Source organism: Paenibacillus sp. PK3_47 (genome assembly GCF_023520895.1).
Classification (GTDB): Bacteria; Bacillota; Bacilli; order Paenibacillales; family Paenibacillaceae; genus Paenibacillus_AQ.
Genome location: NZ_CP026029.1, coordinates 2,824,268 through 2,939,610 on the forward strand (window position 1 = coordinate 2,824,268; position 115,343 = coordinate 2,939,610).

Genomic DNA, 115,343 nt, shown 5'->3' on the forward strand with positions numbered 1-115,343 from the left:
TGTATACGTTGAAGGTGTACCGTAAGGAGCGCTGGAGAGTACACAAGTGAGAATGCCGGTATGAGTAACGAAAAGATCAGTGAGAATCTGATCCGCCGAAAGCCCAAGGTTTCCTGAGGAAGGCTCGTCCGCTCAGGGTAAGTCGGGACCTAAGGCGAGGCCGACAGGCGTAGTCGAAGGACAACAGTTTGAAATTACTGTACCACCGTAATCCGCTATGAGCGATGGGGTGACGCAGGAGGGTAGTGACGCGGACTGATGGATGTCCGTCTAAGCAGTGAGGCTGGTGTGCAGGCAAATCCGCACACCGTAAGGCTGGGCTGTGATGGGGAGCGAAAATTACAGTAGCGAAGGTCATGATCTCACACTGCCAAGAAAAGCCTCTAGTCAGGAGAAGGTGCCCGTACCGCAAACCGACACAGGTAGGCGAGAAGAGAATTCTAAGGCGCGCGGAAGAACTCTCGTTAAGGAACTCGGCAAAATGACCCCGTAACTTCGGGAGAAGGGGTGCCTCGGTAGGGTGAATAGCCCGAGGGGGCCGCAGTGAAAAGGCCCAAGCGACTGTTTAGCAAAAACACAGGTCTGTGCGAAGCCGCAAGGCGAAGTATACGGGCTGACGCCTGCCCGGTGCTGGAAGGTTAAGGGGAGTGGTTAGGGGTAACCCGAAGCTATGAACCGAAGCCCCAGTAAACGGCGGCCGTAACTATAACGGTCCTAAGGTAGCGAAATTCCTTGTCAGGTAAATTCTGACCCGCACGAATGGCGTAACGACTTGGGCGCTGTCTCAACGAGAGATCCGGTGAAATTTTAATACCTGTGAAGATGCAGGTTACCCGCGACAAGACGGAAAGACCCCATGGAGCTTTACTGCAGCTTGATATTGAATTTGGGTACGATCTGTACAGGATAGGTGGGAGCCGTAGAAGCAGGAGCGCAAGCTTCTGTGGAGGCGCCGTTGGGATACCACCCTGATCGTATCTAGGTTCTAACCTGGTACCCTAAGCGGGTACAGGGACCGTGTCAGGCGGGCAGTTTGACTGGGGCGGTCGCCTCCTAAAGAGTAACGGAGGCGTTCAAAGGTTCCCTCAGAATGGTTGGAAATCATTCGAAGAGTGCAAAGGCATAAGGGAGCTTGACTGCGAGACCTACAAGTCGAGCAGGGACGAAAGTCGGACTTAGTGATCCGGTGGTACCGCATGGAAGGGCCATCGCTCAACGGATAAAAGCTACCCTGGGGATAACAGGCTTATCTCCCCCAAGAGTCCACATCGACGGGGAGGTTTGGCACCTCGATGTCGGCTCATCGCATCCTGGGGCTGAAGTAGGTCCCAAGGGTTGGGCTGTTCGCCCATTAAAGCGGTACGCGAGCTGGGTTCAGAACGTCGTGAGACAGTTCGGTCCCTATCTGTCGTGGGCGCAGGAAATTTGAGAGGAGCTGTCCTTAGTACGAGAGGACCGGGATGGACGTACCGCTGGTGCACCAGTTGTTCCGCCAGGAGCATGGCTGGGTAGCTACGTACGGACGGGATAAGCGCTGAAAGCATCTAAGCGTGAAGCCCCCCTCAAGATGAGATTTCCCAACTAGTAAGACCCCTTGAAGACGACGAGGTAGATAGGTTGGAGGTGGAAGTGCAGCAATGCATGGAGCTGACCAATACTAATCGGTCGAGGGCTTATCCAAAATTAAAACGCAGATTTGTTTCGGATTCAGTTTTCAGGCGATTAAGTCTGATATGGATATACATGGTTGCTATCTGTTTGGAGAGATACCCAAGTGGCTATAAGGGGACCCTCTGCTAAGGGGTTAGACTGCGTAAGCGGTGCGAGGGTTCGAATCCCTCTCTCTCCGCCATTATCATCCATGAAATTTGTTAGTGTGGCGGCGTAGCTCAGCTGGCTAGAGCGTACGGTTCATACCCGTGAGGTCGGGGGTTCGATCCCCTCTGCCGCTACCATACACCCGGAGGCTTAGCTCAGCTGGGAGAGCATCTGCCTTACAAGCAGAGGGTCGGGGGTTCGATCCCCTCAGCCTCCACCATTTTCACTTCAATACGGCAATACTTTTACACCGTGCCGGTGTAGCTCAATTGGTAGAGCAACTGACTTGTAATCAGTAGGTTGGGGGTTCAAGTCCTCTCGCCGGCACCATTATTTTCACAAATGCGGAACCGTGGTGTAGTTGGCCTAACATGCCTGCCTGTCACGCAGGAGATCGCGGGTTCGAATCCCGTCGGTTCCGCCATTTATTTTTTACGGCTTGTAACATGGCTCGGTAGCTCAGTCGGTAGAGCAAAGGACTGAAAATCCTTGTGTCGGGGGTTCGATTCCCTCCCGCGCCACCATATTACGGAGGCTTAGCGAAGTGGCCAAACGCATCAGACTGTAAATCTGCTCACGTACGTGTTCGGTGGTTCGAATCCATCAGCCTCCACCAGTTTTACGAGCCATTAGCTCAGTTGGTAGAGCACCTGACTTTTAATCAGGGTGTCGAAGGTTCGAGTCCTTCATGGCTCATCCCAACAGAAAGTCATCACCTCAGGGTGGTGGCTTTTTTTGTGTTTTCATTTTTAAATATTTTTCAAGTTTAAAATTTCTGCCCTCGTTTAATTATATGTTTATAATACTGAGCAGAAATGAGGGAATTAAATGACATATGATGCAATCATTGTTGGCGGGGGCTTTGCCGGCCTGCAGGCAGCGATTCAGTTAGGCCGTTATTCTGTACACCGTGTACTGGTTATAGATGCGGGAGGAGGCAGATCGAGCATATGCCACAAGTATCATAATATACTCGGTTATCCGGAGGGCGTATCCGGTGAGGAACTGCGGCAGAAGGGACGGAGACAGGCTGAAACTGCCGGTGTTGAGTTCAAGACGGATAAGATCGTCAAGGCGGCTAAACAGAATGACGGGCTGTTTCTTCTGACAGGAGAACAGGGCGAGCAATACATTTGCAGAACGCTGCTGCTGGCTACAGGTGTTATGGACCGGTTCCCTGAACTGCCGGGTCTCCTCCCTACTCTTGGCAATACAGTGTATGTGTGCCCGGATTGTGACGGCTTCGAAATTAAAGATAAGCAAACGGTGCTTATGGGCTCGGGTGATGCGGGTGCGAATATGGCCTTTATTTTACGGGAACGCACGGGGGACTTAACTTACATTAATCATGAAAAGAAGCCTCTATCTGAAGAAAACCGCCGCCGCCTTGAAGCAGAAGACATCCTTTATATAGAAGAGCCGATTAGTCACCTGGAAACGGAAAACGAAGAAAAGATTAAAAATGTAGTCCTGCAAAATGGTGTTAAGTTACCGGCAGAACGCGGATTTATTGCATTCGGCAACAATCCCGTACATTCTGAGCTGGCGGAGCAGCTGGGAGTAAGTTTGCACAAAAACAGGCATATAGAGGCTAATAGACGCTCTCTCATGACTGATGTAGAGCATGTATGGGTGGCAGGGGATGTTGCTGTTCACGCGGAGCAGGCTACGGTTGCCATGGGTGACGGTGCGATTGCCGGGATCTGGATGAACAAGGTGCTGAAGAAACTCAATCCGGTGCAGCTTCCTCCAGCCCGAAAAAGACCTTCAACAGTAAAATAAGCTGAAAGCTTTGCACCACTATGGACGATTCTCCCTACTTGCGGTGAGCCAGGCCGCATCTTGTCGGAAAATATGATAAAATAGGCAAAAAGAGCAAAAGTGGTGGAGAATGGTGACGATGGATAGTGAGGTTTTGCGTCAAAAGCTGGAGCAACTCACCGGAAAGAGAACCGGAATCAAGCAGTTAGGGAGGCAGCATTCGGCTTCCCTTTTCGCCATGGGCACTGAAGGCGGAGAGGAGTTGGTCACTCATGACGGTTATCTCTGGGTGCCCTTGTATGATAATGACGGAAGAGTAACTGCTGTATGGGTGGAGCTTGAAGGCCTCTCTACCCTTGAGGTACAGCTGGTCAACTATGCAGCGCGCAATTTCTCGGTTGCCCTCAAGGCTACCGGACTCAAGGAAGAGGGGGAAGTCGAAGCACGGCAGCTTAGTGCATGGCTTAACTCTCAACTGGAGCAGGAGAAAACTGATGCGGAAATCCCTGATGATATGTCTTTGAAGGGACGTTTGTTCGGCGAAATGATCCCCTTCCTGCTGGTTAGCGAAAATGTACATAATCCGCAGATATCCTACCGTTCGCTGATGAAGCTGCTGCGCAATTATTTTGAGAATGAAGTGATACTCATCCCTCTGCAGGAGAAAGAATGGCTAATTTTAGCCCGTAAAGAACTGCTCACCGGTGGAGATGATAAGGAAGATGAGGAAGAAAGTGCTGATGAGCTGCTTGCACAGACCTGCATGGGGCTGCATGAGTTGATTGCCAGTGAATGGGTCGGTGTGTTTCATTTGGCCGTAGCCCCGGCAATCGTTCCGGTAAAAGGACTGACGGGTTCTGTAGCACTGCTGAGAGAGACGATTGTGCTGGGACGTATTTTTCAGGTCGGAGATTATATTCATCTTCCCTGGGAACTGCACATGGAGCGTCTGGTTAACAGTATTCCTGATGGCCGGCGCAGACAGCTGCTGGGACAGATCGGAGATTATTCCTCTGTGCTCGCGGATAAGGAAATGCTGCTGACGCTGGAGACATTTTTTGAAATGGACTGCAATGTCAGTGAGACTGCAAAGAAGCTGTATATCCACCGCAACACCCTGCTCTACCGCCTGGATAAAATCAAACAGGAGACAGGCGCAGATGTACGCAGTTTTGGGGATGCGGCGATTGTGAAGTTAGCCATGTTATTGTATAAAGTGACGAAAAGAAAATAGGTTTTTTGTGAACGTTACAAATAGCCAGAAGGACCCGTCTGGGTTAAGATAAGTGTACAAGAAAGCGATTTATTTTTTATCCTAACAATAAACTCGAGGGGGAAATACAATGGCAGGCGTACGTTTAGAGCATATTTTCAAAAAATACCCGGGTTCCGATAAAGCAACAGTAATGGATATCAATCTTGATATTAAAGATAAAGAATTTCTCGTACTGGTAGGTCCTTCCGGTTGCGGTAAATCCACAACTCTCCGTATGATCGCCGGTCTGGAAGAAATCTCTGAAGGTAAAATGTACATTGGCGACCGTGTAGTTAATGACGTTGCACCTAAAGACCGCGATATCGCGATGGTATTCCAATCCTACGCCCTGTACCCGCACATGAGCGTGTACCAGAACATGGCGTTCGGTCTGAAACTGCGTAAAGTTAAGAAAGAAGAGATTGACAAGAAAGTACGCGAAGCTGCCAAGATCCTCGATATCGAGCACTTGCTTGAGCGTAAGCCTAAGGCCCTGTCCGGTGGTCAACGCCAACGTGTCGCTTTGGGACGTGCGATTGTCCGTGATCCGCAAGTCTTCCTGATGGATGAGCCTCTTTCCAACTTGGATGCTAAACTTCGTGGTCAAATGCGTGCGGAAATCACTAAGCTGGTTAAACGCCTTGAAACTACTTGTATCTACGTAACGCATGACCAAACAGAAGCTATGACGATGGGTGACCGTATCGTAGTTATGTATGATGGTATCATTCAACAAGCCGCTTCCCCTGAAGAGCTGTACAATGAGCCAACTAACCTGTTCGTAGCCGGATTTATCGGTTCCCCTACAATGAACTTTATCAATGGTACACTGTCCGAAGTTAACGGTTCCGTTCGCTTCCGCGCTGACAACCTTGATGTTGAAGTTCCAGGCGGCAAAGCTACAATCCTGCGCAACAAAGGTTACATCGGCAAAGAAGTAATCATGGGTCTGCGCCCTGAAGATATTCACGAAGAGCCAGTATTCCTGGAAGCTTCCCCGAACACCATCTTCACTTCGCTGGTTGATGTTACTGAGAACCTGGGTCACGAAATGCTCCTCTACCTGAGCGGCGTTGGTGCAGGTACTGTAATCGCCCGTGTGGACGGACGTTCCACTACACGCGAAGGCAGCAAGCCAAAATTGGCAATCGATATGAACAAAATTCATATCTTCGATAAAGAGTCCGAACTGAACGTATTGCTGGGCTAAGATAGCAGTATCTTCCCTGCTTGAGAAAGCCGCCTGAAAGGGCGGCTTTTTTTATTTTTAGAGGACGATAGTCCTTGAGGGATGCCAGGCAGGGAAACGGCAAAAGAATTGCATTCATAAGCGTTATCCATTAAGATAGCAGGAGAATTACCTGCAGATGTAAAAGGGATAATTTGCTGAATTGATGCGGGCATAGCGGACAAACCGCAGGTGACGAAAGGAAGAATAGATATGGCTAAGAAGGTAAAAGTATCGGAATTGGTACAGAATTTTCAACTTGAAGTCGTATCCGGACATGAAGGTCTGAAAAGACCGATTACAGTGGATGACCTGAACCGTCCGGGGCTGGAGATGGCCGGTTATTTTGAATATTATCCGGAGGAGCGCGTTCAGCTGCTGGGTAAGACGGAGCTTGCTTTTTTCTCCATGCTGCCTGAAGGGGAGCGTGAGAGCCGGCTTCGCGGAATCTGTAACGACAATACTCCGTGTATCGTAATTACAAGAGGATTGGATGTACCGCAGGAGCTGATCGATATTAGCAATGAAAAGGGGCTTCCGGTGCTGCGGAGCGCCATGGCGACTACGATTTTCTCCAGCAGACTGACAAGCTTCCTGGAGGGCCGCCTCGCTCCAACGGCAACGATCCATGGCGTTCTTTGTGACGTATACGGTGTAGGTATGCTGATTACAGGCAGCAGCGGGATCGGTAAGAGTGAAACTGCACTTGAACTGGTCAAACGCGGCCACCGGCTGATTGCCGATGATGCGGTAGAGATCCGCCAGACTTCAGATAATCAGCTGCATGGTACGGCGCCCGAGCTGATCCGTCACCTGCTGGAAATCCGCGGCGTCGGGATTATTAATGTAATGACCCTCTTTGGCGCAGGTGCGATCCGCAATCACAAACGGATTACGCTGGTGGTGCGTCTGGAAGCCTGGCAGCAGGATAAACAATATGACCGGCTTGGTCTGGATGAGGAAACAACACGGATCATTGATACCGATATTCCTCTCGTAACGATTCCGGTGCGTCCGGGACGAAATCTTGCCGTTATTATTGAAGTGGCAGCCATGAACTACCGCTTGAAGCAGATGGGCTTCAATGCAGCCCTGCAGTTTACCAATAAACTTACAGCCACCATTTCTGAAGATATGGATGATCTGGACTAGGAGTGTGAGACGATGTTTTATTCTTTGGCGATTGATCCGATCGTGTTCTCGATCGGTTCACTGCCGGTTCACTGGTACGGCCTGATTCTGGGATTCGGCGCACTTGCCGGACTGTTCCTCGCGATCCGCGAAGGGAAGCGGTTTAATATCCCGCAGGAATTCTTCATGGACCTGCTGCTGCTTGGTGTGCCTTCAGCCATCATCGGCGCGCGGATTTATTTTGTAGCTTTTATGTGGGATGACTATAAGGATAATTGGATCGATATCTTCAAAATCTGGAACGGCGGGATCGCCATTTACGGTGCCCTGATCGGGGCGATTATCTGCGGTATTATTTATTTCCGGCGCAAGGGATATCCGTTCTGGAGAATCGTTGATATCTGTGCACCGGGACTGCTTGCCGGACAAATGATCGGCCGCTGGGGTAACTTTATCAATCAAGAGGCTTACGGTGGTGTTGTAGCGGAATCCTTCCTGCGCGACAAGCTGCATTTGCCGGACTTTATCGTGAATCAAATGTACATAGGGGATGCGTTCCATCATCCCACTTTCCTGTATGAATCGCTTTGGAGCCTGCTGGGAATCCTGCTGCTGATGGTGCTGCGCCGTCAGAAGTTTGTACGTGCAGGTGAAATTTTCTTATCCTATTTCATTTGGTATTCGATCGGCCGCTTCTTTATCGAAGCACTGCGTACAGACAGTCTGGCCTTCAACGGAAGCAGCGGTGTAGCATCGCTGATCAACGGCATGTGGAAACCGATGGAATGGCTGGGCTTTGAACAAGGCTATCTCGACCCGGCTTACGGCAATATCCGGATCTCACAGCTGCTGGCGATTCTGATCATTGTTGTCGCAGTCGTGCTGATTATCGTCCGCCGGGTGACCGGGCAGGCGAGTGCACACTATTCGGATCCCATTGTCAGCACCAAAGGGACCACAGCAGATGCTGTAGTTCCTGATCATGCAGCTCATACAACCCAGAATGCTTCCCAGGCCAGACCGGCGGAACAAGACAAGCCTGAGGGCGGCACACCAAAGGAGTAATCTCTGCAATGATAGAATGCGTACTTTTTGATCTGGACGGTACAATTGTAAATACCAATGAGCTGATCATCAATTCATTCATGCATGCGCTGAAGGAAAACAATCTGTCTCCCCTGACAAGGGAGCAGATTATTCCCTATATGGGTACAACACTGCAGCAGCAAATGAGCGCTTTCTCCGGGATTGAGGATACAAGCGCCCTTGAGCTCTCCTACCGTGCCTACAATAATGCACATCATGATGAACTGATTGCTTCCTTTCCGAATGTGACGGAGACGATGGAGGAGCTGAGACGCCGCGGAATCCGCATGGGCATTGTGACGACGAAGATCCGTCCGACGACGCTCAGGGCGCTGGAGATGTTCGACCTGCTGAAATATATGGATACCATTGTCACCGTCAATGATGTCACGCATCCCAAGCCCCATCCGGAGCCGGTGCTGACCGCTGTCCGCAGCCTGAACGCTGATCCGGGCAGAACCCTGATGGTAGGCGACAGTGCCGTTGATATTCAATCCGCCAAGGCGGCGGGGGTGCTTGCAGCAGGAGTGGCCTGGTCACTCAAAGGTGAGGAGACGCTGCGCCAATACGATCCGGATTATATCATCCATGACATGACCGATTTATACGATATCGTAGGCAAGGGATGAAGCCATGGTGAGAAAAGTAACCCGCTATCCGGTGGAAGAGCATAACGCACTTTGGCATATCTACCGAACAGTCAGCCCGTGGAAGGGCGTGCGTAATTTTATTTTTATCCAGATTGCCCGGTACTGCCCGATCCTGCCGCTCAAGAACTGGATTTACCGCCGGCTGCTTGGGATGAAAGTGGGCAAACATACGGCGTTCGGGCTGATGGCGATGGTGGATGTGTTTTTTCCGGAGCTGATAACGGTCGGTGAAAATTCTGTGATCGGCTATAACACGACAATTCTGGCCCATGAATACCTCATCAAGGAGTATCGTCTGGGCGAGGTTATTATCGGGGAGAACGTACTGGTCGGTGCCAACAGCACCATTCTTCCGGGTGTAACCATCGGGGATGGATCGGTGATTGCAGCAGGCTCGGTCGTGCATAAGGATGTGGCGGCTGGAGCTTTTGTCGGCGGGAATCCGCTGAGGGAGCTGCGTCCGGCTTCTGAAGGTCCAATAGAAGAATAATGAACGGGTTAAGACCCTGCTGTTTCATATTGCGTGTACCGGCGCAGGAACGGCAGGGTATTTTATTTTCGGGAGTTGCAGGAAATTGAGCCAAACATTAAGAAACCTTTAAGTATCTGCAAAACCAAAGAAGCGTTATACTTGTACATAGCCGGAACATCAGATTGTGCAAGGGCGCCCGGCATAACCAAATATCAGAGTGAAAATACAGCAGGGACAGGCTTCCTGATATCTCACATCCAGACCTTCGTGCTTGGCATCCAATTGAACAGCCATCATAAGCAGAGAAGAGGAACTCTATTGTGAATGCGGCCCCTCAGGAAAGACTGCCCCAGCTGGATATTTACCGCGCTCTGGCGATTATTGGCGTACTTCATGTGCATGCTTCATCTTTTGCAGCCGGTGAGCAGGCGCTTCAGTCTCCTTACTACTACTGGCTCAACTGGATCAATATTTTTTTCAAATTCGGTACGCCGTCATTTATTTTTCTCAGCAGCTTTGTGCTGTTCTACAATTACTACGGACGTCCGGTAACGCGCAGCCTGATCGGGAATTTTTACCGCCGCAGACTGAAATATATTCTACTGCCCTATTTACTGGCATCGGTCGGGTATTATGGCCTCACCTTGTATGTGAACGGGGAGTTTATGCAGCATCCGGCAGAGAATCTGACAGGTTTTCTTAAGGCGCTGTTTACAGGTTCGGCATATGCGCATTTGTATTTTGTATTCATCAGCATCCAGTTCTATCTGCTGTTTCCGCTGCTCCTGAAGCTGCTGCAAACCTCACGGGTTTGGGTTCGCTGGACAGTTCCGCTCGGGCTTGCGCTGCAGTGGGGGTTTATCCTCTGGAACAAATATCAGCTGCATATCGTGGAAAAGGGCAGCCTGTCCATTTCATACCTGGCTTATTATATGTTGGGTGCTTATATTGCAATCCGGTTTGAGGAAGTCAAGCCGTGGCTGATGAAGCCGTGGAGGGAGCTGACGCCTTGGCTCAAACGGTTCACGCTAATGCTGGTCGTCTGCTGGCTGGGAGCGGCTTTTGCACATGTGCAGCTGTGGTATCAGGCCCGCCATTTTGGAAACTGGAAGGATTCATTGTGGTATGAGCTGCTGTGGAACCTGCATACGATGCTGTCTGCGCTGATGCTGCTGTACTTGGCATTCATGATTTACAGGAAGGTGCCGCGGGCCATAGTGGCTGCGCTGACACGGCTCGGAGAGCTGTCTTTTGCGGTCTATCTTATCCATCCGCTGCTGCTTGCTGTGTACAGAAGATTCCGCTTCAGTATACCGGTCGATTCACTGACTTATGTCCTGTTTATATATGGGGGACTGTTGGTGGCGCTGGGCGGAAGCTGGATCATTGTGCATTTTGCGTTCCGCCGGCTGCGCTGGTCGTGGATGGCTATCGGCAGTGTGCCGCGTTCGCTGGCTCCGCAGGTGCTTAACGTAAAGGGGCAGGGGATGAGCTTGCCGCAGGCCGGGGAAGAGAAGCAGGGGCAGAGCGTGTAGGGCTGCAGAACTCTTTTGACAGAGGAGATTAATTATTACGGGCATCCCAGAAGAACGGGGCTTTACAGGAGGAAAGTTATGAGTCAGAAAGAAAGAATTCCGCAGCTGGATATCTTCCGGGCGGTTGCGATTTTTGCAGTGCTGGCGATTCATGCCACTTCACGCACACTGGCGGAGACTACGGGAACATCGCTGTTTCATCCGTTTTTGTTCATCAACAAGTTCAGCCAGTTTGCGGTGCCATCGTTTGTGTTCCTGAGCGGATTCGTCCTGTTCTACAACTATATCGACCGTCCGCTGACCGGCAAAATGCTGGGCAAGTTCTATAGCCGCAGGCTGATCTATATTATTGTGCCTTATGTGGTGTTCTCCCTGCTGTATTTTGTGCTCAAAATGAATGCAGGCAATACGTGGGGCATGCCTCTTGATGAGATGGTGCGGAAAATGGGCAAATATTTGCTGACCGGAACCGCGTACACGCATTTGTACTACATCATTATTATCATCCAGTTCTATGTGCTGTTCCCGCTCTTTTTGTGGTGTCTGCAAAAGGTCCGCCGGCTTGCCGCCTGGGCGCCTGTAATCGGGCTTGCGCTGCAGTGGGGATTCGTCCTGCTGAACAAATATATGACGAACCACGGATACTGGCAGTTGTCCAAGGGCAGCCTGGCGATTACTTATTTCTCCTACTTCCTGTTAGGTGCGGCTGTGGCAGTCTATTACGGACCGCTCAAAAAATGGCTGATTCCCTCCCGGGAAGGCTGGCGCTCTGCTAAGGGAGCAAGCTGGATCGTGCTGTGGCTGCTGTGGGCAGCTGCAGGGATTGTGCACGTGGAGCTGTGGTTCAACAACTATACCAAAAAAACAGTCATCAACAGCCTCTGGTATGAAGGCTTCTCCAATCTGCACGCGCTGCTGTCCTGTCTAGTGCTGATGCAGCTGTCATTCCTGCTCTACGGAGCCGGACGCAGCCTGCTGACGAAACTGCTGGTCTCTGCCGGTGCCTGCTCATTCGGTATTTATCTGCTTCATCCGGCAATATTGTTCTACTACAGAAAGCTGCCGTTCCATGGCGGTTCCCTTGCGTACACAGCAGCAATATTCGGCGGCTGGCTGGCTGCTCTGGGGATTTCCTGGATCGTCGTTGCTTTTGTATTCCGCTATTTCAAGCTGGGCTGGGTGCTGTTTGGTTCTGCGCCGCAAAAGCCGAAGTCCAAGCTATCGGCCTAATCATAAAACGCCGGCTTCTCCACAGATGTGGGAGAAGCCGGCGTTTTTTGTTGCAGGCATGATTATAGATTTACTACATGCAGGATTATTCTATCGTTTCTGAAGCAGCCTCGATATCATTGTAAGCCCAGTGAGCTGTACTGACGTCCTTCCAGGTAGGCGTTCCGGAAATATTGGATGACGTCCAGTTAAACAGTTTGTTAAGAACGGTAACCGCTTCTGCCCGGGTGATGATCTGACCCGGACGGAAGGTGCCGTTACTGTATCCCTGCATCAGGCCTTTGGATTGTGCGGCTGCGATATCACCGGCCGCCCAGTGCCCCGCAATATCGGAGAACGATTGTGCGGTTGCAGCAGCAGGCTGATCCGCTGCGTATCTGGCGGCAATCGTGGCCATTTGCGCCCGGGTAATGCCATCATTCGGATTAAAGTTTCCGTTCTTGTCCCCGATCATCAGTCCCTGTGCAGTGATGAACCCGATCTGATTCCGGGCCCAGTGTGCAGCAGTGACATCCGGATAGGTAACAGCTTGTGACTGTGTACCACTGTCGTTCAGCAGTCTTGCCAGCATGGTTGCCATCTGCGCCCGTGTTACAGCACCTTCCGGTCTGAAGGTTCCGTCCGGGAAGCCTTGAATATATGGCGTGCGGCTGTTGACTGCCGGAGCCTCAGGAGTATTGGAGCTGCTATCGCCAAGCTGGCTGCTCAGATCCATTCCCTGCCAGCTTAACAGGGCGAAGGCTCCCCGCGGGTTAGCAGCAAACCGGATTCCTGGTGCACTGGTCCCTGTGGAGATGATCTCTCCTGAGAGCAGTTCTGAGCTGTTGTTACCCTGCTCAGCATATACAGCGAGTGACTTCAGGAAGCTGTCTCTCTGCTGAGTCTCGGCAGGCAAAGTCACTCCATTCAGCGGCAGCACAATGGAAACTTCGCTTCCGCCGGTCATATTGGTCTCTACCTCGACAGGTGTAGCTACAACCGTAGGCTGAAGCTGGGCAGAGATGTTCTGTACTGGTTCCGCCTGCAGCGCTCTTTGGCTGACGATATCGCGCTGCTGCTGATTTTTAACTGGTGTAAAGCGGAAATACAGATCATTATTCTGGGCTGCCAATGCTTCGTGAGGCACTACAGTCTCAATATAGCTTGTTGTAATGCCCAGATTAAGATCAGCCTGCTTGATGGCCTGCAGCGCTGCTGCAGGGAGTTGAACATTGAGTACATCTGCCGGGGTACCGGCATCCGGGACTGTAATCCGGAGGCTGTCTCCGCCGCTGTTCCGGATTTGGTTGACAGCTTCACTTGTTCTGTCATTTGGCAGAGTAAGCGTATCGCTGATTACACCATTCGTTACCGTTCTTGTTACATTGACAGGCAAGGTTCCGCCATTTCCAATGGACACAGTGGCTGGTATCGGTGTTGCGGTTGGTGACGCTGTAGCAACTGGAGTGCTGCCGCCGGAAGACGATCCACCAGTGCCCGGTGTCGGGTCAGTAGTTGGCACCGGTGTTGGCGATGCCGATGGTTCAGATGTTGAAGTTGGTGCAGGTGTTGAAGTTGGCGCCGGTGTTGATGTTGGAACTGGTATTTCTGTTGGAACTGGTGTCGAAGTCGAACCTGGCGTTTCAGTTGGAACTGGTGACTCCGTTGGTGTTGGTGCCTCTGTCGGTGTCGGCTGGGTAGCTTCAGGTACAACTACATTGCCTACAGAGAACAGATATCCAGCTGCTGTGACCGTAACGGTGTAGGTCTGTCCTTCGTCAAGGGCAGCCTCTACCTGATACGTTGTGCCGCCATCGGTTGTAGTCACATTAGCTGCTATGGCTCCGCCGCTAAGCGTAAAGTTGCTGGCAGTGAGACCTGGTACAGCTTGGTCTAAAGTAACTGTGAAGCCGGTTGTAGCTGGAGTGCTGATGGCTCCAGTTATGGCGACGGCTTCAGGTACGATTACATCACTTACGTTGAACCGGTACCCGGTTTTAGTAATTTCAACGGTATAAGTTTCGCCTTCAGAGAGAGCGGCTTCTACCTGGTAGGTCAGACCGCCATCTGCCGAAATGACTGAAGAAACTGCAGTTCCGCCGCTAAGCGCAAAGTCACTGGCAGTAAGGCCCGGTACAGCTTGGTCGAGCGTGACTGTGAAGCCGGTTGTACTCGGAGTGCTGATGGTTCCAGTAATGGCGACAGGCATCGGCACGGTAATATTGCCAACAGTAAAGTGGTATCCTGCTTCTGTAATCGTAACAGTGTACGTCTCACCTTCAGAGAGCACTGCTTCCACCTGGTAAGTTAAGCCTTCGTCAGCAGTGGTTACACTATCCACCGTCACTCCGCCGCTAAGGGCAAAATCGCTGGAAGTAAGCCCCGGCACGGCTTGATCCAGAGTGACTGTAAAGCCAGTTGTGCCCGGATTGCTGATGGTTCCGGCCACCTCGGTCGCCGGCGGAACTACTACATTTTCAACTACAAAACGCAGACCCGGTTCCATGATTGTAACGGTATAGGTTTCTCCGTCAGTAAGATCCGCCGATACCTGATAGCTTAAATTGCTGTCATCAAGCGGCGTGATGCTGTTCACCCTCATAGTATCGTTAAGAACAAAATACATATTAGTATATAGTAGCGCCATCCGGTCTAACGTGATCGTAAAACCGGTAGTTGATTCATTGCTGATGGTTCCGTTAATTAAAGTCTCAAAAGGGGTATTCACATTCCCAACTGTGATCCGGTAGCCTGTTTCCGTAATCGTTACTGTGTACACTGTACCGGGGGAAAGCGAAGCATTCACCATATACGTCAATCCGCCATCGGCTGTATTCACGGAAGTCACTGTAGCACCATTATTTAGCGCAAAATTGCTGGCAGTAAGCCCCGGCACGGCCTGATCCAAAGTAACTGTAAAGCCATTTGTACTTTGATTGCTGATCGTTCCAGCTACAGCTACAGGGACTGGAACCGTAACGCTCTCTACAGAGAAAAGGTAGCCTGGGTGCCTAATCATAACCGTGTACGTTTCACCCTCGGTAAGGTTAGCTTCTACCTGATAGGTAAGACCGCCATCTACAGTAGTCACGTTGCTCACCGTAGCTCCATTGCTTAGCGTAAAGTCACTTGCCGTAAGCCCAGGAAACGCCTTGTCCAAAGTGACGGTAAACCCAGTTACGCTCTCTGCACTAACAGCGCCGGTTACGATTTCTAAAGCTCGGGATGTGAGCATCAGGTTTCCTGCACCCAGAACCATGAAGTTTCCATTAATTGTTTTAATATTTTTAGCAGCAGAGTTATTCCCAATTGAGTAGGGAGCCCACTTCATTCCATCTGAAGAAATGTACCACTCTACCCCAGTCCCGCTGGCAAGGAATAAGTTATTGGCGTAAGCAGTCATGGTTGGAATAAAGTCGACTGGATCCATATTCAGTCGTGTCCAGGTTCTTCCGTCAGGCGAAGTAAGACCGTAACTTAGATTGTCATTGACTGTAATACCATAAACGTAGAATTCACCATTAGCGTATAGCATTTCATATGACTGAAACCATTCCGAACTCGGAAGTGCTGGCACCGTGGCCTTTGTCCATGTAAGGCCATCGATCGAATAGATGACTGTACTATAGGTAGTGGCTACAAATAGCCCATCTGCAAATACAACATCCTTAACAGAGTAATCAAAATTAACAGTTCTGGTGGTCCAAGTAAGGCCTAAATTCGTCGAAGAGAATACGTTATTTGTATTTTCACTTACAACTATAAGGTTTCCGTTACCGTAGGCCATACCAGTCGGGCTTATGCCAGCCAATCCTGAAGGAGTCCGTTTTTCCCAGATCCGTCCGTCTGTTGATATCATTACCGAAGATTCATCAAAGGCAATGAAATGATCTTCAGCAAAAATGACTCTTGGAACAGTTCCAGAGTTTGAGGGAAATGTGGAGGTTTGCCAGTTTTCAAAATCGTTAGAATAGGAGATGTAAGTTCTGTAATTCAATGTACCTACCCGTACATAAGTACCATTGCCATAAGCAATATCTGCTATATCAGGCAAGCTTCCTGTCCAGGACTCTCCATCCAATGTTGCTGAGATTCCGAACTCACTTACAACAACCATCCTGTCTGAGCCAATAGCGTAACCCGTGATCTCGGGGGTCGTATTAGTAGTGTTGGTCGTCCATTCAGATATACTGGTTCCCCCTGTAGACGAAGTGTACACCGTTTGACCTAAGATACGGTACTTTCCATTGTAATAAGCAAATTCAACAGGAAGAGTTGTAGTGAGGATTTTTGGCCATGTTGGCGTACTTGGATTCACGGAGCTAAGCACATGGCCTCTATGTGTTGAATTAACGCTATCTGTTATAGCAAAAAAACGGTCGTTAACAAAGGTTAAGCTACTAATCATTGCAGGACCGAGGTAATACAGACTGACTCTGGACCATGGCCCGGATGGGCTGGTGCTGACCAAAATGGTACCATCGGTAGCTGTATGGGAAATTGCATATTTCCCATTTCCATAAGTGATTCCGGTCATGCTTACCATAATTGTTTTACCCGTGCTGTCTAATAAGGGTGTTCTCGTCCAAGATTCTCCGTCTGAAGAGGTCACCATATCTCCTGAACTACCGACCGCTATAAACTGACCTTCAATAAACCGGACATCCATTAGCGGTGAAGATACTCCTGATACTCTGGGAGTCCAGCTCTTTCCGTCAGGTGAGGTCAGAATCGTCCCGTCTGCTCCTACCACTACAAATTTATTGGCTCCATAAGCGGCTCCATAAAATGTAGTTGTGTTACTGTTCTCCATTACGTCACTCCAAAGCTTACCGTCTTCGGAACGCACGATGTTACCAGTAGTTCCGGTTGCGATATAAATACCCTGTCCATAGGCTGCCGCCCTGTATGCATTACTCTGTAGTCCTGCGTTCCCCTCAAATATTAGGCCAGGATCTTCCTGAGGGGGAACCTCAACTGCACTAACAGGCTGCAAAGGCCATTGCACAGCCAGCAGCACCATGGCCAGACACAGCACTAATCCTCGTTTCAGCGATTGGTACATTCGTTCAACTCCTTCTCGGTTATATCGGGTCACCAGTAAACCCGGTTTAATATCCTAACTACCCGTAAGCAGATGAGGTTCTTACAGATTAACCGCTTTAAAACTTTAAAAGCGGATGCAAAGTTTTAAACTAAAAATTTCAAAACGGCAGATCTCTGAATTATCTTGACTTATTCGGCAGGAATCCAGTTATAATACCGAACGATTAGTATAAAACGCCGGCTTCAACCACTGAAGTGGACGAAGCCGGCGCTTTTTTTGCTGCCTAGTTACATTATTCTATTGTTCCCGAAGCAGCCTCAATATCAGTGTACGCCCAGTGACTTCTGCTGACGTCTTTCCAGGTCGGAGTTCCCGGAGTACTGGCCAAAGTCCGGCCGAACAGCTTGTTAAGCACGGTAACGGCTTCTGCCCGGGTAATAACCTGCTTCGGACGGAAGGTGCCGTCACTATAGCCTTGCATCAAACCTCTTGATTGGGCAGCTGCAATGTCATCTGCCGCCCAGTGTCCTGTGATATCCCTGAACGATTGTACAGTACTTTCAGCAGGCTGGTCAGCTGTAAATCTGGATACGATTGTGGCCATCTGTGCCCGGGTAATTCCGTCATTCGGGTTAAAGTTTCCGTTCTTGTCCCCGATCATCAGACCCCGTGCAGTGATGAATCCAATCTGATCCTGTGCCCAATGGGCTTCAGAGACATCCGGATAAATTCCTGCTTGCGACTGGTTCTCCTTATATTCCAGCAGCCTTGCCAGCATGGTTGCCATCTGGGACCGGGATACAGCGGCTTCCGGTCTGAAGGTTCCGTCCGGGAAGCCATTGATATAAGGCGCACGGTTTTGAACAGCTGGAGATTCAGGCGTAACGCTATCCCCAAGCTGGCTGCTGAGATCGATTCCCTGCCAGCTCAGCAGGGCAAAGGCTCCGAGCGGATTGGCTGTAAATCGGATAGCTGGTGTATTTGTTCCCGCGGAGATAATTTCTCCGGACATCAGCTGCGGCTTGCCGGTTCCATGTTCGGCGTAAACAGCCAGCGACTTCAAGAAGCTGTCTCTCTGCTGCGTGTCGGCTGGCAGAGTCACTCCTGTCAGCGGCATTACCATCGAGACATCGCCCTGACCTGTTATATTGGTCTCAACTTCCACAGGTGTTGCTACAACTACTGGCTGAAGCTGGGCCGAGATGGACTGTACTTGTTCATTCTGCAGCGCTCTTTGCCGTACGGTATCCCGCTTCTGCTGATCTTTCAGCGGTATGAAGCGGAAGTACAGATCATTGCTCTGTGCTGCCAGCGTATCCGGCGGCACTACAGTTTCAATGTAGCTTGTGGCAATTTCCAGATTAAGATCAGCCTGTTCAATCGTCTGCAGCGATTCAGCAGGGAGCTGGACGTTCAGTTCATCCGCCGCCTGATCCGGAGTCTCCGCAATCATAATCCGGAGGCTGTCTCCGCCGCTGTTTTTAATCCGGTTGACCGCTTCATTTGTTTGGTCCGCCGGCAGCGTAACTGTATCAATAACCACCCCGTTAGTTACAGTCCGTCTTTTAGTGACCGGCAGTGTTTCGCCATTTCCATAAGTCAGGGTGGCAGGAGCAGGAGTTGCTGCCGGTGAAGCTGTTGGTGCAGCTGTAACTGCAGGTGAACCACCGCCCGAGCCCGTTCCGCCGGAATCTGAAGGAGGAGCAGTCGTCGCCGTTGCTGTCGGTACTGGTGATTCGGATGGTACCGGTGTTGAAGTTGGTGCAGGTGTTGAAGTTGGTGCAGGTGTTGAAGTTGGTGCCGGTGTTGAAGTTGGTGCAGGTGTTGAAGTTGGTGCCGGTGTTGAAGTTGGTGCAGGTGTTGAAGTTGGTGCAGGTGTTGAAGTTGGTGCCGGTGTTGACGTAGGCACCGGTGTTGAGGTCGGTACTGGTGTTGCTGTCGGTACCGGCGACTCCGTTGGTGTTGGTGACTCTGTTGGTGCCGGTGTCGGCTGGGCAGCTTCAGGTACAACTACATTACCTATCGAAAGCAGGTAGCCAGCTCTCGTAATCGTAACCGTGTACGTCTCACCTTCAGAGAGTACCGCTTCCACCTGATAAGTTAAACCCCCATCAGTTGTGGTCACATTATCTACCGTCACTCCGCCGCTAAGCGCAAAATCGCTGGCAGTAAGCCCCGGCACCGCTTGATCCAAAGTGACTGTGAATCCTTCAGTACCCGGATTGCTGATCGTTCCGGCGACAGCGACAGGTGCTGGAACGGCAACGTTACCAACAGTAAACCGGTAACCCGCTTCAGTAATTGTAACGGTATACGTCTCACCTTCAGAGAGCACCGCTTCCACCTGGTAAGTTAAGCCTCCATCGGTTGTGGTCACATTGTCCACCGTCACTCCGCCGCTAAGCGCAAAATCACTGGCGTTAAGCCCTGGTACCGCCTGGTCCAGAGTGATGGTGAAGCCGGTTGTCCCCGGATTGCTGATCGTTCCGGCTACAGCAACTGGTGCTGGGACCGCAACATTCCCTACAGTAAACCGGTAACCCGCTTCTGTAATGGTTACAGTATACGTCTCACCTTCAGAGAGCACTGCTTCCACCTGGTAAGTTAAGCCTTCGTCAGCAGTGGTTACACTATCCACCGTCACTCCGCCGCTAAGGGCAAAATCGCTGGCAGTAAGCCCCGGCACGGCTTGATCCAGAGTGACTGTAAAGCCGGTTGTGCCCGGATTGCTGATGGTTCCGGCTACCTCGGTCGCCGGCGGAACCACTACATTTTCAACTACAAAACGCAGACCCGGTTCCATGATTGTAACGGTATAGGTTTCTCCGTCAGTAAGATCCGCCGATACCTGATAGCTTAAATTGCTGTCATCAAGCGGCGTAATACTATTCACCCTCATAGTATCGTTAAGAACAAAATACATATTATTATATAGTAGCGCCATCCGGTCCAACGTGATCGTAAAACCGGTAACCGATTCATTGCTGATGGTTCCGTTAATTAAAATCTCCCAAGGCGTAGTTACATTTCCGACTGTAAACCGGTAGCCTGGCTCTGTAATGGTTACAGTATAGGTTGTGCTAGGAGAAAGAGATGCATTAACAACGTACGTCAGGCCGTTATCAGCTGTATTTACTGAAGTCACTGAGGCCCCGCGATTAAGTGCAAAATGGCTGGCAGTAAGCCCCGGTACGGCCTTATCCAATGTAACAGTAAAGCCATTTGTACTTTGATTGCTGATTGTTCCGGCTACTGCGACAGATTCAGGTACTGTAACATCGCCTATGGAGAAGCGGTAGCCTGATTCTGTAATTGTAACTGTGTAGACCTCCCCTTCGGTGAGGGCTGCTTCAACCTGATAAGTCAGACCGCCGTCGGATGTAGTTACATTATTCACTGTTACTCCGCCGCTCAATGTAAAGTCGCTTGCAGTAAGCCCTGGAATGGCCTTGTCCAAGGTTACTGTAAAGCCCGTCGTGCTTTCAGCGCTGACCAGGCCGGTTACGTCTTCGGTCTGGCCGGACAGGAGCGCAAGTCCCCCCGCGCCCACCACTGCAATATTTCCGTTAATGTTTCTAATGTTCAGGGCAGTGGAGTTGTTCGGGATATCGTAAGACACCCAATTGATTCCGTCTGCGGAGCTAAACCAGTTTCTTCCATTAACACTGCCGAGGAAGACATTATCGGCATAAGCAATCATTCGCGGCGAGAAATCGGCCGGATTCGGAGTGAATGGGGTCCAGTTTTTTCCGTCCAAAGAAGTGAGACCATAGCCCTGAGGGCTGTCGGTTCCCACGTAAATGATGAACTTGCCGCTGCCGTATACAATTTTGCTTGGAGCATCATTTTCAGTGATTGGCATTGACGGTATGGAAACTGTCGTCCAGTTGATGCCATCCGGCGAATAAAGGACTGAAGTGGAGGTGGTTATTATAAACAGCCCTTCAACAAATTCAACATTATTATAGCGGCCGGCGCCGGATACTGCTGTGTATGACCAGGTTTTACCCAGATCGGTAGAGTAGAATACCCTGCCCGAGTAGCGGCCTACTACTACAAGCGTTCCATTGCCATAGGCCATTCCGCTCAGACCGACCTCCTCCATACTGCCGGAAGTCCGGTTCTCCCAATCCCGTCCGTCCGCCGACCCCCAGATTGAGGATTCATCGTAGGCCACAAAATCATTCCCGGCGGACATGACCCGTCGAATGGATCCATAGTTTTGCGGATAAGTGGCTGTCTCCCAATCGGCAAAGTTGCTCGACGTAGAGAAATAGATTCTATTATTTAATGTACCTGCCCGCACATAAGTGCCGTTTTTATAAGCAACATCTGTAATGTCCGGGAAGGCGGGCGTCCATGTCTCTCCATTCAGGGTCATGGAGAGCCCGTAATCGCCTGCCACGACGATCCGGTCAGGACCGACTGCGGAGGCTCTGATGAGACTGGGGAGATCATCAAGATACATCGTCCAGTTATTCAGGTTCGTATCCGGGGTTGCCGAGGTGTACATCGGGTAACCTAAAATCCGATATTTTCCGTCAAAATAGGCAAAGTCCAGCGGAATATTTCCGACGCGAAGTTTGGGCCATGCCGAAGCGCCGGGGTTTGCCGAAAGCAGCACGTACCCTCTGTGCATTCCATTGCTGCTGTTCTCTGTTACGGCGAAAAAACGGTCCCGAACAAAAGCCAAGCTCGTGATCATTGCCGGTCCGTCGGCATAAATGATATTTTTGGTCCATGGTCCGGACAAATTGGAGCTGACCAAAATGCTGCTGTCGAGTCCACTATGGGTAAGGGCATAACTTCCGTTTCCATAAGCGATTCCGGTCAAATCCAAATTATAAACGCCTGCAAAGCCATCAGACACAAACAGCCGGAACCAGGCCGTTCCGTCTCCGGAAACCAGCATAACCCCGCCATTACCGACAATGACAAACTGTTCCCCGATAAATTCCACATCATTTAAATTGCTGCTGATTGCCGAAACGTATGGAGTCCAGTTCTCCCCGTCCGGTGAACTCAGGATCGTCCCGCCGCTTCCAACCACGACAAAACGGTTGTTGCCGTAAGCGGCGCTGTTAAAAGTTTCCGTGCTGTTGATCCCGGCTACGTCGGTCCAATTCACCCCATCTTGGGACCGCACAATATTTCCGTTAGTGCCTGCCGCGATATATACGCCTTGTCCGTAAGCCGCCGCTTTGTATCCGTCGCTCTGTATTCCGGGATTCCCTTCAAAAACAATACCGGACTCCGCGGCTGGATCCGGAGCTGCACCAGCAGGCTGTATAGGCCATTGAACCAACAACAGTACAGCGGCCAGCATCACTATCATGCCTCGTTTCAGCAATCGAACCATCTGTTCATCTCCTTGTCTCGTAGAAAATGTCTGGTCGAACACCCCGACTCATACGTAAACTACCCGAAAGTAGAAGAAAGAGCTTCATATTAAGGGCTTTAAAGGTTTGAATATGGCTTTAAAAGTTTAAAATAAAAGGTTAAAAAGGCTGAAACAGGCGTAAATTCAGTCTGCAGGTAGAGGAAAACCGGGCAGTAGAGCTTAAAGGGCCGCGCTTTCCCGGCAGCCTGGAGGAGCAGAGTTAAACCCATACGCTGATGCAAAAGAAGACGATTCCGGCAGGCACTGGGAACGTCTTCTTTTTTACTGAAGCTGCCTAAGGACAAAGTGCCGTCGAACAGAATGTAGCCGCAGGACTGATTCAAGGCAATAACGGCTCGATCAATCCGAAGGATGGAATTACAAGAACGGAGGCCGACACAATAGTGATCCGGTTCTTGGAGAAAGCTGGTCGGATGTAAAGCAACGAATGATAGGCACTATGTAAACAGCGGGGCTGTCCTGCAAGTCACAAGATGACTTGAGGACAGCCCCGTTACATTTTATAGGAGGGCATTCGAGATGGCGTTAGGCATCTATTGAGATGTGTAATTCAACCTCTAACCAAGTATTTTAAACAAATTTCGTAGGATGAAACGCCTTTTTGACCTGAACTTATATGGATTAGCCTTGAAATGTTTAAAGCAAACCTTTGCTCTTCCCAAAACCGGCAGCATCATGAAATAGTAGAGCATGGAAAATCCTCCAATATACGTAGTCGTCTTTACCGCGCGGGAGGAGTCAGATCAAACAGAACGGGAGGGATAACGCAAAAATGATGGAAGCCTTGGGGGGCTGCAGCGGATGTATACAAAAACTTATCCCTGCGGAAAGCAGTATCGGATGTGTGCTGACCTGGAAATTTTGCTGCTGTAATAGCTGAAGTTTGAGAAGAATGAAATATCTATTTAAAAACCCAAATCTCTAATATCGGAGGTATACATGAGAGGAAAATCCATCTTTAAAAAGCGGGTAATGCCGCTCCTGCTCTCGGCGGGGTTGTTGCTCCAGACGGCGATTTTGCCTCCCGCGCCTGCGGCGGCGGCTACGACGAATACCAAGCTTTATACGTTTGGCAGTACAATTGGGCCGCAAAGAGGTATGCTGGATCCAAGTTTCCGAGTTCCTGTCAAGAATCCGTTTTTTACATCCAATGTAAAGGATATAAAGAGTGCGAACCGGCATGCGGCGGTGATTACCGTTACAGGTGAAGTCTATACATGGGGCGACACCCTTTATGGTGTCGGCAGCCAAAGCACCACAAACTATACACCAAAAAAACTGACTCTTCCAGCCAAAGCGGTACAGATTGAAGTAAGTTACGGCTATATACTCATCCTACTGGAGACGGGCGAGGTCTATGCTATGGGCAGAGGAAATTATGGGATCCTTGGCCAAGGCAATACAAACGGTTCTACTACTCCGATTAAGGTGCCCGGGTTAAGCGGCGTCAAGATGATAGCTTCATCGGCACTCGGACAGATTGATCCAGAGACAGCGTTCGCTGTGTTAGAGAATGGAGATGTGTATTCTTGGGGAACAGGCGGAACTTATGGAACATTAGGACAGGGAGCAACCGACACATCTCTCAGTCCTGCCAAGGTTAATGGCTTGTCCGGAGTTATCGATATATCTGCTGGAAGTGCCTCAGTCATGGCTGTCACCGCTACTGGTGCAGTTTATGCATGGGGGGCGAACTCAGCAAACACAGTAGGATTGTATTCTAGTTCAGTTAATGTAAGAAATGTAAATACTCCTACTCAAATATCTGTTCCCGATGGCGTTGTGGATGTGGAAGTGGGATATCAGTCCTCTTTGTTGAGATTAGAGAATGGAGATGTCTATGGAGTTGGCTCCAATTCTAACGGAATGCTGGGATTGGGTGCTGAAGTATCATCCGTCCTCACTCCTACCAAGATCGAAGGTTTAAGCAATATTGTTCATATGAGTCTTTCTGGTATTGGTGTCGCTGTTACACAGGGTGGAGAAGCTTATGTGTTTGGCACGGGACAGTATGGAACGTTGGGACTAGGAGACCTGGTTACCCGCTATACGCCAACCCGGCTAGAGGGATTTACCGTTACTACTGCTGATGTTACTGCAAATACCTCAGGTGATAACCTGCTGCTGGTTACTACAGATGGGGATGTTTATGCAACCGGACCTGATTACTATGGAGTAGTTACTATTTCAGGAAGCGGACAGGTTACCCCCAATCCGGATACGGTGACTACTGTTACTTACAATAACATAGATGTTCAGACAGGAGCCTACTCTACGCTACTTCTTACCGATCAGGGCAAAGTATATGGTTTCGGTCGCAATAGTGGTGCCGGCGAGTTGGGTATCGGAAGCAGTAACATTCAACCTTACCCGGTTGAGATAACGGGGGTGCCTACTATAAAAGCTATATCGCTGCGCCAAAGTTCTTCAATGGCGCTGGCGGACAACGGAGATGTATACGTCTGGGGAGGCAACGGCTATGGAATGTTGGGAATTGGAAACCAGACTAACCAGACACGACCGGTGAAGCTTTCCCTGCCAGGACCAGCTGTCTCAGTGTCTGCGGGGCGTAACCATAACGCTGTTGTACTAGAGGATGGAAGAGTTTATACAATGGGGAGGAATATGTATGGAGAGTTGGGTAACGGTACGGTTGGAGTAGACAGTAGCGTGCCTGTCCAAGTACTGGGATTACCTGTTGGTATTAAAGCGGTTCAGGCTTCAGTCGGTCTTTCCTATACACTTATTCTTATGGAGAATGGCGATGTGTACGGCATAGGAGCTAACGGGGGAGGGCAGCTTGGACAAGGCAATTATACATCAGTATCTACACCTGCCAGAATATCCGCACTTCCCGGGCCGGCACGTAAGGTTGCTACAGGCCAAGACACTAGTTATGTGGTGCTCCGGGATGGAACGGTCTATGGGTTTGGTAGTAATGCTTATGGATTGCTTGGAGCTCCAATACAGACAAGCTGGGTAAATACACCCAGACAGATACAAGGCTTAACCGGAGTAATAGATGCCGCTTCCTCATTGACGGGCCAGTCTCATGCTCTGTTCCTGACCGGCAGTGGTGAGGTCTACAGTATTGGAGGGAACTGGTTTGGACAGCTTGGGGTGGGAACAACGACAAATAGCGCTGCTCCTCTTAAAGTGACTGCCATCCAAGATGCAGTAAAGATTGCTGCTGGAGGAAGCGGGATTTATAACAACAGCTACGTTCTGACGAATTCAACTGAATCCCCGGACCTTACAGTTGTACGGGCCGATCGAGAGCGGACTGAACTTCCTTTTGTAACGGGAGGGTTTACAAACAGAATAACAACAGTATTGCCCACTGCAGGTATTAATGGTTCTAATATAACCTGGATGAGCAACTCACCGGACATGGTGGCCTCGGATGGAACTGTTCTTCGCCGTCCGGTGAACAATGATGAAATTGTGCAGATGACGGCAACCTTTACAAGCGGTTCGGAAAGCGCGACCAAGAATTTCAGCTTTCTGATCCGTAAGTACGATGTGTCCCAGCTGCCTCCGCTGCAGCTTCGGGCAGCGCCGTTGGAACAGATTAACTACACAGCCTCCTCCTGGTCAAGACTGCAAAATCAGTTGAATCAAGCCAATTACATGATCACGGTTACGGTAAATACGTATACGCAGGCTCAAGTAAATACAACAGTAACCAATTTGACTTATGCTTTAGACAATCTGGTGGTAGCTGTGCCGAATTTGACGCTGGCTCAAGGAACGCTGGATATCGCAAATAACCTTGTGCCAAGCGATTACAGCAGTGCCAGCTTTGCCGATGTCGAAGCTGCGGTAACTAGTCTGCAAAATGTCATGAGCAATCCGGCATCTTTGCAATCCCAAATCAATGCAGCAAGGGCGGAACTGCTGAGCGCAATTGAAGCCCTGGAAATTATCCCTGTGAATGATGATGAAGCTCAGGAAGGGCTGGACATTGTAGCGGATCTTTCACCTGAGGATTACAATCCGATCAGGTGGAATGCAGTAGTAGCGGCGCAAACTGCGCTCGAGTCGCTGCTGAACAATCTGGAGGCAACCCAATCGCAAATTGACGCAGCGACAGAAGCACTGAATCAGGCTGTTGCGGCCCTGACACTGAGCAATCCGCCGCAGGAGCTGCTGGATCAGATTGCGAATCTGACGCAGGGAGATTACCTGCCGGAAAGCTGGACGGCTATTGCAGCAGCACGGGATGTACTAACCGGCTTGCTGAATAGTCCGGACGCGACACAAGCACAAATTAACGCTGCTGCCGCAGCGCTGCAACAGGCACTGACCGGATTGATTCCAACCAATCCGTCACTGCCGGTCGTACCAGAGACGCTGCTGAATCAGGTATCCACTCTGACCGCAAGTGATTATAGTCCGGAAACTTGGAGCGCAGTGGAAACCGCGCAGCAGGATCTGGAAACGGCTCTTGCAGGCGGAGATTCCGCATCTGTACAGACAGCTACGGCTGCCCTGCAAACTGCACTTTCGGCACTGACTACTGCTCAAGTAGAAGAAGCTGATGCACAGGCGCAGCTGGATATCGTGGCTGGTCTGACGGCGGGCGACTATTCGCCAGCAGCTTGGGCGAATGTTGAAGCCGCGAGGGTTGTTTTGCAATCCCTGCTGGATAGTCCTAATGCGACACAATCGCAGATCAACGCAGCAACAGCGGTGCTAAATACAGCGGTTGCCGCTCTGGCGCCAAGCAATCCGCCGCAGGAACTGCTGGATGAGGTTGCTTCGCTGACACCAAGCAATTATCTCCCGGAAACATGGGCTGCTATTGCAGCCGCGCAGGAGGTGTTGACGGGACTGCTGGGCAATGAGAATGCAACACCAACACAAGTTAATACAGCTACAGCAGCCCTGCAAGCAGCATTGACGGGCCTGATTCCCGTAAATCCATCTCTTTCGGTGGAACCAGCAACCCTGCTGAATCAAGTTGGTAACCTGAATGGGAACGACTACAGCCAAGTAACATGGGATGCCGTATCAGAAGCAGGCGCGGCACTGGAGACAGCGCTGCAAGGCGGGAATACCGCAGCCATTCAAACGGCAAAAAGAGCACTTCAGACAGCTTTGTCGAACCTGACGCTTGCTCCGGTGAACGAAGAAAGTGCGCAAGCCGGATTAGATACAGTAACGAATTTGCTGGAGAGCGATTATTCGCCGTCAACGTGGGCGAACGTGGTCACAGCCAGAACGATCCTGCAGACCCTGCTGGATAACCCAGGCGCTACCCAATCCCAAATTGATGCTGCAACAATTACACTGAACACGGCAGTTGCAGCCTTGACGCTGAGCAATCCGCAGCAGGAGCTGCTGGATGAGATGAACGAACTGGTGCCGGGTAACTATCTTCCAGGCAGTTGGGCGGTAATCGAAGCGGCACGGGAGATATTGACTGGCTTGCTGGGCAACCCGGAAGCGACCCAGCCGCAAATTAATGCGGCTACAACAGCGCTGGAGGCTGCGCTGAATGGACTCATTCCAACGAACTCCTCACTGCCAGTAGACCCGGCAGCGTTGGTGAATAGAGTGAACACACTCACACCTGAAGACTATACTCCGGAAACATGGAGTCCTGTAGAAGCAGCACAGCTGGACCTGATCGCTGCGCTGCAAGGCGGAGATTCATCAATAATTCAGACAGCTAGAGAAGCGCTGCAGACTGCTTTGGCTGGCCTGACACCGGTTCCTGTAAATCCAGGGGAGGCACAGGATCAGCTGGATGCAGCAGCCGATCTAGTATCGGATAACTACTCACCAGCAGCATGGGCAACCGTTGAAGCGGCAAGAGCCACGCTGCAAGCTTTGATTAACAACGCCAACGCCACGCAGTCGCAAATTGATGCAGCGGCAGAGGTATTGAGCAACGCGATCGCAGCTCTGGCGCCAAGCAACCCGCCGCAGGATCTGCTGGATCAGATCGACGATCTGGTAGAAGGGGACTACCTGCCGGCAACTTGGGCCATTATCGAAGCGTCCCGGACCCTGCTTCAGAACCTGCTGAATGCACAGGCATCGCAGGAATTGATTGATGCTGCGGTGGATACCCTGCAGGGTGCACTGAATGGACTGGTTCCAATCAACCCATCCGTGCCGGTGGAACCGGCGGTGCTTCTGAACCAGGTGGATCGCCTCGAACCAAGCGACTATACGACGGAAACTTGGGATGCCGTACAAGAGGCAATCCAGAACCTGTCCGCAGCGCTGCAAGGCGGCAGTCCGGCAACTGTACAGACAGCCAAGAGAGCGCTGCAGACGGCACTGACCGGTCTGACGATTGCACCAGTGAATGATGAGAATGCGCAGGGGCAACTGGATGCTGTATCCGGAATGACAGCTGGCGATTATACACCAGAGAGCTGGGCACTCGTTGAAGCCGTCAGATCTCTGCTGGAAACGCTGCTGGCTAACCCGGACGCGACTCAATCTCAGATTAACGAGGTGACCTTGGCGCTGGGAATGGCCATTTCTCAGCTTACACCAGAGGAGCCGGAACAACCGGGCACACCGGCGGAGGAATTGTTGACTGAGATTGATCAGCTGACACCTGAGAACTATCTGCCGTCAGCATGGGCGGCGATTGAAGCGGCACGTGAAGTGCTTGAGAACTTACTGGCCGACACAAATGCAACCCAGGCTCAAATTGACGCTGCAGTAGCTGCTCTGCAAGAAGCGCTCACTGGATTGATTCCAACAAATCCATCGCTTCCGGTAAACCCTGAAAATCTATTGGACCAAGTGGCTGATCTGGTAGCAGGCGATTACAGTCCAGAAACATGGAGTGCTGTGCAGGAAGCAAGGGAAGCACTGGGGACTGCGCTGCAGAGCGGAGATGCATCTGCTGTAGAGACTGCTCTAGAAGCACTGCAGAATGCTCTGTCCGATCTGGCCATCGTGCCAGTGAACGGCACTAATGCACAGGAACAACTGGCAACTGTAACGGATCTGACTTACGGCGACTACACGCCGGCAACTTGGGCCAAGGTCGAAGTAGCCAGAGGTGTGCTGGAACAGCTGCTGAACAATCAGAATGCGACCCAGTCGCAGATCGATGCAGCTGTAGCAGCACTGAGCAATGCGATTGCGGCCCTGGTGGCAACGCAGCCGGAACAACCGGCGACGCCAACACCGGCACCCACTCAAAATCCGACACCAGCACCAACTCAAGATCCAGCGCCAGGCACGGGTGGCGGAGGTAATCCGGGCGGAGGCACCGGCGGTGGCGGAGGAGGCGGTGGTGGCGCAGTAATCATCACGCCATCTGCAACACCGTCACCAACACCAACGGCCACAGCGACACCAGCTCCAACACCTGCAGCAAGTGCAGGTGCATCGGCCACCCCGATGCCATCGACAGCACCTAAAGTATTCAGCGATGTGAGAACCGGCCAATGGTTCAAGCAATATGTGGACCGGGCAAGCTCCCTGGGCATCTTGGAAGGGGTAGATGGTACACGATTTGAACCAACCCGTGAGATTACGCGGGCGGAATTCTCAGCCGTTCTGGTCAGAGCACTGGGACTGGAAGCTGCATCAGGCCAAAGCGCCGGATTCCGTGATGTCGCCGGCAGCAGATGGTATGCAGATGTGATTGCAACGGCGAACCAGTTTGGACTGATTGCGGGCTACGAGGATAATACCTTCCGTCCGAACCAGCCGATTACGCGGGAAGAAGCAATGGTGATCATCTCACGGGCAATGAACTTGATCAGCCTGCAGGCCACAAGTGCCACAGGTGCTGATATTCTGAACGGCTTCAAGGATTCAGGGCTTGTAAGTAACTGGGCTCAAAGTGCCGTTGAACAGAATGTAGCCGCAGGCCTGATTCAAGGCAATAACGGTTCGATCAATCCGAAAGATCAGATTACAAGAGCGGAAGTCGCAGCGATTGTGATCCGGTTCCTGGAGAAGGCCGACCGGATATAAAGCAACGAATGATAGGCACTACTAAGTAAATAACGGGGCTGTCCTGTAAGTCACAAGATGACTGAGGACAGCCCCGTTGCATTTTATATAAGGAATTTCAAACTGTCACATCAAGAAGCTTGAGCTTTCCACTCATTGGAATCTGGTGCCTATTAGATATGTAATTCAATCTCTAACCTAGTATTTTAAACATATTTCGGACGATGAAACGCTCTGTTGATCTGATTTTATATGAATTAGCCTTGAAATGTTTAAAGCAAACCTTTGCTCTTCCAAAACCGGCAGCTTCATGGAATAGTAGAGCATGAAAAATCCTCCGGTGTACATATTCGTCTTTGCCGCAGCGGGAGGATTAGATTAAACGGAATGGGAGGGATAACGCAAAAATGATGGAAGCCTTGGGGGGCTGCAGCGGATGTATACAAAAACTTTGTCCCTGCGGAACGGTGTAACGGATGTGTGCTGACCTGGCGGTCTTGCTGCTGCAATAGCTAAAGTTTGAGAAGAATGAATCATCAGTTTCTTAAAACCCAAATCTCTAATATCGGAGGTATACATGAGAGGAAAATCCATCTTCAAAAAGCGGGTATTGCCGCTCCTGCTCTCGGCGGGATTATTGCTCCAGACGGTGATTCTGCCACCCGCTCCTGCGGCGGCGGCTACGACGAATAATCAGCTGTATGCTTTTGGTAGCGTGCCAGGTCCGCGACAAGGGCAACCGGCGCCTCTTTATACGACGCCGACTAAAATATCGTCGCTTTCGGATCTGAAAGATGCCCGTGTTGTTAGCGGCGATCGTGTTATGGTCCTAACTAATAGTGGAGAAGTATATACATGGGGCATTACCCCGTCTTACTTGGGTACGAATGCTACTGAAACAAACAAATTAATACCAAATAGGGTGCAGGGGCTTCCTTCCAAGGCGGTTGCTATTACCGCAACTCTCTATGGGGGATTCATCCTGCTTGATAATGGCGATGTATATTCTTTCGGATTGGGAGTTAACGGTGCTCTTGGCCAAGGGAATACGAATAATTATCCACTACCGACCAAAATTACAAGTTTGAGTGGAATTAAAGCAATAAAAGCCGGAACTCAATATGTACTGGCGCTTACAACCGCAGGAGAGGTGTATGCTTGGGGGACAGCCTCTAATGGCAATTTAGGCCTAGGAGAGCTTACAACTACAAACAGTCCGACAAAGATCACAGGACTGTCTAACATTGTAGATATTTCTCCTGGACTCAATCATGCACTTGCCGTCGATTCAAGCGGAAGAGTATACGGGTGGGGACTGAACAACACTTATCAATTGGGTATGGAGGATACTTCGAGAAAGACAACACCGATACTAATTCCTGAGCTGTCTGGCGTAGTGGAAGCGGATGCTGGCTCCACTCACTCCTTGGTGAGGTTGCAGAACGGGGATGTATATGCATTCGGTAGTGGACAGAACGGGCAGCTTGGTCTGGGATCGGATATTTTGTTTGCAAGAACACCAACAAAAATAGAAGGTCTCAGCAATATTAGCAGCATAAATGCTGGCGTTGTTAACTCCGTTGCTATTCGCAATGATGGAACTGCTTTTGTATTTGGAGATAATGCATATGGTGTATTGGGACAAGGCGATCAGATCAACCGGTTTCTCCCGACTCCGGTTCCGGGTCTATCTCTTGCTTCGGCAGACCCTGGTGTTTTTTCTTTAAGAACGGCGCCGTTTATAACAACTGCCGGTGAATTATATCTGGCAGGAGATAATACTTTTGGACTTATTTCTGCTGAAGCTCTCTATACCACGGTTCCCAAAACAGTAACATCGCTGACCTATAATATAATTGATATAGAGGCGGGAAGTTGGGGTGTAGTTGCACTTAATGATAGGGGTGAGGTATATGGTTTTGGCCTGAACAACTCTAATGAGTTGGGGCCATCTGTCGCTGGACAATGGGGATATCCCGCTCCAACTAAACTGCCAGTTCCAGAGGCCAAGGCTATATCGTTGTCATCTTCTACTACGCTCATTCTTACAAAAAACGGGGAAGTATATGGTCTAGGTAATAATGTTCAAGGACCTATTGGCAATGGTACGACTACAGGTACTAGTACTCCGGTCCGTGTAGCGCTTCCGGGCCCTGCTATTTATATTGCAGGAGGAGACTCAACTTCTTTTGCCATACTGGAGGATGGAAGTGTTTATGCCTGGGGCTATAATAGTAATGGACAATTAGGTAACGGCACTACGACTACTCCTCAATTACTGCCCGTTCAAGTTAACGGTCTGCCGAGCGGGGTAAAAGCTGTACAGGTTTCAGGAGGTTACCGCCACACTCTAATTGTAATGGAAAATGGCGACGTCTACGCAATGGGTTATAATTCGAACGGACAATTAGGCACAGGCAACACCACTAACAGCACTACTGCTGTTAAGGTGACAGGGCTGCCTGCGCCAGCCCGAAAAGCGGTTGCTGGACTTTATTCAAGTCTAGTTCTACTAAATAATGGAACAGTATACGGATTCGGAAGTAACTCTAACGGTGTACTTGGGCTTGGGAACGTAACACAAACTTCCACCCCGACACTTGTTCCAGGTCTTACTAACGTAATCGATGTGGAGTTGAGCTTCTATGTTTCCTCTTCAGCCGCAATTACATCTAATGGAGATGTGTATACTTTTGGGTTGAATAATTATGGACAATTGGGACTAGGAGATCTAGTTAACCGTTCTACTCCCCAAAAAGTAAATGGTTTGCAAAACGCAGTTACAGTTGACTTTGGAGGCTCATCTATCGCTTCAGGACTCTATCCTAGCGCTTATGTACTGACGAACTCTACAGCGACGCTCGATAGTCGAATCGTTCAGGCGGACAGAGACAGTACTAACTTTACTACTACTTTAATGTCCCGGGTTACCGGTAGCTTGCCGCTTCCATCAGTAGGTCCTAATGGCTCTGCTGTTACATGGTCGAGCCAGCCGAATCTGATTGCTCCAAACGGAACGGTTACGCGGCCGACCGAGCAGGATCAATTCGTAGAACTGACAGCTGTCTTTAGCAGTGGAAGCGAGACGGCGACACGGTCGTACCGCGTCCTGGTCCGCAAACAGGTTGATCCTTCTGCGCTTGTCCCGCTGCTGCAGCAGGCCAGCACGTTAAGTTCGATTGATTATACGCCTGCAACCTGGACTCCAGTGCAAAACAGCATGACGAATGCGACCTATGTGACTACAGTTTCAACCGCGACATATGTGCAGTCGGATATTATAAGCATGACGGACTCTTTCCGTACACGTCTTGCTAGCTTGTCAGTTGTCCCAGCCGACACTGCCGCAGCACAAGCACTGCTGGAGGGAACAGCCGGATATACAGCAGGCAACTATCCGCAGGCAAGTTGGGATGCTTTTGTAACCAGCCGCACTGCATTGGAAGACTACTTGAACAGCGCCAATAGCGGCATTACCCTGCTGCAATCCCAAGTCAACCAGCGGGTAACCAATTTGCGTAACGCAGCGAATACGATGCTTAGAGAGCGCGGGCAGTCGCTGCTGACGACAGTGAGCACACTGGTAGAAAGTGACTATACGGATGGATGGGCTGCATTTGCGGCAGCCAGAGACCAGTTGAGTACGGTCTTAGCTGATGCGACCAGTACACTCTCTGCCATTGATACGGCAACCAATGACCTGCAAGCAGCCATTGGCGGATTGGTCATTGCCACCGTGGATAAGACGGCAGCCAATGCACTAATTCAACGCACAAGCGCACTGACGCCAAGCGATTATACGCCGGACAGCTGGGCAGCGATGATCGGTGCCGGTAATGTTGTCGTTACGATGATGAACGATCAAGCAACCACCCAGTCCAAGCTGGACGCGGCAGTTGCTCTGTTGCAAGCTGCGGCTGATGCGCTTGTCGCAGTACCAACGAATGCAACACCTGCTGAAGAGGTGGCGGATTACGCGGGTGATCTGGTAGCCAGCGATTACAGCGGTGATAGCTTTGCCGCTGTGCAGAATGCTCTTGCTGCGCTACAGGATCTTTTGAATGATCCGGCTGCCCTGCAATCCCAAATCGATGCAGCCAGATCGGAACTGGTAAGTGCCATTAATGCCCTGGATATTGTGCCGGTTGAAGAGGCCGATGCTCAGGAAGGGCTGGATGCGGTAGCTGATCTGTCCCCTGAGGATTACAATCCGGTCTTGTGGTCGGCTGTTGCAGCGGCACAAACTGCACTTCAGGAGCTGCTGAATAACCCGAATGCGACTCAATCGCAAGTCAATGCGGCTACGGAGGCGCTGAATAATGCAATTGCGGCTCTGACACCAAGCAATCCGCCGCAGGAGCTGCTGGATCAGATTGCCGATCTGACCGCAGGAGATTACCTGCCGGCAACCTGGGCGGCGATTGAAGCGGCACGGGAAATTTTGACCGGTTTGCTGGGCAACCCGGAAGCAACCCAAGCGCAAATTAACGCTGCTACTACAGTGCTGCAGCAAGCGCTGACCGGACTGATTCCGACGAATCCGTCGCTGCCTGCAGATCCGGTGGAGCTGGTGAACCAAGTGGATGCTCTTACAGCAGACGATTACACTCCTGAAACCTGGAGTATTGTTGAAGCAGCACAGCTGGATCTGATCGCTGCGCTGCAAGGCGGAGAAGCCGCCGTGATTCAGACGGCCAGAGAAGCCTTGCAAAATGCATTGGCCAGCCTGACGCCGGTTCCTGTAAGCGCAGGAGATGCCCAGGAGCAACTGGCTGCAGCAGCCGATCTGGCACAGGAGGACTACTCACCGGCCGCATGGGCAACCGTAGAAGCCGCGAGAGCCACATTGCAAGCTTTGATTACCAATGCCAACGCCACGCAGTCGCAAATTGATGCTGCGGCAGAGGTGTTGAGCAACGCGATCGCCGCTCTGACTCCAAGCAACCCGCCGCAGGATCTGCTGGATCAGATCGACGATCTGGTAGAAGGGGACTACCTGCCTGCAACTTGGGCCATTATCGAAGCGTCCCGGACCCTGCTTCAGAACCTGCTGAATGCACAGGCATCGCAGGAATTGATCGCTGCTGCGGTGGATACGCTTCAGGGTGCACTGAACGGACTGGTTCCAATTAACCCATCCGTGCCGGTGGAGCCGGCGGTGCTTCTGAACCAGGTGGATCGCCTGGAACCAAGCGACTATACGTCGGAAACTTGGGATGCCGTTCAAGAAGCAAGCCAGAACCTGTCGGCTGCGCTGCAAGGCGGCAGTCCGGCAACTGTACAGACAGCCAAGAGAGCGCTGCAGACGGCACTAGCCGGCCTGACGATTGCACCAGTAAATGATGAGAATGCGCAGGGGCAACTGGATGCTGTATCCGGAATGACAGCTGGCGATTATACACCGGAGAGCTGGGCACTCGTTGAAGCCGTCAGATCTCTGCTGGAAACGCTGCTGGCTAACCCGGATGCGACTCAGTCTCAGATTAACGAGGTGACCTTGGCGCTGGGAATGGCCATTTCTCAGCTTACGCCAGAGGAGCCGGAACAACCATCATCACCGGCGGAAGAATTGTTGACTGAGATTGATCAGTTGACACCTGAGAACTATCTGCCATCTGCATGGGCGGCGATTGACGCAGCACGTGAAGTGCTGGAGAACTTACTGGCTGACACAAATGCAACCCAGGCTCAAATTGACGCAGCGGTAGCTGTGCTGCAAGAAGCACTAGCCGGACTGATTCCAACGAATCCATCACTTCCGGTAAACCCTGAAAATCTATTGGACCAAGTGGGTGACCTGGTAGCAGGCGATTACAGTCCGGAAACATGGAGTGCCGTTGAAGAAGCACGTACAGCACTGGAAACGGCGCTGCAAAGTGGAGACACGTCTGCGATTCAGACGGCCAAAGCTGCAATGCAGAATGCACTGACAGACTTGACGATCGTGCCAGTGAACGGCACTAACGCACAGGAACAACTGGCAACCGTAACGGATCTGACGTATGGTGACTACACGCCGGCAACTTGGGCCAAGGTCGAAGTAGCCAGAGGTGTGCTGGAACAGCTGCTGAACAATCAGAATGCGACCCAGTCGCAGATCGATGCAGCTGTAGCAGCACTGAGCAATGCGATTGCGGCCCTGGTGACAACGCAGCCGGAACAACCGGCGACGCCAACACCGGCGCCAACTCCAAATCCGACGCCAACACCGGGCACCGGTGGCGGAGGTAATCCGGGCGGTGGCACCGGCGGTGGCGGAGGAGGCGGTGGAGGCGCAGTAATCATCACGCCATCTGCAACACCGTCACCAACACCAACGGCCACAGCAACTCCAACACCTGCTCCGACACCGGCAGCAAGTGCAGGAGCATCGGCCACCCCGATGCCATCGACCGCACCGAAGGTGTTCAGTGATGTGAGAGGCGGCCAATGGTTCAAGCAATATGTGGACCGGGCAAGCTCCCTGGGCATCCTGGAAGGGGTAGATGGTACACGCTTTGAACCTACCCGTGAAATTACCCGGGCGGAATTCTCAGCGGTTCTGGTCAGAGCACTGGGACTGGAAGCTGCCTCAGGCCAAAGCGCCGGATTCAGCGATGTAGCCGGCAGCAGATGGTATGCGGATGTCATTGCAACCGCGAACCAGTTTGGACTGATTGCGGGCTACGAGGATAATACCTTCCGTCCGAACCAGCCGATTACGCGGGAAGAAGCAATGGTGATCATCTCACGGGCAATGAACCTGATCAGCCTGCAGGCCACAAGTGCCACAGGTGCTGATATTCTGAACGGCTTTAAGGATTCTGGGCTTGTAAGTAACTGGGCCCAAAGTGCAGTCGAACAGAATGTAGCCGCAGGACTGATTCAAGGCAATAACGGCTCCATTAATCCAAAGAATGAGATTACAAGAGCGGAAGTGGCAGCGATTGTGATCCGGTTCCTGGAGAAAGCCGGCCGGATTTAACCGAAAGGCGCAATAGTTAGCAATTATTAGCAGTTAATACAAGGGCGATTCTCCCGTTAAGGGGGGATCGCTCTTTTTTTCAATACAAAAAAGCGCCACTCCACCCGCAAAAGGATAGAGCAGACGCTATTTTTTAACAAACAATGAGTTATTCCCCCGCCTGCTCCCGCTGGAACGCGGCAATCGCTTCATATTCGCTCTCCAGGCTGCGGAAGACGTTGATGTAGATCGGCAGCAGCTGCTTGTACACTTTGGCATGGTCCTCGACCGGCTGATGCTGATAGGTAGAGCCGATCATGCCGTACACAGCGTTCAGGGAATCGATCCGGCCCAGCGCATGCAGACCAAGGACAACGGCTCCCAAACAGGAGCTCTCGAAGCTCTCGGGGATCACAACCTCCTGGTCAAAAATATCCGCCATCATCTGCCGCCACAGCCCGGAGCGGGCGAAGCCGCCGGTAGCGAGGATTTTGCTTGGACGGCCGATAATTTCCTCCATGGCAAGCAGAACAGTGTACATATTATAGATTACGCCTTCCAGCACCGAGCGGATCATATGCTCCTTGCGGTGATTCATTGTTAGGCCGAAAAAAGATCCCCGTGCATCCGGATTCCACAGCGGCGCCCGCTCTCCGGTCAGGTAAGGATGAAACAGCAGCCCGCCGCTGCCCGGCGGCACCTGCTCGGCAATGCGGGTCAGCACCTCGTAAGGATCAATCCCCAGACGCTTCGCGGTCTCCACCTCTGAAGCGGCGAATTCATCGCGTACCCAGCGGAACAGCATGCCGCCATTGTTCACCGGCCCGCCGATCACCCACAGCTTCTCGGTCAGCGCGTAACAGAAGATCCGGCCCTTCGGGTCAACAATCGGGCGGTCGACCACTGTACGGATCGCTCCGCTGGTCCCGATCGTGGCAGCGACCACGCCGGGCTCGATAGCGCCTACACCAAGATTGGAGAGCACGCCATCGCTTGCCCCGACAAAAAAAGGTGTAGTGGAGAGCAGCCCCAGCTTCTCTGACAATCCCGGCAGCAGTCCCTCCATGGCATGGGTGGTCGGTACAGGTGTAGAAAGGCGCTCACGTGAGACTCCAGCCACATTCAGCGCTTCCGGATCCCAGTCCAGCTTCTCCAGATTGAACATGCCTGTACAAGAGGCGATGGAATAGTCAATGACATACTCGCCGAACAGCTTGGCGAAGACATACTCTTTAATGGAGATAAATTTAAAAGCCTGCTTGAACAGCTCCGGCTGTTCCTCTCCAAGCCACATCAGCTTGGTGATCGGCGACATCGGGTGTACAGGCGTCCCAGTGCGCAGATAGATTTCGTGACCGCCTAATTCATTCTTCAGCCGTGCCGCACAGGCGGCGCTGCGGTTATCTGCCCAGGTGATGCAGGCCGTGAGCGGCTTGCCCTCTCTGTCCACCGCAATAACACTGTGCATGGCCGAGCTGAACGAGACGAACAGCACATTGTCCGGCTGGACCCCGCTCTCCTCCATCACAGCCGCTATAGTGTTAATGACGGCGTTCCAGATTTGGTCCGGGTCCTGCTCCGCTACGGAAGGCAAAGGCTGATGCAGCGGATAGCCTTCATTTGCCTGGGCAATGATCCTGCCGTTCTCCTCAAAGAGGACGGACTTGGTACTTGTGGTGCCGATATCAACGCCTACCATATAGTGTTTACTCAAGCTATAGCCCTTCTTTCTGCTTCCGATGCCTGAAGCGGTCCGCCCTGATCAGCAGGGCCCGCTGGCGTTAACCGGATGAATGATGATTGTTGTTGTTAGACAAATACCATATTAAATTGCAGTCGAAACAAGCCTTGCATCATACACATTGCTTCCATTATATCGGGAATTTTGAAAAAGATATAATGATATGATTTTTCTCATCAGAATAAACCTTAACCTCTGTCCGGATTTCGCGATTCCCGGGATAGCGGCTGCTGTGTTTTTTATTGAAGGAAATAAATGCTATGCTGTATCCATAGGTATGATTGACGTAAACGGACAGTTCATGATACGATACTGCCAATGCTTTACTTTGCTACCACTTTACCATAGTAAAGCGAATTACATATCATACATTTATGAGAATCTGACGAGGTGACCATGAAGATGTCCAAACCTAAAGGTTTTGAAAAGCCGGCCGGCGTGCGCGACTATCTCCCGCGTGCAGTAGCGAAGCTGCGCAAGATTGAGAACGATGTGCTGCACTGCATGAGCCGCTGGGGATACCGGCAGATGATTACTCCAACACTGGAATATTACGATACGGTGGGGGTGGCCAGCTCCACTTCCGACCAGAAGCTATATAAATTGCTTAATAACCGCGGACAGGCGCTGGTGCTGCGTTCAGAGATGACGGCTCCGGTAGCCAGAGTGGTATCTTCCCTTTTAAAAGATGAACCGCTGCCGCTGCGGCTATCCTATCACGCCAACGTGTTCCGGGCGATTGAGGAGGAAGCCGGGCGGGAAGCAGAGTTCTTCCAGACCGGTGTAGAGCTTGTCGGTGATGACTCGCCAGAGGCTGATGCTGAAGTAGTAGCCTTGGCCATTTCGTCGCTGCAGGCAGCGGGCGTCAAGTCCTTCAAAATTGCCATGGGCCATGTCGGCTTCCTCGACGGCTTGTTCCAGGAGGCTGTTCCGGGCTTGCCGGAGGCACAGGAGGAACTAAAGAGCCATCTGCTCGGCCGCGATTACGTGGCTTTCCGCGAGACGCTCCGCCGTCTGGAGCTGCCGGAAGCGCAGAAGAATGAGCTGGACGGATTGCTCCGCCTGCGCGGCGGCAAGGAAATCTGCGGACAGGCACTGGAGCTCAGCAGCCATCCGCTGGCCCGTACCTCTATTGAGCATTTGTGCAAAGTATGGGAGGTCCTCGTCGCTTACGGCGTATCCCAGCATGTGCTGATCGATTTGACGATGATCGGGGATTTCTCGTATTACACCGGGATGACTTTTGAGGGTTATGCTTCCGAGCTGGGCTTCCCGGTCTGCAGCGGCGGACGGTATGATAATCTGCTGCAGCAGTTCGGCCGTGCGGTGCCGTCCACAGGCTTTTCCCTGAAGACAAACCGTATTCTTGATGGCGTTACCGGCATGCCGGAAGAGGAAGAGCTGGCTGTTCTCGTACAGTATGATGCGCCGCGCCGTACCGAAGGGCTGACGGAAGCCGCGCGGCTGCGTTCTGAAGGCCATGTTGTTGTCACGAGGCTGGCGGCAGGACCGGAGGACCTCAAAACTGTGCAGCGTCTCGATAACGGAACCGTTGCAGCGGATGGAGAGCGGTATGGGGATATTTATACCTTTGTATCTTTTGTCAGTGAGCATGGCTAAAAAGCCGTGATCTATATAGGAAGCAAGAGGCAGTAAATAAGCTGTATATGCTGTATATATAAAAGAAAGCAGAGACGGAGGAGGTTCATTACGATGGCGCAGATTTTGAAGGTAGCGATGCCGAAGGGCCGGATTTATAATAAAGCCGCAGAGCTGTTCCGCCAGGCGGGACTGCCGATCCCGGCGGATGGCGAAGAGTCGCGCAAGCTGGTCGTTTCCCTGCCGGAGGCCGGCATGGAGTTTATACTGGCCAAACCGGTGGATGTGCCGACTTATGTGGAATACGGCGTGGCTGACATCGGAATTGTCGGCAAGGATGTTCTGCTGGAAGAGGACCGTGATGTGTACGAGCTGCTTGACCTTGGCATCGCGCGCTGCCGGATGTCGATCATCGGCCTGCCGAACTGGCAGCCGGGTATCCAGCAGCGGGTGGCGACCAAGTACCCGAACGTGGCCTCACGATACTTCCGCGAGCAGGGACAGCAGGTGGAAGTGGTCAAGCTGAACGGGTCGATTGAGCTGGCCCCGCTGATCGGGCTGGCCGACCGGATCGTTGATATGGTGGAGACCGGCCAGACGCTGAAGGACAACGGACTGGTGGAGATGAAGAGTATCTTCGAGATCACCAGCCGGCTGGTGGCGAACCGGGTAAGCTACCGGATGAAGAATGAAGAGATCCAGCAGCTGTGTGACCGCCTGCAGAATGTGATTGCAGAGCCGAAGCTGCAGACCAAGTAAACCTAAACTAACTAACAAACTGACAAACTAACTAACTAACTAACACATAAGGCGCGGGTGCTATACGTAGCGGGAATTTCTCCACCTATTTCTCTTTAAAACACGGAAACTATGAAGCTAGCGGGAAAAACTCCACTTATATCGATGAGTTTCATCAATAGTGGGGGATATGGCCCGAAATAAAGGGACAATTTCCACCTAATTCCTAAAAACGGCGATAAATATTAGATTTAGATGGAGAAAATCCAACTACTAATTCAGCATTCCTCCAGAGCGTGGTACAACATTTTGACCGGCGCCAGAAATACGTATAGACATTTACAATAGATAGCATGTAGGGAGGAACCAGCGGTGAAGATCCAGTCAAGCAGGGAATTCAAGCTGCAGCGGGAAGTGGACTATGGAACGCCGGAGCAGAACGCGGCTGTGAAGCAGATTGTAGCTGATATCAAAAAAGAAGGCGACGCCGCGCTGCTCCGCTATACGGAGCGGTTCGACGGCACGGCGCTGACACCGGCGGGTCTGCGGGTCACCGCGGAAGAGCTGCAGGCTGCATACGGCCATGTGGAGGAGTCGTTCGTTACCGCTATCCGCGCGGCGGCGGCTAATATCCGGGCGTTCCATGCCCGGCAGAAGCGCAGCTCCTGGATGGATCTGCAGCCGGACGGGACCATACTCGGACAGATTATCCGTCCGCTGAAACGCGTGGGCGTGTACGTGCCCGGCGGCAAAGCGGCTTACCCGTCCAGCGTGCTGATGAACGTCATCCCGGCCCAGATAGCCGGGGTGCCGGAGATTGTCATGGTGACGCCTCCGGCAACTGGCGGAACAGCCGGCATTGATCCTTATATTCTCGTAGCGGCCGCCGAAGCGGGTGTGAACGAGATTTACCGCGTGGGCGGTGCGCAGGCAATCGCCGCGCTGGCTTTCGGAACGGAGAGCATCGCTCCGGTAGACAAGATTTGCGGCCCGGGCAACATCTACGTGGCCCTGGCCAAACGCGAGGTATACGGTGCGGTCGATATCGACAGCATCGCCGGACCGAGCGAGATCGTGGTGCTCGCGGACGAGACTGCGGAGCCGGCCTACATTGCAGCCGATCTGCTGTCCCAGGCCGAGCATGACGAGATGGCATCGGCGATTCTGGTGACGCCGTCGCAGAGCCTGGCCGAGACGGTTGCGGCAGAAGTGGAGCGCCAGCTGCAGGAGCTGCCGCGGGAGGCGATCGCCCGCGCTTCAGTCGAAAATTACGGCGCGATCATCGTGGTCGATTCCTTGCAGGAAGGCATCGACGTCGTTAACAGCCTGGCCCCCGAGCATCTGGAGGTTGTAGCTGAGGACCCGATGGGACTGCTGGGCAGCATTGAAAATGCCGGTGCGATTTTTCTCGGGCCGTACAGCTCCGAGCCGGTCGGGGATTATTTTGCCGGACCGAACCATATTATACCGACCAACGGCACGGCGCGGTTCTCGTCGCCGGTTGACGTGGATGATTTTATCAAGAAATCAAGCCTGATTTACTACAGCAAGGAAGCGCTCCTGCGCGACGGAGCAACGATTATCGAGCTGGCGAGACGCGAAGGGCTGGAAGGCCATGCACGGGCAATAGAGATCAGACTGGAGAACGAAGCGAAGGGTGGAGACGGGAATGGAGAATAACAACAATATACCGGCAGAACGCAAGGCCGGACTCAGCCGCACAACAAACGAAACGGATATTACACTGTCCCTCGGTGTAGACGGCAGCGGGATTTCCGAGCTGGAGACAGATGTGCCTTTTCTGAATCATATGCTGGATCTGTTCACAAAACACGGCCAATTTGACCTCTCCGTACAGGCGCGGGGGGATATTGATATCGATGATCACCACACGGTGGAAGACATCGGGATCTGTCTCGGACAGGCACTGCGCGAAGCACTCGGCGACAAAAAAGGCATCAAACGTTACGCCAGCGTCTTCATTCCAATGGATGAGGCCCTGGCCCAAGTTGTGATTGATATCAGCAACCGGCCGCATTTTGAATACCGCGCACAGTATCCTTCACAGCAGGTGGGCAGCTTTTCAACTGAGCTGGTGCACGAATTCCTCTGGAAGTTTGCGCTGGAAGCCCGGATTACGCTGCATGTCATTGTACATTACGGCTCCAATACCCACCACATGATTGAGGCGGTATTCAAAGCGCTGGGCCGGGCACTGGATGAAGCGACCCAGGTGGATCCGCGCGTGAAGGGTGTGCCTTCCACGAAGGGAGTGCTGTAGGATGACCGTTGCGATCGTCGACTACGGCATGGGCAATCTGCACAGTGTCAGCAAAGCTGTGGAGCGTCTGGGCTACAAGAGTCTGGTGACCGGGGATGCCCGGGAAATTCTTGCGGCGAACAGCGTCATCCTGCCGGGTGTCGGTGCGTTCAGCGATGCGATGGAGCATTTGCGGGAGACCGGCCTGGATCTGGTAGTCAAAGAGGCCGCTGCCGGGAGCCAGCCGGTGCTCGGGATCTGCCTCGGCATGCAGCTGCTGTTCAGCAGCGGCGAGGAGCATGGTGTCCATGAAGGACTGGATATTCTGCCCGGTTCGGTAGTGCGTTTTGCCCCGAGAGACGGCTATAAAGTGCCGCATATGGGCTGGAACAAGCTGAGCTTCCGCCAGCCGGAGAGTCCGCTGCTCAAGGATCTGGAAGAAGGGCATGTCTACTTCGTTCACTCCTATCATGCGCTGGCTCGGCAGGAGAGTGATTTGCTCGCAGTCACCGACTACGGCCATCCTGTCACGGCGGTCGTCGGGCGGGAGAATGTATTCGGCATGCAGTTTCATCCGGAAAAAAGCGGAGAGCTCGGGATGAAGCTGCTGGGGAATTTTTTGAAGCTGACAGGAGAGCGGGCGTAAGCCCGCTATCACTATATTCGTAATGAAAGCGGGGAGCAGCACATGTCTTCATTCATAGTATATCCGGCGATTGATATCCGGGACGGCAAATGTGTCAGACTGCAGCAGGGGGATTACGCCCAGGAAACAATCTATAACGACAGCCCGGTGGAGGTTGCGAAGTCATGGGAAGCGCAGGGCGGCAAGTTTATTCATCTTGTGGACCTTGACGGTGCCAAGGCGGGTCACCCGGTCAATGATGCTATTATCGGCGCAATTGCAGCAAATGCGAATGTTCCGGTCCAGGTAGGCGGCGGACTGCGCAGCCTGGCGGATGTGGAGAAGCTTCTGAACCTTGGGGTCAGCCGGGTCATTATCGGTACTGCGGCGATCAATGATCATGCTTTTACAGAAGCTGTGCTGGCCAAATACGGCGATAAGGTCGCTATCGGGATTGATGCCCGTAACGGCTATGTAGCGACACACGGCTGGCTGAATACCTCCGAGGTGCGTGCAGAGGATTTGGCCAAGGAGCTGGCCGCCAAAGGCGCGGAAACCTTTATTTATACCGATATTTCCCGTGACGGCATGATGCAGGGACCGAACGTGGAAGGCATTCTGTCAATGGCGGCAGCCAGCGGCAAAAGCGTCATCGCCTCCGGCGGGGTGACAAGCCTGGATGATCTTCTGCGGCTGAATGTACATAGTGCGGATGGTATCGGCGGAGCTATTGTCGGCAAAGCGCTGTATACCGGCAATATCAATCTGTCTGAAGCTTTGCGTGCGTTGGGACAGCAGTAAGCAGCCTTTAATTCAAAGACAGCCGCCGGTTAATCTTAAGTAACGGCGGCTGTTCCGGCTAGGCGAGAGAAAGGGGTTCTATCATGTTAGCCAAACGTATCATTCCCTGTCTGGATGTGAAGGACGGGCGGGTAGTCAAGGGCGTTAATTTTGTCAATCTGCGCGATGCCGGGGACCCGGTGGAGCTGGCGGCACTGTATGACCGCGAAGGTGCGGATGAGCTGGTGTTCCTGGATATTTCCGCTTCGGTAGAAGGCCGGGCGACGATGGTTGAAGTGGTGCGCCAGACGGCAGGCGAAATTGCCATTCCGTTCACGGTAGGCGGCGGCATCTCGACTCCTGAGGATATGAAAATCATCCTGCGCGCAGGCGCGGACAAAATCGGCATCAACACGGCAGCCGTCAACAATCCGCAGCTCATTCTGGAAGGGGCGCGGCGCTTCGGCTCGCAGTGTATTGTGGTAGCGATGGATGCTAAATATAATGAAGCTTGGGGCGAATGGGAAGTGTACACGCACGGCGGGCGCAAGCCTACCGGGATCCGTGCACTGGCCTGGGCCAAGGAAGCGGAGAAGCTGGGCGCGGGCGAAATTCTGCTGACCAGCATGGATGCGGACGGCACCAAGGACGGCTTCGATCTGCAGCTCACGTCTGCGGTATGCGATATCCTTAGCATTCCGGTTATTGCCTCCGGCGGTGCCGGGAAGATTGATCATTTTTACGATGTATTTACAGCAGGCAAAGCCGATGCGGGACTGGCTGCGACTATTTTTCACTATAAAGAGATTGCCATTCAAGACTTGAAAGCCGATCTGAAGCAAAAAGGGGTAGAGATCCGATGAGCCAAGAACTAGAGAATACAGCCCTGATTCAACAAGAAATTATCGATACCATCCGCTGGAATGAATCCGGGCTGCTGCCTGCCGTTGTGCAGGATGCCAATACCCTGGAGGTGTTGATGTTCGCCTACATGAATCCGGAGTCCCTGCGCCTCTCGCTGGATAGCGGACAGACGTGGTTCTGGAGCCGTTCACGCAAAGAGCTATGGCATAAGGGCGGGACTTCAGGCAATACCCAGGCCATCACTTCGATTCATTATGACTGTGACAGCGATACGCTGCTGGTGAAGGTGGTTCCGGAAGGACCTGCCTGCCATACCGGCGAAAATACATGCTTCTTCCGCGAGCTTCCGCTGAGCAGCCCTGCCGCTGTGGAGCCGGATCACGCAGCAGCAACTTCCAACACTGCAAGGTTTGCCGTCCTGGGAGAATTGGAACGGGTCATTGCCGAGCGTGAAATCGAGCGTCCGGAAGGCGCTTATACTACTTATCTGTTTGACAAGGGTGTCGACAAAATCCTCAAAAAGGTCGGTGAAGAAGCTTCCGAGACGATCATCGCCGCCAAAAACAAGGATAATGCCGAGCTGCGTCTTGAAGTCAGCGATCTGATCTATCACCTGCTCGTCCTGCTGCAGGAGCGCAAGCTGCCGCTCGATGAAATCCTGGAAGAGCTTAGCGCACGCCACGAACGTCCGCGCCGGGACTAGAAGGGAGCCTTTCGCATGCATATCGATTATCATACCCACCATGAACGCTGCGGCCATGCGGTAGGGAAGCTGGAGGAATACGTGCAGCGCGGCATAGAGCTGGGGCTGCAGCAGCTCGGGCTGTCGGACCACCTCCCGTTGATCCATGTGGACCCGGATAGCTATTATCCCGAGATGGCCATGCCGCTGGCTGAGCTTCCGCGGTATGTCGAAGAGTGTCTTACGCTGAAGGAGCGCTACCGCGGCCAGATTGAACTGCGTGTGGGACTGGAGGCCGATTATATCGAAGGCTATGAGGAGCAAATCCGTGAGCTATTGGCGCCGTACCCCTGGGATTATCTGATCGGCTCCGTGCACTTTTTGGGAGAATGGGATATTACCGATTTCCGTCAGGTTCACGGGTGGGAAGACCGGGATGTCATGGCGGTATATCGCCAATATTATGAAGCTGTCCAGAGGTCGGCGAGATCGGGATTATATGATATTATAGGACATATGGATGTTATCAAACGGTTCGGCTATGGTCCTAAGACGCCGGAAGAGAAAGCAGAGGTCCGCGGGCTTGAGCTTGATACGCTGAAGGTGATTGCAGGGAGCGGCATCGCCATGGAGCTTAATGCCTCCGGCCTTACCAAGCCCTGCGCCGAGATGTTCCCGGCAGAGCATGTGCTTCAGCAGGCTTTTGAGCTTGGGATTCCGCTGACTTTGGGCTCCGATGCCCATGACTCGGCCAAGCTGGGAGACGGGCTCGGCGAGGCCCGCAGTCTGCTGTGGCGGACCGGTTTCCGCGAGCTTGCGGTGTTCGAGGGCCGGCGCCGTTCATCCGTTTCATTTGAACTATAAATTTTGATCCCCAGGAGGGTACTATGCATCATCATCAATTGCGTATTTTTTCCGGTTCGTCGAATCCGAAGCTGGCCGCAGATATTGCGGAGCGTCTTGGTGCACCACTCGGCCAAATTAAGCTGACCCGTTTCAAGAGCGGCGAGATTTATGTGCATTATGAAGAGAGCATCCGGAACTGCGACGTATTTTTGGTGCAATCCCTCGCTCATCCGATTAACGAGCTGTTCGTGGAGACACTTGTCATGATTGATGCAGCCAAACGCGCTTCGGCAAGAACGGTGAACATCATCGTGCCTTATTACGGATATGCCCGGCAGGAGCGCAAATCCGCGCCGCGTGAGCCGATTTCGGCCAAAATGGTAGCTGATGTGCTTACGACCGCCGGAGCTACGCGGGTTATTACCATTGATCTGCATGCCGCGGCCATTCAAGGCTTCTTCAATATTCCGGTAGATCATCTGACCGCACTGGATCTGATCAGCGGATATTTGAAGGTCAAGGGCATCTCCAATCCTGTGGTGGTCTCCCCGGATGCGGGCCGTGCCTCCATGGCCGAGAAGCTGGCCAGCCGGCTGGACTCCCCGTTTGCGATTATGATCAAGAAACGCCCGGCTCATAATGAATCGGTGATCACTCACGTGATTGGCGATGTGGAGGGGCGGACACCGATTATTATCGAGGATCTGATCGATACAGGCACGACGATTGTGAATGTGGTGGAAGGCTTGAAGGAGCGGGGGGCCCAGAACAGTATCGTTTGTGCGACTCATGGTCTTTTCTCCGACAACGCGGTTGTCCGTATGGATCATCCTAACATTGACGAGATCGTGGTTACCGATTCTATCGCCCTGCCTGACAACCATTCCAGCCGGTTCACGGTACTGTCTGTGGCGCCAATGCTGGCTGAAGCGACGCGGATTATCCTCGAAGGCGGATCTATAGATAAGCTGTTTAGAGACGCAGGAATCTGATTCCTGCGTTTTTTGCTGTAATTTGCAGCAGGGGATGACCGGATTCTGCAATCTTCAAGCTTTTTCCTCCCAAAAGGCCTGCTGCGGCTTGAGAATCTTCCGTCTACATGTGTTATACTGTGTGAAGACAGCTAGGGCCAGAAATGGAAACGGAAGAACGGTAAGGCAGGAACTTGGACTGCTGTTCATCCCGCCCTCCTGTTTTTTTCGCGTATATAAGGAAGCTTGTAAAGAGGGAGGTGTCTTGCTTCCATGATGAAAAGAATTTCAGAGAATGCGGCGGAGAACGATAATGTAATTCCCGTCACTCTGAATGCCAACTTTTTCTTTGAAAGAGCCGTTCGGTCCCTGGACCGCTTTCAATATGATAAGGCATTAAAGAATTTCCGCAAGGCCGTAGAATATGAACCGGAGAATCCGGTGAATCACTGCAACATGGCTGGTATATTGTCAGAGATGGGCAATTATGAGGCGTCTAATGAGATTCTGACCCATGTGCTGGAGGAGATTGATCCGGCGATGACGGAATGTCATTTCTATATGGCTAATAACTTCGCGAATATGGAAAGCTTTGAAGAGGCGGAGCGCGCACTGATGACGTACCTGGAAGAGGACGCAAGCGGGGAGTATCTGACAGAGTCCGAGGAGTTAATGGAGCTGCTGCAGTATGAGCTGAACCGCCCTGCTCCGCTCGTACGCATCCGCAGCCGTGAAGGGGTAGTCGAACATGACCGGGCACGCGCGATGCTGGAAGAAGGGAAGTTTCCCCAGGCGGTGAAGCTGCTGGAGGAGATTGTAGAGAGTACGCCTGATTTTCTCGCAGCACATAACAATCTGGCTCTTGCCTACTTCTATATGGGCCGGTTCGCCAAAGCGAAGGAATGCCTGTCGGAGGTGCTGGAGCAGGATCCCGGCAATCTGCATGCGCTCTGCAATATGGCAATATTTATGCAGTATGCCGGGGATAAGGAGGAGCTTGCCGCTCTGGTCCGCATGCTTGAAGCCACAGTGCCGTTCCATCAGGAGCATGTATTCAAAATGGCCACAACGATGGGCATTCTCGGCAGCCACAGAACGGCCTACGGCCATTTCCGCCGGCTGCTGAAGGATGAAGAGGTTGGCGGAGATGCCAGTCTCTATCATTACTGCGCGGCGGCTGCCAGCAACAGCGGCGAGTACAGCGAAGCGCTGCGCTGCTGGAAGCAGGCGGCCAAGCTTGACCCTGAATCGCCTGTTCCCGGCTTCTTCTTGTCCCAGCTGCAGGCCTCCCAGGCGGCAGGCAGACCGATGTCTCCTGTCAGCTATAACTATCAGCTGCCTTTTCAGGAGCAGCTCAAGCAGTGGAAGGACAATACGGAGAAATTCACGGAAGAGGTGCGGAATAACCCGCTGCTGCGTGCCTCATTCTTCTGGGCCTTGCGCTACGGGGATTCCGGTACGAAGCTGCAGGTGACAGAAGCGCTCCGCTGGATCGAAGACAAGGAAATGTCTGACGTTCTGCAGGAGCTGATTACCAAAGAGCCTGTGCAGGAGAATAAGCTGCAGGAGGCCGCATTAATCAGCCTGCAGCGGCTGATCGGAGGCTGCTATGAAGAGAAGGCCGGCGAAGACGAACAGCAGACATCCGCGGCGGGACCCAAAGGGCTGCCGGAATGGAAAGATGACTGGCAGCGGGTGATAGACCAGACTACGGCGATGATGGACCGCAGATTTGACACTGCCCAGAAAAGGGACGCAGAGCTTCTGTGGAAGCAGTTCATCAGCAGCCTCTATCCGGATGTGCCGTATTTCCGCCACACCGGCGGCTGGTGCGCCGCTCTAGAATATATAACCGCCAAAAGGCACGGCCGGCCGGTTACTTACCGCGAGGTTGCCCAGCAATACGGAGTCACGGCCTCGATGGTCAGCAGATATGCACGCCGGATCGGGGACAGCTGCGGAGTTCCGGGAACCTTCCCGGAACCGGAAAGCCTGACCTCGTCTACAGAAAATATCTGATCCGGTCTGCATTTGGTTCTAACATGAGCAAATACGTATAATTAAGGGTATAGTATAGGAATTACCTACTTGTAAGGAGGCCGCAGTAATGTACAAAACAATTGTAATCGGAACGGGTCCTGCCGGACTGACAGCCGCAATATACCTGGCACGGGCGAACCTGAACCCGCTCGTCATTGAAGGCTTGCAGCCGGGCGGGCAGCTGACAACGACGACAGAAGTGGAGAACTTTCCAGGCTTTCCTGAGGGTATCCTCGGCCCTGACCTGATGGAGAATATGCGTAAGCAGGCGCAGCGCTTTGGCGCGGAGTTCAAGAACGGCTGGGTGGAATCCGTGGATTTCTCACAGCGGCCCTTCAAAGTAACCGTGGATGGACAGGGTGTACTGGAGGCGGAGTCGGTTATTATCTCGACAGGCGCATCGGCCAGATATCTGGGCATCCCGGGCGAGCAGGAGAATGTAGGGCGGGGGGTCAGCACTTGTGCGACCTGTGACGGCTTCTTTTTCCGCGGCAAAAAGATTATCGTAGTCGGCGGAGGCGACTCCGCCATGGAGGAAGCGAGCTTCCTGACCCGCTTTGCATCCAGTGTTACGGTGGTTCACCGCCGCTCCGAGCTGCGCGCTTCGAAGATTATGCAGGACCGTGCACGCGATAACAGCAAGGTAGCGTGGGCGCTTAACCGCACACCGCTTGAAGTGACCGTAACGGATAACAAGGTACAAGGCCTGACGGTCCGCGATAACGAGACGGGTCTTGAAGAGCTGATTGAAGCGGACGGCGTGTTCGTGGCGATCGGACACACCCCGAACACGGCCTTCCTGGGCGGCCAGATTACAACGGATGCGAACGGGTACATTGTTGTTAAGCCGGGAACTACGGAAACGAACATCCCCGGAGTCTTCGCTTGCGGAGATGTGCAGGATACTCGTTACCGCCAGGCGATTTCGGCAGCCGGAACGGGCTGTATGGCGGCAATGGACGCCGAGAAGTATCTGGAAGGCACCATGGTGCATGACTGGAGCGAATCGCTGGATAAATAACATCCGGATGACCAGATGATATGAAGTTAATGAAGCTGTCTCCTCTGCTGCTGAAGCGGAAGGAGGCGGCTTTTTTGTGTTAAATCAGCGTCTTTTATCACTTAGTGACTGGAATCACAATCCCCCCTTAGGGGCTATGCTAAGCTGTTGTTGAGAAGAGTTCTCAATTAATAGAGTACCTTTTAGGAGGTAGGCACATGAGCAAAGTGCTGAAGATGGATGAGCCCATATTCGACCTGGTGGACCGGCATCCTGAAGTCATGGATATTATGGTAGAGCTCGGTTTCCGCGATATTGCAAAACCCGGAATGCTGCAGACAGCAGGCCGGTTCATGACCTTAACCAAAGGAATCAAGTTGAAACGAATGGATCTTGATACTGTCCGGCAGGCCTTTGAGGCCCATGGTTTTGAGATTTTACAATAGAAGATTAAGGAGAGGGTAAAAATGAGCGAGCTGATTAACAACCGTGAAGTGGATGTACCCGAGCAGACCCGCCGCCAGGCGATGCTTAAGGAGATTATTAAGGAACTCCATGCAGGTAAAAGTGTAGACGAGGTCAAAGCCCGTTTTGCTGAAGCGGTAGGTGATGTTACTGTAGCTGAAATTTCGGCGATGGAGCATTCCTTAATGACGGAAGAGGGGATTCCGGTCGAGGAAGTGCAGCGTCTGTGTTCTGTGCATACGGCGATTTTCAAAGGCTCGATTGAGCAGATTCACCGTTCCTCGAAGCCGGAAGAGCAGCCGGGACATCCGGTGCATACCTTCAAGCTGGAAAACCGGGAGATTGAACGTCTCGTGAACTTCCGCCTGGAGCTTCATGCAGGCAAGTTCGCGAAGAATGACAGTGAAGAGATTGTTTATAAGCTGCTGGAGGATCTCAGTCTGCTGCTGGACCTGGATAAGCACTACAGCCGCAAGGAGAATCTGCTGTTTCCGTACCTTGAGAAGTATGGGATTTATGGTCCGACCAAGGTGATGTGGGGAGTAGACGACGGCATCCGTGCCATGATAAAAGAAGCCAAAGCCGCATTAAGTCCCTACCAGGGCAATAAGGAAGAAATCGGCGGTATGCTGGCGGACATCATCCAGGAAGTCAATGAAATGATCTTTAAGGAAGAAAATATTCTGCTGCCGATGGCGCTCGATAAGCTGACTGAAGATGAGTGGGTCAAAATTGCCCGTGAGAGTGAGGAAATCGGCTTCTGCCTTGCCGCCCCTGATCAGGTGTGGATTCCGGAGCGTGCTGCCGAGCCTCAGGGCGCTGCAGAAGAAGCTTCCCCGGAGTCGCCGCAGGGCTACATCCGCTTCGAGACGGGTCTTCTGTCCGTGCATCAGCTGGAGACGATAATGAATCATCTGCCGGTCGACCTGACATTTATTGACGAGAACGACGTAGTACGTTATTTTTCGCACGGCAAGGAGCGGATCTTTGCCCGGACCAAGGCGGTCATCGGCCGTACCGTGCAGAACTGCCATCCGCCGCAAAGCGTGCATGTGGTCGAGAAGCTGCTGGAGGATTTCAAGGCAGGCCGCAAGGATGCGGAGGACTTTTGGATTAATATAAAAGATAAATTTATCTACATCCGTTATTTTGCCGTGCGGGATGCAGAGGGCCGCTATATGGGTACGCTGGAGTTCACCCAGAACATTGCGCCGATCCGGGCACTGGAAGGCCAAAAACGGATATTGTCGGAATAATGACAAGGTTTTGCTTATAGGATGTTCCTACGGATGGGTATTTTGATTGGAGTGATTGTATTTTGTGCAGCAGAATCTTTGCCAATCGGCCCTAAATCCCATGCTGCTGCACTTTGTACATTTGATTAGAGGATAATGGTGTAAAAACGCCAAAACGTGCCGATTCTGCTGTACAAACTACACTAGTTTCGATTTTTGGGCAGATTTAAGGCTCATCGGATGTATAAAGTGCAACAGAATGTCTCAAGCTCCTTATACATTGGCCGTGAACTCAATGATTCGCCTGATCATTACTTTTGACAATTCCTGCATAATTCATATAGCTGTATTTCCTGCAACTAAAGTGGCCCATTCAGGCTTTAGAATGAGTTTACCTGCACTTTCTGCAGTTAAAATCCCCTTTATTCCGCAAAAGTGTACGTTTTACCGTTTTTACCTGCACAGAATACAGCTAAACTCCCGAGCCCGTTTTTTTGCAGGCTTTTAGCTGCACCAAATACATTTAACAGCTATCCATTCCGGCAGTCAGGCAGAACGCAGTCCAGTGTTCCAGCAGCAGCTTATCATAAATTACAAACCATATAACCGGTTCTTCCGGACCCTGATTAAGACTTCTTTGCGTGATGTGCAAGGAGTCTTTTTTTAATTCAATCTTACTCTGCCATAGGAACTGGCCTGCCAGTCAGCCATTATTACCCGGGTGTGCCGCCATTCCTTGACCGCAGGGGAGGCTTCTATTATAGTGGGTACGTAGGATTAACTATTTTAGCATAGAAAAAGGTGGCTTGTTACATGTCTGAAAATATCTACGTTGGCGTGGATTTAGGCGGAACCACGATTAAGGTTGGAATCTGCAGTGCCGAAGGAAATCTGCTTCACACTTACGAAGGGCCTACGGGAACTGCGGACGGCGTTGATACCGTCATCGACAACATTGAGAAGTATGTACGCCAGATTGTGGAAGAATCCCCGTACTCCTGGGAGCAGCTGGCCGGTGTCGGCGCGGGTCTGGCCGGGTTTACGAACATTCGTGAAGGAATCATTATCCATGCGCCTAACATAGGATTTAGAGATGTGCCGATCCGCTCCATTCTGGAGGGTCGCTTGAACAAGCCTGTCAAAATAGACAATGATGCTAACGTGGCAGCGCTGGGCGAAGCATGGAGCGGCGCAGGACGCGGTATTGACAATTGCGTATGCTATACGCTGGGAACCGGCGTTGGCGGCGGCATTATCATTAACGGTAAGGTATATCAAGGGTTTGCGGGTCTGGCCGGCGAGCTGGGCCATATCTCTGTAGTGCCTGATCTTGAAGCCATCCAGTGCGGATGCGGCAAGATGGGCTGCTTGGAAACGGTTTCCTCTGCTACTGGGATTATCCGGATGGCGAACGATGCCGTTGCCCGCGGAGACCGTACTTCCCTGTCACAGGTAGAGAAGATTGCAGCCAAGGAAGTGTTCGATGCTGCCAAGGCCGGCGACGAAGTTGCCCTGCGCATTGTTAACCGTGCAGCCTTCTATCTCGGCAAATCGATGGCCTCTGTTGCTGCAGTACTGAATCCGGAAGTGTTCATCGTTGGCGGAGGCGTATCCAAAGCCGGCGACATTCTGTTTGATGAAGTCCGCCGTGTATTCGCCCAGCTGACTCCGGCACCGCTGCTGACAGGCGTAACTATCGTTCCGGCAGAGCTTGGCAATGATGCGGGTATTATTGGTGCGGCAGGTCTGCTTCTGCGTTCTTAAAAACCGGAAATTATTCATATACTAATTTATAGGGAGGGGACGCTTTTATGACCGAACCGGAGCACACTCCTTCGGCTGGTGCCACCCTGATCATTATTACGGGAATGTCGGGTGCAGGCAAGACGATTGCCGTACAGAGTCTGGAAGACCTCGGGTTCTTCTGCGTCGATAATCTGCCTCCGGTACTGATTCCGAAATTCGCGGAGCTGATTGAGCAGTCCAAAGGGAAAATCGCCAAGGTTGCTCTTGTTATTGACCTGCGCGGGCGCGAGTTTTTCACGGCATTGTCAGAATCACTGGCCTATATCAAGAACGAGTCAAGCATCGGCTGCGAAATTCTGTTCCTGGATGCAACCGACTCTGTGCTGGTGCAGCGCTATAAGGAGAGCCGGCGGCATCATCCGCTGGCCCCCAAAGGCATGCCGCTCGACGGGATCCGCCTGGAGCGCCAGATGCTGGATGAGCTGAAGAATTCCGCTACCCTGTGTCTGGACACCAGCAGCATGAAGCCGGTGCAGCTCAAGGAGAAAATCGTATCGCGGTTCTCTCATCTGGGCAAAAGCACACTCTCCGTCAATATTACTTCGTTCGGCTTTAAGTATGGCATTCCAATTGATGCAGACCTCGTGTTTGATGTCCGTTTTTTGCCCAACCCGCATTATGTGGACCAGCTGCGGCCCAAGACAGGCCAGGACAGCGATGTGTATGATTATGTAATGAAATGGCCTGAAACACAGGCGTTTCTGACCAAACTGCTGGATATGCTGCATTTCCTGATTCCGCAATACCGTAATGAGGGGAAATCCCAGGTTATTATCGGTATCGGCTGTACGGGAGGCAAACACCGTTCAGTCGCGATTTCAGAGTATTTGGGTAAAATGCTGGGGGTTAGCGAGACGGAGCTGGTGGCGGTCAGCCACCGGGATTCCGAGCGTGACCGGCATTAACGAGAGAAGGGGTCAATAGTGGCTGAAGAACAAGGACAGCGTCCGCGTATTGTCGTCATGGGCGGGGGTACCGGACTGTCTGTCATGCTTCGCGGTTTGAAGGAAAAGCCGCTTGATATTACAGCGATAGTCACTGTAGCAGATGACGGAGGGAGCTCCGGGATTCTGCGCAATGAGCTGCAGATGCCGCCTCCCGGCGACATCCGCAATGTGTTAACGGCAATGGCTGATGTAGAGCCGCTGATGGCGCAGATTATGAAATACCGTTTCAGCAGCGGAGAGGGCCTCGCCGGGCATAGCCTCGGCAATCTGATTCTGGCTGCACTTACCGATATTTCCGGCGATTTTGTCACCGGAGTACGGGAGCTCAGCCGGTTGTTCGCTGTCCGCGGCCGGGTGCTTCCGGCTGCCGGAGAAGCAGTAGTGCTGCATGCCGAGATGGCTGACGGGACTATTGTTACCGGCGAGTCCAAGATTCCGGAGGCCGGAGGCGTCATCAAGCGCGTATTTTTGGAGCCGGCGGAGGTTGAGCCGCTGCCTGAAGCGCTGGAGGCGATCCGGAATGCAGATGCCATTCTGTGCGGGCCGGGCAGCCTGTACACGAGTATTCTGCCCAATCTGCTCGTGCCGAAGCTGGCGGAGGCGGTTGTTGCTTCCAGTGCCATCAAAATATTTGTCTGCAATGTTATGACCCAGCCGGGTGAAACCGATAATTATACGGTAAGCGATCATCTTCAGGCGGTGTATGACCATGTCGGCCTGCATTTGTTCGATTATGTCATTGTTAATGACGGTGAGATACCGGAACAGGTGCAGATCAAATATGCCGAGAAGGGCGCGCGTCCGGTGCAGCTTGACCGGGAGGCCGTCGACGGTAACGGATACAAGGTGATTGCCGACAAGCTGGTATTATTTAAGACTTATTTGCGGCATGATACGGATAAGCTCAGTCATCACATTTACCAGCTGGTGAAGGACTGGATATCCAGATAACAGACGAAATCTGCTGCTCCAAGTTGTATGAACATGAAAGAGGTGAGCCCCTTGTCTTTTGCGGCCCTTACCAAAAAAGAGCTGACGATGGTGGAGAGCCAGCCCTGCTGCGAGAAGGCGGAAATGTCGGCGCTGATCCGGATGAACGGTTCCGTGCAGCTTTCAAGCAAAAAGGTTGTTCTCGACATTTCGACGGAGAACGCCGCGATTGCAAGGCGGGTATATTCTTTGCTTAAGAAATATTACCAGGTCCATATCGAGCTGCTCGTGCGTAAAAAAATGCGTTTGAAGAAGAATAACGTTTATATCGTAAGAATTCCAAACCAGGTGCAGGAGATCCTGAAGGATCTGCGGATTGTCTCCGAAGGCTTTATTTTTACCGATGGGATCGATGAGGAAATCGTCGGCAAGAACTGCTGCAAACGGGCTTATCTCCGCGGTGCCTTTATGGCGGGAGGATCCGTTAACAATCCGGAAGGCTCGTCCTATCATTTGGAAATCGCTTCCATGTATGAGGAGCACTGCAAAGCGCTTGTGGAGCTGGCTGGTGAATTTCACCTGAACGCCCGCTGTATTGAGCGCAAGAAGGGCTTCATACTGTACATCAAGGAAGGCGAGAAGATCATTGAGTTCCTCAGTCTCATCGGCGCCCATCAGGCGCTGTTCAAGTTCGAGGACGTGCGGATTATGCGCGATATGCGCAACTCGGTGAACCGGATCGTAAACTGTGAGACAGCCAACCTGAACAAGACGATCAGTGCGGCAGTGCGCCAGATTGAGAACATCAAGCTGCTGCAGCGTGAGGTGGGGCTGGAAAGTCTGCCGGATAAGCTGCGGGAGGTTGCCGAGATCAGGCTGGCACACCCCGATATCAACCTTAAGGAAGTCGGCGAGATGCTGAAAGGGAACGTCAGTAAATCCGGTGTGAACCACCGTCTGCGCAAAATTGACGAGCTGGCGGAGAAGGTTAGGGGCGGCTGATATTTTTTTTCTAGTGTGGATCAGGTTATAATGATATAATATTATAAAATTAATGTGAAATTTTTGGGCAGATCTCAAATAGGGGGTAAGCGTTTCATGACAAAGCACCCGGTAGTTGTTCGGTTGAAGACGGGGCTCCATGCTCGGCCGGCAGCATTGTTCGTGCAAGAAGCCAACAAGTTTTCGTCGGAGATTTTCGTGGAAAAAGATGATAAAAAAGTTAACGCCAAGAGCATCATGGGCATTATGAGCCTTGCGATCAGTTCCGGCACGGAGATTTATATTAGCGCGGATGGCGCCGATGCGGATCAGGCTGTAACCGCTTTGACAAGTCTTGTCAGCAAGGAAGAGCTGGAGAACCAGTAATCCGGGTTCCAGGCCTTAATTTTTGTACCATGAGCGAACGATGCTGTCATCCTGTACCAGGCTGGTCAGCATTTTAAAGAAGCCCCTTCGGGGGCTTTTTTTATTTTCTGCGATATGCAACTTTTGCCAGAGGGGCACGTCTAGAGGGTACCAACACTTTAACAAAAAATTGAAAGGGGATGGCAGGTATGAACAAATGGGGTAAAGCGGCCGGAACAGTATTGCTGGCAGGAAGTCTGATGGTAGGAGGGCTGGGGATCAGTGCGGCGATTCAAGGTCCTGAAAAGGCTTACGCTGCCGATGAGGTACAGAGGAATGTTGTGAGTGTAGTAGGTAAAGGTGAGCTCTCCATCAAGCCGGATATCGTGTATCTGTCGATCGGGGTGAGCACCTCTGCAGCAACGGCTGAAGAAGCCCAGAAGCTGAACGGGGCAAAGATTGCCAAGCTGACCACTCTGCTTAAGAATACCTGGGGCATTGCCGACAAGGATATTCAAAGCACACAGTTCTATGTACAGCCTAACTACGTTTATAACGAAAAAGAAGGCCAGCAGGTAAAGGGGTATAACGCCCAGCACACACTGCAGGTATCTTACCGGGATCTGACCAAAGTCGGACAGCTGCTGGATGCCGCTTCGGCTGCAGGAGCCAACAATATCGGCGGTGCGCGTTTTGCCATCGAGGATCCTTCCGCATTTGAAGCTCAAGTGATCGAGAAAGCCATGGCTAATGCAGATGTAAAGGCAGCAGCCATTGCCAAAGTAGCCAAACGCAGCCTGGGGCAGGTCGTTACAGTGATCCAGAGCGATGACGGCAACAACCCTGTGTACTACATGGAGAATGCCATGGCGTCGAAAGCATCAGCAGATATGGCAGCAGGCACTTCTGTTGAAGCTGGTGAAGTCAAGGTATCCACACAGCTTAGCGTAACCTATGAATTGAAATAGGCCCATCCTGATAGAGGTGCTGCTTCTGCCGTAATGGCAGGGGCGGGCCTCTATTGCTTTTTCAGCCGGGGAATGTGTGAAATCTCTCAAAATGTTTAAAGAACTGTAATAAGCCATGCTATTTTTGCAGTAAAACCTTAAGAAACTGTAAGCGCCGTTGTAACAATAGCGGATTATCTTTTTACTATAATGGGAAGAGTGAACCGGGGACAATCAGGCCTCCGGACTTGTGTGGAATTACATCAAGGCAATCAACGTGCCACGGAAGGAGAATGCATGATGAATATTATACTTAAGGATAAAGCCCTTAAATGGGGAGCGGGAATGTTGGCGGCGGGGATGCTGCTGGGCGGGGGATTGCTGCCTGCGGGAACGTCACAAGCGGCACCGGCTGCAGCTGCAGCCAAAGCAGGCCAGTCGCAGGTTATTCTGAAATGGAACGGCAGCATCACGAAGCAGACGGGTATTTTTAACGGGGGTAAAGTTTGGGTACCGGTTGCTTTCCTGCGGGACAGCCTGGGCATGCCGGTATCTTATAATAAGGCAGATATGACTTACACGATCGGCAAAGGCAACACACTGACCAAGCTGATGGTCTCGGATTACGGCATCTCTATTTCGGTGAACAATTATTTTCTCGGAGATTATGAAGCCAAAAATATAAATAACCGCATGTATGTACCGCTGGACCTGTTAACCGGTTATCTCGGCTACCACGGTGACTGGAGTCCGCCTACGGGCCGTCTGAATGTGATGAAGCAGAAGCAGAACAATATTACGATTACTACGGAGAGCTACGTCAAAGAAAGCAAGGATGCGCCGATCAGGCTGGATTATCCGGTAATCAGCGGTCTTGCGAATGCCGAAGCACAAAAAGCAATCAACGATACGCTGAAGCAGACGGTGCTTAATTACGCGGCAGATGCCGAAAAACAAATCGCTGACAGAGCGGCAGATGACCGGCCTTACGAGTTTGAGGGTGGATATGTCGTGACCTATAACCAGAATGGTGTGCTTAGTCTTATTACGCAGCAGTATGGCTACACCGGCGGAGCACACGGGATGACTTACCGCAATGCCTTCACCTTCTCGCTTAAAGACGGCAAACGCCTGCTGCTGGGAGATCTGTTCGGGGCTAACCCTAATTATAAAAAAGAGCTGAATGCCAAGCTGTCCAAGCAGCTTAAGGCGGATGGCGGCTATCTCGGCGGATTTACTGGTCTGAACACAGAGAAATATTTCTATCTGCAGGACGGCAAGGTGACGCTGTTCTTCCAGCTGTACGAATATACGGCCTACGCTGCGGGATTCCCTGAGTTTACCTTCACCTTTAAAGAATTACTGCCGGACGGGAGCAGTCCGTTTGCGGGATTGAAGTGAGACGCGGATGACATTGTGTGAAGTGACTGTGGAATGAGTTATGTGAATGGCGACGGATTACCTTGTTCATGATTTATGAATATTATATGTAAAATCCAAGGCTGTCGAGAGAGTTTTGACAGCCTTATCTAGTTGATTTTGATTTCATGCGACACTGCGTTAACAAGTGCCGGCTCCACCCCATCTCGTCGCGCGTACCAGAACCTATTAATTACTTGGCAATCCTAATGTAACGGACTACAGTTCCGTTATTTTGCGCTGGAGGTGTGCTTTGGAATCCTAACGGACCCTAGATCCCTTGTTTCATCCGGATGGGCGTTATTTATCCCTCATTTGGCGGAATAAAGGAACTACGGTCTGTTAGCGGTGGAAATGGGGCGATTATCGGCAAATAACGGAAGCAGTGTCCGTTAGCGCGGCAAAGGGGACGGGGCAAGTAACGGATGCAGCTTCCGTTCCGCATGGAGGGAAGCGCCCGGCAGCCTTATGCGCCCGCCCCGTTATCCGCCGATAATCTCCTTAATAATATGTCTATCCGTTAAATGCACACCTATCCTGCCGTTACCTGATGCTCTTGCCGTTCATAAGCTGAAGAAAGGGAGCCAGCTTAGTGAAGGGAGGGAGAGCATGATGGGATATCTGTATACAGCGGTTGGCGATTCCCTGACGACCGGTTTTGGCACGCTTCCGGGCAGCGGCTTTGTTCCGGTCTACCGCAGAATGGCGGAGACCCGGCTGCGCACTTCAATCCGGCCCGTCAACCTTGGGGTTAACGGCTTGACTACGGATGGGCTGGAGCGGCGGCTGAAAGAGGACTACAATTACCGGCTGGCGGTCCGTGATGCCGATATCATTACGCTGTCGATCGGCGGCAACGATCTCATTAGGGCAGCCAAGGCAGCCGGCGGCCGTCCGGGTGACCTGTCTCCCCGGCTGCAAAAGGCACTCCGTAACTGCAAGCAGAATTTCAGCGATATTATGGGCACCTTTATGCAGCTCAAGGCTGGAATGCCCAAACCTTATATTATCCGGATTGTAGGGCTGTATAATCCTTATCCGCAGATAGATGAGGCATCGGACTGGGTACGGCAGTTCAACCGGTATGCCGCAGGATACAGCAGCCGGATATGCGGATTTGCCTCCGTGTACAATGAATTTGCCGGCAATGAACGGGGACTGCTGTTCATCGACGGTATCCACCCGAATGGGAGAGGATACCGGGTAATAGCCGATAAGCTGGATAGCCTGGGGTATGGCGGCTTGAGATAATCGATTTGCGGGTGAAATTGTTTGTTAATAACAGCAAAAAAGGCTGCCGGACCGTTGAAGGTCCTGCAGCCTTTTGACTGTCGGATGAAATTATACGCCGGAAGGCAGTGTCTTCTCGATAACTTTATCAACAATGCCGTATTCAGCAGCGTCCGCTGCACTCATGAAGTAATCGCGGTCAGTATCCTTCTCGATCTTCTCGAGCGGCTGGCCGGTACGTTCAGACAGAATGCGGTTCAGCTTCTCACGCAGCTTGATGATGCGGCGGGCGCGGATTTCAATATCCGAAGCCTGGCCTTGAGCTCCGCCCAGAGGCTGGTGGATCATGATTTCGCTGTTAGGCAGTGCAAAACGCTTGCCTTTGGCGCCGGCGTTCAGCAGAAACGCTCCCATGGAAGCGGCCATACCCACACAGATGGTGGAGACATCCGGCTTGATGTACTGCATTGTATCAAATATAGCCATACCCGCTGTAATGGAACCGCCAGGGCTATTCACATACAGGTGAATGTCCTTCTCCGGATCCTCGGCAGCCAGGAACAGCATTTGGGCGATGATGGAATTGGCAACCACGTCATTAACCTCTGTTCCAAGGAAAATGATGCGGTCCTTCAGCAGGCGGGAATAGATGTCATAAGCGCGCTCGCCGCGGTTGCTCTGTTCTACTACCATAGGAATATAACTCACGTGGAAAACCTCCTTGAGATTGGGTTCTTCGAATGTGTTCATTTTTACTGTTACCGTATTAACCACATGATAAACAAATTCAAACAAAAAGTCAAAGAAAGTCAAACTTACTTTCAAAAAAAAGAGCCATCCATTGGCTCTTTGGTTAAATAACAGTATAGCAACTGCTAAAATATGTACAAAAATGTAATTAATGGCGCGCCCGCCAAGAATCGAACTTGGATCTCAGGCTTCGGAGGCCTACGTCATATCCATTGGACCACGGGCGCAACAGAAATTATTATAATACATTAATTGTACAATTGCAATATTCAATCCGGTTGTTAAAAAAATAACTTCGTCGCCCTGAAGGGCTCCCGGATGTATAAGATGAAATGAGGTTGAGAATTATACTCTCGGAAGACTTGCACTCCGCGTAATATTTGGGTAGAATATGGGTGGGACTTAAAAAGTTAACCCGGGACATTTTGAGACCACGAACAAGGGAATAAGAGAAAGACGAAGTTGCAGGAGTGAAAGCATGCGTAACTTATTAGAAATCCAAAAGCAGCTTCTGCCTGATCTCATGGAAACCCTTAAGAGACGGTACACGATTCTACATCAGATCATGCTGTCCGATATTATCGGGCGCAGGACGCTGGCCGCTTCGCTGGATATGACCGAGCGGGTGCTGCGTGCCGAGACGGATCTTCTGAAATCGCAAGGGCTCATTGAGATCGAGAGTATTGGCATGCGCATTAGCGATGCCGGGCGCAGCGTGCTTGACCTGCTTGAGCCGGTTGCCAAGAGCCTGTTCGGCCTGGATGATCTGGAAGAAAAGATTCGCTCCACTTATGGCCTCAGCAAAGTCATTGTCGTACCCGGCGATTGTGAATCATCGCTGTTTACGAAGCGTGAACTGGGGCGGGCGGGTGCCAGGGCTCTTCTTGGAGTGCTGCGCGGAGACGACACCGTTGCTGTTACAGGCGGCTCAACACTGGCCGAAATGGCTGACCAGCTTACACCGCCGTTATCCCTGTCCTATAAGAACGCCTGGGTAGTTCCGGCGCGCGGAGGACTGGGAGAGAGTATGGAGATTCAAGCCAACACTATAGCCTCCACTATGGCTAAGAGAATAGGCGCGAATTACCGGCTGCTGCATGTACCTGATCTGCTTAGTGAGGATGCGTACCAGTCCCTGGGACTTGACTCCAACATTGGAGAGATCGTACAGATCATCCGCAGATCACGCATTATAGTGCATGGAATCGGCGATGCCATGGAAATGACCCGCCGGCGCAAGCTGGATGAAGCCACAGTGGCGGAAATCCGGGGAGAAGGCGCGGTTGCCGAATCATTCGGCTATTATTTCAATGAAGAAGGCCAGGTTGTCCATACGATGCTGACGATGGGGCTGCGTCTGGAGGATATTATCCGTACAGAAGTCGTAATCGGAATAGCAGGGGGCAAACGCAAAGCCAAAGCCATTCATGCGATGCTGCGTTTCGGGCAGGAGAACGTTCTCGTTACCGATGAAGCTGCTGCTGTCGAAATCGGCAGGGAAATCGATGCACAAGTACAGCAAGTCCTATAGCTTTCCAGTATATGGGGAGCATTCGCAGTTATTTTGCATTATACTTAACATTGTTGTCTTGACGGGCCTCACGGCTTGTCTTGAATAAATAAAACGAAATCTAGGAGGAACTATTCAATGAGTGTAAAAGTTGGTATTAACGGATTTGGACGTATTGGACGCCTTGCATTCCGCCGTATTCAAAATGTAGAAGGTATCGAAGTGGTAGCAATCAATGACTTGACTGACGCTAAGATGCTTGCTCATTTGCTTAAATATGATACAACTCAAGGTAAATTTGACGGAGAAGTTGAAGTTCATGACGGATTCTTCAAAGTAAACGGTAAGGATGTTAAGGTTCTGGCGAACCGTAACCCTGAAGAACTGCCATGGGGCGACCTCGGCGTTGACATCGTTCTGGAGTGCACAGGTTTCTTCACAACTAAAGAAGCAGCTGAGAAGCACCTTAAAGGCGGAGCTAAAAAAGTAGTTATCTCTGCTCCAGCTACAGGTGACATGAAAACTGTCGTTTACAACGTTAACGATGACATCCTTGATGGCAGCGAAACTGTAATCTCCGGCGCATCTTGCACAACGAACTGCCTGGCTCCTATGGCAAAAGTTCTGAACGACAAGTTCGGTGTGGTTGAAGGCCTGATGACTACAATCCACGCTTACACTGGCGACCAAAACACTCTTGATGCTCCACACGCTAAAGGCGACTTCAGACGTGCCCGCGCTGCTGCTGAGAACATCATCCCTAACACTACCGGTGCTGCAAAAGCAATCGGCCTGGTTATTCCAGAACTGAAAGGCAAACTTGACGGAGCAGCACAACGCGTGCCTGTAGCTACAGGTTCCCTGACTGAGCTGGTAACTGTTCTTGAAAAAACCGTTACTGTTGAAGAAATCAACGCAGCAATGAAAGCCGCTTCCGATCCGGAAACTTACGGCTACACTGAAGATGAAATCGTATCTTCCGACATCAAAGGTATGACTTTCGGTTCCCTGTTCGATGCTACTCAAACTAAAGTCCTGACTGTTGGCGACAAACAACTGGTTAAAACAGTTGCTTGGTATGACAATGAAATGTCCTACACTGCACAACTCGTTCGTACTTTGGAGAAATTCGCTAAGCTGGCTCAATAAGACCGGTTTTATATAAGCAGCATTTATAGAGCGGAAACAGAAGTTCCTTGTTTCCGCTCTTTCTAAATGGATTCGTGATGACTGAACCAATTATGGGTGTGGAGGAAAACTAATCATGAACAAAAAAAGCGTCCGCGATGTAGAAGTAGCAGGTAAACGCGTATTCGTACGCGTCGATTTCAATGTGCCGGTGGAAGATGGTAAAATCACTGATGATACCCGTATCCGCGAAACACTGCCAACGATTAAATATTTGATCGAGAACGGTGCAAAGGTTATTCTGGCCAGCCACATGGGCCGTCCTAAAGGTCAATTCGTAGATTCCATGCGTCTAACTGTAGCTGCAGAGCGCCTGTCCGAGCTGCTCGGCAAACCGGTAGCCAAAGCTGATGAAGCCATCGGTGAAGCTGTTAAAGCGCAAATCGCTGAACTGAACGACGGTGATGTGCTTGTGCTTGAGAATGTCCGTTTCTATCCGGGCGAAGAAAAGAACGATCCTGAACTGGCTAAGCAGTTCGCTGAACTGGCTGACCTGTTCGTTAACGACGCATTCGGTGCGGCTCACCGTGCGCATGCATCGACTGAAGGGATCGCTCACTTCCTGCCGGCTGTATCCGGTCTTCTGATGGAGAAAGAACTGTCCGTACTGGGCAAAGCTCTGTCAAACCCTGAGCGTCCTTTCACTGCCATCATCGGCGGTTCCAAGGTTAAAGACAAAATCGATGTAATCGACAACCTGCTGACTCTGGCTGACAATGTTCTGATTGGCGGCGGTCTATCCTATACATTCACCAAAGCTTTGGGTCACGAAATCGGCCAATCCCTGGTGGACAATGACAAGCTCGATGTAGCTCTCGGATTTATCGAAAAAGCAAAAGCGCTCGGCAAAAACTTCCTGCTTCCGGTGGATATTGTTGTTGCTGACAAATTCGGCGCAGACGCTAACACCAAGATTGTTGATGTTAACGAAATTCCAGCTGACTGGGAAGGTCTGGACATCGGTCCTAAGACCCGTGAACTGTATGCCGATGTGATCAAGAACTCCAAGCTGGTTGTATGGAACGGACCTATGGGCGTATTTGAAATCGACATCTTCGCTGAAGGTACGAAGGCTGTAGCTCAGGCTTGCGCAACAACTGAAGGCTACACTGTAATCGGCGGCGGCGATTCCGCAGCTGCAGCAGAAAAATTCCACCTGGCTGACCAAATGGATCATATCTCCACTGGCGGCGGTGCATCCCTCGAGTTCATGGAAGGCAAAGCACTTCCTGGCGTAGAGGCACTGAACGACAAGTAAGAAGTAAAGAGGAGGCAATCCAAGATTATGAGCAGAACACCTATTATCGCCGGTAACTGGAAGATGTTCAAAACCGTACCGGAAGCAGAAAGCTTTATCGCAGAAGTCAAAGGCAAAGCGGAAGTTGAAGGTGTAGAGACTGTTGTCTGCGCACCATTCACCAACCTGCCTGCTCTGATTGCAGCGGTAAAAGGAACAAGCATCAAGATCGGTGCACAGAACCTGCACTTTGAAGATAACGGTGCCTATACAGGCGAGATCAGCGGCGTAATGCTGAAGGATCTTGGCGTTGACTATGTAATTATCGGTCACTCCGAGCGCCGTGCCTATTTTGGCGAAACGGATGAGATTGTTAACAAAAAAATGCACGCGGCATTCCGCCACGGCATTACTCCTATCGTATGTGTCGGCGAAAAGCTTGAAGAGCGCGAAGCTGACCAGACCAAGGATGTCTGCAAAGTGCAAACCGAAGCGGCTTTTGCCGGTCTGAGTGCTGAACAGGCAGCTCAGGTTGTTATCGCTTATGAGCCTATCTGGGCTATCGGTACTGGCAAATCCTCCACTTCCCAGGATGCTAACGAAGTTATTGCTTATATCCGTACGCTTGTAAAAGATCTGTACGATGAAGCAACAGCTGAAGCAGTGCGTATCCAATACGGCGGCAGCGTGAAGCCTGAGAACGTAACAGAGTACATGAGTCAAAGCGACATCGACGGCGCGCTTGTCGGCGGTGCCAGTCTGCAGCCTGCTTCCTTCGTTTCATTGGTTGAGGGGGCGAAGTAAGGATGTCAGCTCCAAAGCCTGTTGCTTTAATTATCATGGACGGTTTCGGTCTGCGGAATACGGATGAAGGCAACGCGGTTGCCCAAGCCAACAAGCCCAACTATGACCGTTACCTGAAACAATATCCGAATACTACCCTGACCGCTTGCGGCGAAGCCGTAGGTCTGCCGGAAGGACAAATGGGTAACTCTGAAGTAGGTCACCTTAACATCGGTGCAGGCCGGATCGTATACCAGGATCTGACCCGTATCGACAAGTCCATCCGTGACGGGGAGTTTTTCGAGAACGAAACGCTGGTTGCAGCTGTAAGAAGCGCCAAGTCTAGCGGCAAAAAGCTTCACCTGTATGCGCTGGTATCCGACGGAGGGGTACACAGCCATATCAGCCACCTGTTCGCCATGCTTGATCTGGCCAAGAAAGAGGATATGCATGAAGTGTATATCCATGCTTTCATGGACGGCCGTGACGTGCCTCCTGACAGCGGACAGAAGTTCGTCCAGGACCTCATTGCCAAGATCGAAGAGGTTGGCGTAGGTACAATTGCTACGGTATCCGGCCGCTATTTCGCGATGGACCGTGACAAGCGCTGGGAACGTGTAGAGAAGACTTACCGTGCGATGGTATATGGCGAAGGCCCTAAATATACGGACGCACTGCAAGCGATCACTGCATCCTACCAGAATTCCGTGTATGATGAATTTGTTGAGCCTAGTGTAATTGTGGACAGCAATGATAAGCCGGTAGCGGTAGTGGAAAGCGGCGATTCCGTCGTGTTCCTGAACTTCCGTCCTGACCGTGCGATCCAGCTGTCGCAAGTCTTCACGAACTCCGACTTCCGCGGGTTTGACCGTGGACCGCTGTTCCCGCAGGGCCTGCACTTCGTATGTCTGACGACTTTCAGTGAAACGGTACAAGGCTATGTAGCCTACTCGCCGAAGAATCTGGATAACACGCTCGGAGAAGTGCTTGTTCAGAACAACAAGAAGCAGCTGCGTATTGCGGAAACTGAAAAGTACCCGCACGTAACCTTCTTCTTCAGCGGCGGACGCGATGAGGAGCTTCCCGGCGAAACGCGTATCCTGATCAACTCTCCAAAAGTAGCAACCTATGACTTGAAGCCTGAGATGAGCGCATACGAAGTGGCGGCGGCCTGCGTAGCGGAGATCGAAGCGGACAGACAGGATGCGATTATCCTGAACTTTGCGAACCCTGATATGGTCGGACACTCCGGTATGCTGGAGCCAACCATCAAGGCTGTAGAAGTAACGGATGAGTGTGTGGGTAAAGTTGTCGATGCGGTTGTCGCCAAGGGCGGCGTTGCGATTATCATTGCCGACCATGGTAATGCTGATATGGTATTTGACGAGAACGGACGCCCGTTCACGGCCCATACCACCAACCCGGTTCCTTTCATTGTGACTACTGAAGATGTTGTACTGCGTGATTCCGGTATTCTTGCCGATGTGGCACCGACCATCCTGGATCTGATGGGACTTCCGCAGCCTGCGGAAATGACCGGACAATCCATGATTGCCAGCCGTAAATAAGCAGGAACGAACGCTTTTGAAATTCCCAAAATCAATGAATAAAAGGAGATTAAACTTACATGACTATTATTACTGATGTATATGCTCGCGAAGTCCTTGACTCCCGTGGTAACCCTACTGTAGAGGTTGACGTTTACCTGGAATCCGGCGCTAAAGGCCGCGCTATCGTTCCTTCCGGCGCTTCCACAGGCGCTCACGAAGCTGTAGAGCTTCGCGACGGTGACAAATCCCGTTACCTGGGCAAAGGCGTTCTGAAAGCTGTTGAGAACGTAAACGAAATTATCGCTCCAGAAGTAATCGGTATGGATGCTCTTGATCAAATCGGCATCGACAAGCTGATGATCACATTGGACGGAACTCCTAACAAAGGCAAACTGGGCGCTAACGCAATCCTGGCTGTATCCATGGCCGTAGCACGCGCTGCTGCAGCTGCTCTGGATGTGCCTTTGTATGTATACCTGGGCGGATTCAACGCTAAAGCACTGCCAGTACCAATGATGAACATCATCAACGGTGGTGAGCATGCTGACAACAACATCGACGTTCAAGAGTTCATGGTTCTGCCGGTTGGAGCTCCTAGCTTCAAAGAAGCTCTTCGCGTAGGCGCAGAAATCTTCCACAACCTGAAATCCGTACTGAGCTCCAAAGGCCTGAACACAGCTGTTGGAGACGAAGGCGGCTTCGCACCGAACCTTGGTTCGAACGAAGAAGCAATCACTACAATCATCGAAGCTATCGAAAAAGCAGGCTACAAACCAGGCGTTGACGTATTCCTGGGTATGGACGTAGCTTCCACTGAGTTCTACAAAGACGGTAAATACACACTGGCTGGCGAAGGCAAATCCTACACTTCCGCTGAGTATGTTGACCTTCTGGCTTCCTGGGTTGAGAAGTACCCAATCATCACCATCGAAGACGGTATGTCCGAAGACGACTGGGAAGGCTGGAAACTGCTTACCGAGAAACTGGGTGACAAAGTTCAACTGGTTGGTGACGACCTGTTCGTTACTAACACTGAACGCCTTGCAACTGGTATCGAAAAAGGTATCGGTAACTCCATCCTGGTTAAGGTTAACCAAATCGGTACATTGACTGAAACCTTCGATGCAATCGAAATGGCTAAACGCGCTGGCTACACTGCTGTTATCTCCCACCGTTCCGGTGAGTCCGAAGACAGCACAATCGCTGACATCGCTGTTGCTACCAACGCCGGCCAAATCAAAACGGGTGCTCCTTCCCGTACAGACCGTGTTGCCAAGTACAACCAATTGCTTCGCATTGAAGACGAGCTGGGCGAATTGGCTCAATACAACGGCCTGAAATCCTTCTACAACCTCAAGAGATAATCTCTTTTGAGACAGATTTATAAGAGTCTGCCGTTTTCGGCAGGCTCTTTTTTGTGAAGATATAACTTTATACAGATAGTGCCAGCTCTATGGTTGTATTCGCTTCACTGCTATGATAAAATAAGAATGCTGTTTATGATCCGTGAACTCTAAATTACCATAGATAGTGATGCTTAGGCGTAGGAGGTGGAAGTGAATGGATATCTTTTTGAAAATTGTGCTCCTGATTTTTTCCGTCGGTCTGATTGCGGTCGTTCTTCTGCAAAAAGGGAAAAGCGCAGGTCTTTCCGGTGCCATCTCCGGCGGTGCTGAGCATCTCTTCGGCAAGACAAAAGCACGTGGTATGGAACTCGTACTGCAGCGTGTAACAGTTGCACTGGCAGCCGGATTCTTCATCATGTCGATCATTGTTGCCGTTGTTGTGGACTAGTATATGTACAGTAAGCCTTTGTTCTGTTCCTTAAGGGACGGTGCGGGGGCTTTTTTGTTGCCCGAATTTATACATAGGAATAACTACCGGATCATCAGAAGAGGGATGCTATCGATTGATTTCGTGTATACTAGGGTATGAGTATATAGAGGTAAATTTTACTTGAATGAATCAGCGCGAAAAAGGACAAGACATACATATATGCCAGCGGCATTAAATGCTGCGGAGGGCCGAGGTGACTTTATTGATAACTCAGGAAATATTACTTGATTTCATGCGGGAGACCGCTTATAAACCGCTGACTTATGACGAACTGGTGAGCCATTTCGCTATCGAGGACAGCACAGACTTTACAGCTTTTGAAAATTTGCTTAAGGGGCTGGAGCAGGACGGCAGAATTGTGCTGACCCGCAACGGACGCTACGGCGTACCTGAACGTATGGACCTGCTCCGCGGACGGCTGCAGGCGCATGCCAAGGGGTTTGCTTTTCTGATTCCGGATGACCGGGACCACCCCGATGTGTACATCCACGCCAATGATCTCAAAGGTGCGATGAACGGGGATATCGTGCTTATCCGCATTACCTCCAAGAGTCCGTCCGGCGGACGTATGGAAGGTGAAGTTGTCCGGATCGTCAAAAGAGGTGTGCTGCAGACCGTAGGTGTATTTCAGAACCTGGAAACTTACGGATTTGTGCTGCCGGATGATAAGCGGATTAACCGGGATATTTTTGTGCCGAAGCAGTCCTTTATGGGAGCGGTTGACGGCGATAAGGTCGTAGTGCGCATTGTGAGCTATCCGGAAGGCCGTGCTGCCGCAGAGGGGGAAGTGATTGAAATCCTCGGGCACAAGGACGATCCGGGTGTGGACATTCTGTCGGTGATCCGCAAGCATCAGCTGCCGGAGGCTTTTCCGGCAGAAGTGATGAGGGAAGCGGAGCAGGCGCCGGATTCCATTACGGAAGAGGAGATCATTCAGCAGGGCCGCCGCGACCTGCGCGGACTGAACATTGTTACGATTGACGGCGCAGATGCGAAGGACCTGGATGATGCGGTCAATGTGCAGCGTCTGGAGAACGGGCACTATAAGCTGGGCGTTCACATTGCTGACGTCGGCTATTATGTCCGCGAGGGCTCTGAGCTTGATAAAGAAGCTTATGACCGCGGCTGCAGTGTCTATCTGGTGGACCGGGTAATCCCGATGCTGCCTCACCGGCTGTCGAACGGGATATGCAGTCTTAATCCGAAGGTAGACCGGCTGACGATGTCCTGCGAGATGGAATTCAATGAACAGATGAAGGTCGTCAAGCATGATGTCTTTACGAGCGTAATCCGTACCAAAGAAAGAATGACCTACTCCGATGTCCGCAAAATTGTTGAGGATGAGGATCCGGAGCTGCTGGAGCGCTATGCCCCGCTGATTGACGATTTCCGTCTGATGAAGGAGCTGGCCATGAAGCTGCGCGGTGCTCGGATGCGGCGCGGTGCGGTGGATTTTGATTTTGAAGAGAGCAAGATCATTGTTGATGAGAACGGTAAAGCAGTGGACATCGTCAAACGCGAGCGTTCGGTCGCAGAACAAATTATCGAGGAGTTCATGCTGGCAGCCAACGAGACGGTGGCCGAACATTTCCACTGGCTGAAGGTGCCGTTCCTCTACCGGATTCACGAGGATCCTGATCCGGAGAAGCTGCAGAACTTCATGGCCTTCGCGGCCAACTTTGGCTACCATGTCAAAGGCCGGGGCAATTCGGTTCATCCGCGTGCCCTGCAGGATCTGCTGGAGCAGATTGAAGGCACGAAGGAGCAGACGGTCATCAGCACGATGATGCTGCGTTCGATGAAGCAAGCGAAATACGATGCCGAGAGCACAGGCCACTTCGGTCTGGCTGCGGAATACTATTCCCACTTCACCTCGCCGATCCGCCGTTATCCCGACCTTGTCATCCACCGCGTCATGCGTGAAGTAATTGAGAACGGCGGCGCCCTTAGCGAGAAGCGTCATGAGTATCTGGCGACCCGGATGCCTGACATCGCCCAGCAGTCCTCAGAGCGTGAGCGGGTAGCCGTTGAGGCTGAGCGTGATACGGAGCAGCTGAAGAAAGCAGAGTACATGCTGGATAAAGTCGGTGAGGAATTCGACGCCATGGTCAGCAGTGTGACCAGCTTCGGGATGTTCATCGAGCTCGACAATACTGTCGAAGGCCTGATCCGGCTCAGTGCACTGACCGACGATTATTACCACTTCGACGAGGCGCATATGGCGCTCATCGGTGAGCGCACCTCCAAGGTGTTTCGCATCGGCGACGAGGTCAAGATCCGGGTAGCCAAGGTCAACATGGACGACCACACGATCGACTTCGAGCTGGTCGACATGAAGCCGCGTGCGGCAGGCGAGCACCGCAGCTATGGCGGCCGCGGCGGCCGTCCCGGAGCCGGCGGCTTCGGGAAGCCTGGCGGCAAGCCCGGCAGCGGCGGCAGAAGCCGCACTGGCGGTAAGGGCAAGGCCGGCGGCGGGAAGAACGCCGGCAAACGCAAGCCGGGCGCGGTAGCTACCGGCGCCTGGGAAGCGCAGCCGCGCAGTGACGCACCGGCAGGTGCGGGCGCACGCGGCAAGCGCGGAGGCGGCCCGGCAGAGGCCGCCCGGCGGGCATTCGACGCCCTGAACAGCGAAGCGGGCGGCGGCAGTGCACCGCGCGAGCGCAGCGGGCGCGGCGGTGGTGCCGGAGCAGGTGCCGGCGGACGCGGCATCAGCTTCGGCTTTGGCTCCGGCAAGGGCGGCTATGGCGCCCCGGCCGAGCGGGGGGTCGGCGACCTGCCGGGCGTCGACGCCAGCACGCGGTTCCGCAGCCGGGAGGATCTCGGCAGCGGCAGCGGGTATGAGAGCCGCAGCGGCGGTCCGCAAGGCAAAAGCCGCCGCAAGAAAACCAGAGGCGGCGTTTTCATCAGCCCGTCTGTAACGGCTGGTAATGCTTCAGGCAGCAACAATGCGGAGAATGCGGTCCGCCGGAAGAAAAAGAAGAAGAAATCGCAGGATTGATTAAGGAAGCTGGGCAAGACTGGCGGGAAGCTAAGGATATTCAATGATCTCAAGCTCCCGGGCCGTGCTCATTTATAGGTATAAAATTTAGCAGAGCAGCACAACCTGCATTTTTGCAGAGTGGCTGCTCTGTTTTTCATAAATAGTGTCAATCCGCTTCTTAAGGGTTAAGTAAATGTAGCCATGCGGCTTACTGACATACAGCTGACAAAATCAAATTAGCAATCTCAAAATGAGCTGAGTAGGAATGGGGAGCCGCTCCTTGCGCTACACAGTTGGCTTTTGATACAATAAAGATCTGATGTTTGACTCCGCTATGCCGGGGAAATTTGATTCAAGGAGTGACTCTCATGGGTAAAAAAGCAGACGGGAAAGTGCTCGCCCAGAACAAAAAAGCTTCCCATGATTATTTTATCGAGGACACTTATGAGGCGGGTATGGTGCTGACGGGTACTGAAATCAAGTCACTGCGTAACGGCCGCGCCAACATTGGTGATGCGTTCGCTACGATCCGCAACGGCGAGATTCATATTCACAATATGCACATCAGCCCGTTCGAGCAGGGGAACCGTGCCAACCCTACCGATCCGACGCGTACACGCAAGCTGCTGCTGCATAAGGTGCAGATTAACAAGCTGCTCGGACTGTCCAAGCAGGAAGGTTACTCGATCGTGCCGCTGAAGATTTATGTGCGCAATGGCTATGCCAAGCTGCTGATCGGTCTCGGTAAAGGGAAGAAGCAATACGACAAACGTGACTCCGCCGCCAAAAAGGACGCTCAACGCGATATCCAGCGTGCGCTGCGCGAGAAACAGAAGATCGCCAGATAAGTACCAGAATCCACCTTCAATTCCTTTAACCCACGTGTTAAAGTGTTGATAAATGTGCTATACTGTGTAAGTAAGATTTTTGCTTCGATACAGTCTCAAGTCAGAGGCTGTGGATTGGATCTCTCTTGCCGGAAGATCCGCTTGATCCGAAGCGCCCTTTTAATGAGGGGCCGTTCTTGGATTCGACGGGGGTAGTTCGAGCATGAGCAGCGAGTAGTGGGGACGCGTCCGCTTCATCAACGCTAAAGCCTATTAAACGGCAAACAACAAAACAACTACGCTTTCGCAGCCTAAGAAACTGTGTGCGTGCTTCTACCCTGCATCGCCCATGTGACAGGGATAGGGGCTAACTAGTAGTGGGATACGCCGCTTGGTCTCCGCCTGGGGTCAACGGAAGAAGATAATCAGGCTGACCCAACGTATAGCCGGTTACGGGGCGATACTCGGGTGACATCAAAACTGTGACTACACTCGTAGAAACTTATGTGCCGTTATCTTCGGACAGGGGTTCGACTCCCCTCGGCTCCATATGGAGTACAAGTAGAAGACACCTTAGGGGTGTCTTTTTTCGTTATAGGCAATTTCCTTCGAAGCCCATTTCAAATGAAAAATGTTATAATAAATATTAAAGAATGGAGCTGATGCCGATGGAATTACTCGACCCGCGTGTGGATTTTGTGTTCAAACGGATATTTGGCAGCGAGAATAATAAGGATGTGCTGCTGGCGTTTCTTAACCGCATTTTTACAGAGGCTGGCGAGCCGCCGCTGACCGAGATTATTCTAATGAATCCCTATACGGACAAAGACGATCCACTCGACAAACAATCTATCTTTGATGTTTATGCCAAGACTTCTGAAGGTAAACTAATTGATATAGAGATGCAGTTATTTAATAAATACGACATAGAGAAAAGAACACTCTTTTACTGGAGTAAACGATATGCGAGTCAACTCAGTGAGGGTGAGAAGTATCTAGAGTTGAAGAAATGCGTAACGATCAATATTTTGAATTATTTGTTCTTGAAGAATCAGCAATATCATAATGTATTTCATTTGCGGGAAGACCGGACAGGAATATCCTTAATCGACGATATTGAAGTTCATTTCCTGGAGCTGCCGAAGCTGGATGATCATAATGTTCCTTCTGAAGGCGGACTAATTAATTGGCTATTGTTTTTAAAAGGTGCTGATACATCACAATGGGAGGTGCTGAAGATGAATGAGCCAGGATTGGAAAAGGCCATGGATACTCTGCAATATCTAAGTCAGGATTCGGATGCTAGACGGTTGTATGAGGCCAGACAGAAGTATTTGCATGATGAGGCTTCTATGCTGGGAAGTGCAGAAATGGCGGGTATAAAAAAAGGTAAAATAGAAGTTGCCCAGAATTTGTTGGCTATGGGAATGGATCATGCTGCTGTCGCTAAAGCAACTGGTCTAAGTGAGGATGAAGTTCGGTCTATAAGGTTTTAATATCCCTATTCTTTCAGCTGATCATGTTGACAGGGATAGGGGCTAACTAGTAGTGGGATACGCCGCTTGGTCTCCGCCTGGGGTCAACGGAAGAAGATAATCAGGCTGACCCAACGTATAGCCGGTTACGGGGCGATACTCGGGTGACATCAAAACTGTGACTACACTCGTAGAAACTTATGTGCCGTTATCTTCGGACAGGGGGGCGGGCTCCCCTCGGCTCCATATGGAGTACAAGTAGAAGACACCTTAGGGGTGTCTTTTTCATTTTCCTGTAAAGTTCAGTTCCCTTGAAAATGCTATAATAATGACGCCGTATTTTCACTGAAGCTGGTGAACCGCCGCTGACCGAAATTATCCTGATGAACCCTTATACGGATAAAGACGATCCCCTCGACAAACAGTCCATCTTTGATGTTTACGCCAAAGCCTCTGAAGGTAAGCTAATTGATATAGAAATGCAGTTGTTTAATAAGTACGACATAGAGAAAAGGACGCTTTTTTATTGGAGTAAACGGTATGCCAGCCAACTCAGTGAAGGCGATAAATATCCAGAGTTGAAGAAATGCGTGACGATCAACATCCTAAACTATTCGTTCTTGAAGAATGAGCAATAGCGGGTACTTGAAGAAGAGGAAGCTTTTGTGGTTGGATTTTTGGAGGGATACCGATTTATAAAAGAGCTCCAAAGATTCGGTGGAGGTCAGACTCTGGTTTAGGAGAAACCATCATTTATGCTATAATAATAGTAATTATTTATCCGGAGGTGTCCAAGATGCGATGGGATGAAGTTCAGGAGCGGTTTCCGAATGAATGGGTCGTTCTTGAGGCGACTAAGGCTTATTCTAAGGAAGGCCAGCGTTATATTGAAGAAATGTCCGTAATCGACTCCTATGAGGACTCTACCAAAGCGTTGAAGCGGTATAGTGAATTGCATCAAGAAGACCCTCACAGAGAGTATTGTTTCTTTCACACCTCCCGTCCTGAGGTTGTAGCGCGAGAACGATATGTTGGTATAAGAGGGCCCAGATGAAACTAACAGAAATTTATGGACTTCCCTTCATAAGCATAACTGTTGTATTTAGAGGGAAAGAATTAAAACTGGAGAAGGTATTGCTTGACACAGGCTCTGTCAGCACACTTTTAAATGCGGATATTGTGCAGGAGATTGGTATGGTCCCCGAAGGAAATGATATAGTTGATATTATTCGTGGTGTAGGTGGTGTGGAGTATGTATACACCAAATGCTTGGACTTGATTATAGTCGATGAAGCTATACTTAAGGATTTTCAAGTGGAAATCGGGAACATGGATTATGGCATGGAAATCGACGGCGTCCTTGGGTTTAACTTCTTGAAACAAGCAAGATCCGTGATTGATACTGGAGAAATGCAATTGAAAACTAACATTTGCTAAACGACTATCCTTCACAACTCCAGCAGAGACACCTTAACCGGTGTCTTTTTTCTTTTAGAAAACCGAAGTTTATCCTCTCGAAAAAAAGAGATCATACGTTCGTAAAAAGTGTTTATTTTCATCAAATTTTGTGTATAATAAAAGCTGACTGACCAACTTATTCCAAAGGGGATGAAGAATGATGTCAATCGGTTTGAACCCGTATTTTGTCTTTAACGGAAATGCAAGAGAAGCTCTTCATTTTTATGAAAAAGTGCTGCGCGGGATCGTGGTGGGAATTATGACGTTCGGGGACTTACCGGAAAATCCGGATCATCCGCTGACCGATGAGACGAAGAACCTCATTATGCACGCGCATTTAAAAGTCGGTGACGCAGATCTCATGTTCTCTGATACTTTTCCGGGCACTTCGCATCAGGCGGACGGGGATACGGTTCAGATTGCCATCCATCCCACAGGAGATTTTTGCCGCATTGGAAGACGGTGGTCAAGCGGTTATGCCTCTGCAGAAAACGGATTGGAGTCCTTTGTACGGAATTGTTAAGGACAAGTTCGGCGTTACTTTTCAGGTGAATGTCCATGTCCCGGGGGAGGAATGAACTGTGACAATTGCTAATCAGACCATCGTTCCGCATATATGGTATGACAAAGACGCGGTGAAAGCAGCTAATTTTTACGCCTCTGTTTTCCCGGAATCCAAAGTTACGAGTGTTACTACCCTTCACGATACACCGTCAGGCGACTGTGACCAGGTTTCTTTTGAAATATGGGGACAGAAATTTATGGCCATTAGTGCAGGGCCGTATTTTAAGTTAAATCCTTCTGTATCTTTCTTCGTAAATTTTGATCCTTCACGCGATAAGGATGCAGCCGAGAAAATAGATGAGGTCTGGCACAAATTATCTGAGGGCGGCCAAGCCCTGATGCCGCTTGATAAGTATCCGTTCAGTGAGCGGTATGGCTGGATTCAGGATCAGTATGGCGTGTCCTGGCAGCTGATGCTTACGAATCCGGAGGGTGAGGAGCGGCCGGCTATCATTCCGTCTTTTTTGTTCGTAGGTGATCAATGTGGTAAGGCAGAGGAGGCTATGTCGCTCTATTTATCCGTATTTAAAAATTCGCGGCAGGGTACGGTGGCCCGTTATCCTAAAGGCTCGGAGCCTGACCAGGAAGGAACGATTATGTTCGCTGACTTCATGCTCGAGAATCAGTGGTTCACCGCCATGGACAGTGCGCATGAGCATAAATTCAGCTTCAACGGGGCGATCTCCTTTATGGTCAAATGCGATTCACAAGAGGAGATTGATCACTACTGGGACAATCTGTCTGCCGTTCCCGAGGCGGAACAGTGCGGCTGGCTGAAAGATAAGTTCGGGGTGTCCTGGCAGATCGTACCTTCTGCGCTGGATGAGCTGCTCGGAAAAGGAACACCTGAGCAGAATGAGCGTGTGACGAAGGCTTTTATGCAGATGAAGAAGTTTGACCTTGCAGCATTGCATAAAGCTTATAAGGGCGAGTGAGAGTGTAATTCTTGGGCGGGCCTCTCGGCTCTATATAGAGTGCATGCAGCAGACACCTTCAGAGGTGTCTTTTTTATTCCCACAGATGTAATTAGAAAGCAAAGTTTCGAGTAATTAACCAGCAAGGCACTCGGCGGTACTCTCAGCCAACTTTCAGTTCGAAATAAGCTTGCTTTGAGAAAAGGTCTCTATACTAATCGTATAAAACCTTTGGAAAGGAAGTGGTGTAGTATGCTGAAACGAACCTATTAATGACTTGGAAATGCTAATGCTAACGGACCCCAGATCCGTTATTTTGCGCTAGAAGTGTGTTTAGAATCCCTAACGGACCCTAGATCCGTTATTTCATCTGAAAGGGCTTAATGTACCCACCATTTAGCAAAATAAAGGAACCACGTTCCGTTAGCGATGGAAACGGGGCGATTTTCGGCAAATAACGGACGCAGTGTCCGTTAGCGTGCGAAAGAGGATGAGGCATCTAACGGATGCAGCGTCCGCAGACATGGATACACAGCAAAGAAACCCAAGACCATTGAAAGAGCTGGGTTTCTCAACTCTGAAGGCACCCTAAAGGGTGTCTTTTTTATTTAAAAACTATGTTTTAGACATTTCAGCTACTTTTAAACTGAAACACTGAAAGCGGTCTCAATTCTGCTTGTACCCCTCACTTTTGCTACAAAATCAAAAATGACAACAGAAATCAGTACCAATGATTTACAGGGAAATCGCTGGTGGACTACAATGCAGACACATCCTTGCCACAGTAAGAACGTCTATCATCGGTTTAGTCTATCCCTACAAAAGCGAGGTGAATGCAATCTGGAAAGCGCTTCATGTTCATGTCTGTAAGCGCTTTACTAAGGAGAAACCGGACAACGATCTTTTTTCGGCGGGACTGGCAGCTTCATGAATTGCTACTACGAGGAGTGAAATAAGTGAAGAGAAGGCTTAAAAGGTACATGTCTGCAGTTCTCACAGTTTCCATGGCTTTTATGCTTATGCCGCCGGTTGCTTTGGGCGCGGATGATAATGGCGGTGCGGTTTCTGCCGTATTGACACAGGTAGGACCTGTACTGGATTTTGAGAATGGCGAGCTGACAGGGACTGTTGCCGGCGCTCCGGCAGCCACCGGTCCCGGATCCGTTACGGTAGCCGTTTATGAGTCCAATCACGTTCTTCGCGTTCAGCCTCCATCTGATACGGATTCGAATGAAGCCAAACAGGCGAGTTTTTGGTGGACACTTCCTCTGGATAACGGAGATTATGATCTTAGCGGCAAAGACCAGGTTGAAGTAAGCTTTGACTGGTGGGCTGACATTACCCGTCCTGGCGCCAACTCACTGGATGTCCGTCTTAACGACGGTACGGACCAAGTCATAACGCTTCGGACCTCCGGAGGCGGAACGAGTGCAGACTCACCCGCGAATATATCTTATTACACCGGAAATATGAATGCCAGCAACGCTCCGGCAATAGGAACGGCCACTCCTGCACTGAACGGGGTGCCACGTCTGACCAAACTTTCAGCAACCATGAAGGTGGATCTGCTCCATCAAGTGGCGGCAATCAGCGTTACAGACGGCGGTTCGATGGTATACACCACGCCACAGCCCATAGCCATAGGCTCTGATCAGCTGACCAGCATAAGCATAGGCGCGAGCCGGGCAAGCGGACAAAACTGGGCAAGGTTTAATGCAGCTCCAGGCAAAGACTGGGATGAAAGTACCTATGGGATGCGCGTAGATAATATCATATTCAGGGCTGCTGCATCCGGTGGAGTAAAGCCGGTTATTAACCCGAATGAAATCATAATATCCCCAGCCTCTGCTGTGAATTTGGAATACGGCGAGGGCTCACTTGCAGACAAGCATTCCGCCACATTCAGCGCGGTGGTCATGCCTGTTAATGCGACCGACAGGACGTTTACCTGGTCTATCAGCGATGAGAAGGTTGCCGCTATAGCCGTAAACGAGGATAACAGTGTAACTGTTACTGCAATTGGTGCAGGTGATGCCACTCTTAAGGCTGTGTCCAACATGGACGGTTCCATTACGGACAGCGTTCCAATTCATGTAAAATATGTTCCGTCGATTAATGAACCTGCACCGGACTTTTCCGCTCTGTTAGCGGACGGGTACACGCAGGCGTTCGGGAGCAATTTTGCCGCTGGAGGTCCAGCTCCTTTATGGATATTTGCCGGCGGCCCGTATCATACGCTTGCGCGGGAGGATGCTCCCAAGGCCAACAATTATTTCAGATTTGACGCATCCGGTTCAGGCAACCGCGGGGGTAAGGGAGATTTACCGTATGCCGTTTCCGGCAGCAAGGTATATGTTAATTTAGATTGGAAGGTTCCTGCGGTCACCACGGTGCAAAATACGTTTAACCTGAGCTTCCAGGATGGAGCCGGTGTGCTGCTCAGTTTAAGAACAGGCACATATAACGGCGCAAGGACCATAGGTGCATTTGCCGGGAAATTACCGGGACCGACCGGACCCGATCCGGCTAATTTTTGGAGCAGTGACCGTTACCATGCGTTTACGTACAACGAGGTCAATAAATGGTATACGGTAGGCCTAGAGTTTGATTTTGATACGATGCTAGCTACCGTTTCTCTTGTTCCCAGAGATGAGACCGGAGCGGTGCCGTCGGTGCTGACGGTTCCTTTTGAAGGAAGCCAGATCAGTTCGTTCGTCCTCACAGGTGAGCGCGCAGGCGGGAACAACGTGGGTATAGTGGATAATGGCATTGATAACTTATACTTCTTTACCAAGGAGCTTTCCCCGGACACGATTGTGGAAGTGCTGCCCTATGAATTTTTACCCGGGCGTCCTGTAACAGCCGACAGCAACACCTGGCAGAGCTGGTTCAAGACCGTTTATATTGGAGAGGTAGCGGATGAGTCGGGGCTTAACCTGCCGGAAACTGTTGAGGTTAAGCTGGCGGATGGTAATACAGCTGATGTAGAGGTAACCTGGGAATTAACAGAAGCCCCATGGTCTACAGCAGACACAGAACTGGTGTATAACGGCGATAAGCAAGGCGTCTTCTCTTACGTGGGAACGCTTACGGGTATCCCTGAAGTAGCGGTCAACAGAATGGGCGTAAAGGCGAAGCTGTATATTGAGAACCGCCATAAAGACAGCATTACTTCCGAGCCGATCTCCATGGAGTGGCTGGACAGAGGGGTAGCAGCTGTTCCGGAAAAAAGCGGCGGCGGCATCCTGGTTACGTGGCGTTTGCTGTCTTCGGAGTATGACCAAGGCTTAACTTTTAACGTGTACAGAAACGGCGAGAAAATCAACACTTCACCTGTTACTGTACTGGATTATGTGGATGCAGGCGGTAAAACCGGTGACATCTACGAAGTAGAGACGGTAAACACCGGTGCTAGGAGCAAGCCTGCAGCGGCATGGGCTAATAATTACATCGATATTCCGCTGCAGCGGCCGGCAGACCGCGATAACCCGGCAGATGCTTACTCAGATTCTACTTTCGAGCGAATTACTTACACTGCTAACGATACCTCGGTAGCAGATGTTAACGGTGATGGACAATATGAGATTCTGGTGAAATGGTATCCGTCCCAGGCTCAAGATCCGGGGCTTCCAAACAGGCATACCGGCGAGACAATCTTCGATGCCTACACCCTGGAAGGCAAGCTGCTGTGGAGAATCAACCTGGGTATCAATATCGTATCCAGTGCGCATCACAGCCCGTTCAACTTCTATGATCTGGATCAGGACGGAAAAGCTGAGTTTACAGTGAAGACAGCAGACGGTACCAGGGGTTATCTTCCTAAAGCAGACGGTACAATTAATGACCTGACAGATACTCCTGCCTGGGTATTGGGCGACCCTGATGCGGTATGGGTAGGTGGCTTGCGTAATCCGGCAAAAGATAACCAGATCAACGATACGGCGCTTGGCAGAGTGGCGTCCGGTCCGGAAACCTTTACGGTATTTAACGGCGAAACCGGACAGCCTGTAGATACAGCCGATTATTTTGCACCGTACAGCATCAGCTCCAACTGGGGCGACAACAACAATAACCGCAGTGACCGTTTTAACGGGGCGGTAGCCTATATGCCGAAGAATGGCGAGTATGGTGCGGAGCCCTATCCTACGGTGATAGAGGTGCGTGCTCACTACGGCCCGCAGTATGTTGCTGCCTATCAGTATATTGAAGGTAAAATTGTGGAGATCTGGACATTTACGCTAGCTGATTGGAATGCCGGCAGCAACCAGGGTAACCATAATGTACAGGTTGCCGACGTGGATTTTGACGGATATAACGAGGTTGTGCTTGGCGGCATCACGATAGACCAGGACGGAACGATCTTGTGGAGTACCAACGGCACGCGGGGAACGGCAGCAGCAGGCCATGGCGACGCGCTGCATGTAGCCGCGATGGTACCTGGAAGCGACGAGATTTATGTATTCCAGCCGCATGAATCCGGGCCTCCGGATAATGTGACCCTGGTCCGCGGCTCCACAGGAGAACCTGTGTGGACATATGCGGCTAACTTGGGCGATGTCGGACGCGGCGTTGCGGCAAATGTAACACCATTGCCGGGCTTCGAGGTGTGGGGAATAGGAACACCTATGTACAACATTGTGAGCGGTGAAGTCATTACAACCGAGGTAGGCGGCATTGGCGTTGCTAACAAGGCCCCTGTGAACTTCATTCTGTATTGGGATGGGGATCTGCTTAGCGAATTCTTTGACGGGCCTGATAACCTGAATTCGGCAGCTGCGCCATCGATCACGAAGTTTAATTATGACACTGCAACCGGACAGAGTGAGCTTACTACGCTTCAGGCTTTGACCGGAACCTATTCCAACAACGGAACCAAAGCGAATCCAAGTCTTATCGCTGATATTTTCGGAGACTGGCGTGAGGAGGTTTTTGTCCGCACCAGTGACAATGAATCTTTAAGAATCTATACGTCGGACATCCCGACAGATAATGTAATTTATACGCTGATGCATGATCCGCAGTACCGTTTGGCGGCAAATTCGCAGAATGCTATGTACAATCAGCCGACACATCTAAGCTTCTACCTGGGTGAAGACATCCGTGGTGAAGTTCAGAATAAGCAGCTTCCGGTGCCAAACACCTACTATACTGTAGACGGCGATGATACAACGACACCAAATCCGGCACCGGTTCCGGCACCCAATCCGGTAACACCATCGATTCCGGCGCCAGGCCCCGGCAACACGACTACAGGTTCAGTTGCACCGGCAAATCCTAGCCCGGCAGCAGATACCGGTGCCTCAGTGCAGGTGCCGACTCCTGAGAAGCCGGTACTGAACAGTGCTATCGCTAATGCGGAGCAGATAAAGGCTAAGGTGGAACAAGCGCTGCAAGCGAATCCGCCGGTCAGCTTCTCCGATGTACCAGTTACGCATTGGGCTGCTAAAGCTATCGGATATGCTTCGAGGCTCGGTATTGTCGAAGGCCAGCCTAATGGGGTATTCAAGGGTTCTGATAATGTAACAAGGGCTGAATTTGCCGCGATGATTGTCCGTACATTAAGTATGGATACCTCAGGAGCGAACGGTTCCTTTTCCGACACGGATGGTCACTGGGCGGGGGCCTATATTCGTGCATTGCACCGCGCAGGTATTGTGAACGGTGCAGGCAATGGTACATTCAAGCCCAACCAGGAGATCACCCGCGCCGAGATGTCGGCAATCCTGGCCCGTGTGCTGAACATGAGCGCGGTTAACGGTTCACCGCAGTTCTCCGATATCAGCGGACATTGGGCTGCAGGCAATATTCAGCAGCTCAGCCAAGCAGGCATTGTGCAGGGTGTCAGCGACGGTAAGTTCGCACCAAACGACACTGCAACCCGCCATCAGTCCGTAACGATCATTATGCGGATGCTGAACGTTGTGTTTGATCTGGAACTTGATTTGTAGACAGTTATATTTATAATAATTAGCCTCCCGGCGTATGCCGGGAGGCTGTTTTTGAGTCACCCTCATAGGAAAGATAACCAAAAACCAAGGCGAATTAATTAACATATGTATGTCACAATAGTTATGTGATCAGGTGTAAGAATGGGCGATTGTTATAATATCAAAAAGCCTGGAAGGAGAAGATGAGAACCCTATGGTACTTATAGTTACAGTTCCTTGCGGCTTAGGAAAACAACAATTTCATATTTGATCGTTCAAGACAGTAAGCTGATTCGGGTTAGCGGAGATGGAATTGAGCAGGAGCAGGAGCTTTTTCCTGAGCTCGCACAGCAACATTTTAAAAACAGCGATATTGTCATTGATTATGTTATCTTAGGACAAGAGGGAATCGAAGAATACAGAATGGCATTGCCAGAAAGTCTTTAAATCTGGGTTCTGCTCTACACGAAAGAGGTTATCATCAAGAGAGATCAGTTACGAGACTGCATGACAGCTTCAACCAAATTAGTTCCGCTTATTTGAGGTCAGTGATGATATAAGAGATAAGGAAGTCTTAATAGAGACTAAATTCAAAGGGGATCATAATGAAAAATTTTGCTGAAGAATTGGTTTATTGGTATTTGCGATTTAATGGTTTCTTCCCATTGACAAATTTTGTGTTACATCGTCAGGGTTTATCTAATGGCCACCAGAATGCAGATGCGGATCTCTTAGCTATTCGTCCAAAATTTGTAATGGAGGATGTTGGTGGGGATCACCGTGATAATTCTCTCTTTAGACATTTTAGTACTGAAACCAATATTGGTTTGATGTGTGAAGTTAAGTCAGGCAGCACCGTTAATTTAGAAGAGGTACACCTCAAAAGAGCAGACCGTATATCATATTGTTTGAGGAGAATAGGCTTTTTTTCAGAGAGTAAAGCAAGGTATCATACGGAGTATCTTAAAACAGAAAAGGTGTCTAAGGGACAATTCCATGAGATAGGAAAGCTCTTAATTACACAAAGAGAGATAGAGATGCCTGGTTTTATATGTTTAACGATGGAGCATGTTGAATCATTTATTTTAGAGAGAATTCATCTTTATTCTCGTGAAAAATATGGGGCTAAGCTGTATTTTGATTCTGACATGGTCCAATATATGATATGGAAAAAAGGTGTATAACTTTATTGATGAACACGTTGTATCGGTGATAGGCCTATGAACTCCTAAGTCCAGAGCAGTATTCACCAGCTACGTCCATGAGGACAAAATAAAGACACCTAAGGGTGTCTTTTTTCTAGCTCTATGACCTTTCCGTTACCTTAAATCACAGAATGTGACCAAGATAAGTCTGGTTTGCTAGCTTAAGCAGTTATCTAAAGACATTCTTCAAAAAGAAACTAAATAGATTGAATCTGAAATTATCCTATAAGTAAAAAGGGGTGGAGGAGAAGTTTGGAACTGTAGGAGCAATAGCGTCCGCCTTTGTCACCGGATTTCACCCGCGAACAGCGGTATTAATCAGGAAATCTGGGGACAACAGCGGCCGGAAGTCCAAACATTCTCTGGAGTCACGTACAATTACAGATAGAAAAATCAATCATTAGCTCAATCTATATACTTTTTTCTTGTAGAACATATCACACACTTCACAGACTTAATATACTCCTCTAGCAATCATTTTGAATGTATAAGACTTCAGGCTATCATCTCCCACACTTATAATCATTACCTCAGATCACTGTGAAATGCGGAAGGTATGAGAAAATGATTGTTTCGGAACCGGGTGACGGCTGATATGCTGAGGGTGCGAAAAAAATACCAAAATTTGTGTGATTATTCCGGTTGGGCTGCTGGTCTGTGTTTCGGTTATTGGGCTGCATAAATGGGGGGGAGGGAGGATGTACCGGATTTATTTGTAAACGGTTTCAGTACAACTGCAACAATTTATAATCAGGAGGGAATAGGATGAAAAAGAATGTTGCAAAGGTAACCGGAATGGTATTAATGCTGTCTCTTGTACTGTCTCTGCTAACAGGCGGATGGGTGAACACAACGGCGAATGCGGCCGGTCTGTCGATCACAGGCAGCGGAGGCTGGAATGAAACGGCTTATGTGGAGTGGTCAGCTGTAAGTAATGCGTCGGGGTACAATGTTTATGTTAAGCCTGCAGGTGCGCCCGATTCCCAGTACCAGCAGCTTCATAATGAATTGATCCGCAAATACCCTTCCTTTTGGAGAGCGGATGCTGTAGGGCTTGCGGCGGGAAGCTATGTAATGAAAGTAGAGGCTATAGGCGGGGGAGCGGCGGCTGCGGTTACCAATACGCTTCAGGTGGCGGCACATGACCGTTCGGGATTTGCTTTTTCAGCGAACTCTCCGTTCGGGACAGGCTCGGGTGCTTATAACGATAACGGAACACTCAAAGCTGGCGCCCAAGTCCTTTATATTACTTCGCAAAATGCCAAAACGGTTACCCTGGGGGTAAAAACAAGCAGCTCCGATACGGTGCAGACAGGCGTGGGGCTTGGCGGAATTTTGAATCTTAGACAAAAAGGCTATGATACCACACCTCTGGCTATCCGGATTATCGGAAAAGTTACGGCGGCGGATCTGAGCGGACAGCTCAACAGCAGCGGATATCTCGAAGTCAAAGGTAAAAACAATTACTCCGAAATGAATCTGACCATCGAAGGGATCGGTGACGATGCCTATGCGTACGGGTGGGGGATGCTGCTCCGGTATGCCGGTAATGTAGAGGTGAGAAATCTGGGACTGATGCTTTTCCCGGATGATGGAATCTCGATGGATACGGGCAATGCGAATGTATGGGTGCATCATAATGATATTTTTTACGGATCTGCGGGAAGTGATGCGGACCAGGTGAAAGGCGACGGTTCCACAGACCTTAAGAAAGGATCTACCTATATTACGATTTCGTACAATCACTATTGGGATTCGGGAAAAGCATCTCTGGTCGGATTGAGCGAGACGGCAGATTTTTTTGCAACATTCCATCACAACTGGTTCGATCATTCGGATTCCCGCCATCCGCGCATCAGAGTCGCCTCTGTTCACATTTATAATAACTACTATGACGGAGTATCAAAATATGGCGTGGGGATGACCACCGGGGGTTCTGCTTTTGTAGAATCCAACTATTTCCGGAATGCCAAATATCCGATGCTGATTTCCCTGCAGGGCACTGATGCGCTGGGTGAAGGAACCTTTTCGGGCGAAAATGGCGGGATGATCAAAGCGTACAACAACCTCGTTGTCGGTGCAGCCAGTCTGATTTATGCCAATTCCGGTGCGGGAACAACGGCTGCTAATGCAACATCTTTTGATGCCTTCCTCGCATCTTCAAGAAGTGAAACCGTCCCAAGCTCATTCAAAGCTCTGAAAGGCGGAACGGCCTATAACAACTTTGACACGAGTACCGATACCGGAGTGAGCGCATCTGACGTTGATAATGTAAGCGCCGTGGAACAGATTGTTACGGCAGAGGCCGGACGTCTGGGCAGCGGGGACTTCGCATGGAACTTTAATGATTCGGTCGATGACACGTCGTATGATGTGAATTCCGCACTGATGTCCGCTATCCGCGGCTACACCAGTCAGCTTGTTTCAGTAGGCGGAAATTCCAGCCAGGGACCAGCACCTACTCCTACGGCAACGCCAGCACCAACATCGACACCTGCACCTACGTCTACGCCTTCACCAACAGCAACCTCTGCACCTACGTCTACACCTACATCTACGCCAGCACCAACATCGACACCTGCACCTACAGCAACGCCTGCTCCAACAGCTTCTCCGGTGCCTACAGCAACGCCAACGCCGACTACCGGAGCCTACGTGCATAACTTTACTGCATCCGGAACAGCGAGCGACTTTTTCAATATCTCGGGTAATCTCTCAGCATCAAAGGGGACTGTTGTCTACAATGGTCTGACCCTGACGCAATGCCTGAAAATTGAGAGTGCAACCAGTATTCAATTCACTGCTGCCAAAGCCTCAACGCTTACGCTGGTGTTCAGTACATCCGAAGGAACCAGAATCAAAGTGGATGGCACAAGCTACCCGATAACAAATGGCATTGCGACGATCTCCCTGGCGGCAGGCGCGCACACCATCACGAAGGACAGCACAGCGAATTTGTACTATATGGTGCTGAATTAGAGACGTTGTAGGCAGTATTAAATGGCAACTGAGAGGCCATCTATGAATAAAAGCTGTCAACGATGCGATAACAGCATTTCGTTGACAGCTTTTTTTGTTCCGGGATTTGGTGGACTTATTCCATAATGACCCGTACCGTATTTTCGGCTTTCATTTTGAGGACCGGTATCAGGTTGCCCTCAATTTCTTCACCGTTGATCACAATACGGGATACCCCTTTTTGCACACCATTCTTGTTCTCGACCTCAATGTTCAGCTGTTTGCCGCGGAATTCCCGCACCATGGAGAATTCATTCCAGCTGGAAGGAACGCAAGGGTCGATGCGCAGGCCATCGATCTGAGGCTGAACGCCCATAATGCCTTCTGCTAAAGAGACCATAACAGTTGAGGCTGTACCGGTCAGCCAGTGGACATGTGCCCGGCCTTGGTACGGACTGTCTTTGGACTCTACGAACTGGCCGTGTACATAAGGCTCAAGCTTGCGGACTTCGGCCTTGTCGTTCATGCTGGCCGGACTGCAGTTCAGGAAATACTCGAATGCACGGTCGCCGTTACCGATCATGGTCTCAGCCAGAATCAGCCAGCCCTGCGGCTGACTGAAGATGCCGGCGTTCTCCTTGGTGGAGGGATTGAAAAGTGTCATCAAAGCGACCGGCAGGCCGTATTCCCTAAATGGCGGATAGAACAGCATCGTGCCGTAATCAGTCCGCAGATTGTTATACACCTTATCCATGGCGAGTTTGGCCTGATCAGGACGGGCGGCACCGCTTAATACAGCCCAGCTCTGCGGGTTCAGCCATACCTTTGCCTCATCATTCTCCCAGGAGCCGACCGTGTAGTTGTCCTCCGTGAAGCCGCGGACGAACTGGTCGTTCTCCCAGGCGTGTGTTTGAATGTTGGCATCAAGCTCATCCAGAAGGCCCTGTGCCCATTGGACATCTTCCGGTTTGTTCTTGTTATGTGCGATTTCCATGAACAGTTTGAAGGCCATATACAGCTGGAAGGCTACGAATAGCGATTCCCCCTTAGCCCCAAGACGCAGGCAGTCATTCCAGTCTGCGTGCAGACCGACCGGCATGCCGTGGGCACCCATACGGTCCAGGCTGAACTGGAGCGCGCGGCGCAGATGCTCGTACACTGTGTCTTCGCCTTTGTCTGAATAAGGAACGACTTCATCGGTAAAGTCCCAGTTGCCGCTCTCATTCAAATATTTGATTACGGTCGGGAACAGCCATAGGGCATCATCTGCACGGTAATGGGGGTGACCTGTCTCCCGCACGTATTCCGGATCATCAGGCGTGCCTTCATGTCCTGGATTATGGTCGAACTTCACCAGCGGAAGACCGCCGCCATTGGAGACCTGGGCAGAGATCATCAGTCTCAGACGGCCGAGCGCCATCTCATGATCCAGATGAATAATTCCTTGAATATCCTGCACCGTATCCCGGTAGCCAAGCCCGTTACGGAGTCCGCAGTACTGGAAGGAAGCGGCACGGGACCAGATGAAGGTAATAAAGCACTGATAAGCATTCCAGGTGTTGATCATGCTGTTCAGGTTGTCGCTTGGCGTCTGGACCTGAAAACGGTTGAGCTTGCTGTGCCAGAATGTCTTCAGCTCTTCCAGTTCCTTATCCACCACAGATAAATCCTTGTAGTGGCTGAGAATGTCTGATGCGCCTTGCTCATCATACTGTCCAAGCAGGAAGGCGATCTCCTTCTCTTCCCCCGGCTGAAGCTCCACATTGATCTGCAGGGCACCGCAGGCGTTGGTGTTATAGTTCAGGGAGTTGCTGCACCGGCCGTTCTCTACGGAAGCGGGATTGCCGTAGCTGCGGTAGTCGCCGAGGAAAGTATCCCGGTCCCCGTCATAAGCGGTTACCTCTGCACCGGCAGCCCCAAAAAATCTCCAGCTCTGTTCCTCAGGTATATTTTCATTAATGGATTGCAGAATCATATTATTTCTGTAGTGGGTGCGTGAAATAAACAAAGTATACTGAAGGTTAACGGTATCCTGCTCATAGTTATTGTGATTGGTGAATTCAACAAATCCGAAGAGAGCCAGCTTCCGGGCCTTGGTGCCGTTATTGCGCACCTTCAGGCGCCACACCTCATAGGTCTTGTTCAGCGGCACGTAATATAAAGTCTCCGTCTGAATGTTGTCATAATCGGCAGTCATGTTCGTGTATCCGGTTCCATGATGGCATACCGACTTATACTGGCCCAGATCTTTGCCCACCGGCTGCCAGGAACCGGACCAGTAATCGCCATTTTCCAGGTCTCTTACGTAAATGTAGCGTCCCGGCTCGTCTTGGGAATTGAAATGGTAGCGGACATGCCGTCCGTTAGCTCCTGACTTCACAAAGCTGTAGCCGCCAGCGTTCCCTGAAATTATGGCGCCATATTCCGGCGAGCCCAGATAGTTGGCCCAGGGAGCCGGGGTATCGGGCTTCGTGATGAGGTATTCCTTATTTTTCTCGTCAAAATAACCGTATTGCATAACCATTCCTCCTGCATATTGGATGAGAGACAGGGCCGTAAACGCGCGTTCACAAACGGTCGAAGATTCCGGCTCACTTTTATTATAAGATAGGTTCCGGCAAATCTATAATCTATTTTTGTGAAAGTTTAACAAAGATTATCCGGGCACGAAATGGTATTGTTAATTTAACCAATATAATTATATATTTCCATAGGAGGATGAGTATGACGAACGGGGACAGCCGCCAGTTGACCGAGGGCCCTGTAATTCATAGGGAGAAGGATATTGTCTCTAAAATGATCCGTATTTACTGCACTAAGAAACACCGTAATAAAGAGTTGTGTGAGGAGTGCCGGGATCTGCAGGAGTATGCTGTAAAAAGACTCACCCTCTGTAAATTCGGCGAAGAGAAAAGCGCTTGTGCAAAGTGTCCTGTCCACTGCTACAAGCCGTTTTACCGCCAAAAGATCAAGCAGGTTATGCGGTATTCTGGCCCGTGGATGCTGCTGTACCATCCCATAGAGTCAGTCAGACATATTCCTTTGCCTGACAAGTGGAGGAGGTGAGACAACAGCTGAACAAGATCTTAAAATTAGCAGGTGCCGGATTGGAAGCTGGTGCTAATTTTGTCAGATTTGATTGAGTCGCGGCAAAGCGCTAGGTTTATATAGAACATAGTAGAGGAGGTTATTACAAATGACACAGAATATCCCGGAAAAAGTATTGAACGATGGACTGAAGGTACCCGCAATCGGCTTCGGAACGGCCTGGTATAAAGGAGCAGAAGGAGTAAAGGTGCTTACGGATGCGATTGATACCGGATATCGGTTGATTGACCTGGCCTTTAACTATGAGAATGAAGGAACTGTAGGACAAGCAGTCCGGAAAAGCCCGGTTCCAAGAGAGCAGCTGCTGATCAGCTCCAAGCTGCCGGGACGGCACCATGCCTACAAGGAAGCGCTGGAGACCATTGAAGAGTCATTATATAGAGGCGGACTGGATTATTACGATCTGTATCTGATCCACTGGCCGAACCCCAAGACGGATAAGTATGTAGAAGCCTGGCAGGCCATGATTGAAGCGAAGAAACGCGGCTATGTCCGTTCGATCGGGGTCAGCAATTTCCTGCCGGAGCATCTTGAGCGGATTATAAAAGAGACCGGCGTCACTCCGAGTATTAATCAGGTAGAGCTGCATCCGTTATTTAACCAGCAGCGTCAGCGGGAGAAGGACGCCGAACATGGTATTGTAACAGAGTCCTGGAGTCCGCTGGGCCGCGGCCACAGTATGCTGGAGAATGAGGTTATCGGCGGCATTGCCGAAGCCCACGGCAAAACACCCGGACAGACCATTCTGCGCTGGCATACCCAGCTGGGGGCCATTCCGATTCCTGCTGCGAGATCCAAGGAACATCAGGCGGAGAACCTGAATATCTTCGATTTTGAGCTGACTGAAGCGGAGATGAACGCCATCAATGCCCTCACCCAAGAGGACGGCCGGCTGTGGGATCAGGATCCGGCGACTTACGAGGAGATGTAACAGCTGGATTGGCATATTCGTGGAAGTGCCTGCCCGTTTCAACAGGGAAGCTCGCTCCAGCGAAAAAGAGGCCGGCTCAGTACGTACCGGCAGACACTTAGCTCAGCTGGAATTTCTCCATCTAAATTCATTACTTATGGCCTTTTGCGGCATGTAATTGGAAATACTCCATCTAAATCAGGACTTCTTTAGTTTTATAGAGGAATCCGGCTCATTTAAGTGGAGCTTTTCCCACTAACATCGTGATTTCGGCAAGGAATTGAAAATTAGCGGGAGAAATTCCACTTAGCATCCTCTGCACACGCCGCCGGAAAGCACAACAGCCTGCAGGGTAAGCTGATAATAGAGAAGCCTTGGAGCAAGTCTCCATATAGGTCGTTTGAACACAAAGGCACCTCTTAAGAGTGCCCGATTATAGCGAAACCCGCGCCATTTAATGGGCGCGGGTTTCGCTTTGTTTCTTTATTGCAGCTGACGTGTATCGCTGCTCTTAGGCTCTGCTGCTTTCCTCTTCGCAGCAGGCCGGCCTGCCCGCATGGACGGCAGGCCGCCGTTCATCTCCGGCAGGTGCTTCCAGTAACGCTTCGGCATCATTGAGGCGCGCTGCCGGTCATTCTTGCGCTCTTTGATTCCGATAGCATCATAGAATCCCTGCCAGAGACGGCGGTAGGCCGCCTCTCCTTCATCCGGCTCCGGTGGAATCCACTCCTGAAGCGGAATGATCGCATCCCGGCCGGGATGGTGGATAAGTGCCACCTTGTGGGTTTTGTCGTAGATCATGAAGCTCTCGCCCTGGAACCGGTCGCAGAAGTGGTCCTGGATTACGGGGAGTACGTAGCCCAGCGGTTCAATAACCGCGGCCATAACCGGACCATAGACGGTGAACCTTACGAAGCCCATATAATGGTGGCTCTCCCGGTTGAGCAGGTGTACGGCCTTAAGCAGGGCATTGACCGTGTCATCTGCCAGCATATCCATTACCTTGGGACCATGAGTAAAGCCGAGATACAGAAAGTTCAGCAGCAGCATTTCTTTGTCCGGCACACTGGACCAGAATCCCTTGCGGACCAGCTCCTCAGCCTTGGGAGAGATCTTCAGGGGAATGGAGCGCAGCACCCGGTTCGCCTTGACGCTGTCGGTATCAATCCATTTGGACTCCAGCAGCAGAGCCTGACCGTCAGCATCCGAATGGATGGCGAGCGGGGTCTGCTTCCATTGGTAGCTCTCAAATACACAGCACAGGAAGCCCTCGAAGCTTCCGTCATAAGTATAGGCCAGCGGAGTGGTTGCAAACATGACAGGCTACACTCCTATCCTGAACGCTGACGCTGCGGCTACCGGTAATGATTCCAGATCGGTGTCGCTGAAAAAGGAGAGCTGCTCCACCTCCGGCTGGCGGAACTGGGCAAGCTCGTGACCGGACATAAGTGAACGGAGCAGGGTATGCTCGCCGACCTTAAGCCCTTCAAGCGGCCTGCCCTTGCAGGTAATGAAGAACTGGGCGCGCTTGAGGACAACGCCGAGCTTCTTCAGCGCAGGATAATCCAGTGTCCCTGCCCGGCGGGCCTTAAGAATCCGCTGTGCGCTTCTTACCCCGATGCCGGGCACGCGCAGCAGCATCTCATAGGGTGCGCGGTTAACTTCCACCGGGAAATGCTCCGGGTGGTTAATGGCCCAGCTGCATTTCGGATCCAGCAGCGGATTGAAATTGGGTGCTGCTTCATCCAGCAGCTCCTTGGCTTCAAAGCCGTAGAAGCGCAGCAGCCAGTCGGCCTGATACAGCCTGTGCTCCCGCAGCAGCGGAGGCTTAGTATCGAGGGAAGGCAGCAGTGAATCCTCCACCACAGGGGTGTAGGCGGAGAAGAAAATACGTTTCAGCCCGTATTTCCGGTACAGCCCCTCGGTAAGATTCAGAATCTGGTAATCGGTATCAGGTGTTGCGCCGACAATCATCTGGGTGCTCTGCCCTGCCGGCGCGAAGCGGGGAGCATGGTTATATTTCACGAGATCCGAACGGTTCTCGGTAATCTTGTTCTTGATCAGCCCCATCGGCTTCAGGATGGACTGCTTGCTCTTATCCGGAGCCAGCCGGTCCAGGCTCTCCTGGGAAGGCAGCTCAATGTTGACGCTCATGCGGTCGGCAAGCAGGCCCAGTCTGGATAAGAGTGCATCGTCTGCGCCTGGGATGGCTTTGACATGGATATAGCCGTTGAATTTATATTCGTTACGAAGCAGCTCAAGCGCGGCAATCAGCTGCTCGGTTGTATAATCGGGATTACGCATAATGCCTGAGCTGAGGAATAAACCTTCTATATAATTGCGGCGGTAGAATTGCATGGTTACATCAGCAATCTCCTGCGGTGTGAAGGCAGCCCGCCGTACAGGATTGGATTTACGGTTGATGCAGTAGGCACAGTCATATACGCAGCCGTTGGTCATAAGCACCTTGAGCAGTGAAATACAGCGTCCGTCTGCCGCAAAGCTGTGGCAGATCCCCATGCTGGCGGCATTGCCCAGCCCTCCGGGCTGGCTCTTGCGGCTGGAACCGCTGGAGGTGCAGGCTACGTCATATTTGGCCGAAGCAGTTAAAATCTCAAGTTTCTCCATTACATCCACAGTATAATACCCTCCTCCTATATTTAAATTATATACCGAACACATGTTCCTGTCAAAAGCCAGACAGGCTGTCGAGAGAGTCACGACAGCCTTCTTTATGTGGCTTTGATTTCACACGACACTGCGTTAACGATTGCCGGCTCCCATCCATCAAATCACGCGCACCAGAACCTATTAATGACTTGGAAAGGCTAAGGCTAACGGACCCCAGATCCGTTATTTTGCGCTAAAGGTATGTTTTGAAATATTAACGGACCCCAGATCCGTTATTTCATCCGAAAGGGCTCAATTTACTCATCATTTTGCAGCATAAAGGAACGGCGGTCCGTTAGCGATGGAAACGGAGCGATATTAGGCAAATAACGGACGCTGCGTCCGTTAGCTGCGAAAGAGGATGAGGCATATAACGGATGCCTCGTCCGCAGACATAGAAACACGGCAAAGAAACCCAAGACCATTAAAAGATCCGGGTTTCTCAACACTCTGAAGACATCCGCATGGGTGTCTTAAATTTCAGCTGCCGGTGTCATTAAATTCGCTGGGAAGGGAGCGAATAGTGTTCCCATGTAAAGTTTCCCATACAGCAGGTCCAGGCAAACAGGAACTTCCGGCTGCTTCAGTTAATCGCATGCCGCAGCTTGCCGGGATTGCGCACGAAATGCTTTATTTTAAGCATACACCCGCATCTCAATCACTTCAGCATGGGCAGAACCGTTCGTTTCCTGTACAACCAGTCTGATGGCACTTGTCTTTACAGCCTTCTCCAGGAGATGGACCCGCTTTCTCTTCCGGTTGTCTCTTTCTGCAGCGACAGGGATCCAGCCGCCTTTCTCATCCAGCATTTCAATCCGGTAGCTTCGCACCAGCTCGGGAATGACCTCAAAAGGTGTCATATGATGGTGCAGATTAATAAGGTCTTCATTGACATCATCATTAAAAATAAGTCTGATTTCCCGGATGCTCTGCTCCTCCTTCCACTCCAGTGCCAGCCATGGCTCGGCATCCTGTTCAAGCCTCCCGGACAGCCAGATATGCGGTCCTCCATAAGGTCTTGTGTACCCGTCTGTAACCTGCTCCGGCCGGTAGGCGTCTGTAGGGAATGTTGTCCGCATACAGAAGGCTTTACGGTTCAGCCGTTTCATGCTCCATTCCACCACGGGCTGGGTGCTGTCGTGATCCTCCAGATCCTTGGAGACGCTTGGTGCCGCACCGCGTTCAAAGGCCAGCAGCCCGGTCAGCGGGGTACTGGAGAGATGCAGCCGGAGGGACGGGTTGCTGCGCACAATAACAAAAGCATTCTGAGGCATCTCCGGTGTCCATTCCAGTGCCGCCGGCACCCACATCTTGTTACCTCTGCTGACAGGAACGGTAACCCGGGCTTCCAAAGCGGCAGGTACATAATTTTCCGGTCTGCCGGTACTCCAGACTTCCACCGTCATTTCCGTATTTTCCGCTGCACTCACCAGCCATTCCAGCGTACCGCAGATTTCCGGATCAGCCGGAAGCAGGACGGCAATGTCATGCTCCAGCGGATATTCCCCGTCGGCGGATTCAATGGCGATCCGGGACAGGAAAGAAGAAGCGCTGACCCGTGCCTGCCGGGCCAAATCGCCAGTATCCTCATTGGCCAGACCCAAGACAGAGGCATCCTGCTTCAGCAGTGTCTGCAGCAGTGCCGGGGTATGGTCACGCGACAGCTCAGCAGGTGAAATTCCCTTATCCGCACACAGGGCAGCGGCTGTGCCGGCGGCTTCACCGAGAATGGCACAGGTGGCCATCACTCTGGTTGTTCCAAATGCGACATGTGTAGCGCTGATATTGCGCCCCGCGAAGAGCAGATTGGACACATTCGCAGAATATAGGCTGCGGAAAGGAATATGATAATTGCCGTCCGCATGCATATGCCTGGAGCCGCTCTCCGTGGCATACATCCCCTGCGGCGGATGCAGGTCGATAGACCAGCCTCCGAAGGCGATCCGGTCATCGAACAGCTTTTGGCTGATAATATCATTCTGCGTCAAGACATATTCCCCGGTGAACCGGCGGTATTCCCGTTTGCCCGGCTGGGAGCCGACCCATTCCAGGGTCATGTTCCCGGCATCGAATTTACCGGAGTTTTTGATATAATCCCACACCCCGTAGATCACGGCCCAGAGCTCGTCGCGGATGGCTTCATTGTCATGAACGATGTCCAGCTCGCCGCCCCATTCAATCCACCAGTAATGGCAGCCGGAATCGCCGCTGCGGATCACTCTTTTCATCGGAATGGTCGTCTTCGTAATATCTTTGGCAAAAGTGGGAGGCACGAACTTCACGGGATGTCCGGCATCCTTGGTATAGAACAGCATAGTGCTGCCCAGCGTAATGTCATCCGCAGTTTCCGGCGCCCATTCCTCATTGTATTCATGGCGTGCCTCCCGGCCGATCCGGAACCCGGCTCCCGCTAGAAACCCGACGAGGCCATCTCCTGTACAGTCCAGAAACAGCGGGCTTTCGAAAATAATCCTCCGTTCGGAGCCCATCATCCAGCCGGTTACGGATTGGATCTGCCGTGCAGACTCCGTGCCAGCCGCTTCCACTTCGTGTACGTCCGTATTGAGATAGAGAGTAATGTTGGGCTCGGCAAGAACAGCTTCAAGAATGACCAGATCCCACAGATAAGGATTGCCGTCAGGATTGCGGAACTGGTTCTCCACGAACAGCTCGCCCATGATGCCTGTCTCCCGGGCATAACGGTTTGTTCCGTGCGCCGTGGCGCCGCATACCCATACCCGCACCTCACTGCTGGAATTGCCGCCCAGGACGGGACGGTTTTGGATCAGCGCGACCTTTTTGCCCAGCCGGGCCGCAGCGATAGCGGCGCACACGCCTGCCAGCCCTCCGCCGACAACTGTAATGTCACTGTGTACGTGCTCCAATTTCATAATGAATGGATACCCCTTTCAAGCGGAATAGTTAACCTTTCACTGCCGAGCTTGCGACGCCTTCGATAATATATTTCTGCCCGACCAGGAATACGAGGATCATGGGAATAATACCGGCGGTTGCCGCAGCCATCATGCCGTTGTAATCGACGTTATTTTCAAGAATGAAATTCTGCAGACCCAGCGGTACCGTGAACAAATCATGGTCAATCAGAAATACCAGCGCATTCTCGTAGTCATTCCAGTGCCAGGAGAAGTCAATGATCGCCAGGGTAGCCAGGGAAGGCTTGGCCATCGGCAGAATGATCCGCGAGAAGATCCGGAAGTGGCCCGCACCGTCGATAAAAGCAGCTTCGGATATCTCCTGGGGCACAGAGAGGAAAAACTGGCGCATCATGAACACACCGAAGATCGTGAACATCCCGGGCAGTATGAGCGCCCAATGGGTGTTGAAGATGCCGGCCCAGTCGAACATGATGAATTTGGGCACGAACAGCACCTGCGGCGGCACCATCATCATCGACAGGTACACGAGGAACATGGTATTGCGTCCTTTGAATTCAATTCTTGAAAAGCCGTAGGCGGCGAGTGCTGACAGAAGGACAGCTCCAATCGTGCTGATGACCGAGACCTTGAGCGAATTCAGATAATACTGCACAAAGCTGCCGGACCCGCTCCATACCTTCACATGATGATCCCAGTTAAAATGAGCCGGAATCCAGCGGATGGGGTATTCAAAAACTTCCGCAGGAGTCTTGAACGAAGTGCTGATCATCCAGAGGAAAGGCACGATCATCACGATGCTGAAAAACACCATGATCAGCGTAATAATGCTCTTGTATAACACGGCTTTATTCATTGTCTTTCCTCCTTTAGTAGTGAACCCAGCGCTTCTGGCCCAGCCATTGAATCACAGTAAAAATCATAATAATCAGGAACAGGGCCCAGGATACCGCGGAAGCATAACCCATTTCGTAATAGCGGAAGGCGTTCTGGTAAATGAACAGGGATAACACCGTGGTGCTGTTCCCCGGCCCGCCCTGCGTAATGGCCTGGATAATGCCGAACTGCTTGATGGACATGATCAATCCGGTAATGAGCAGCAGAAAGGTCGTCGGGCTGACCAGCGGCCACAGGATGCTGCGGACCGTCTGCCAGGTGCGGGCACCGTCAATTTTGGCGGCTTCCAGCAGTTCGCCGGATACTTCCTGCAGGGCAGCGAGGTAAATGATCATATTGTAGCCGAGCATGAACCAGATCCAGATAATGTCGATGGCATACATCGAGCTTTCCATGGTAGATAACCAGCCGGGAGGATTGGCAATGCCCAGGGACCGCAGAATACCGTTGACCGGGCCGTTGTTCGGCTGGAACAGCAGCATCCACACAAACGCTACAGCCACCCCGCTGGTGATGTAAGGCATGAAATATAACGCACGCAGCATTTTCTTGAAATACACCGAACGGTTGAGGACAACGGCGACGATGAACGCAAGCCCGATCGACACAGGCACAGAGGCCAGGAACAGCAGGGTGTTCTTGATCGCGGTATAGAAGACCTCGTCCCCGAGCATCCGCTTGATGTTGGCCAGACCGGTAAAATTCGTCTCCGGATTCATAAATTTGTAGTCTGTGAACATGAGATAGAACGAATAGACGGCCGGAATGATAAAAAATAAAATCACGCCAATCATATTTGGCCCGATAAAAAGATAGCCCAGGTACTGCTGCCGTTTCATCCAGGATGTCTTCACATAACCCCACTCCTTTTAGGTCTTTTGATATTTACACATCAAGTGTAGCAAGCGGATTGAAAGCGGTTAAGGAACAAAACCCCCGACTTCATGGCACAGAAATATACAGTTTTACGCAGGCAAAAATACGGTATTTCATAGTTTTGTTCTATCCGCTATAACAGCAAAAGCGGCAATCCGTGTAGGAATGCCGCTCTAATTAGAAAGCTATGGATCAGCTGCTGACCGTTTCCGGCTTGCCCTTGTTCATCTGCCGGAACTGGCTGGGGGTACAGGCGGTTAAACGTTTGAAGATTTTGATGAAATAATTGTCGTTCATGAAGCCGACCCGGTTGCCGACCTCATACACCGGCAGATCGGAATGAATCAGATACTGGATCGCCTGATTGACACGGACCTGGTGCAGATAGTGGATCAGGGTCTGGCCGGTTTTCTTTTTGAACAGGGTGCTGACATAATTTTCGCCCATCATCACGTATTGGGACATCGACTTCACCGTAATATCCTGCGGATAGTGATCATGGATATACTGCAGGATCTTCTGGATTTCCGGATGGGAGGTTACCTCTTCAGGAAGAAGAGGCGCCTGTGTGCCAGCGCTGCTGTCCGCAGATTTGGCAGGAACGGAAGCACCGGCATCCCTGCTGTCCTGCTGCCTCAGAAGCTCGCTGCTGATCTTGCGCAGCGTCTCCCGAAGCGAATTGACGCTCATCGACAGCTTCAGAATGTAATTGGATGCGCCATACTCCATGGCCTGCCGAACGTACTCAAAGTCGCTCATACAGGTGAGCATTACAAAGCGGGGGCTGAATCCTTCCTCCCGGGTCCTTCTGAGGAGCTCCACGCCGTCCATCCCGGGCATAATAATATCGGTAATGACCAGGTCAGGGGCGTCCTGCCGGATCATGTCCAAAGCCTCTGCGCCGTTGCCTGCCTCCCCGCTTACAGTGAAGCCGAGTTCCTCCCAGGCAATAATCTCGCGTACCGATTCACGTACGAACACTTCATCTTCAACCAGCAGAACTTTCCACATGCGTGATAACCTCCCGGATGTTCATGGTATTAAGCTGGATGCTCATTGCCGTAAGGTGTAGAGAGCAGAAAAGGAATCGTGAATGTAATTGTGACCCCTTGATCTGAAGTACGGATCTCCATATGGCCTTCTTCCCTGAACAGGAGCCGCAGCCGTTCCTGAATGTTACTAAGGCCGATGCCGGGGCGCTTGCGCACAGTTTTTGCAGCCTGCGAATGGGCCATGCCGACTCCGTTATCCTTGATCTGAACGGCCAGCCTGCCATCTCCGTCACGGTGTACCCTAATCTCAATAAGACCGTTGTCCGGGAGCGGTCCGAGGCCGTGAATAATGGCGTTCTCCACCAGCGGCTGCAGACTCAGCTTCGGAACAAGCGCATAGAGGATATCCTCATCATACGCATAGGTGACTTCAAATTTATGGCGGTACCGGACCTGCTGGATATGGACATAAGCCTGCACAAGCTCCAGTTCATCCTTTAAATAGATCAGATCTTTGTCGGTGTTGAGACTGGCTTCCAGCAGCAGGCCGAGAGACAGGGTGATGCCCGTAATATCCTCATTTTGCTCACGGATAGCGATCCACTTAATGGTGTTCAGCGTATTCAGCAGAAAATGGGGGTTGGTCTGGGCCAGCAGCATTTGAAAATGTACAGCTTCCTTCTGCCGCTCCTCTGCCTTCAGCTTCTGAATCAGGAGGTTCGTATCATCAAGCATCGTATTAAAGGTCCGGGTGAGCTCCAGAATTTCACCGCTGAATTTGTGCTCAGGCAGACGGATTTTCAGATTTTTGTGCACAGCGGCCTTCATTTTGTTCTGTAAGTGGGACAGCGGCCGGGTGATGGTTGTGGCGATAAGGAAGGTCATGATCAGAAATACAGTCATCAGCGCAAAAAAAGTAATAAAATACTGCCCCTTCAGCCCCTCCATCTCCACGAACAGCACCGAGAGGGGGATGCGGTTGACGATGTACCAGTCGAGTGATTCCACATAAATATAGTTAATTAAGGAACCTGATGCCTTATCGATAAAATACTGCTGTCCGGGCTGTTCCGCGAGTCTGGCCTTGACCTCATCCGATAAAGAACTGTCCACATCGGACTGGGAGATATTTTCCCCGGAGTGTGTAATCAGGAAATACTGCTGCTGCAGATCAGGCTGCTTGTGAAGGGAGCGCAGCCAATAAGAGTAATCAATGCTGATCCGGGCCATGCCGTAAGGCTTATTCTGGGCATCCTCCAGGTAGGCGTATAAAGAGAGCAGATAAGGGCTGGTTGATACATCTCTTAAGACATAATTATTGTCATTAGGGACCCAGTGGTAGGAGCTGCTGTTCATCTGGCTCCGGTCGAAGTCGGGATGATTCCGCAAATCCTCATAAACGAGCGAATCTCTTGGGGGATAAGAGGTGTATACGCTTTCATGTAAATCGAGAATCATAAAGTAAACTGAAGGATTGTACAGGAAAAAGCTGTTGTTCAGATTCTTGAAAATGTTCTCCATCAGCCGCTTGTTCTCCAGCTCATTGCGCAGCTCCGGATGGAGAAGCACAGACTGGACCGTGTCCTCCTGCTTCAGGAAAATCAGGGTCTTGAACGCAATGCTGATCTGGTCCTCCAGTGTCCGGTACATCTGCTCCAGCTGATAGTGGCTCTGCTGGCTGATTTTCTTCTGGACCAGCGTCTCGATACGCTGATAGTTGTATAAATTGAGGGCACAGAAGGGCAGCAGAATCAGGAATACAAAGGCTGCGAACAAACGGTATTTCAGCTTCTGGGGAACAAGAACACGCATAAGTCCGGACATAGCGATGCGACCTCCAGTACAATGCAGCTGCATCATGAAACGCACCAGCAAGTGTTGCTTAAATTATAACATATAAAAAATTCCATATCCGTGATATCTAAAATTGCATGGTTTTGTTGCAGCGGTGCTGCGGCTGCGTCTGGAAATGCATAGATTTGTTCTATTGGGAAACGTTGACATATGCAAAAGAGTGGAGGGGGACATGGTCCCACTCCACCGGTATCTGCTATAGGTCAACTTGTTGTTCAAGCATCCGCTGCAGGGTAACGACAACCTCTGCCCTTGTTGCCGGCGCCTGAGGCTGAAACAGGTTACCCCCGCGGCCGTTTACGATTCCCAGCCTGCCGAGCAATTGCACAGACCCTGCCGCCCACTCTGGAATACTGCTGTGATCCTCAAAATCGGCAGCTTTATGGGAAGCCGGCTCCTGTCCCAGCGCTCTGGCGATCATTACGGCCATCTCAGCACGGGACAGGACTGAGGCGGGCTTGAAGCTTCCGTCACTGTAGCCTTTTATTACTTTAGACTCAACGGCTGCGGATATTGCCCCCTGAGCCCATGCGCCGATCAGGCTGCGGTCTGTAAAAGCCAGCTCCGCGGAGCCTGCCTCCAAATGCAGAGCCTTCATGAGCAGAACGGCAAATTCTGCACGGGTGACCGGCTGATCGGGCCGGAACGATCCGTCAGGGTATCCGCTGATGATCCCATCGGACAGAGCGTCTGAAACGGATTGCTCGGCCCAGTGGCCGGAGAGATCGGTAAGCACAGGAACAGTTCCGGCAGGCTCAGCTGCTGTACGGTGAATGATTAGTGGATAGATCCTGCTTGCTCCGTCTGCCGTTGACACTTCAATTTCAAACACATTATCTCCTTCGCGGAGCAGCACAAGTCCGTGCTCATCAACCTGGGCATTCTTCAGCCTGATTACAGCTGTGGAATCTGCAGGAACCGCTTTGATAGCTGCCGATGAAAGTCTTGTCTCGGCACGGTAAACCCATTCCTTTTCAAGCAATATGAAAGAAAGCGGAAGGATCTGTCCGTCAGCATGCAGTTCAACCTGCTGTAGTGCGGTATTGCCAGGACTCACCAGGGCACTTCCGCTGGTTATGGAACCGGTGCTGCCGCCGTCTCCAGAGGAACGGAGCGTGTAGACGACCAGAGTTAATCCTTCATTCTCCAGATCATCCGGATTGTATGCGGTCAGCTTTACGTTATATTTCGTATCTGGCGTTAACCCGGTTAGTGTATAGGATGACTCGTCACCTGGTATATCAGCCAGTTCAGTACCATTAACATATAGGCGGTATCCTGCCACTCCCGTGTCATCCGTTGCGTAAGGCCAATTCAGCTTCAGGCTGGTGGGAGCAATATCCGTAATGTCCAGGCTGCTTCCGGCTGGCCACTGCGGCTGTGAAGCGGGTTTATCGGCTGTTGTAACCTTTACCGTTCTTTCTACCCTGTCAGCAGCATTACCGGCAGTATCAGTCACATCATAATAAATTTTATAGATTCCGGATTTGGAAGTGTCGACCGGATTGCCCGTAACAATAACGCGGGAGGCCAAATCTCCCTCGGTGGCATCCTCCGCGATTACGCCATCATCCTGATAATTGCTTCCCTGGGCGATTTGAACGACAGATTCCCCCAGCAGAGTCAGAAGCGGTTTGTCCCGGTCTATGTTAGAAACCTGAATTTGCTGAAGCTTCTCGTTGCCCGCTCCGTCCCTTATATATACTGTTATCCAGCCGTTTTCTGTAGCCTCAATAGGAACGGAAGGATCGGAAAGAATGATGCCTCCGCCTTTCGTGAAATGCGCCATATCAAACTGGCCCCAATCGTACTTTAGGCTTGCTAAGCCGCTCTGCACGTTCACCGCGGCGATGACAGAAACATTCCCGGAGGTGGGGAGAGTTGGACTTGGGATCAGCAGTATTGCCGGTTGCCCTCTTGTAATATTGTCGATTTTGAGGGTGGACACCGCTTCATTACCAGCTAAATCCTGGGCATAGACCGTATAAACTCCGTTATGCTGTGCGTTAAAGCTATAGTAGGTGGTGCCGGTCACACTGGCACGCTCCAATGCTGTCCCGCCTGAAGCAAAATAGGATACTGGCTGATCCCCGTAGGTCCATCTGGTCACGCTGATGCCGCTGTCATCCTGAATGTCAGCTGTAACGATAATATCTCTTCCGGACGGCTCGGTTGTATCCGGAGCAAGGTGAATGATAGGGGGGGTCTTGTCAGAGGTATCATCCCGCCATTGATATTCGAGCCAATTGATGCTGGCCACACCCAAGGTATCCGGTCTCTTGAGTAACAGGTATAAATCGTGGATACCGTTTGCGCCGGTGAGCGGCACGGTGATCGTTGACCAGGCAGACCACCCGCCGGTGCTTTTAACCGCCAGGGAACCGACAAGCGGACCTGTCTCGCTATCCATTCTCAGCTCCAGCGTCCCGCCTGAATTGGCGGTAGCCATGCGCAAATTAATGTCTGGAGTCCCCGGTCCAAAATCAAGCTGTTTATAAGCAGCCCAGCTGCCGTTTGAACCAGAGATATGATAGGCTCCGTTTACATCCGTAGTGGATGTTCTGCGAATTCCGCTCATCTTGCTGTACTCCTCGGCCTCGATATGGACAGCATTGGAGGTCTCCAGAGCAAACTTGGCTTCAATAGGCTGGCCTTTGGAGCCTCCGACATCTACGGTCACCTGAATGAACGGGCTGAGACGCTGAACGGTAATCCGCGGATCGGCAGACAGAACGGATCGTGCACTTTTGTCCAGCGTTAGGGTCACCGTACCCGAAGCCGGCTGATTGGGGTCAGAGACAGCCAGGAACAAATCGCTGCCAGGGTTTTCTTTGACCATAACCGCAGCTTTGCCTGAGCTTTTAATTATATCTACACTTTGCTCAGTCTGGGTCCAGAAGTTGGCACCAACCGCATGCAGTTTCTTCTCCTTAACCGCCTGTACACTGGAGTTATTGGCGAGAACGATAAAGTCAGGATTGCCTGCATAGCTGCTCACTTGGGCGGCCGTCTGGTTGGGCAGCAGCGCGTAGGCATAGGAAGCATCGGTAGGTGCTGTTCCGTGATTGAAGTAGAGATTCAGGAAACGGTTGGTATGCGTGGGATTGCCCGGTTCCAGAACGCCTGAATACTTGGAGATATCGAACCACTTGCCGCTGCGCTCCTCGCGAAGGCCTTCGATTGTAGCCACTCCAGGAAAATAATAGCCGATATCCGATCCCGGCGAGCTTCCGGCAAGGTGGGCCCACTTGACTCCGGTCATCGTTTCGGACCAGCCTGCCGTTGAAGGCTTAAGTATACCGTTAACAGTCAGAGGATTGTCCCCGGCGGTGTTAATCTTTCTGTTCTCCACAATCGTTTCGACATCATTACTTCCATAAGTGGAGGTTATACCTGTCCCGAGGGCAACCATTTCATCATCAAAGAGGAACCAGGATTTCTTGGCCTGCATAGCGGAGGTTACATCTGCACCCAGATGCTCAAACGACAGGCCGACTGTCCCGAATCCTTCGGATAAGGCAGTTCCGCCAGCCCAGGTCTGGGGGGAGAGACTTTCGGCAGTCATCGGTTTTCCGTTAACGGCGGTAGTACCCGGCATCCGGTAGGCGTTAACAGTCGGCCAATAGTTCTCTCCATACTGATTGGAATCACCATTGTACAAATAGGTCATGCCCGCACCTGTATACCATCCTTTCAGATTTTGGCCGTTCGTCGTTTCAAAGTTTGCAATGCGCTTGGAGAACATGCTAATGCCTATTCCAAAGCCCGGCCGCAGGTGAACGGCCCGGTCCATTGCTGAATATATCTTGGTCTGAACCGGCTCTTTGGCTGGACTAATATGGGGATTTGCCATAATTGCCTTCGTGCGCTGAATGAAGTCGATAGACTGATTTTCATACACACTATGAGTGGTGTCATTCTGCAGCCAGTATTTAATCATACTTTTGTAGCGCAAAGCCTCCTGCTCGGGGGCGGACTGTGCTATTTTGACAATAGCAGCAATCATCCGGTGACCGGTAGCGTGATCCTGCCGGCTGAAGACGGAAATATCCCGGCCCCGTACCATATCCATCAACGCGCCTTTATAGACAAAAGGAATAAAGGAATCGTTAACCCACCGGTACACATTCTCTGATGCCGGATCGGTTACATCCCAGGAGGTTCCGGTGACCAGATACAGGGCGGTGCTCAAGTTCTCAATCAGGCTTAGGCCATAGGAACCGTTATAAGCGAATTTTTCATGCTGAATGAAGGAACCGTCCTCGTAGAAGCCATCACCGGATGTCACATAGCCGAACACCGGACTTAACCCGTTTACGCCCTTGCGGATCAGCGTTTCATCCTGTGATAGAATTCCTCGGCCTATGGTAATAGCACAGGACCATACCCGGTTAGCACCTGTATCCTTGGGGCCCGCAGCGAAATGCTGAATGGCATTCATATAATTCTGAACTGCTGCGGAGGAAAGCTCGTCATACATCAAAACGACACTGTCATTCAAGGCGAGCGGTGCGCCGATTTCCCACTCCCACCAATTACCATAAGGGGTGACAGAGTTGTTGTAGTAGCTGCCATATAAAAACTCCAATCCTTCCAGAACACTGTCTCTTAAGCCAGGATCTCCTTGGAGGGAAGAACCGGCTGTCTGATAGGCAAGTGCCATCTCATAAAGCTTCTGATAGGAGAGGCGTATATGTGTAGGGTTGGTGGAGTTTGCGGCCAGATCGCTCCACAAATAGGTTCTTCCTGCGGGTACCTTATTCATTGATTTCCAATTATCCTGTGCCTTTGCGGTTATAGATTGAATTGCAGCGGCAATGTCGGGGTCGGAAGCATCATATAATCCTCCGGCCAGCATGTCGAACCATTTGCCTCTTGCAGTATCGTACTCAGGGTCGAGTGTGGCCGAGTAAGCAGATTTCAACGGAAGTCCGGTAATGGTAAGGGCTATGCAAACAAACAACAGCGTGAACGTGCGGATAGACCTGAAGCTTTTCATTCTAATCCCTCCCCGAATTAATGCGCTTACATTTAATTGCAGCCTGCTGCCATTCACTGTTTTGCTTCACATAGCAGGAGGAGGCTGCCTATGCATCTGGCAATCCTCCCCCTACTATTGGCTATTCCTCTATTTAGTCTGTTTCAAATAAGTGTTATGTCTGGTAACCATGGCATCGAGGGTCTGATCCAGCGACTGTGAACCCAGGAAATACTTCTCATACTCCTGCGAGCGCATATCCATAACCTCCTGCGGCAGGCTGCGGACATAGGTCGGAGTCTGATTATCAAACATGACGTACATGAGGGAATCGAGATCATACGTATCCTTCTTATCCCCCAGAAGGCTGCTCAGCGCATCATCCTGGTTGGCATCCTTGGAAGCGGGCAGTCTTCCTCCTGCGGCCATCGGGGCCATGCCGCCGTCTGAATACCACTTCAGAAACTCCCAGGCTTCCGCCTGCTTCTTGGATTTGGCGTTTATGGAGATATAGTCGCCCAGACCGCCGCGGCTTACGAACTGGTCTGCACTTTCTGCCAGCCGCGGTACCGGAGCAAAGGCGATTTTAAAATCACGCGGGAAATCAGTAAAATTATTGGAGCTGCGCAGCAGCCAGGCCCCGATATTCAGCATGGGAACGTCTCCGCTGAGGAATACCTGTTCCACCGGCATTTTGGAGGTCAGCTGTTCACCGAGCGGCGGTGTAGTTTTATCCTCCTTCATCATGGTGTCCAGTGTCTCGAGCCATTTGCGGACCAGCGGATGGTCAAGATTGGAACTGCCGTCGCTCTTGGTGTAGCCTTCCTGTGACAGCACGGAGTCAATCGGGTCTACGAACGGCTCCATATTCTGAATGAAGCTGTACTGGTTGCCTGCTTTAAGCTTTTTCGCATATTCACGCAGCTCATCCCAGGTCCAGTCCTTCGGCACCGGGAGACCCGCTGCATCCAGTGCATCCTTGTTCAATGCGATGAAGAACGGGCTTTTGGTAGTGGGCACGCCGTAGTATTTGCCGCCGATTTTCCAGCTTTCCGCATCAGCCCCCATTTTCTCGTCGATATTATAATCAGTAAATTGGCTGAGGTCGGCTGCCAGATTGGAATCAACCCGCTTGGAAGCCTGGGAAATCGTATAGTTCACAAATAAATCCACGTCCTGCCCGGTAATCATCGCCGTATCCAGCTTCAGGTTGCCGTCATCATCATTGACGAAGCGGACATATTCGACCTGGATTTCGGGGTGATCCTTGTTCCAGTTGTCGATCACCTCCTGCGGGCCTGACTCCGGCGGAACGCCGCCCCACATGGTCAGCTTAACGGGCTTTGCTGCTGCCGGCGTATCAGTGCTAGCGCTTTCATTGGTAGGTGCAGAAGAATTACTGCTGCCGTTACCAGAGCATCCTGCCAGCAGCCCCATTATAAGAACGAGCGATGTAATCCCGGCGGCCATACGTTTCATTTTCAATTGCGACAACCTCCCTTAATGAGCTTTGTTTGTCTTTGCAAATCAAGAATAGCAGATCGCCATAACCGCAAGAAAGGAACAAAATACCGGAGAATATGGAACATAACTCTGCAATTACAGCAGGTGGAATCGTCCGTTGTATTAAAACGTTCTATTGCAGATTGAATTTGTAATCCGCAGGATAAATACGCGATGTCCTATAGCAAAAATGTATGCGTATTCTTACTTATGCTATAATAGCATTTAAATAGATTTCTATTTTATTAAAGGTTCAGTCTGGAGTTACGAATAATGGGGCAGGAGTGTTGCGGGGATGAGATATAACTTTTGGCGTCCGTTGATGCTGATACTGGTTGCGTTACTCTCAAGAAGTATAGTTACTAATCTGTGCCTGATGTTCGGCATGGACGCCGATTCGGCCAGCAGCCTGGGAATGGTTGGTGCGGTCATTGGTGCGCTCATCATGTACAACCGGTTCAGAAAGCCGCGGAGATAACCCGTACAGGGTGCGTTGCGAGGCCTTAACACATGCACATTCTAATGAATCCGTTAAGGTCTTGGTTCCCGGTCAAGCGCGGGGAATTATTCAGTAAAGACGGAAACGCTCTCAACGGGGCTGACCGCAGGCTTCATTTTAATGGATCTGTACAACAATCAGTCTTTGCTTTTAGAGAGGGAATACTTGTATATTTATAATAAAGTTATTCTATTATTTGTATAGAGATGAGAATAGGAGAGAATACATTGAGCACACAACTCGGAATTCCACTAGAAGGCTTCGCAGAATTTAGCAGAGTAGTTGCCGCAGAAGGCGCTGTATTGTTACGAAATGAAGGTCAGGTGCTGCCGCTGCAAAAAGGTGATAACGTCGCGGTTTTTGGCAGAATTCAGGTGAATTACTACCGCAGCGGAACCGGTTCCGGCGGCAGCGTACATGTCTCGCATACCACCAATCTGCTGGACGGGCTCCGCAGCAAACAGGACATTACAGTCAATGAAGAACTGGCGGGCGTCTATGAGAAGTGGATTGAGAGCAATCCTTTTGACAATGGCGGAGGCGGCTGGGCAGCAGAGCCGTGGCACCAGAAGGAAATGCCTCTGACAGACGAGCTGGTATCTAAGGCAAGAAGCCAGTCGGGCAAGGCGATCGTCGTGATCGGACGCACCGCCGGGGAAGATCAGGATAACGCGGATGAGCCGGGAAGCTATCAGTTAACTGCTGACGAAAAGGCAATGCTGAAAGCGGTAACTGCACATTTTGAACAAACCGTTGTTGTGCTTAATGTGTCGAATATTATCGATATGAGCTGGGTGAATGATGAAGGCTATGCCCACCCGATTGCCGGTATTATTTACGCATGGCAGGGCGGTATGGAAGGCGGCAATGCGATTGCCGACGTACTGGCCGGTGAAGTGACACCTAGCGGTAAATTGACGGACACGATTGCCCGTTCTATTGAGGATTATCCTTCAACCCGTAATTACGGGAATGAATTCAAGAATATTTATCAGGAAGATATTTATGTGGGCTACCGTTACTTTGAGACCTTCTGTCCGGAAAAGGTTCAGTATGAATTTGGCTACGGCTTGTCCTACACCACCTTTACCGTTGAGCCGGAAGAAGCCAAGCTGTCTGTCAAAGACGGAGCAACCTATGTGTCAGTAGATATAACTGTAACTAATACAGGGACTGTTTTTGCCGGTAAAGAGGTTGTTCAGGTCTATTATGAGGCTCCGCAAGGCCAGCTGGGCCAGCCGGCCAGAGCGCTCGCTGCTTTCGGCAAGACAGGACTTCTTCAGCCGGGCCAATCCGAGCGCCTTACGGTAAGCTTCCCTGTTCATATTATGGCTTCTTATGATGATGCCGGTGTGACCGGGCATGCTTCTGCGTATGTGCTGGAAGCCGGAACTTACCGCTTCTACGCAGGCACCAGCGTCAAGTCGCTGACAGCGCTCACTGTCGATGGACAAGACGGCTATGCTGTGGAGGAGCTTCAGATTGTGCAGCAGCTGGAAGAGGCCATGGCACCGGTCGAGAGCTTCACCAGAATGATGCCGGGCGCCCGCAAAGCGGACGGATCCTATGAGCTGACTTATGTTGAGGCACCAAAGCGGAAGATCTCCATGGCGGAACGGATTGAGAAGAGGCTTCCAAAGACGCTGGAGCAGACCGGGGATCAAGGATACAAACTGAAAGATGTACATGAAGGAAAGGTCAGCATCGAGGCCTTCATCGCCCAGCTTAGCGACGAAGATCTGGCAGCGATTGTCAGAGGCGAAGGCATGAGCAGCCCGCTGGTAACACCGGGTACAGCTTCGGCCTTTGGCGGCGTGAGTGATCAGCTGTTCAGCTATGGCATTCCGGTTGCCTGTACGGCAGACGGCCCGTCTGGTATCCGCATGGACAGCGGACAAAAGGCCACCCAGGTTGCCATCGGCACCCTGCTTGCGGCTACCTGGAATGCGGACCTGGTCGAGGAGCTGTACGTGATGGAAGGCCGGGAGCTGGTAAGAAATGATGTCGATACGCTGCTCGGACCAGGTCTTAACATCCGGCGCAGTCCGCTTAACGGTCGGAACTTTGAATATTTCTCGGAAGATCCGCTGATTTCAGGGGTATTCGCTGCAGCCTGCACCCGCGGAATTCAAAAAGGCGGCTCCAATGCCACGCTGAAGCATTTTGCCTGCAACAACCAGGAGAAGTACCGCAGCAAGGTGGACGCCGTTGTCTCTGAACGCGCCCTGCGGGAGATCTACCTGAAAGGCTTTGAAATTGCAGTTAAAGAAGGCGGAGCAAATTCAATCATGACCTCCTATAATCCGGTTAACGGACACTGGGCGGCTTCCAACTATGATTTGAATACCACGATTCTCCGCGGCGAATGGGGCTTCGATGGCATTGTTATGACCGACTGGTGGGCAATCATGAACAATGTCAGCGAAGGCGGTCCGGCGAGCCGGAAATATACCAACTGGATGGTCCGTGCACAAAATGATCTGTACATGGTTGTCAGCAACTATGGCGCAGAAACCAATGTATGGGGCGACAATACGATTGAATCGCTTGCAGACGGTACGCTTACCCGCGGTGAGCTGCAGCGCAGTGCCATGAACATCTGCAGGTTCATCATGCAGGCGCCGGTGTTCTCCAGAGATCAGGTGATCGAAGAGACGATTGATACCTTCAAGGCTAATGCATCTCTGCCGCAGGAGCAGGCACAGTCAAGTGCTGAGGTTAAACCGGCTGCAGCCGGGTCCACGTTCATGAACGTGGAGCAGGCCGGTGTATACCGTGTCTTTGCGAATGTCATGTCTCCGGATACCGAGCTTGCGCAGAGCGCGTGCAATCTGACTCTGAACGGTCAGACAGTGACCACCATTCAGACGAATGGTACTGAAGGACAATGGATTAAGCTGAAGCTTGTCAAAGTGGAGCTTGAAGCAGGCCTGTACGAGCTGAAGTTTGATTACGTGAAGCCGGGCATCCAGATCGGTTCCCTGGAGTTCAAACAAGTCTAACGGACATTCAGGCCCTTTTTTGGGGCTTGTACCTCAGCTGAAGAAAATCCGATGCAAAAGACACCTTTTTGGGTGTCTTTTCGTCTAAGTGATTAACCGCCTATGCCAACACAGACTATATTCAGATGACAGGGAGAGGACTAATCATGAAAAAGCAACTTCTATTAACGTTATTGATCAGCAGTATCGTATTCGCCGGATGCGGCAGCAATGCCGGGAACAGTGCCGGGAACCAGACGGCGGCGCCGGAGCAGACGCAGCAAGTACAGGCCACCGCCAAGCAGGCACAGGAAACTGTGCCGGAAGCAACACCGGCGCCGGAAAGCACAGAAGCGCCGGCGGAAGCTTCGCCTGCAGCGGCAGATGGCGCTGCAGCTTCACAGACACAGCAGCAGTACCTGCAGAAGCTGGATGATATAGAGGCAGGGCTCAAGGATCTGCAGCCCTTGTACGATGAAGGAATTACAGCATCTATGCACGAAGCAGCGGGCGAAGAATATGAACGCTGGGATACAGCGCTGAATGATATTTACAGTGAGCTGAAGCGACAGCTGCCTGAGGACGAAATGGCGGAGCTGAAGGAAGCACAGCTGGACTGGATCGCCTACAGAGACGAGACAGCGAAGACAGCATCGTTAGCGTATGAAGGCGGCACTATGGAAGCGCTGGAATATACAGCGACTCTGGCCAGTGTTACGAAGGAAAGATGCTATGAGCTGGTTCAGCAGTATATGAAGTAATTGTGCAGTGATTTTCAGAAGATTCTCTATCCGGATTAGCCGGAACTCCAGGACGTTATAACAAAAGGACCCTTTAGAGAAGCAGCATGTTCTCTTAGGGTCCTTTTACATTTTACCGTCCCATCAGACCTTTCAGTCCTTCCATAAAAGGCTTGATCTGTTTGATCATGCCGTAGCCCATCTTCATGACCGGCATCGCCTTTTGGACTATACCGAAGAGGCGCAAGCCTCCGCCCAGTAAGCCGCCGAATCCCCCGGCTCCACCGCCTGCCAGCCCGCCCAGTGCAGCTCCGCCGCCTCCGCCGCCAAGGAGGGAACCCAAGAGCGGCATAAATGCGGATACTTCTGCTTTTTGCTGGCGGAAATGCTGACGGGAAGGAGTCCTTCCCGGTTTGCGGCTGCGCTGCGGTTTACGGGGAGCGGGCGGATGCGAGAGAATCAGGGCTTCTTTTTCCAGTCCGGTTATCCATCCGACATAGGAACGGCCGTCATGCAGCGTGATGCAGACCTTGTGGCCCTTGAGGCGTTTGGCCTGCTTGCGGACCTTTGCTGAACTCGCCATCGAAGATCACCTCATTGTTCTATTTACTTTATAGTACACAGGGAATTGCATACTGCTTGTGCTCGTGTATCGTACAGGGCAGGAATATTTCAGGCGGATGATGAATTTTATTCAATCTGCTACGGAACTTACTTCATGGGGCGTGTGTTAGGAGAAGGCTTTATAACCATTGTCTGCCCTGGAAGGGGCTCAAATTTTAGTGGGATTTTTTCCACTTAATTCTTCTGTTTTTTATGATTTATTATTGTTAGATGGAAAACCTCCCGTTAATTCTAAGCTTACAGGCACTTTTGAATGAAATCAGGCTGATTAAGCGGAGTTTTTCCCATTAATGTTGTCATACCGGTACTTATGGAGAAATTAAATGGAGAAATTCCTGTTAGAGTGATAAGTGTGTGCTCTACGCTAGCTTGGATAGTCATGTGAAACTGCATTTCAGATCAAAACTGTACCCCCATGCCTTTGTTAAGATCAGCAGTGAAAGGAGGGAGACTTCAATGTACGAATGGAATGAGCTGGTCCAGCGGATGGTGGATTGGATTGACGGGGATCTGACGTCGGCGCCGACACTGATGAGAATGTCAGAACAGCTTGGTTATTCACCCTACTACTGTACCAGACAGTTTCATGCCCTGACCGGGATGACTCTGCGGGATTATATCTGGCAGCGCCGGATCAGCCGTGCCGCTCTGGAGCTCCGTGACAGTGATACGCGCATACTGGATATTGCAGTCAAATACGGATTCTCCTCAC

General features: G+C 51.3%; 72 protein-coding genes, 9 tRNA genes, 1 rRNA gene, 1 other RNA gene and 2 pseudogenes (2 of these 85 running past the window's edge). 68 read left to right on the forward strand and 17 right to left on the reverse strand.

The genetic code is table 11. The features are described from left to right. From C2I18_RS12715 to C2I18_RS12800, 18 genes are all read left to right on the forward strand, one after another. Positions 1–1,681 (forward strand): 23S ribosomal RNA (locus tag C2I18_RS12715); it begins 1,246 nt to the left of the window's first position. A 79-nt stretch (positions 1,682–1,760) separates the two neighbouring features. Further along, positions 1,761–1,852: transfer RNA gene (locus C2I18_RS12720), tRNA-Ser, on the forward strand. Positions 1,853–1,878: 26 nt separating this feature from the next. Further along, positions 1,879–1,955 (forward strand) — tRNA-Met (locus C2I18_RS12725). A 7-nt stretch (positions 1,956–1,962) separates the two neighbouring features. Then, positions 1,963–2,038 (forward strand) — tRNA-Val (locus C2I18_RS12730). A 34-nt stretch (positions 2,039–2,072) separates the two neighbouring features. Continuing rightward, positions 2,073–2,148 (forward strand) — tRNA-Thr (locus tag C2I18_RS12735). A 16-nt stretch (positions 2,149–2,164) separates the two neighbouring features. Continuing rightward, positions 2,165–2,242 (forward strand) — tRNA-Asp (locus C2I18_RS12740). Between the two features lie 24 nt (positions 2,243–2,266). Continuing rightward, positions 2,267–2,342: transfer RNA gene (locus C2I18_RS12745), tRNA-Phe, on the forward strand. A gap of 6 nt (positions 2,343–2,348) precedes the next feature. Next, positions 2,349–2,434, forward strand: a tRNA-Tyr gene (locus C2I18_RS12750). Between the two features lie 7 nt (positions 2,435–2,441). Further along, a tRNA-Lys gene (locus tag C2I18_RS12755) sits at positions 2,442–2,514 on the forward strand. Between the two features lie 132 nt (positions 2,515–2,646). Then, on the forward strand, positions 2,647–3,600 hold the full coding sequence (locus C2I18_RS12760; protein WP_249901526.1) for an NAD(P)/FAD-dependent oxidoreductase: 954 nt from the start codon (positions 2,647–2,649) through the stop codon (positions 3,598–3,600). A gap of 118 nt (positions 3,601–3,718) precedes the next feature. Continuing rightward, positions 3,719–4,813: a PucR family transcriptional regulator gene (locus C2I18_RS12765; protein WP_249901527.1), complete on the forward strand. Its 1,095-nt coding sequence runs from the start codon at positions 3,719–3,721 to the stop codon at positions 4,811–4,813. Between the two features lie 109 nt (positions 4,814–4,922). Next, entirely contained in the window at positions 4,923–6,044 is a 1,122-nt protein-coding gene (locus tag C2I18_RS12770; RefSeq protein WP_249901528.1) for an ABC transporter ATP-binding protein, read from the forward strand. A gap of 231 nt (positions 6,045–6,275) precedes the next feature. Continuing rightward, positions 6,276–7,214 carry an HPr(Ser) kinase/phosphatase gene (gene hprK / locus C2I18_RS12775; protein ID WP_249901529.1) on the forward strand — a complete coding sequence of 313 codons (939 nt, stop codon included), beginning with the start codon at positions 6,276–6,278 and terminating at the stop codon, positions 7,212–7,214. A 12-nt stretch (positions 7,215–7,226) separates the two neighbouring features. Continuing rightward, a complete protein-coding gene (gene lgt, locus C2I18_RS12780) occupies positions 7,227–8,258 on the forward strand; it encodes a prolipoprotein diacylglyceryl transferase (protein ID WP_249901530.1) in 1,032 nt (343 codons plus the stop codon). 8 nt (positions 8,259–8,266) lie between these two features. Then, the gene (ppaX, locus tag C2I18_RS12785; RefSeq protein WP_249901531.1) at positions 8,267–8,908 is read left to right on the forward strand and encodes a pyrophosphatase PpaX; all 642 of its coding nucleotides are present in this window, start codon (positions 8,267–8,269) and stop codon (positions 8,906–8,908) included. A gap of 4 nt (positions 8,909–8,912) precedes the next feature. Continuing rightward, positions 8,913–9,419 (forward strand): acyltransferase, encoded by a 507-nt coding sequence (locus C2I18_RS12790; protein WP_275100980.1) that lies wholly within the window; start codon positions 8,913–8,915, stop codon positions 9,417–9,419. Between the two features lie 302 nt (positions 9,420–9,721). Then, positions 9,722–10,936 carry an acyltransferase gene (locus tag C2I18_RS12795; protein WP_249901532.1) on the forward strand — a complete coding sequence of 405 codons (1,215 nt, stop codon included), beginning with the start codon at positions 9,722–9,724 and terminating at the stop codon, positions 10,934–10,936. Positions 10,937–11,014: 78 nt separating this feature from the next. Next, the gene (locus tag C2I18_RS12800) at positions 11,015–12,166 is read left to right on the forward strand and encodes an acyltransferase (RefSeq protein WP_249901533.1); all 1,152 of its coding nucleotides are present in this window, start codon (positions 11,015–11,017) and stop codon (positions 12,164–12,166) included. Positions 12,167–12,251: 85 nt separating this feature from the next. Here C2I18_RS12800 and C2I18_RS12805 read toward each other — a convergent pair whose 3' ends face one another. After that, complete coding sequence (locus C2I18_RS12805) at positions 12,252–17,210, reverse strand: S-layer homology domain-containing protein (RefSeq protein WP_249901534.1); 4,959 nt, start codon at positions 17,208–17,210, stop codon at positions 12,252–12,254. A 274-nt stretch (positions 17,211–17,484) separates the two neighbouring features. After that, positions 17,485–22,551 carry an S-layer homology domain-containing protein gene (locus tag C2I18_RS12810; protein WP_249901535.1) on the reverse strand — a complete coding sequence of 1,689 codons (5,067 nt, stop codon included), beginning with the start codon at positions 22,549–22,551 and terminating at the stop codon, positions 17,485–17,487. 981 nt (positions 22,552–23,532) lie between these two features. On the opposite strand from C2I18_RS12810, the gene C2I18_RS12815 reads away from it, so the two are divergent. From C2I18_RS12815 to C2I18_RS12825, 3 genes are all read left to right on the forward strand, one after another. Continuing rightward, entirely contained in the window at positions 23,533–30,549 is a 7,017-nt protein-coding gene (locus C2I18_RS12815; protein WP_249901536.1) for an RCC1 domain-containing protein, read from the forward strand. A gap of 507 nt (positions 30,550–31,056) precedes the next feature. Next, a complete protein-coding gene (locus C2I18_RS12820) occupies positions 31,057–31,221 on the forward strand; it encodes a hypothetical protein (protein WP_249901537.1) in 165 nt (54 codons plus the stop codon). Between the two features lie 22 nt (positions 31,222–31,243). After that, complete coding sequence (locus C2I18_RS12825; protein ID WP_481857937.1) at positions 31,244–37,492, forward strand: RCC1 domain-containing protein; 6,249 nt, start codon at positions 31,244–31,246, stop codon at positions 37,490–37,492. 148 nt (positions 37,493–37,640) lie between these two features. Here C2I18_RS12825 and gntK read toward each other — a convergent pair whose 3' ends face one another. Then, complete coding sequence (gene gntK, locus C2I18_RS12830; RefSeq protein WP_249902103.1) at positions 37,641–39,170, reverse strand: gluconokinase; 1,530 nt, start codon at positions 39,168–39,170, stop codon at positions 37,641–37,643. Positions 39,171–39,614: 444 nt separating this feature from the next. Between gntK and C2I18_RS12835 the strand changes: the two genes are divergently transcribed. The 22 genes from C2I18_RS12835 to C2I18_RS12940 all read left to right on the forward strand — a co-directional run bounded on the left by C2I18_RS12835 (position 39,615) and on the right by C2I18_RS12940 (position 61,964). Continuing rightward, positions 39,615–40,832, forward strand: coding sequence for an ATP phosphoribosyltransferase regulatory subunit (locus C2I18_RS12835; RefSeq protein ID WP_249901539.1), 1,218 nt, complete (start codon positions 39,615–39,617; stop codon positions 40,830–40,832). Positions 40,833–40,925: 93 nt separating this feature from the next. Next, positions 40,926–41,570, forward strand: coding sequence for an ATP phosphoribosyltransferase (gene hisG, locus C2I18_RS12840; RefSeq protein WP_249901540.1), 645 nt, complete (start codon positions 40,926–40,928; stop codon positions 41,568–41,570). A gap of 351 nt (positions 41,571–41,921) precedes the next feature. Further along, a complete protein-coding gene (gene hisD / locus C2I18_RS12845) occupies positions 41,922–43,229 on the forward strand; it encodes a histidinol dehydrogenase (protein ID WP_249901541.1) in 1,308 nt (435 codons plus the stop codon). Continuing rightward, positions 43,219–43,830, forward strand: a complete 612-nt coding sequence (gene hisB, locus C2I18_RS12850) for an imidazoleglycerol-phosphate dehydratase HisB (protein ID WP_249901542.1) — start codon at positions 43,219–43,221, stop codon at positions 43,828–43,830. The genes hisD and hisB overlap by 11 nt, the downstream gene beginning before the upstream one ends. A 1-nt stretch (position 43,831) precedes the next feature. After that, positions 43,832–44,455, forward strand: coding sequence for an imidazole glycerol phosphate synthase subunit HisH (gene hisH, locus C2I18_RS12855; protein ID WP_249901543.1), 624 nt, complete (start codon positions 43,832–43,834; stop codon positions 44,453–44,455). Between the two features lie 42 nt (positions 44,456–44,497). Beyond that, the gene (hisA, locus tag C2I18_RS12860) at positions 44,498–45,235 is read left to right on the forward strand and encodes a 1-(5-phosphoribosyl)-5-[(5-phosphoribosylamino)methylideneamino]imidazole-4-carboxamide isomerase (protein WP_249901544.1); all 738 of its coding nucleotides are present in this window, start codon (positions 44,498–44,500) and stop codon (positions 45,233–45,235) included. A gap of 83 nt (positions 45,236–45,318) precedes the next feature. After that, entirely contained in the window at positions 45,319–46,077 is a 759-nt protein-coding gene (gene hisF, locus C2I18_RS12865; RefSeq protein ID WP_249901545.1) for an imidazole glycerol phosphate synthase subunit HisF, read from the forward strand. Beyond that, complete coding sequence (gene hisIE, locus C2I18_RS12870) at positions 46,074–46,781, forward strand: bifunctional phosphoribosyl-AMP cyclohydrolase/phosphoribosyl-ATP diphosphatase HisIE (RefSeq protein ID WP_249901546.1); 708 nt, start codon at positions 46,074–46,076, stop codon at positions 46,779–46,781. The genes hisF and hisIE overlap by 4 nt, the downstream gene beginning before the upstream one ends. Positions 46,782–46,796: 15 nt before the next feature. After that, positions 46,797–47,624: a histidinol-phosphatase HisJ gene (gene hisJ, locus C2I18_RS12875; RefSeq protein WP_249901547.1), complete on the forward strand. Its 828-nt coding sequence runs from the start codon at positions 46,797–46,799 to the stop codon at positions 47,622–47,624. A 23-nt stretch (positions 47,625–47,647) separates the two neighbouring features. After that, positions 47,648–48,598, forward strand: coding sequence for a ribose-phosphate diphosphokinase (locus C2I18_RS12880; RefSeq protein WP_249901548.1), 951 nt, complete (start codon positions 47,648–47,650; stop codon positions 48,596–48,598). Between the two features lie 252 nt (positions 48,599–48,850). Continuing rightward, positions 48,851–50,596, forward strand: a complete 1,746-nt coding sequence (locus C2I18_RS12885; protein WP_249901549.1) for a tetratricopeptide repeat protein — start codon at positions 48,851–48,853, stop codon at positions 50,594–50,596. Positions 50,597–50,684: 88 nt separating this feature from the next. After that, positions 50,685–51,638, forward strand: coding sequence for a thioredoxin-disulfide reductase (gene trxB, locus C2I18_RS12890; RefSeq protein ID WP_249901550.1), 954 nt, complete (start codon positions 50,685–50,687; stop codon positions 51,636–51,638). Positions 51,639–51,835: 197 nt separating this feature from the next. Beyond that, complete coding sequence (locus C2I18_RS12895) at positions 51,836–52,063, forward strand: DUF1858 domain-containing protein (protein ID WP_249901551.1); 228 nt, start codon at positions 51,836–51,838, stop codon at positions 52,061–52,063. A gap of 21 nt (positions 52,064–52,084) precedes the next feature. Continuing rightward, positions 52,085–53,338 (forward strand): DUF438 domain-containing protein, encoded by a 1,254-nt coding sequence (locus tag C2I18_RS12900; protein ID WP_249901552.1) that lies wholly within the window; start codon positions 52,085–52,087, stop codon positions 53,336–53,338. A 792-nt stretch (positions 53,339–54,130) separates the two neighbouring features. Beyond that, positions 54,131–55,081 carry an ROK family glucokinase gene (locus C2I18_RS12905; protein ID WP_249901553.1) on the forward strand — a complete coding sequence of 317 codons (951 nt, stop codon included), beginning with the start codon at positions 54,131–54,133 and terminating at the stop codon, positions 55,079–55,081. 47 nt (positions 55,082–55,128) lie between these two features. Then, complete coding sequence (rapZ, locus tag C2I18_RS12910; RefSeq protein WP_249901554.1) at positions 55,129–56,028, forward strand: RNase adapter RapZ; 900 nt, start codon at positions 55,129–55,131, stop codon at positions 56,026–56,028. A gap of 57 nt (positions 56,029–56,085) precedes the next feature. Beyond that, positions 56,086–57,021, forward strand: a complete 936-nt coding sequence (locus tag C2I18_RS12915) for a YvcK family protein (RefSeq protein ID WP_249902104.1) — start codon at positions 56,086–56,088, stop codon at positions 57,019–57,021. 51 nt (positions 57,022–57,072) lie between these two features. Beyond that, positions 57,073–58,002: a DNA-binding protein WhiA gene (gene whiA, locus C2I18_RS12920; protein ID WP_249902105.1), complete on the forward strand. Its 930-nt coding sequence runs from the start codon at positions 57,073–57,075 to the stop codon at positions 58,000–58,002. A gap of 96 nt (positions 58,003–58,098) precedes the next feature. Continuing rightward, on the forward strand, positions 58,099–58,368 hold the full coding sequence (locus C2I18_RS12925) for an HPr family phosphocarrier protein (protein ID WP_019914358.1): 270 nt from the start codon (positions 58,099–58,101) through the stop codon (positions 58,366–58,368). Between the two features lie 188 nt (positions 58,369–58,556). Next, positions 58,557–59,315 (forward strand): SIMPL domain-containing protein, encoded by a 759-nt coding sequence (locus C2I18_RS12930; protein WP_249901555.1) that lies wholly within the window; start codon positions 58,557–58,559, stop codon positions 59,313–59,315. Between the two features lie 276 nt (positions 59,316–59,591). After that, entirely contained in the window at positions 59,592–60,695 is a 1,104-nt protein-coding gene (locus tag C2I18_RS12935; RefSeq protein WP_249901556.1) for a PdaC/SigV domain-containing protein, read from the forward strand. Between the two features lie 627 nt (positions 60,696–61,322). Continuing rightward, a complete protein-coding gene (locus tag C2I18_RS12940) occupies positions 61,323–61,964 on the forward strand; it encodes a GDSL-type esterase/lipase family protein (RefSeq protein ID WP_249901557.1) in 642 nt (213 codons plus the stop codon). Between the two features lie 90 nt (positions 61,965–62,054). Here C2I18_RS12940 and clpP read toward each other — a convergent pair whose 3' ends face one another. Together clpP and C2I18_RS12950 are read right to left on the reverse strand one after the other, a co-directional pair. Next, positions 62,055–62,651 carry an ATP-dependent Clp endopeptidase proteolytic subunit ClpP gene (clpP, locus tag C2I18_RS12945; RefSeq protein WP_275100983.1) on the reverse strand — a complete coding sequence of 199 codons (597 nt, stop codon included), beginning with the start codon at positions 62,649–62,651 and terminating at the stop codon, positions 62,055–62,057. Positions 62,652–62,845: 194 nt separating this feature from the next. Beyond that, positions 62,846–62,920, reverse strand: a tRNA-Arg gene (locus tag C2I18_RS12950). A 251-nt stretch (positions 62,921–63,171) separates the two neighbouring features. On the opposite strand from C2I18_RS12950, the gene C2I18_RS12955 reads away from it, so the two are divergent. The 19 genes and pseudogenes from C2I18_RS12955 to C2I18_RS13045 all read left to right on the forward strand — a co-directional run bounded on the left by C2I18_RS12955 (position 63,172) and on the right by C2I18_RS13045 (position 89,126). After that, entirely contained in the window at positions 63,172–64,224 is a 1,053-nt protein-coding gene (locus C2I18_RS12955) for a sugar-binding transcriptional regulator (protein ID WP_249901558.1), read from the forward strand. 117 nt (positions 64,225–64,341) lie between these two features. Beyond that, positions 64,342–65,352: a type I glyceraldehyde-3-phosphate dehydrogenase gene (gap, locus tag C2I18_RS12960; protein ID WP_249901559.1), complete on the forward strand. Its 1,011-nt coding sequence runs from the start codon at positions 64,342–64,344 to the stop codon at positions 65,350–65,352. Between the two features lie 115 nt (positions 65,353–65,467). Next, positions 65,468–66,649 carry a phosphoglycerate kinase gene (locus C2I18_RS12965; protein WP_249901560.1) on the forward strand — a complete coding sequence of 394 codons (1,182 nt, stop codon included), beginning with the start codon at positions 65,468–65,470 and terminating at the stop codon, positions 66,647–66,649. Between the two features lie 27 nt (positions 66,650–66,676). Beyond that, positions 66,677–67,432, forward strand: a complete 756-nt coding sequence (gene tpiA / locus C2I18_RS12970; protein WP_249901561.1) for a triose-phosphate isomerase — start codon at positions 66,677–66,679, stop codon at positions 67,430–67,432. Between the two features lie 2 nt (positions 67,433–67,434). After that, on the forward strand, positions 67,435–68,979 hold the full coding sequence (gene gpmI, locus C2I18_RS12975; RefSeq protein WP_249901562.1) for a 2,3-bisphosphoglycerate-independent phosphoglycerate mutase: 1,545 nt from the start codon (positions 67,435–67,437) through the stop codon (positions 68,977–68,979). 59 nt (positions 68,980–69,038) lie between these two features. Then, complete coding sequence (gene eno / locus C2I18_RS12980) at positions 69,039–70,325, forward strand: phosphopyruvate hydratase (RefSeq protein WP_249901563.1); 1,287 nt, start codon at positions 69,039–69,041, stop codon at positions 70,323–70,325. A 196-nt stretch (positions 70,326–70,521) separates the two neighbouring features. Then, a complete protein-coding gene (gene secG, locus C2I18_RS12985) occupies positions 70,522–70,755 on the forward strand; it encodes a preprotein translocase subunit SecG (protein WP_249901564.1) in 234 nt (77 codons plus the stop codon). Between the two features lie 244 nt (positions 70,756–70,999). Further along, entirely contained in the window at positions 71,000–73,795 is a 2,796-nt protein-coding gene (rnr, locus tag C2I18_RS12990) for a ribonuclease R (protein ID WP_249902107.1), read from the forward strand. Between the two features lie 350 nt (positions 73,796–74,145). Beyond that, entirely contained in the window at positions 74,146–74,625 is a 480-nt protein-coding gene (smpB, locus tag C2I18_RS12995; protein ID WP_249901565.1) for an SsrA-binding protein SmpB, read from the forward strand. A 166-nt stretch (positions 74,626–74,791) separates the two neighbouring features. Further along, positions 74,792–75,156: a transfer-messenger RNA gene (gene ssrA / locus C2I18_RS13000) on the forward strand. Between the two features lie 116 nt (positions 75,157–75,272). Continuing rightward, a complete protein-coding gene (locus C2I18_RS13005; protein WP_481857938.1) occupies positions 75,273–76,100 on the forward strand; it encodes an Rpn family recombination-promoting nuclease/putative transposase in 828 nt (275 codons plus the stop codon). Between the two features lie 314 nt (positions 76,101–76,414). Continuing rightward, positions 76,415–76,714, forward strand: a pseudogene (locus tag C2I18_RS13010) (Rpn family recombination-promoting nuclease/putative transposase); the annotation flags it as partial. A gap of 415 nt (positions 76,715–77,129) precedes the next feature. After that, the gene (locus C2I18_RS13015) at positions 77,130–77,516 is read left to right on the forward strand and encodes a retropepsin-like aspartic protease (protein WP_249901567.1); all 387 of its coding nucleotides are present in this window, start codon (positions 77,130–77,132) and stop codon (positions 77,514–77,516) included. Between the two features lie 181 nt (positions 77,517–77,697). After that, positions 77,698–78,115, forward strand: a pseudogene (locus tag C2I18_RS13020) (VOC family protein). Between the two features lie 3 nt (positions 78,116–78,118). After that, complete coding sequence (locus C2I18_RS13025) at positions 78,119–79,036, forward strand: VOC family protein (RefSeq protein WP_249901568.1); 918 nt, start codon at positions 78,119–78,121, stop codon at positions 79,034–79,036. A 983-nt stretch (positions 79,037–80,019) separates the two neighbouring features. Beyond that, entirely contained in the window at positions 80,020–84,963 is a 4,944-nt protein-coding gene (locus tag C2I18_RS13030; protein ID WP_249901569.1) for a rhamnogalacturonan lyase family protein, read from the forward strand. A 246-nt stretch (positions 84,964–85,209) separates the two neighbouring features. Continuing rightward, positions 85,210–85,389: a hypothetical protein gene (locus C2I18_RS13035; protein ID WP_249901570.1), complete on the forward strand. Its 180-nt coding sequence runs from the start codon at positions 85,210–85,212 to the stop codon at positions 85,387–85,389. Between the two features lie 158 nt (positions 85,390–85,547). Continuing rightward, on the forward strand, positions 85,548–86,126 hold the full coding sequence (locus C2I18_RS13040) for a hypothetical protein (protein WP_249901571.1): 579 nt from the start codon (positions 85,548–85,550) through the stop codon (positions 86,124–86,126). 786 nt (positions 86,127–86,912) lie between these two features. Next, positions 86,913–89,126 (forward strand): pectate lyase family protein, encoded by a 2,214-nt coding sequence (locus C2I18_RS13045; RefSeq protein WP_249901572.1) that lies wholly within the window; start codon positions 86,913–86,915, stop codon positions 89,124–89,126. A gap of 115 nt (positions 89,127–89,241) precedes the next feature. On the opposite strand, the gene C2I18_RS13050 is transcribed toward C2I18_RS13045, so the two are convergent. Continuing rightward, complete coding sequence (locus C2I18_RS13050) at positions 89,242–91,623, reverse strand: glycoside hydrolase family 94 protein (RefSeq protein WP_249901573.1); 2,382 nt, start codon at positions 91,621–91,623, stop codon at positions 89,242–89,244. A 206-nt stretch (positions 91,624–91,829) separates the two neighbouring features. Between C2I18_RS13050 and C2I18_RS13055 the strand changes: the two genes are divergently transcribed. Both C2I18_RS13055 and C2I18_RS13060 read left to right on the forward strand, forming a co-directional pair. Next, complete coding sequence (locus C2I18_RS13055) at positions 91,830–92,171, forward strand: nitrous oxide-stimulated promoter family protein (RefSeq protein ID WP_481857939.1); 342 nt, start codon at positions 91,830–91,832, stop codon at positions 92,169–92,171. A gap of 130 nt (positions 92,172–92,301) precedes the next feature. Further along, positions 92,302–93,144, forward strand: coding sequence for an aldo/keto reductase (locus tag C2I18_RS13060; protein WP_249901575.1), 843 nt, complete (start codon positions 92,302–92,304; stop codon positions 93,142–93,144). Between the two features lie 462 nt (positions 93,145–93,606). On the opposite strand, the gene C2I18_RS13065 is transcribed toward C2I18_RS13060, so the two are convergent. The 10 genes from C2I18_RS13065 to C2I18_RS13110 form a co-directional block, all read right to left on the reverse strand. After that, positions 93,607–94,440, reverse strand: a complete 834-nt coding sequence (locus C2I18_RS13065; protein WP_249901576.1) for a TIGR03915 family putative DNA repair protein — start codon at positions 94,438–94,440, stop codon at positions 93,607–93,609. A 6-nt stretch (positions 94,441–94,446) separates the two neighbouring features. Beyond that, the gene (locus C2I18_RS13070; RefSeq protein ID WP_249902108.1) at positions 94,447–95,751 is read right to left on the reverse strand and encodes a putative DNA modification/repair radical SAM protein; all 1,305 of its coding nucleotides are present in this window, start codon (positions 95,749–95,751) and stop codon (positions 94,447–94,449) included. 299 nt (positions 95,752–96,050) lie between these two features. Further along, positions 96,051–96,242 carry a hypothetical protein gene (locus tag C2I18_RS13075; RefSeq protein ID WP_249901577.1) on the reverse strand — a complete coding sequence of 64 codons (192 nt, stop codon included), beginning with the start codon at positions 96,240–96,242 and terminating at the stop codon, positions 96,051–96,053. 186 nt (positions 96,243–96,428) lie between these two features. Then, positions 96,429–98,684 carry an FAD-dependent oxidoreductase gene (locus C2I18_RS13080; protein WP_249901578.1) on the reverse strand — a complete coding sequence of 752 codons (2,256 nt, stop codon included), beginning with the start codon at positions 98,682–98,684 and terminating at the stop codon, positions 96,429–96,431. 31 nt (positions 98,685–98,715) lie between these two features. Beyond that, positions 98,716–99,543: a carbohydrate ABC transporter permease gene (locus tag C2I18_RS13085; protein ID WP_249901579.1), complete on the reverse strand. Its 828-nt coding sequence runs from the start codon at positions 99,541–99,543 to the stop codon at positions 98,716–98,718. 13 nt (positions 99,544–99,556) lie between these two features. Continuing rightward, positions 99,557–100,438, reverse strand: coding sequence for a carbohydrate ABC transporter permease (locus C2I18_RS13090; protein ID WP_249901580.1), 882 nt, complete (start codon positions 100,436–100,438; stop codon positions 99,557–99,559). A 214-nt stretch (positions 100,439–100,652) separates the two neighbouring features. Beyond that, entirely contained in the window at positions 100,653–101,471 is an 819-nt protein-coding gene (locus C2I18_RS13095) for a response regulator (RefSeq protein WP_249901581.1), read from the reverse strand. Positions 101,472–101,500: 29 nt separating this feature from the next. Continuing rightward, positions 101,501–103,276 (reverse strand): sensor histidine kinase, encoded by a 1,776-nt coding sequence (locus C2I18_RS13100; RefSeq protein ID WP_249901582.1) that lies wholly within the window; start codon positions 103,274–103,276, stop codon positions 101,501–101,503. A 226-nt stretch (positions 103,277–103,502) separates the two neighbouring features. Continuing rightward, on the reverse strand, positions 103,503–108,305 hold the full coding sequence (locus C2I18_RS13105; RefSeq protein ID WP_249901583.1) for a polysaccharide lyase family 8 super-sandwich domain-containing protein: 4,803 nt from the start codon (positions 108,303–108,305) through the stop codon (positions 103,503–103,505). A gap of 129 nt (positions 108,306–108,434) precedes the next feature. Continuing rightward, positions 108,435–109,763 carry an ABC transporter substrate-binding protein gene (locus tag C2I18_RS13110; protein WP_249902109.1) on the reverse strand — a complete coding sequence of 443 codons (1,329 nt, stop codon included), beginning with the start codon at positions 109,761–109,763 and terminating at the stop codon, positions 108,435–108,437. A 319-nt stretch (positions 109,764–110,082) separates the two neighbouring features. Between C2I18_RS13110 and C2I18_RS13115 the strand changes: the two genes are divergently transcribed. The 3 genes from C2I18_RS13115 to C2I18_RS13125 all read left to right on the forward strand — a co-directional run bounded on the left by C2I18_RS13115 (position 110,083) and on the right by C2I18_RS13125 (position 114,028). Continuing rightward, entirely contained in the window at positions 110,083–110,265 is a 183-nt protein-coding gene (locus C2I18_RS13115) for a hypothetical protein (RefSeq protein WP_249901584.1), read from the forward strand. A 227-nt stretch (positions 110,266–110,492) separates the two neighbouring features. Continuing rightward, positions 110,493–113,288 carry a glycoside hydrolase family 3 C-terminal domain-containing protein gene (locus C2I18_RS13120; protein ID WP_249901585.1) on the forward strand — a complete coding sequence of 932 codons (2,796 nt, stop codon included), beginning with the start codon at positions 110,493–110,495 and terminating at the stop codon, positions 113,286–113,288. Between the two features lie 146 nt (positions 113,289–113,434). Next, positions 113,435–114,028 (forward strand): lysozyme inhibitor LprI family protein, encoded by a 594-nt coding sequence (locus tag C2I18_RS13125; protein WP_249901586.1) that lies wholly within the window; start codon positions 113,435–113,437, stop codon positions 114,026–114,028. A gap of 112 nt (positions 114,029–114,140) precedes the next feature. Here the strand turns inward: C2I18_RS13125 and C2I18_RS13130 are convergent, their stop codons facing one another. Further along, a complete protein-coding gene (locus C2I18_RS13130) occupies positions 114,141–114,590 on the reverse strand; it encodes an LSm family protein (protein WP_249901587.1) in 450 nt (149 codons plus the stop codon). A 497-nt stretch (positions 114,591–115,087) separates the two neighbouring features. Here C2I18_RS13130 and C2I18_RS13135 point away from each other — a divergent pair, with 497 nt between their 5' ends. Beyond that, positions 115,088–115,343, forward strand: partial view of an AraC family transcriptional regulator gene (locus tag C2I18_RS13135; protein ID WP_249901588.1) — the start only. The gene runs 662 nt beyond the window's last position; the window shows 256 of its 918 coding nt (coding positions 1–256); it begins with the start codon at positions 115,088–115,090; the stop codon falls past the right edge of the window.

What these genes read in the sequence shown, in the direction of transcription:
- C2I18_RS12760 (WP_249901526.1), top strand. Translation starts at nt 2,647, where the DNA reads ATGACATATGATGCAATCATTGTTGGCGGGGGCTTTGCCGGCCTGCAG.
- C2I18_RS12765 (WP_249901527.1), top strand. Translation starts at nt 3,719, where the DNA reads ATGGATAGTGAGGTTTTGCGTCAAAAGCTGGAGCAACTCACCGGAAAG.
- C2I18_RS12770 (WP_249901528.1), top strand. Translation starts at nt 4,923, where the DNA reads ATGGCAGGCGTACGTTTAGAGCATATTTTCAAAAAATACCCGGGTTCC.
- hprK (WP_249901529.1), top strand. Translation starts at nt 6,276, where the DNA reads ATGGCTAAGAAGGTAAAAGTATCGGAATTGGTACAGAATTTTCAACTT.
- lgt (WP_249901530.1), top strand. Translation starts at nt 7,227, where the DNA reads ATGTTTTATTCTTTGGCGATTGATCCGATCGTGTTCTCGATCGGTTCA.
- ppaX (WP_249901531.1), top strand. Translation starts at nt 8,267, where the DNA reads ATGATAGAATGCGTACTTTTTGATCTGGACGGTACAATTGTAAATACC.
- C2I18_RS12790 (WP_275100980.1), top strand. Translation starts at nt 8,913, where the DNA reads ATGGTGAGAAAAGTAACCCGCTATCCGGTGGAAGAGCATAACGCACTT.
- C2I18_RS12800 (WP_249901533.1), top strand. Translation starts at nt 11,015, where the DNA reads ATGAGTCAGAAAGAAAGAATTCCGCAGCTGGATATCTTCCGGGCGGTT.
- C2I18_RS12805 (WP_249901534.1), bottom strand. Translation starts at nt 17,210, where the DNA reads ATGTACCAATCGCTGAAACGAGGATTAGTGCTGTGTCTGGCCATGGTG.
- C2I18_RS12810 (WP_249901535.1), bottom strand. Translation starts at nt 22,551, where the DNA reads ATGGTTCGATTGCTGAAACGAGGCATGATAGTGATGCTGGCCGCTGTA.
- C2I18_RS12815 (WP_249901536.1), top strand. Translation starts at nt 23,533, where the DNA reads ATGAGAGGAAAATCCATCTTTAAAAAGCGGGTAATGCCGCTCCTGCTC.
- C2I18_RS12820 (WP_249901537.1), top strand. Translation starts at nt 31,057, where the DNA reads ATGAATCATCAGTTTCTTAAAACCCAAATCTCTAATATCGGAGGTATA.
- gntK (WP_249902103.1), bottom strand. Translation starts at nt 39,170, where the DNA reads ATGGTAGGCGTTGATATCGGCACCACAAGTACCAAGTCCGTCCTCTTT.
- C2I18_RS12835 (WP_249901539.1), top strand. Translation starts at nt 39,615, where the DNA reads ATGTCCAAACCTAAAGGTTTTGAAAAGCCGGCCGGCGTGCGCGACTAT.
- hisG (WP_249901540.1), top strand. Translation starts at nt 40,926, where the DNA reads ATGGCGCAGATTTTGAAGGTAGCGATGCCGAAGGGCCGGATTTATAAT.
- hisB (WP_249901542.1), top strand. Translation starts at nt 43,219, where the DNA reads ATGGAGAATAACAACAATATACCGGCAGAACGCAAGGCCGGACTCAGC.
- hisH (WP_249901543.1), top strand. Translation starts at nt 43,832, where the DNA reads ATGACCGTTGCGATCGTCGACTACGGCATGGGCAATCTGCACAGTGTC.
- hisA (WP_249901544.1), top strand. Translation starts at nt 44,498, where the DNA reads ATGTCTTCATTCATAGTATATCCGGCGATTGATATCCGGGACGGCAAA.
- hisF (WP_249901545.1), top strand. Translation starts at nt 45,319, where the DNA reads ATGTTAGCCAAACGTATCATTCCCTGTCTGGATGTGAAGGACGGGCGG.
- hisIE (WP_249901546.1), top strand. Translation starts at nt 46,074, where the DNA reads ATGAGCCAAGAACTAGAGAATACAGCCCTGATTCAACAAGAAATTATC.
- hisJ (WP_249901547.1), top strand. Translation starts at nt 46,797, where the DNA reads ATGCATATCGATTATCATACCCACCATGAACGCTGCGGCCATGCGGTA.
- C2I18_RS12880 (WP_249901548.1), top strand. Translation starts at nt 47,648, where the DNA reads ATGCATCATCATCAATTGCGTATTTTTTCCGGTTCGTCGAATCCGAAG.
- C2I18_RS12885 (WP_249901549.1), top strand. Translation starts at nt 48,851, where the DNA reads ATGATGAAAAGAATTTCAGAGAATGCGGCGGAGAACGATAATGTAATT.
- trxB (WP_249901550.1), top strand. Translation starts at nt 50,685, where the DNA reads ATGTACAAAACAATTGTAATCGGAACGGGTCCTGCCGGACTGACAGCC.
- C2I18_RS12895 (WP_249901551.1), top strand. Translation starts at nt 51,836, where the DNA reads ATGAGCAAAGTGCTGAAGATGGATGAGCCCATATTCGACCTGGTGGAC.
- C2I18_RS12900 (WP_249901552.1), top strand. Translation starts at nt 52,085, where the DNA reads ATGAGCGAGCTGATTAACAACCGTGAAGTGGATGTACCCGAGCAGACC.
- C2I18_RS12905 (WP_249901553.1), top strand. Translation starts at nt 54,131, where the DNA reads ATGTCTGAAAATATCTACGTTGGCGTGGATTTAGGCGGAACCACGATT.
- rapZ (WP_249901554.1), top strand. Translation starts at nt 55,129, where the DNA reads ATGACCGAACCGGAGCACACTCCTTCGGCTGGTGCCACCCTGATCATT.
- C2I18_RS12915 (WP_249902104.1), top strand. Translation starts at nt 56,086, where the DNA reads ATGGGCGGGGGTACCGGACTGTCTGTCATGCTTCGCGGTTTGAAGGAA.
- C2I18_RS12925 (WP_019914358.1), top strand. Translation starts at nt 58,099, where the DNA reads ATGACAAAGCACCCGGTAGTTGTTCGGTTGAAGACGGGGCTCCATGCT.
- C2I18_RS12930 (WP_249901555.1), top strand. Translation starts at nt 58,557, where the DNA reads ATGAACAAATGGGGTAAAGCGGCCGGAACAGTATTGCTGGCAGGAAGT.
- C2I18_RS12935 (WP_249901556.1), top strand. Translation starts at nt 59,592, where the DNA reads ATGATGAATATTATACTTAAGGATAAAGCCCTTAAATGGGGAGCGGGA.
- C2I18_RS12940 (WP_249901557.1), top strand. Translation starts at nt 61,323, where the DNA reads ATGATGGGATATCTGTATACAGCGGTTGGCGATTCCCTGACGACCGGT.
- C2I18_RS12955 (WP_249901558.1), top strand. Translation starts at nt 63,172, where the DNA reads ATGCGTAACTTATTAGAAATCCAAAAGCAGCTTCTGCCTGATCTCATG.
- gap (WP_249901559.1), top strand. Translation starts at nt 64,342, where the DNA reads ATGAGTGTAAAAGTTGGTATTAACGGATTTGGACGTATTGGACGCCTT.
- C2I18_RS12965 (WP_249901560.1), top strand. Translation starts at nt 65,468, where the DNA reads ATGAACAAAAAAAGCGTCCGCGATGTAGAAGTAGCAGGTAAACGCGTA.
- tpiA (WP_249901561.1), top strand. Translation starts at nt 66,677, where the DNA reads ATGAGCAGAACACCTATTATCGCCGGTAACTGGAAGATGTTCAAAACC.
- gpmI (WP_249901562.1), top strand. Translation starts at nt 67,435, where the DNA reads ATGTCAGCTCCAAAGCCTGTTGCTTTAATTATCATGGACGGTTTCGGT.
- eno (WP_249901563.1), top strand. Translation starts at nt 69,039, where the DNA reads ATGACTATTATTACTGATGTATATGCTCGCGAAGTCCTTGACTCCCGT.
- secG (WP_249901564.1), top strand. Translation starts at nt 70,522, where the DNA reads ATGGATATCTTTTTGAAAATTGTGCTCCTGATTTTTTCCGTCGGTCTG.
- smpB (WP_249901565.1), top strand. Translation starts at nt 74,146, where the DNA reads ATGGGTAAAAAAGCAGACGGGAAAGTGCTCGCCCAGAACAAAAAAGCT.
- C2I18_RS13005 (WP_481857938.1), top strand. Translation starts at nt 75,273, where the DNA reads ATGGAATTACTCGACCCGCGTGTGGATTTTGTGTTCAAACGGATATTT.
- C2I18_RS13015 (WP_249901567.1), top strand. Translation starts at nt 77,130, where the DNA reads ATGAAACTAACAGAAATTTATGGACTTCCCTTCATAAGCATAACTGTT.
- C2I18_RS13030 (WP_249901569.1), top strand. Translation starts at nt 80,020, where the DNA reads ATGGCTTTTATGCTTATGCCGCCGGTTGCTTTGGGCGCGGATGATAAT.
- C2I18_RS13040 (WP_249901571.1), top strand. Translation starts at nt 85,548, where the DNA reads ATGAAAAATTTTGCTGAAGAATTGGTTTATTGGTATTTGCGATTTAAT.
- C2I18_RS13045 (WP_249901572.1), top strand. Translation starts at nt 86,913, where the DNA reads ATGAAAAAGAATGTTGCAAAGGTAACCGGAATGGTATTAATGCTGTCT.
- C2I18_RS13050 (WP_249901573.1), bottom strand. Translation starts at nt 91,623, where the DNA reads ATGCAATACGGTTATTTTGACGAGAAAAATAAGGAATACCTCATCACG.
- C2I18_RS13055 (WP_481857939.1), top strand. Translation starts at nt 91,830, where the DNA reads ATGACGAACGGGGACAGCCGCCAGTTGACCGAGGGCCCTGTAATTCAT.
- C2I18_RS13060 (WP_249901575.1), top strand. Translation starts at nt 92,302, where the DNA reads ATGACACAGAATATCCCGGAAAAAGTATTGAACGATGGACTGAAGGTA.
- C2I18_RS13065 (WP_249901576.1), bottom strand. Translation starts at nt 94,440, where the DNA reads ATGTTTGCAACCACTCCGCTGGCCTATACTTATGACGGAAGCTTCGAG.
- C2I18_RS13070 (WP_249902108.1), bottom strand. Translation starts at nt 95,751, where the DNA reads ATGGAGAAACTTGAGATTTTAACTGCTTCGGCCAAATATGACGTAGCC.
- C2I18_RS13080 (WP_249901578.1), bottom strand. Translation starts at nt 98,684, where the DNA reads ATGAAATTGGAGCACGTACACAGTGACATTACAGTTGTCGGCGGAGGG.
- C2I18_RS13085 (WP_249901579.1), bottom strand. Translation starts at nt 99,543, where the DNA reads ATGAATAAAGCCGTGTTATACAAGAGCATTATTACGCTGATCATGGTG.
- C2I18_RS13095 (WP_249901581.1), bottom strand. Translation starts at nt 101,471, where the DNA reads ATGTGGAAAGTTCTGCTGGTTGAAGATGAAGTGTTCGTACGTGAATCG.
- C2I18_RS13100 (WP_249901582.1), bottom strand. Translation starts at nt 103,276, where the DNA reads ATGTCCGGACTTATGCGTGTTCTTGTTCCCCAGAAGCTGAAATACCGT.
- C2I18_RS13105 (WP_249901583.1), bottom strand. Translation starts at nt 108,305, where the DNA reads ATGAAAAGCTTCAGGTCTATCCGCACGTTCACGCTGTTGTTTGTTTGC.
- C2I18_RS13110 (WP_249902109.1), bottom strand. Translation starts at nt 109,763, where the DNA reads ATGAAACGTATGGCCGCCGGGATTACATCGCTCGTTCTTATAATGGGG.
- C2I18_RS13115 (WP_249901584.1), top strand. Translation starts at nt 110,083, where the DNA reads ATGAGATATAACTTTTGGCGTCCGTTGATGCTGATACTGGTTGCGTTA.
- C2I18_RS13120 (WP_249901585.1), top strand. Translation starts at nt 110,493, where the DNA reads ATGAGAATAGGAGAGAATACATTGAGCACACAACTCGGAATTCCACTA.
- C2I18_RS13125 (WP_249901586.1), top strand. Translation starts at nt 113,435, where the DNA reads ATGAAAAAGCAACTTCTATTAACGTTATTGATCAGCAGTATCGTATTC.
- C2I18_RS13130 (WP_249901587.1), bottom strand. Translation starts at nt 114,590, where the DNA reads ATGGCGAGTTCAGCAAAGGTCCGCAAGCAGGCCAAACGCCTCAAGGGC.